General features: G+C 68.0%; 110 protein-coding genes and 25 pseudogenes (1 of these 135 running past the window's edge). 75 read left to right on the forward strand and 60 right to left on the reverse strand.

The genetic code is table 11. The features are described from left to right. Positions 1-91: 91 nt before the first annotated feature. Complete coding sequence (locus ACIGXP_RS34710; RefSeq protein WP_399775279.1) at positions 92-697, reverse strand: dihydrofolate reductase family protein; 606 nt, start codon at positions 695-697, stop codon at positions 92-94. A gap of 589 nt (positions 698-1,286) precedes the next feature. Next, positions 1,287-1,739 (reverse strand): annotated as a pseudogene (locus ACIGXP_RS34715) (SAM-dependent methyltransferase); the annotation flags it as partial. A gap of 43 nt (positions 1,740-1,782) precedes the next feature. On the opposite strand from ACIGXP_RS34715, the gene ACIGXP_RS34720 reads away from it, so the two are divergent. After that, a complete protein-coding gene (locus ACIGXP_RS34720; protein WP_399775547.1) occupies positions 1,783-2,094 on the forward strand; it encodes a Tn3 family transposase in 312 nt (103 codons plus the stop codon). A 210-nt stretch (positions 2,095-2,304) separates the two neighbouring features. On the opposite strand, the pseudogene ACIGXP_RS34725 reads toward ACIGXP_RS34720, so the two are convergent. Then, positions 2,305-2,868, reverse strand: a pseudogene (locus tag ACIGXP_RS34725) (TetR/AcrR family transcriptional regulator); the annotation flags it as partial. 167 nt (positions 2,869-3,035) lie between these two features. Between ACIGXP_RS34725 and ACIGXP_RS34730 the strand changes: the two are divergent. The 9 genes and pseudogenes from ACIGXP_RS34730 to ACIGXP_RS34770 all read left to right on the forward strand — a co-directional run. Then, a complete protein-coding gene (locus ACIGXP_RS34730) occupies positions 3,036-4,505 on the forward strand; it encodes an MFS transporter (RefSeq protein ID WP_399775281.1) in 1,470 nt (489 codons plus the stop codon). Between the two features lie 262 nt (positions 4,506-4,767). Continuing rightward, a complete protein-coding gene (locus tag ACIGXP_RS34735; protein WP_399775284.1) occupies positions 4,768-5,424 on the forward strand; it encodes a CatB-related O-acetyltransferase in 657 nt (218 codons plus the stop codon). Positions 5,425-5,429: 5 nt separating this feature from the next. Then, a complete protein-coding gene (locus ACIGXP_RS34740) occupies positions 5,430-6,329 on the forward strand; it encodes a virginiamycin B lyase (RefSeq protein ID WP_399775286.1) in 900 nt (299 codons plus the stop codon). Positions 6,330-6,395: 66 nt separating this feature from the next. Then, positions 6,396-6,794 (forward strand): YciI family protein, encoded by a 399-nt coding sequence (locus ACIGXP_RS34745; protein WP_363220653.1) that lies wholly within the window; start codon positions 6,396-6,398, stop codon positions 6,792-6,794. A gap of 80 nt (positions 6,795-6,874) precedes the next feature. Beyond that, positions 6,875-7,057, forward strand: a pseudogene (locus tag ACIGXP_RS34750) (hypothetical protein); the annotation flags it as partial. A gap of 55 nt (positions 7,058-7,112) precedes the next feature. Continuing rightward, complete coding sequence (locus ACIGXP_RS34755) at positions 7,113-7,553, forward strand: transposase (RefSeq protein WP_399775289.1); 441 nt, start codon at positions 7,113-7,115, stop codon at positions 7,551-7,553. Between the two features lie 36 nt (positions 7,554-7,589). Beyond that, entirely contained in the window at positions 7,590-7,970 is a 381-nt protein-coding gene (locus ACIGXP_RS34760) for a hypothetical protein (RefSeq protein ID WP_399775292.1), read from the forward strand. After that, entirely contained in the window at positions 7,967-10,549 is a 2,583-nt protein-coding gene (locus tag ACIGXP_RS34765; RefSeq protein ID WP_399775294.1) for a DUF6185 family protein, read from the forward strand. The genes ACIGXP_RS34760 and ACIGXP_RS34765 overlap by 4 nt, the downstream gene beginning before the upstream one ends. Before the next feature lie 153 nt (positions 10,550-10,702). Next, positions 10,703-11,097: pseudogene (locus tag ACIGXP_RS34770) on the forward strand (transcriptional regulator); the annotation flags it as partial. Positions 11,098-11,278: 181 nt separating this feature from the next. Here the strand turns inward: ACIGXP_RS34770 and ACIGXP_RS34775 are convergent. Both ACIGXP_RS34775 and ACIGXP_RS34780 read right to left on the reverse strand, forming a co-directional pair. Continuing rightward, complete coding sequence (locus ACIGXP_RS34775) at positions 11,279-11,443, reverse strand: hypothetical protein (RefSeq protein WP_399775296.1); 165 nt, start codon at positions 11,441-11,443, stop codon at positions 11,279-11,281. A 187-nt stretch (positions 11,444-11,630) separates the two neighbouring features. After that, complete coding sequence (locus ACIGXP_RS34780; RefSeq protein ID WP_399775298.1) at positions 11,631-12,851, reverse strand: MFS transporter; 1,221 nt, start codon at positions 12,849-12,851, stop codon at positions 11,631-11,633. Positions 12,852-12,929: 78 nt separating this feature from the next. On the opposite strand from ACIGXP_RS34780, the gene ACIGXP_RS34785 reads away from it, so the two are divergent. Continuing rightward, positions 12,930-13,535, forward strand: a complete 606-nt coding sequence (locus ACIGXP_RS34785; protein ID WP_399775300.1) for a TetR/AcrR family transcriptional regulator — start codon at positions 12,930-12,932, stop codon at positions 13,533-13,535. Positions 13,536-14,339: 804 nt separating this feature from the next. Here ACIGXP_RS34785 and ACIGXP_RS34790 read toward each other — a convergent pair. Then, positions 14,340-15,437 carry a PP2C family protein-serine/threonine phosphatase gene (locus ACIGXP_RS34790; protein WP_399775302.1) on the reverse strand — a complete coding sequence of 366 codons (1,098 nt, stop codon included), beginning with the start codon at positions 15,435-15,437 and terminating at the stop codon, positions 14,340-14,342. A gap of 279 nt (positions 15,438-15,716) precedes the next feature. Between ACIGXP_RS34790 and ACIGXP_RS34795 the strand changes: the two genes are divergently transcribed. Beyond that, positions 15,717-16,007 carry a hypothetical protein gene (locus tag ACIGXP_RS34795; protein ID WP_399775304.1) on the forward strand — a complete coding sequence of 97 codons (291 nt, stop codon included), beginning with the start codon at positions 15,717-15,719 and terminating at the stop codon, positions 16,005-16,007. Beyond that, a complete protein-coding gene (locus ACIGXP_RS34800) occupies positions 15,997-16,278 on the forward strand; it encodes a hypothetical protein (RefSeq protein WP_399775305.1) in 282 nt (93 codons plus the stop codon). Before ACIGXP_RS34795 ends, ACIGXP_RS34800 begins: the two co-directional genes overlap by 11 nt. 291 nt (positions 16,279-16,569) lie before the next feature. On the opposite strand, the gene ACIGXP_RS34805 is transcribed toward ACIGXP_RS34800, so the two are convergent. Then, positions 16,570-17,247, reverse strand: coding sequence for a macro domain-containing protein (locus ACIGXP_RS34805; protein WP_399775308.1), 678 nt, complete (start codon positions 17,245-17,247; stop codon positions 16,570-16,572). Between the two features lie 114 nt (positions 17,248-17,361). On the opposite strand from ACIGXP_RS34805, the gene ACIGXP_RS34810 reads away from it, so the two are divergent. From ACIGXP_RS34810 to ACIGXP_RS34820, 3 genes and pseudogenes are all read left to right on the forward strand, one after another. Then, positions 17,362-18,978: an ADP-ribosyltransferase domain-containing protein gene (locus tag ACIGXP_RS34810; protein WP_399775310.1), complete on the forward strand. Its 1,617-nt coding sequence runs from the start codon at positions 17,362-17,364 to the stop codon at positions 18,976-18,978. A gap of 1,269 nt (positions 18,979-20,247) precedes the next feature. After that, the gene (locus tag ACIGXP_RS34815; RefSeq protein ID WP_399775312.1) at positions 20,248-20,982 is read left to right on the forward strand and encodes a dienelactone hydrolase family protein; all 735 of its coding nucleotides are present in this window, start codon (positions 20,248-20,250) and stop codon (positions 20,980-20,982) included. A 201-nt stretch (positions 20,983-21,183) separates the two neighbouring features. After that, positions 21,184-21,699 (forward strand): annotated as a pseudogene (locus ACIGXP_RS34820) (nucleotidyltransferase family protein); the annotation flags it as partial. Between the two features lie 355 nt (positions 21,700-22,054). Here ACIGXP_RS34820 and ACIGXP_RS34825 read toward each other — a convergent pair. Next, the gene (locus ACIGXP_RS34825; protein WP_399775314.1) at positions 22,055-22,528 is read right to left on the reverse strand and encodes a hypothetical protein; all 474 of its coding nucleotides are present in this window, start codon (positions 22,526-22,528) and stop codon (positions 22,055-22,057) included. A 224-nt stretch (positions 22,529-22,752) separates the two neighbouring features. On the opposite strand from ACIGXP_RS34825, the pseudogene ACIGXP_RS34830 reads away from it, so the two are divergent. After that, positions 22,753-23,112: pseudogene (locus ACIGXP_RS34830) on the forward strand (transposase); the annotation flags it as partial. 44 nt (positions 23,113-23,156) lie between these two features. On the opposite strand, the gene ACIGXP_RS34835 reads toward ACIGXP_RS34830, so the two are convergent. Further along, positions 23,157-23,429 (reverse strand): hypothetical protein, encoded by a 273-nt coding sequence (locus ACIGXP_RS34835; RefSeq protein WP_399775549.1) that lies wholly within the window; start codon positions 23,427-23,429, stop codon positions 23,157-23,159. Positions 23,430-23,573: 144 nt separating this feature from the next. Next, positions 23,574-24,371, reverse strand: a complete 798-nt coding sequence (locus tag ACIGXP_RS34840; protein ID WP_399775316.1) for a helix-turn-helix transcriptional regulator — start codon at positions 24,369-24,371, stop codon at positions 23,574-23,576. A gap of 149 nt (positions 24,372-24,520) precedes the next feature. Between ACIGXP_RS34840 and ACIGXP_RS34845 the strand changes: the two genes are divergently transcribed. The 5 genes from ACIGXP_RS34845 (at position 24,521) to ACIGXP_RS34865 (ending at position 28,725) form a co-directional block, all read left to right on the forward strand. Then, entirely contained in the window at positions 24,521-25,258 is a 738-nt protein-coding gene (locus ACIGXP_RS34845; protein ID WP_399775550.1) for an SDR family oxidoreductase, read from the forward strand. A gap of 466 nt (positions 25,259-25,724) precedes the next feature. After that, a complete protein-coding gene (locus ACIGXP_RS34850; RefSeq protein WP_399775318.1) occupies positions 25,725-26,078 on the forward strand; it encodes a hypothetical protein in 354 nt (117 codons plus the stop codon). Next, entirely contained in the window at positions 25,963-26,307 is a 345-nt protein-coding gene (locus ACIGXP_RS34855) for a hypothetical protein (protein ID WP_399775570.1), read from the forward strand. The genes ACIGXP_RS34850 and ACIGXP_RS34855 overlap by 116 nt, the downstream gene beginning before the upstream one ends. 196 nt (positions 26,308-26,503) lie before the next feature. Further along, positions 26,504-26,851 carry a hypothetical protein gene (locus ACIGXP_RS34860; RefSeq protein ID WP_399775552.1) on the forward strand — a complete coding sequence of 116 codons (348 nt, stop codon included), beginning with the start codon at positions 26,504-26,506 and terminating at the stop codon, positions 26,849-26,851. Beyond that, complete coding sequence (locus tag ACIGXP_RS34865; RefSeq protein ID WP_399775320.1) at positions 26,848-28,725, forward strand: caspase family protein; 1,878 nt, start codon at positions 26,848-26,850, stop codon at positions 28,723-28,725. The genes ACIGXP_RS34860 and ACIGXP_RS34865 overlap by 4 nt, the downstream gene beginning before the upstream one ends. Before the next feature lie 355 nt (positions 28,726-29,080). Here ACIGXP_RS34865 and ACIGXP_RS34870 read toward each other — a convergent pair whose 3' ends face one another. The 6 genes from ACIGXP_RS34870 to ACIGXP_RS34895 all read right to left on the reverse strand — a co-directional run bounded on the left by ACIGXP_RS34870 (position 29,081) and on the right by ACIGXP_RS34895 (position 31,881). Next, positions 29,081-29,464 (reverse strand): hypothetical protein, encoded by a 384-nt coding sequence (locus ACIGXP_RS34870; protein WP_399775322.1) that lies wholly within the window; start codon positions 29,462-29,464, stop codon positions 29,081-29,083. After that, entirely contained in the window at positions 29,461-29,619 is a 159-nt protein-coding gene (locus ACIGXP_RS34875) for a hypothetical protein (RefSeq protein WP_399775324.1), read from the reverse strand. Before ACIGXP_RS34875 ends, ACIGXP_RS34870 begins: the two co-directional genes overlap by 4 nt. Positions 29,620-29,650: 31 nt before the next feature. Further along, positions 29,651-29,920, reverse strand: coding sequence for a hypothetical protein (locus ACIGXP_RS34880; RefSeq protein ID WP_399775326.1), 270 nt, complete (start codon positions 29,918-29,920; stop codon positions 29,651-29,653). Positions 29,921-29,999: 79 nt separating this feature from the next. Continuing rightward, the gene (locus ACIGXP_RS34885) at positions 30,000-30,419 is read right to left on the reverse strand and encodes a hypothetical protein (RefSeq protein WP_399775328.1); all 420 of its coding nucleotides are present in this window, start codon (positions 30,417-30,419) and stop codon (positions 30,000-30,002) included. A 167-nt stretch (positions 30,420-30,586) separates the two neighbouring features. Further along, a complete protein-coding gene (locus ACIGXP_RS34890; RefSeq protein ID WP_363220948.1) occupies positions 30,587-31,096 on the reverse strand; it encodes a hypothetical protein in 510 nt (169 codons plus the stop codon). Between the two features lie 467 nt (positions 31,097-31,563). Beyond that, positions 31,564-31,881 carry a hypothetical protein gene (locus tag ACIGXP_RS34895; RefSeq protein WP_399775572.1) on the reverse strand — a complete coding sequence of 106 codons (318 nt, stop codon included), beginning with the start codon at positions 31,879-31,881 and terminating at the stop codon, positions 31,564-31,566. Between ACIGXP_RS34895 and ACIGXP_RS34900 the strand changes: the two are divergent. Both ACIGXP_RS34900 and ACIGXP_RS34905 read left to right on the forward strand, forming a co-directional pair. After that, a pseudogene (locus ACIGXP_RS34900) lies at positions 31,783-32,199 on the forward strand (BTAD domain-containing putative transcriptional regulator); the annotation flags it as partial. The gene ACIGXP_RS34895 and the pseudogene ACIGXP_RS34900 sit on opposite strands and share 99 nt — an antisense overlap. Before the next feature lie 153 nt (positions 32,200-32,352). Then, positions 32,353-34,476 carry a tetratricopeptide repeat protein gene (locus ACIGXP_RS34905; protein ID WP_399775554.1) on the forward strand — a complete coding sequence of 708 codons (2,124 nt, stop codon included), beginning with the start codon at positions 32,353-32,355 and terminating at the stop codon, positions 34,474-34,476. Positions 34,477-35,981: 1,505 nt separating this feature from the next. Here ACIGXP_RS34905 and ACIGXP_RS34910 read toward each other — a convergent pair. After that, positions 35,982-36,269: pseudogene (locus ACIGXP_RS34910) on the reverse strand (IS5/IS1182 family transposase); the annotation flags it as partial. A 60-nt stretch (positions 36,270-36,329) separates the two neighbouring features. Between ACIGXP_RS34910 and ACIGXP_RS34915 the strand changes: the two are divergent. Beyond that, the gene (locus tag ACIGXP_RS34915) at positions 36,330-36,650 is read left to right on the forward strand and encodes a PadR family transcriptional regulator (RefSeq protein WP_399775330.1); all 321 of its coding nucleotides are present in this window, start codon (positions 36,330-36,332) and stop codon (positions 36,648-36,650) included. Then, a complete protein-coding gene (locus tag ACIGXP_RS34920) occupies positions 36,647-37,483 on the forward strand; it encodes a hypothetical protein (RefSeq protein ID WP_399775332.1) in 837 nt (278 codons plus the stop codon). The genes ACIGXP_RS34915 and ACIGXP_RS34920 overlap by 4 nt, the downstream gene beginning before the upstream one ends. Positions 37,484-37,972: 489 nt before the next feature. Here the strand turns inward: ACIGXP_RS34920 and ACIGXP_RS34925 are convergent, their stop codons facing one another. The 5 genes and pseudogenes from ACIGXP_RS34925 to ACIGXP_RS34945 all read right to left on the reverse strand — a co-directional run bounded on the left by ACIGXP_RS34925 (position 37,973) and on the right by ACIGXP_RS34945 (position 41,754). Further along, on the reverse strand, positions 37,973-38,344 hold the full coding sequence (locus tag ACIGXP_RS34925) for a hypothetical protein (RefSeq protein ID WP_399775334.1): 372 nt from the start codon (positions 38,342-38,344) through the stop codon (positions 37,973-37,975). 422 nt (positions 38,345-38,766) lie between these two features. Beyond that, a pseudogene (gene snpA, locus ACIGXP_RS34930) lies at positions 38,767-39,423 on the reverse strand (snapalysin); the annotation flags it as partial. Between the two features lie 894 nt (positions 39,424-40,317). Next, positions 40,318-40,500 (reverse strand): hypothetical protein, encoded by a 183-nt coding sequence (locus tag ACIGXP_RS34935; protein WP_399775336.1) that lies wholly within the window; start codon positions 40,498-40,500, stop codon positions 40,318-40,320. After that, entirely contained in the window at positions 40,475-41,227 is a 753-nt protein-coding gene (locus ACIGXP_RS34940; protein WP_399775338.1) for a helix-turn-helix domain-containing protein, read from the reverse strand. The genes ACIGXP_RS34935 and ACIGXP_RS34940 overlap by 26 nt, the downstream gene beginning before the upstream one ends. Positions 41,228-41,355: 128 nt before the next feature. Beyond that, positions 41,356-41,754, reverse strand: a complete 399-nt coding sequence (locus tag ACIGXP_RS34945; RefSeq protein WP_399775340.1) for a VOC family protein — start codon at positions 41,752-41,754, stop codon at positions 41,356-41,358. A 92-nt stretch (positions 41,755-41,846) separates the two neighbouring features. On the opposite strand from ACIGXP_RS34945, the gene ACIGXP_RS34950 reads away from it, so the two are divergent. From ACIGXP_RS34950 to ACIGXP_RS34960, 3 genes and pseudogenes are all read left to right on the forward strand, one after another. After that, positions 41,847-42,836, forward strand: a complete 990-nt coding sequence (locus tag ACIGXP_RS34950; protein ID WP_399775342.1) for a helix-turn-helix transcriptional regulator — start codon at positions 41,847-41,849, stop codon at positions 42,834-42,836. 129 nt (positions 42,837-42,965) lie between these two features. Continuing rightward, positions 42,966-43,259 (forward strand): annotated as a pseudogene (locus ACIGXP_RS34955) (hypothetical protein); the annotation flags it as partial. Positions 43,260-43,640: 381 nt separating this feature from the next. Further along, the gene (locus ACIGXP_RS34960; RefSeq protein WP_399775344.1) at positions 43,641-44,666 is read left to right on the forward strand and encodes a hypothetical protein; all 1,026 of its coding nucleotides are present in this window, start codon (positions 43,641-43,643) and stop codon (positions 44,664-44,666) included. Between the two features lie 996 nt (positions 44,667-45,662). Here the strand turns inward: ACIGXP_RS34960 and ACIGXP_RS34965 are convergent. Then, positions 45,663-45,986, reverse strand: a complete 324-nt coding sequence (locus ACIGXP_RS34965) for a hypothetical protein (protein WP_363220577.1) — start codon at positions 45,984-45,986, stop codon at positions 45,663-45,665. 679 nt (positions 45,987-46,665) lie between these two features. Between ACIGXP_RS34965 and ACIGXP_RS34970 the strand changes: the two are divergent. After that, a pseudogene (locus ACIGXP_RS34970) lies at positions 46,666-47,205 on the forward strand (IS5 family transposase); the annotation flags it as partial. On the opposite strand, the gene ACIGXP_RS34975 reads toward ACIGXP_RS34970, so the two are convergent. Continuing rightward, positions 47,205-48,371 (reverse strand): FAD-dependent oxidoreductase, encoded by a 1,167-nt coding sequence (locus ACIGXP_RS34975; protein ID WP_399775346.1) that lies wholly within the window; start codon positions 48,369-48,371, stop codon positions 47,205-47,207. The pseudogene ACIGXP_RS34970 and the gene ACIGXP_RS34975 sit on opposite strands and share 1 nt — an antisense overlap. Positions 48,372-48,629: 258 nt before the next feature. Between ACIGXP_RS34975 and ACIGXP_RS34980 the strand changes: the two genes are divergently transcribed. After that, positions 48,630-49,223 (forward strand): TetR/AcrR family transcriptional regulator, encoded by a 594-nt coding sequence (locus ACIGXP_RS34980; RefSeq protein WP_399775348.1) that lies wholly within the window; start codon positions 48,630-48,632, stop codon positions 49,221-49,223. Positions 49,224-49,515: 292 nt separating this feature from the next. Here the strand turns inward: ACIGXP_RS34980 and ACIGXP_RS34985 are convergent, their stop codons facing one another. Then, positions 49,516-49,659 carry a hypothetical protein gene (locus tag ACIGXP_RS34985; protein ID WP_399775350.1) on the reverse strand — a complete coding sequence of 48 codons (144 nt, stop codon included), beginning with the start codon at positions 49,657-49,659 and terminating at the stop codon, positions 49,516-49,518. Between the two features lie 644 nt (positions 49,660-50,303). Here ACIGXP_RS34985 and ACIGXP_RS34990 point away from each other — a divergent pair. From ACIGXP_RS34990 to ACIGXP_RS35010, 5 genes and pseudogenes are all read left to right on the forward strand, one after another. Beyond that, on the forward strand, positions 50,304-50,600 hold the full coding sequence (locus ACIGXP_RS34990) for a hypothetical protein (protein ID WP_399775352.1): 297 nt from the start codon (positions 50,304-50,306) through the stop codon (positions 50,598-50,600). Between the two features lie 927 nt (positions 50,601-51,527). Further along, positions 51,528-52,190 (forward strand): hypothetical protein, encoded by a 663-nt coding sequence (locus tag ACIGXP_RS34995; protein WP_399775354.1) that lies wholly within the window; start codon positions 51,528-51,530, stop codon positions 52,188-52,190. Between the two features lie 332 nt (positions 52,191-52,522). Then, positions 52,523-52,947 (forward strand): annotated as a pseudogene (locus tag ACIGXP_RS35000) (transposase); the annotation flags it as partial. Next, positions 52,944-53,270, forward strand: a complete 327-nt coding sequence (locus ACIGXP_RS35005; protein WP_399775355.1) for a hypothetical protein — start codon at positions 52,944-52,946, stop codon at positions 53,268-53,270. The pseudogene ACIGXP_RS35000 and the gene ACIGXP_RS35005, both read left to right, overlap by 4 nt. Before the next feature lie 9 nt (positions 53,271-53,279). Next, positions 53,280-53,438, forward strand: a pseudogene (locus ACIGXP_RS35010) (LexA family protein); the annotation flags it as partial. A gap of 590 nt (positions 53,439-54,028) precedes the next feature. On the opposite strand, the gene ACIGXP_RS35015 reads toward ACIGXP_RS35010, so the two are convergent. Both ACIGXP_RS35015 and ACIGXP_RS35020 read right to left on the reverse strand, forming a co-directional pair. Continuing rightward, positions 54,029-54,724: a non-ribosomal peptide synthetase gene (locus ACIGXP_RS35015; protein ID WP_399775357.1), complete on the reverse strand. Its 696-nt coding sequence runs from the start codon at positions 54,722-54,724 to the stop codon at positions 54,029-54,031. A gap of 506 nt (positions 54,725-55,230) precedes the next feature. Continuing rightward, on the reverse strand, positions 55,231-55,371 hold the full coding sequence (locus ACIGXP_RS35020) for a hypothetical protein (protein ID WP_399775359.1): 141 nt from the start codon (positions 55,369-55,371) through the stop codon (positions 55,231-55,233). Between the two features lie 282 nt (positions 55,372-55,653). Between ACIGXP_RS35020 and ACIGXP_RS35025 the strand changes: the two genes are divergently transcribed. Continuing rightward, the gene (locus ACIGXP_RS35025) at positions 55,654-56,355 is read left to right on the forward strand and encodes a hypothetical protein (protein ID WP_399775361.1); all 702 of its coding nucleotides are present in this window, start codon (positions 55,654-55,656) and stop codon (positions 56,353-56,355) included. Between the two features lie 153 nt (positions 56,356-56,508). Here ACIGXP_RS35025 and ACIGXP_RS35030 read toward each other — a convergent pair whose 3' ends face one another. From ACIGXP_RS35030 to ACIGXP_RS35045, 4 genes are all read right to left on the reverse strand, one after another. After that, complete coding sequence (locus ACIGXP_RS35030; protein ID WP_399775363.1) at positions 56,509-57,612, reverse strand: hypothetical protein; 1,104 nt, start codon at positions 57,610-57,612, stop codon at positions 56,509-56,511. Between the two features lie 259 nt (positions 57,613-57,871). Then, positions 57,872-58,108, reverse strand: a complete 237-nt coding sequence (locus ACIGXP_RS35035; protein ID WP_363220657.1) for a hypothetical protein — start codon at positions 58,106-58,108, stop codon at positions 57,872-57,874. Positions 58,109-58,216: 108 nt separating this feature from the next. Continuing rightward, on the reverse strand, positions 58,217-59,563 hold the full coding sequence (locus ACIGXP_RS35040; protein WP_399775556.1) for a S8 family peptidase: 1,347 nt from the start codon (positions 59,561-59,563) through the stop codon (positions 58,217-58,219). 621 nt (positions 59,564-60,184) lie between these two features. Next, the gene (locus ACIGXP_RS35045) at positions 60,185-60,493 is read right to left on the reverse strand and encodes a galactose oxidase-like domain-containing protein (protein ID WP_399775558.1); all 309 of its coding nucleotides are present in this window, start codon (positions 60,491-60,493) and stop codon (positions 60,185-60,187) included. Between ACIGXP_RS35045 and ACIGXP_RS35050 the strand changes: the two genes are divergently transcribed. Together ACIGXP_RS35050 and ACIGXP_RS35055 are read left to right on the forward strand one after the other, a co-directional pair. Next, positions 60,451-60,714, forward strand: coding sequence for a hypothetical protein (locus ACIGXP_RS35050; protein WP_399775365.1), 264 nt, complete (start codon positions 60,451-60,453; stop codon positions 60,712-60,714). The genes ACIGXP_RS35045 and ACIGXP_RS35050 overlap by 43 nt on opposite strands. A 232-nt stretch (positions 60,715-60,946) precedes the next feature. Further along, positions 60,947-61,174: a hypothetical protein gene (locus tag ACIGXP_RS35055; protein ID WP_399775367.1), complete on the forward strand. Its 228-nt coding sequence runs from the start codon at positions 60,947-60,949 to the stop codon at positions 61,172-61,174. Between the two features lie 12 nt (positions 61,175-61,186). On the opposite strand, the gene ACIGXP_RS35060 is transcribed toward ACIGXP_RS35055, so the two are convergent. Beyond that, complete coding sequence (locus ACIGXP_RS35060; RefSeq protein WP_399775368.1) at positions 61,187-61,726, reverse strand: hypothetical protein; 540 nt, start codon at positions 61,724-61,726, stop codon at positions 61,187-61,189. Between the two features lie 58 nt (positions 61,727-61,784). Here ACIGXP_RS35060 and ACIGXP_RS35065 point away from each other — a divergent pair, with 58 nt between their 5' ends. Then, positions 61,785-62,519, forward strand: coding sequence for a hypothetical protein (locus ACIGXP_RS35065; protein ID WP_399775370.1), 735 nt, complete (start codon positions 61,785-61,787; stop codon positions 62,517-62,519). Between the two features lie 64 nt (positions 62,520-62,583). Here the strand turns inward: ACIGXP_RS35065 and ACIGXP_RS35070 are convergent, their stop codons facing one another. From ACIGXP_RS35070 to ACIGXP_RS35085, 4 genes are all read right to left on the reverse strand, one after another. Beyond that, the gene (locus ACIGXP_RS35070; RefSeq protein ID WP_399775372.1) at positions 62,584-62,973 is read right to left on the reverse strand and encodes a transposase; all 390 of its coding nucleotides are present in this window, start codon (positions 62,971-62,973) and stop codon (positions 62,584-62,586) included. 60 nt (positions 62,974-63,033) lie between these two features. Continuing rightward, positions 63,034-63,444, reverse strand: coding sequence for a hypothetical protein (locus ACIGXP_RS35075; protein ID WP_399775373.1), 411 nt, complete (start codon positions 63,442-63,444; stop codon positions 63,034-63,036). A gap of 165 nt (positions 63,445-63,609) precedes the next feature. Then, on the reverse strand, positions 63,610-65,181 hold the full coding sequence (locus ACIGXP_RS35080; RefSeq protein WP_399775375.1) for a bifunctional phosphatase PAP2/diacylglycerol kinase family protein: 1,572 nt from the start codon (positions 65,179-65,181) through the stop codon (positions 63,610-63,612). Positions 65,182-65,566: 385 nt separating this feature from the next. After that, entirely contained in the window at positions 65,567-65,740 is a 174-nt protein-coding gene (locus ACIGXP_RS35085) for a hypothetical protein (protein WP_399775377.1), read from the reverse strand. 317 nt (positions 65,741-66,057) lie between these two features. Here ACIGXP_RS35085 and ACIGXP_RS35090 point away from each other — a divergent pair, with 317 nt between their 5' ends. After that, positions 66,058-66,471 (forward strand): ATP-binding protein, encoded by a 414-nt coding sequence (locus ACIGXP_RS35090; RefSeq protein WP_399775379.1) that lies wholly within the window; start codon positions 66,058-66,060, stop codon positions 66,469-66,471. Positions 66,472-66,514: 43 nt separating this feature from the next. Here ACIGXP_RS35090 and ACIGXP_RS35095 read toward each other — a convergent pair whose 3' ends face one another. Together ACIGXP_RS35095 and ACIGXP_RS35100 are read right to left on the reverse strand one after the other, a co-directional pair. Beyond that, complete coding sequence (locus ACIGXP_RS35095; RefSeq protein WP_399775381.1) at positions 66,515-66,868, reverse strand: hypothetical protein; 354 nt, start codon at positions 66,866-66,868, stop codon at positions 66,515-66,517. 125 nt (positions 66,869-66,993) lie between these two features. Then, a pseudogene (locus ACIGXP_RS35100) lies at positions 66,994-67,334 on the reverse strand (PRC-barrel domain-containing protein); the annotation flags it as partial. A gap of 150 nt (positions 67,335-67,484) precedes the next feature. Between ACIGXP_RS35100 and ACIGXP_RS35105 the strand changes: the two are divergent. Continuing rightward, positions 67,485-67,931, forward strand: a complete 447-nt coding sequence (locus ACIGXP_RS35105; RefSeq protein WP_399775383.1) for an STAS domain-containing protein — start codon at positions 67,485-67,487, stop codon at positions 67,929-67,931. 209 nt (positions 67,932-68,140) lie between these two features. On the opposite strand, the pseudogene ACIGXP_RS35110 reads toward ACIGXP_RS35105, so the two are convergent. Next, a pseudogene (locus ACIGXP_RS35110) lies at positions 68,141-68,757 on the reverse strand (SigB/SigF/SigG family RNA polymerase sigma factor); the annotation flags it as partial. A gap of 689 nt (positions 68,758-69,446) precedes the next feature. Further along, positions 69,447-69,932: a MarR family transcriptional regulator gene (locus ACIGXP_RS35115; RefSeq protein ID WP_363220748.1), complete on the reverse strand. Its 486-nt coding sequence runs from the start codon at positions 69,930-69,932 to the stop codon at positions 69,447-69,449. Between the two features lie 161 nt (positions 69,933-70,093). Here ACIGXP_RS35115 and ACIGXP_RS35120 point away from each other — a divergent pair, with 161 nt between their 5' ends. The 7 genes from ACIGXP_RS35120 (at position 70,094) to ACIGXP_RS35150 (ending at position 77,227) form a co-directional block, all read left to right on the forward strand. Further along, on the forward strand, positions 70,094-71,254 hold the full coding sequence (locus ACIGXP_RS35120) for a PP2C family protein-serine/threonine phosphatase (protein ID WP_399775385.1): 1,161 nt from the start codon (positions 70,094-70,096) through the stop codon (positions 71,252-71,254). 144 nt (positions 71,255-71,398) lie between these two features. Further along, entirely contained in the window at positions 71,399-72,283 is an 885-nt protein-coding gene (locus ACIGXP_RS35125) for an STAS domain-containing protein (RefSeq protein ID WP_399775388.1), read from the forward strand. After that, positions 72,280-72,693 (forward strand): STAS domain-containing protein, encoded by a 414-nt coding sequence (locus ACIGXP_RS35130; protein ID WP_363220745.1) that lies wholly within the window; start codon positions 72,280-72,282, stop codon positions 72,691-72,693. The genes ACIGXP_RS35125 and ACIGXP_RS35130 overlap by 4 nt, the downstream gene beginning before the upstream one ends. Next, on the forward strand, positions 72,693-73,139 hold the full coding sequence (locus tag ACIGXP_RS35135; protein ID WP_399775390.1) for an ATP-binding protein: 447 nt from the start codon (positions 72,693-72,695) through the stop codon (positions 73,137-73,139). The genes ACIGXP_RS35130 and ACIGXP_RS35135 overlap by 1 nt, the downstream gene beginning before the upstream one ends. Next, entirely contained in the window at positions 73,136-74,191 is a 1,056-nt protein-coding gene (locus ACIGXP_RS35140) for a SpoIIE family protein phosphatase (protein WP_399775392.1), read from the forward strand. Before ACIGXP_RS35135 ends, ACIGXP_RS35140 begins: the two co-directional genes overlap by 4 nt. Beyond that, positions 74,188-76,032, forward strand: a complete 1,845-nt coding sequence (locus tag ACIGXP_RS35145; protein ID WP_399775394.1) for a PP2C family protein-serine/threonine phosphatase — start codon at positions 74,188-74,190, stop codon at positions 76,030-76,032. Before ACIGXP_RS35140 ends, ACIGXP_RS35145 begins: the two co-directional genes overlap by 4 nt. After that, positions 76,010-77,227, forward strand: a complete 1,218-nt coding sequence (locus tag ACIGXP_RS35150; protein ID WP_399775396.1) for a PP2C family protein-serine/threonine phosphatase — start codon at positions 76,010-76,012, stop codon at positions 77,225-77,227. Before ACIGXP_RS35145 ends, ACIGXP_RS35150 begins: the two co-directional genes overlap by 23 nt. 31 nt (positions 77,228-77,258) lie before the next feature. Here the strand turns inward: ACIGXP_RS35150 and ACIGXP_RS35155 are convergent, their stop codons facing one another. The 4 genes and pseudogenes from ACIGXP_RS35155 to ACIGXP_RS35170 all read right to left on the reverse strand — a co-directional run bounded on the left by ACIGXP_RS35155 (position 77,259) and on the right by ACIGXP_RS35170 (position 79,423). Further along, positions 77,259-77,747 (reverse strand): MarR family winged helix-turn-helix transcriptional regulator, encoded by a 489-nt coding sequence (locus ACIGXP_RS35155; protein WP_399775398.1) that lies wholly within the window; start codon positions 77,745-77,747, stop codon positions 77,259-77,261. Between the two features lie 477 nt (positions 77,748-78,224). After that, on the reverse strand, positions 78,225-78,467 hold the full coding sequence (locus tag ACIGXP_RS35160; RefSeq protein WP_399775400.1) for a DUF5133 domain-containing protein: 243 nt from the start codon (positions 78,465-78,467) through the stop codon (positions 78,225-78,227). A 406-nt stretch (positions 78,468-78,873) separates the two neighbouring features. Then, positions 78,874-79,026: pseudogene (locus tag ACIGXP_RS35165) on the reverse strand (IS5/IS1182 family transposase); the annotation flags it as partial. A 31-nt stretch (positions 79,027-79,057) separates the two neighbouring features. Further along, positions 79,058-79,423: a hypothetical protein gene (locus tag ACIGXP_RS35170; RefSeq protein WP_363220226.1), complete on the reverse strand. Its 366-nt coding sequence runs from the start codon at positions 79,421-79,423 to the stop codon at positions 79,058-79,060. Positions 79,424-79,566: 143 nt separating this feature from the next. On the opposite strand from ACIGXP_RS35170, the pseudogene ACIGXP_RS35175 reads away from it, so the two are divergent. Beyond that, positions 79,567-80,078 (forward strand): annotated as a pseudogene (locus tag ACIGXP_RS35175) (LLM class flavin-dependent oxidoreductase); the annotation flags it as partial. A gap of 273 nt (positions 80,079-80,351) precedes the next feature. On the opposite strand, the gene ACIGXP_RS35180 reads toward ACIGXP_RS35175, so the two are convergent. Continuing rightward, the gene (locus ACIGXP_RS35180; protein WP_399775560.1) at positions 80,352-80,912 is read right to left on the reverse strand and encodes an AAA family ATPase; all 561 of its coding nucleotides are present in this window, start codon (positions 80,910-80,912) and stop codon (positions 80,352-80,354) included. Further along, positions 80,889-81,785 (reverse strand): annotated as a pseudogene (locus ACIGXP_RS35185) (LysR family transcriptional regulator); the annotation flags it as partial. The gene ACIGXP_RS35180 and the pseudogene ACIGXP_RS35185, both read right to left, overlap by 24 nt. Before the next feature lie 137 nt (positions 81,786-81,922). On the opposite strand from ACIGXP_RS35185, the gene ACIGXP_RS35190 reads away from it, so the two are divergent. The 6 genes from ACIGXP_RS35190 (at position 81,923) to ACIGXP_RS35215 (ending at position 86,564) form a co-directional block, all read left to right on the forward strand. Next, positions 81,923-82,003 carry a putative leader peptide gene (locus ACIGXP_RS35190; RefSeq protein ID WP_351611030.1) on the forward strand — a complete coding sequence of 27 codons (81 nt, stop codon included), beginning with the start codon at positions 81,923-81,925 and terminating at the stop codon, positions 82,001-82,003. Positions 82,004-82,178: 175 nt separating this feature from the next. Beyond that, a complete protein-coding gene (gene sfnG, locus ACIGXP_RS35195) occupies positions 82,179-83,315 on the forward strand; it encodes a dimethylsulfone monooxygenase SfnG (protein WP_399775402.1) in 1,137 nt (378 codons plus the stop codon). A gap of 41 nt (positions 83,316-83,356) precedes the next feature. Beyond that, complete coding sequence (ssuE, locus tag ACIGXP_RS35200) at positions 83,357-83,914, forward strand: NADPH-dependent FMN reductase (RefSeq protein WP_399775404.1); 558 nt, start codon at positions 83,357-83,359, stop codon at positions 83,912-83,914. Next, positions 83,911-85,107 (forward strand): SfnB family sulfur acquisition oxidoreductase, encoded by a 1,197-nt coding sequence (locus ACIGXP_RS35205; protein WP_399775406.1) that lies wholly within the window; start codon positions 83,911-83,913, stop codon positions 85,105-85,107. Before ssuE ends, ACIGXP_RS35205 begins: the two co-directional genes overlap by 4 nt. Before the next feature lie 33 nt (positions 85,108-85,140). Then, a complete protein-coding gene (locus ACIGXP_RS35210) occupies positions 85,141-86,301 on the forward strand; it encodes an LLM class flavin-dependent oxidoreductase (protein WP_399775409.1) in 1,161 nt (386 codons plus the stop codon). Then, on the forward strand, positions 86,298-86,564 hold the full coding sequence (locus ACIGXP_RS35215; protein WP_399775411.1) for a hypothetical protein: 267 nt from the start codon (positions 86,298-86,300) through the stop codon (positions 86,562-86,564). Before ACIGXP_RS35210 ends, ACIGXP_RS35215 begins: the two co-directional genes overlap by 4 nt. Positions 86,565-86,999: 435 nt before the next feature. On the opposite strand, the gene ACIGXP_RS35220 is transcribed toward ACIGXP_RS35215, so the two are convergent. Next, on the reverse strand, positions 87,000-87,200 hold the full coding sequence (locus ACIGXP_RS35220; RefSeq protein WP_363215602.1) for a hypothetical protein: 201 nt from the start codon (positions 87,198-87,200) through the stop codon (positions 87,000-87,002). A 388-nt stretch (positions 87,201-87,588) separates the two neighbouring features. Between ACIGXP_RS35220 and ACIGXP_RS35225 the strand changes: the two genes are divergently transcribed. Further along, entirely contained in the window at positions 87,589-87,813 is a 225-nt protein-coding gene (locus ACIGXP_RS35225; protein ID WP_363215603.1) for a hypothetical protein, read from the forward strand. Positions 87,814-87,888: 75 nt separating this feature from the next. Here ACIGXP_RS35225 and ACIGXP_RS35230 read toward each other — a convergent pair. Then, positions 87,889-87,999: pseudogene (locus ACIGXP_RS35230) on the reverse strand (IS5/IS1182 family transposase); the annotation flags it as partial. Positions 88,000-88,056: 57 nt separating this feature from the next. Between ACIGXP_RS35230 and ACIGXP_RS35235 the strand changes: the two are divergent. Together ACIGXP_RS35235 and ACIGXP_RS35240 are read left to right on the forward strand one after the other, a co-directional pair. After that, positions 88,057-88,745 (forward strand): annotated as a pseudogene (locus tag ACIGXP_RS35235) (transposase); the annotation flags it as partial. A 118-nt stretch (positions 88,746-88,863) separates the two neighbouring features. After that, positions 88,864-89,172 carry a hypothetical protein gene (locus tag ACIGXP_RS35240; protein WP_399775414.1) on the forward strand — a complete coding sequence of 103 codons (309 nt, stop codon included), beginning with the start codon at positions 88,864-88,866 and terminating at the stop codon, positions 89,170-89,172. Between the two features lie 207 nt (positions 89,173-89,379). Here the strand turns inward: ACIGXP_RS35240 and ACIGXP_RS35245 are convergent, their stop codons facing one another. Beyond that, positions 89,380-89,916 (reverse strand): hypothetical protein, encoded by a 537-nt coding sequence (locus ACIGXP_RS35245; RefSeq protein ID WP_399775416.1) that lies wholly within the window; start codon positions 89,914-89,916, stop codon positions 89,380-89,382. Positions 89,917-90,014: 98 nt separating this feature from the next. Between ACIGXP_RS35245 and ACIGXP_RS35250 the strand changes: the two genes are divergently transcribed. The 3 genes from ACIGXP_RS35250 (at position 90,015) to ACIGXP_RS35260 (ending at position 92,828) form a co-directional block, all read left to right on the forward strand. Continuing rightward, a complete protein-coding gene (locus ACIGXP_RS35250) occupies positions 90,015-90,299 on the forward strand; it encodes a hypothetical protein (protein WP_399775418.1) in 285 nt (94 codons plus the stop codon). A 901-nt stretch (positions 90,300-91,200) separates the two neighbouring features. Then, complete coding sequence (locus ACIGXP_RS35255; RefSeq protein ID WP_399775420.1) at positions 91,201-91,455, forward strand: hypothetical protein; 255 nt, start codon at positions 91,201-91,203, stop codon at positions 91,453-91,455. Positions 91,456-92,132: 677 nt separating this feature from the next. Then, on the forward strand, positions 92,133-92,828 hold the full coding sequence (locus tag ACIGXP_RS35260; protein ID WP_399775422.1) for a DUF4190 domain-containing protein: 696 nt from the start codon (positions 92,133-92,135) through the stop codon (positions 92,826-92,828). A gap of 955 nt (positions 92,829-93,783) precedes the next feature. On the opposite strand, the gene ACIGXP_RS35265 is transcribed toward ACIGXP_RS35260, so the two are convergent. The 3 genes from ACIGXP_RS35265 to ACIGXP_RS35275 are packed head-to-tail and all read right to left on the reverse strand — an operon-like array spanning position 93,784 to position 97,228. Beyond that, positions 93,784-93,984, reverse strand: a complete 201-nt coding sequence (locus tag ACIGXP_RS35265; RefSeq protein WP_399775424.1) for a hypothetical protein — start codon at positions 93,982-93,984, stop codon at positions 93,784-93,786. Beyond that, positions 93,981-96,719 carry a tetratricopeptide repeat protein gene (locus ACIGXP_RS35270; protein WP_399775426.1) on the reverse strand — a complete coding sequence of 913 codons (2,739 nt, stop codon included), beginning with the start codon at positions 96,717-96,719 and terminating at the stop codon, positions 93,981-93,983. The genes ACIGXP_RS35265 and ACIGXP_RS35270 overlap by 4 nt, the downstream gene beginning before the upstream one ends. Positions 96,720-96,757: 38 nt before the next feature. After that, positions 96,758-97,228, reverse strand: a complete 471-nt coding sequence (locus ACIGXP_RS35275) for a hypothetical protein (RefSeq protein WP_399775427.1) — start codon at positions 97,226-97,228, stop codon at positions 96,758-96,760. Between the two features lie 701 nt (positions 97,229-97,929). On the opposite strand from ACIGXP_RS35275, the gene ACIGXP_RS35280 reads away from it, so the two are divergent. From ACIGXP_RS35280 to ACIGXP_RS35295, 4 genes and pseudogenes are all read left to right on the forward strand, one after another. Further along, the gene (locus ACIGXP_RS35280; protein WP_399775429.1) at positions 97,930-99,570 is read left to right on the forward strand and encodes a restriction endonuclease fold toxin-2 domain-containing protein; all 1,641 of its coding nucleotides are present in this window, start codon (positions 97,930-97,932) and stop codon (positions 99,568-99,570) included. A 14-nt stretch (positions 99,571-99,584) separates the two neighbouring features. Beyond that, positions 99,585-100,040 carry a hypothetical protein gene (locus tag ACIGXP_RS35285; RefSeq protein ID WP_399775431.1) on the forward strand — a complete coding sequence of 152 codons (456 nt, stop codon included), beginning with the start codon at positions 99,585-99,587 and terminating at the stop codon, positions 100,038-100,040. 442 nt (positions 100,041-100,482) lie between these two features. Next, positions 100,483-100,692, forward strand: a complete 210-nt coding sequence (locus tag ACIGXP_RS35290) for a chaplin (RefSeq protein WP_399775562.1) — start codon at positions 100,483-100,485, stop codon at positions 100,690-100,692. Between the two features lie 144 nt (positions 100,693-100,836). Beyond that, positions 100,837-101,045, forward strand: a pseudogene (locus tag ACIGXP_RS35295) (transposase); the annotation flags it as partial. Positions 101,046-101,120: 75 nt separating this feature from the next. Here ACIGXP_RS35295 and ACIGXP_RS35300 read toward each other — a convergent pair. Further along, complete coding sequence (locus ACIGXP_RS35300; RefSeq protein WP_399775432.1) at positions 101,121-101,555, reverse strand: DUF6003 family protein; 435 nt, start codon at positions 101,553-101,555, stop codon at positions 101,121-101,123. Positions 101,556-101,918: 363 nt separating this feature from the next. Between ACIGXP_RS35300 and ACIGXP_RS35305 the strand changes: the two genes are divergently transcribed. Beyond that, a complete protein-coding gene (locus ACIGXP_RS35305; protein ID WP_399775434.1) occupies positions 101,919-102,383 on the forward strand; it encodes a DUF721 domain-containing protein in 465 nt (154 codons plus the stop codon). Between the two features lie 75 nt (positions 102,384-102,458). Here ACIGXP_RS35305 and ACIGXP_RS35310 read toward each other — a convergent pair whose 3' ends face one another. Continuing rightward, positions 102,459-102,590 (reverse strand): hypothetical protein, encoded by a 132-nt coding sequence (locus ACIGXP_RS35310; protein ID WP_399775436.1) that lies wholly within the window; start codon positions 102,588-102,590, stop codon positions 102,459-102,461. Positions 102,591-102,882: 292 nt separating this feature from the next. Here ACIGXP_RS35310 and ACIGXP_RS35315 point away from each other — a divergent pair, with 292 nt between their 5' ends. Together ACIGXP_RS35315 and ACIGXP_RS35320 are read left to right on the forward strand one after the other, a co-directional pair. After that, on the forward strand, positions 102,883-103,443 hold the full coding sequence (locus ACIGXP_RS35315) for a hypothetical protein (protein ID WP_399775438.1): 561 nt from the start codon (positions 102,883-102,885) through the stop codon (positions 103,441-103,443). A 54-nt stretch (positions 103,444-103,497) separates the two neighbouring features. After that, positions 103,498-103,923: pseudogene (locus ACIGXP_RS35320) on the forward strand (hypothetical protein); the annotation flags it as partial. Between the two features lie 237 nt (positions 103,924-104,160). Here ACIGXP_RS35320 and ACIGXP_RS35325 read toward each other — a convergent pair. After that, positions 104,161-104,349 (reverse strand): hypothetical protein, encoded by a 189-nt coding sequence (locus ACIGXP_RS35325; RefSeq protein WP_399775440.1) that lies wholly within the window; start codon positions 104,347-104,349, stop codon positions 104,161-104,163. 24 nt (positions 104,350-104,373) lie between these two features. Between ACIGXP_RS35325 and ACIGXP_RS35330 the strand changes: the two are divergent. The 3 genes and pseudogenes from ACIGXP_RS35330 to ACIGXP_RS35340 all read left to right on the forward strand — a co-directional run. Further along, positions 104,374-104,934 (forward strand): annotated as a pseudogene (locus tag ACIGXP_RS35330) (pyridoxal-phosphate dependent enzyme); the annotation flags it as partial. Between the two features lie 10 nt (positions 104,935-104,944). Then, a pseudogene (locus tag ACIGXP_RS35335) lies at positions 104,945-105,457 on the forward strand (adenosine deaminase); the annotation flags it as partial. Between the two features lie 218 nt (positions 105,458-105,675). Next, complete coding sequence (locus tag ACIGXP_RS35340; RefSeq protein WP_399775442.1) at positions 105,676-106,368, forward strand: carbon-nitrogen hydrolase family protein; 693 nt, start codon at positions 105,676-105,678, stop codon at positions 106,366-106,368. A 116-nt stretch (positions 106,369-106,484) separates the two neighbouring features. Here ACIGXP_RS35340 and ACIGXP_RS35345 read toward each other — a convergent pair whose 3' ends face one another. Further along, complete coding sequence (locus ACIGXP_RS35345; protein WP_399775444.1) at positions 106,485-106,835, reverse strand: hypothetical protein; 351 nt, start codon at positions 106,833-106,835, stop codon at positions 106,485-106,487. Positions 106,836-107,051: 216 nt separating this feature from the next. On the opposite strand from ACIGXP_RS35345, the gene ACIGXP_RS35350 reads away from it, so the two are divergent. Further along, positions 107,052-107,438: a hypothetical protein gene (locus ACIGXP_RS35350; RefSeq protein ID WP_399775446.1), complete on the forward strand. Its 387-nt coding sequence runs from the start codon at positions 107,052-107,054 to the stop codon at positions 107,436-107,438. Here the strand turns inward: ACIGXP_RS35350 and ACIGXP_RS35355 are convergent. From ACIGXP_RS35355 to ACIGXP_RS35365, 3 genes and pseudogenes are all read right to left on the reverse strand, one after another. Next, positions 107,414-107,494 (reverse strand): annotated as a pseudogene (locus ACIGXP_RS35355) (GNAT family N-acetyltransferase); the annotation flags it as partial. The gene ACIGXP_RS35350 and the pseudogene ACIGXP_RS35355 overlap by 25 nt on opposite strands. Before the next feature lie 193 nt (positions 107,495-107,687). Next, on the reverse strand, positions 107,688-108,089 hold the full coding sequence (locus ACIGXP_RS35360; protein WP_399775448.1) for a hypothetical protein: 402 nt from the start codon (positions 108,087-108,089) through the stop codon (positions 107,688-107,690). A 54-nt stretch (positions 108,090-108,143) separates the two neighbouring features. Next, the gene (locus ACIGXP_RS35365) at positions 108,144-108,374 is read right to left on the reverse strand and encodes a hypothetical protein (RefSeq protein WP_399775450.1); all 231 of its coding nucleotides are present in this window, start codon (positions 108,372-108,374) and stop codon (positions 108,144-108,146) included. Positions 108,375-108,396: 22 nt separating this feature from the next. On the opposite strand from ACIGXP_RS35365, the gene ACIGXP_RS35370 reads away from it, so the two are divergent. Then, positions 108,397-108,831 carry a NucA/NucB deoxyribonuclease domain-containing protein gene (locus ACIGXP_RS35370; protein ID WP_399775452.1) on the forward strand — a complete coding sequence of 145 codons (435 nt, stop codon included), beginning with the start codon at positions 108,397-108,399 and terminating at the stop codon, positions 108,829-108,831. 243 nt (positions 108,832-109,074) lie between these two features. Beyond that, complete coding sequence (locus ACIGXP_RS35375; protein ID WP_399775454.1) at positions 109,075-109,443, forward strand: hypothetical protein; 369 nt, start codon at positions 109,075-109,077, stop codon at positions 109,441-109,443. Positions 109,444-109,722: 279 nt separating this feature from the next. Here ACIGXP_RS35375 and ACIGXP_RS35380 read toward each other — a convergent pair whose 3' ends face one another. Continuing rightward, positions 109,723-109,862 carry the end of a tetratricopeptide repeat protein gene (locus ACIGXP_RS35380; protein WP_399775456.1) on the reverse strand. It continues 1,675 nt past the right edge of the window, so the window shows 140 of its 1,815 coding nt (coding positions 1,676-1,815); the start codon falls outside the window, past its right edge — the gene reads right to left on this strand; its stop codon occupies positions 109,723-109,725.

Genomic DNA, 109,862 nt, shown 5'->3' on the forward strand with positions numbered 1-109,862 from the left:
GTGCGGTGAAGATTCGACACCTCCACCACACACGGGGGCCTTCGCCACGATCAAGACCGGCCAGCGTTAACAACGCTCGTGATCAATACACCTAGTAGCTGTCGTAGCTCGGCTTACCGTTCGGCCGGTAGATGCCGACGACGGTGCCGCTCTTCGTCGTCGAGACGCTGACCGGCTCCAGCGCAGTGGGGATCGCTCCGTCGGCGAACAGCCGCTTGCCGGTGCCGATGATCACGGGATGGATGGTCAGCCGGTACTCGTCGACGAGGCCGTGCTGCATGAGGGTCTGGGCGAGGTCGCCACTGCCCACGACGTTGATGTTGCCGCCGTCGGACGCTTTCAGCTTGCGTACGGCATCGACGATCTCGCCTTCCAGCAGCGTGGAATTCTGCCAGTCGACGGATGCCAGGGTCCGAGACGCCACGTACTTGCGCATGCTGTTCATCTGATTGGTGAACGGATTGTCGGGATCGGCGGTCGGCCAGTACGACGCGAAGATCTCGTACGTCTTGCGACCGAGCAGCATCGCGTCGGAGAACTCGTACCAACCGGCGATGGCCGTGCCGACCTCGTCGTCGGACACCGGCTTCTGCCAGCCGCCGTGCTCGAAGCCGCTCTGAGCGTCCTCGTCCGGACCGCCCGGCGCCTGCATGACGCCGTCCAGCGTCAGGAACGTGCAAACGATGATCTTGCGCATGGTGCGCTCCCTTCCTCGACGGGTAGACCGCGCAACCGCCGGAAACTCATCGGCGGAGCTTCCGCAGAGCAGCCGCAGGCGTCGCCTGAATCAGCCCAGCTGTGAAGTGCGGTGCCTCTTGGCCGACCCGAGGGGGTCTGGTCCGCAGATGTGCGCACCAAACCCCGCGCCGCCGGGATGATCCACACGACAGGCCCTGGCCTCGATTTAGCCCCGCACGCGACGAACGCGCCCGTATCCGCGCGGCGATGGACCGTATCCTCCACAGAACCACGCAGCACTCCAACGGCGCGCTGCCGATCGTTGCCCTGGCCCAGCGAGCACCTCGTACGCGCCGTGAACCAACTGACCGCGCACAACCGGCAGCTGCTCCACACCCTGTCGCAGCCCGACTCCCCGGTCCGGGCGTTGCCGACGCAGCCACATCCAGGCCGAAGCCACTGAGTCGCTGTCTACGCCCGGTGCAGGTGGTGGCTTCGCCGCAAAGCGCAGCTGACCAGCGGGACGAAAGGCGTACCCGGTCATTCACCGCGCGGACTCGGAGGCGGGCCTGCCCTGCGGGAGAACCATCCGTGGTCAGATACGGCGGGCGGGCGGCCCCGACGGTGCGCTCGGTGCGTACCGTCAGGTCGTCGCGGCGCAGGATGCTGTGCGGGCTGCTGGTGTCGAGGAGCTGGTCGAGCGCGGTGAGGTCCTCGGGGGAGAGTCTGCCTGCGATGACGCTGCGGATGCGCTGCAAGACTCCGGCGGCGTAGCGGCCGATCGCTTCGCTGCGCGAGCCTTCGAGGTTCACGGCGATGGCGCGTTCGCCCTCGACGGTGAATCCGGCGGCGGTCAGCATCGGGCCCCAGTCGGCGCCGCGGTGGGGCATGTGTTCTGCTGGGCGGCGATCGGCGGCGGCGTGGACGCGCTCTGCCAGGCCGGGCCTGTCCTCGGGGGCGTTTTCGGGCAGGAAGCGGGGATGGCCAGCCAGTTCTACGACGGCGAACAGGCCGCCGGGCGCGAGCACGTCGTGGACGTTGCGCAGTGCGCGGTCGGGGTGAGTCCGCTGGGGCGCCATCTCCTCCACGCTGCTGCTGCGCCGGCTGGGCTCCGGGTCGAACAAGAATGCCACCTACACCGCCTTCCGCGAGGTCGGACGGGCCATCCGCACCATCCAGCTGCTGCACTGCCTCTCCGATGCCCCGCTGCGCCGCAGAGTGACGGCGGCGACGAACAAGGTGGAGGCGTTCAACAAATTCTCGAAGTGGTTCGGCTTCGGCAACGGCGGCATGCTCGCCGACTACGCCCCCCCGAGCAGGAGAAGGCCGCGAAGTTCAACGCCCTGCTGGCCAACGCGATCATCTTCCACAACGCGCTGGACATCGCCGAGACCGTCCGCCAGCGCTGAAGGATGAAGGAGAGAAGGTCGGCCCGGAGGACCGGGCGCAGGTCTCGCCGTGCCTAACCAAGCACATCCGTCGCTGCGGCGATTACTCCACCCACGAGCTCGCCGACGAACCCGACAAGGGCCGGATGCGTGAGCTGGCCGGGCGCGTGTCGGCGAGCACCTCGGGGAGCCCTGGCACCGCGTCCGAGGGCTGAGCGCGGGAACCGGGCTGAGGGCACAGCAGTCGGTCGACCAGCCCGTCGATGTAGTCCGGGGTGAGCGGGACCATACCGAACAGGACGCGGATGTACATCGGGGCCAGGATGTGATCCAGCACGTCGAACGCGTCGAGTGCGTGCTCGCCACGGTCGCGGGCGCGATCGAGCATGGCCTGCAGTTGCCGGGTGCGTTCGGCGCGGAGGGCGGCACCAGCCTGCAGGCCCTGCTGACCGCTGCTCGACAGGGCGAAGGCCAGGTGCAGCACCGCCGGACCGTCGGGTCCGGTGATCTCGCGGGCCACTTGGGCCGCGTAAGTGCGCAGGTCGCCGGCGAGGCTCCCGGTGTCGGGCATCGGCGACTGCGCATTGAGGCGGGTGAGCGCCACGTCGGTGAGCAGGGTTTCCAGGTTGCCCCACCGCCGGTAGATGCTGCTGTCGGCTACGCCTGCGCGGGCTGCGACGTCGCCGACGCTGAAGTTGCCGTAGCCGCGCTCACTGATCAGGTCGGTGACGGCCTGGTGCACCTGCGCGCCGACGCGGGCGCTGCGCCCGCCGGGCCGCCGGGCTCGCTGTCGCTCGTTCATGCCTACACCTTAACGCAGTCACGACTTGCGTTTGCGGGATCATCCTCTCTATAGTCACCCTAACGCAGTCGCTGACTGCTTTAGGGTGCTCAGGTGTATCGCCACCCGCGTGTATCACCACCCGCGTCGACCGCGACCGGGCGCAACCAACGATTGAGGGGGATCCCATGGCTGCATCGCCTGCGACCTTAGGCAGTCGATCAAACCGGGCCGTGCTGCTCACGGTGACCTGCCTGGGCCAATTCATGGTCCTGCTCGACAACACGATCGTTGGAGCGGCACTGCCCGATATGCAGCACCGGCTGCACACTCAGCTGACCGGTCTGCAATGGATCGTCGACGCGTACGTACTACTGGTCGCCATGCTGCTGCTGTCCGGCGGTGTCTTCGCCGACCGTTTCGGCCGCAAGCGGGTGTACCTGACCGGTGTGGCGGTGTTCACCGCCGCGTCGCTGCTGTGCAGCCTCGCACCCTCGCTCGGCTGGCTGGTCGCCGGTCGGGTGCTGCAGGGCATCGGGGCCGCGGCGCTGAGCCCTGCCTCGCTCGCCCTGCTCGCCGCCGCCTATCCCGTGCCGCAAGAACGAATCAAGGCGATCGGGCTGTGGGCCGGACTCAGCGGAATCGGTCTGGCCGCAGGCCCCGTGGCCGGCGGCGTGCTGACAGAAGCCTTCGGCTGGCCCGCCATCTTCCTGGTCAATCTGCCCATCGGCGTGGTCCTGCTGCTGGTCGGCCTGCGCCACCTCGGCGAGTCGCACAATCCGAGCGCCCCCGCGATCGACATCCCGGGCACGGTGCTGTCCGTTCTGGCGGTGGGGGTACTAACCTACGGGCTGATCGAGGGGGGTGCCCGCGGCTGGACCTCACCGGTCATCCTGGGCAGCTTCGCCGCCGCGGTGATCCTCCTCGCCGCCTTCGTCGCCGTCGAAGCGCGCCGTTCCGCTCCGATGCTGCCGCTGCGGCTGTTTGGGCAGCGCCTGTTCACCGTGTCCAACACCGCCATGGTCGTGGTGGGGTTCGCGCTCATGGGCTCGTCGTTCTTCTTCTCCCAGTTCTTCGTGTACGTCCAGGGCAGCTCGATCCTGCGCGCCGGCCTGCAGACCCTGCCGGTATCCCTCGCCATGGTGATCGTCAGCCCGTACGCGGGCCGGCTCGCCGCCCAGTACGGCTTCCGAATCGTGGTCACCATCGGCCTGGCCCTGGCCGGCCTGGGGCTGCTGGCGCTCGGCATGGTGCACGCCGACACCGGCTACGGGAACGTGTGGTGGCGGCTGGGACTCGCCGGCATCGGCTTCGCACTGGCCATGTCCCCGCTGACAGGCGCCGCCATCCAAGCAGTCAGCCCGCAGGAAGGTGGCCTCGCCTCAGGCATCAGCAGCACCACCCGGCAGATCGGTGCGGTGCTCGGCGTGGCGGTGCTCGGAGCCATCGTCCGCACCCGGCAATCCGGCGGCGCCTCCTTCGAGACGGGCCTCAACAGCGCCTTCCTCGCTGCCGGCACCGTCACTTTGGCCACCGCCGTGTTCACCGGCCTGTGGCTGGCGAGGTCCAAGCCCGCGGAAGGCACTGTGGTGACGCATTGTTCCACCGGCCCAGACGCGGTCACCACCTCGAACGAGGCATCCGTGAACAGCCGTTGACAGTGACAACCGCCTTGGCCGGGAGGAGCGGCTGCGCGCCGAGGGCGTCGACATCACCATGCCGCTACCGAGGCCCCTGGGCGAACTGCTATTTCCAGGCCGCCGACCCCAGCGGCGTCATCGTCCAGTTCATCGAGTGGGTCACCCCGCCCGGCCCCGAGAACACCTGAAGCCCCACCGGGCCAGGGTGATCCGACCCTGGCCCGGCGCCCCCCGCCAGGCCCGTGTGCAACATCCCGCAACCACGCAAAGGACCCCGACCTTGTCCCCTGACCCGACCACCGTGCACCCGCTGCCCGCTCACGACCGCGTGGTGTTCCTCAACCCGCTGGTCACCTCACCGAACATCACCGTGGGCGAGTACACCTACTACGACGATCCGGGCGGCGCCACGGACTTCGAGCACCGCAACGTCCTTTACGCCTACGGGCCGGAGCGCCTCACCATCGGCAAGTACTGCGCGATCGCCACCGGAACCACCTTCCTGATGGCCGGCGCCGAGCACCCGACCATGGGCGTCTCGACGTACCCGTTCACCATGTTCGGCGGCCGGTGGGCCGAGCAGACGCTGGACATCGTCACCGCCATGCCCAGCCGCGGCGACACAGTCGTCGGCAACGACGTCTGGTTCGGGTACCGGGCGACTGTCATGCCCGGCGTACGGATTGGCGACGGCGCCATCATCGCGGCCGGCGCCGTAGTCACCGCCGACGTTCCGCCCTACACGATCGTCGGCGGCAACCCGGCCAGACCGATCCGGCAGCGCTTCGACGACGCCGATATCGAGCGGCTGCGGCGCGCCGCGTGGTGGGACTGGCCCGCCGACCTGGTCACCGAACACGCTCGCACCATCATGGCCGGAACCCCGGCCGACATCGAACGCATCGCCACCGAGCACGGACAGGGGAAGTCCCTTTGACCCACGTGACCCAGGTATCCATCGAAGAGCACACGGTGGCCGACCACGCGGCCGGACCCTACGCCCTCACCACGGGACCGGACGGCGCCCTGTGGTTCACCCTCGTCCACAGCGGTCGGATCGGCCGCCTCGCCCCCGGCGAGGAGTCGACGAGCCACCGGCTCGACCCCGACAGCGGGCCGACCGTCATCACACCCGGCCCGGACGGCGCGCTGTGGTTCACCGAGTACCGGGCGGACCGGATCGGGCGGATCACCACCGACGGCGTGATCGACGAGTTCGGCGTGCCCGGCTCCGGCTGCGGGCCGTTCGGTATCGCGGCGGGCCCCGACGGCGCGCTGTGGTTCACCGAGACCGCCGCCGACCGCATCGGCCGCATCACCGTCGAAGGTCACCTCACCGAGTTTCCACTGCCCGTCACCGGCGCGTTTCCCTCGGCAATCACCGCTGGTCGCGACGGCGGCATGTGGTTCACACTCAACCAGGCCAACGCCATCGGGCGGATCGGCATGGACGGTGGGGTCACTCTCCATCCCCTGCCGACCGAGGCGGCGGCGCCGGTCGGAATCGCCGCAGGCCACGACGGAGCGCTCTGGTTCGTCGAGATCGCCGCCGGTCAGATCGGCCGGATCACTCCCGACGCGCGGATCACCGAGTTCCCGTTGCCCGACCGCGCCGCCCGACCGCACGCCGTCACCGTCGACGGACAGGGCACCGCCTGGTTCACCGAATGGGGAGGCAACCGCGTCGGCACGATCACCCCCGACGGCTCCGTCACCGTCCACGACCTGCCCACCCCCCGCTCCGAACCGCACGGCATCACCGTCGGCCCCGACGGCGCCCTGTGGACCGCGCTGGAGATCGGCGCACTCGCCCGCATCGCCCCGCTGGACAGCACCGCCTGAACAAACCACCCCTCTCCCGCACCGTCAGCAGCAGTCGGCCGTACGGCGGCCGGGGGAGGAGGTCCCATGAAATACGCACTCGTGATCTTCGAGACGGACGAATCGCGCTGCCGGATCCAGGCCGACCGGGCCGCGTACCGCAAGGAGTACGAGGGCTGGATCGGTAGCCTCGCCGCGGCCGGGAAACTGGTCGGCGGCGAAGCCCTGGAGACCGAGCGCACCGCGCCCGCGACGGTGCGCACTGCGGCCGACGGGACGCCGACGGTGACCGACGGGCCCGCGCACGCCGGCGAGGAGACCCTCGGCGGCTGGTTCATCGTCGAGGTGGCCGACCGTGCGGAAGCCCTCGAACTGGCCAGAGCCTCCCTACCCCGGAGACCGTCGAGGTCCGCCCGATCCTCGAATCCGCCCGACCGACGCCGGGAACCGGCTCGACGGCCCAGAGCCCGGCCGCAGGGTCGCTGAAAATGGCTCTGTCCGCAGTTCCGTGAATCCCCAGGTCAGCGAGCTGAGCGAGGGATCGTTTCGGAAGAGTATGTCCCAGCATGGCGAGCAAGACGGTCGAGGCTGTGCTGTTTCCCGGGATCGATGTGCGAGTGGAGCGCGTCACCGACTCCTCCGACGTCCTTGTGGTGGAGGCGGTGTCCACCGCTCGCCCCGGCCGGTGCCCCGACTGCCGGAAACAGGCGATACGCATACACAGCACGTACGAACGCGTCCTGGATGACAAGTCGTTGGGATCTCGCCGGGTCATCGTCCGGCTGCGGGTCCGCCGGTGCTTCTGTGACCCCGGGCCTGTCCGAGTGGCACCGCCGCTCCAGCACAGGACTTACAGGCTGGCTGCGGTCCATCGCGATCGAGCTCGACGGACATCCGGCCGCGCGGCTGTGCCGCCGCCTGCGGCTGGTCGCAGGCCGTACCCGGCTGCTCAGGCTGCTGGCGGCGCCGACGGTGCCGCACCGTGCGCCGCGGGTGGACGAGTTCGCCTTCCGCAAGGGTTGCACCTACGGCACCGTGCTGGTCGACGTCGAGGCCGGCCGGGTCGTGGACGTACTGCCTGGCCGCACCTCCGAAACGTTCGCGGCCTGGCTCACCGAGCACCCCGGAGCCGAGATCATCTGCCGGGACCGAGCCAGTGCGACGCGTCAGACCCTGTGGACAACTGCCCCGTCCTTGCGCCGGAGACCCATCCGTTGCGGGCAGACATATGCACACGTAAAGTGACAAAGAGGGTACTTTTCGTAGTCGACGGAGGTGGCGGTGAGCGCACAGAAGCCGAATTCTGAGTCAGGCCTCCCACGGTTCGAGGAAGCCGAGCCTCTGAGCTCGCAGGACGCGGACTTCGTCCGGGATCTGATCGCCGTACTTGAGAAACACGGCAACCTGGACCGCTTCGGCCTGTGCCTGCTGCACGAGCACTTCCCCTTGGCTGACGACGAGACCCTGGTCGAGACGACCGACACGAGCACACGCACCCTCCACACCCACGTGGAGAAAACGGACCGGACCAGCCATAAGAAGCCCTCCCAATGGCGCTTCCTCCCCAGCGTCGGCCACTCACGCCGCAGCGAGTTCGCCGGCGACCCCTATGAGGTCATCCTGCAATGCGACCCCTACAGCGGATGCCCATCCCGGACATGAATTCCTTGGTGTGGCGATTGATTGCGCTCACCTTCGTGGTGCTGGGGTGGGGGGCGGCACAACCAGCACAGGCGCACGCCGCCGACATGGCCAACTGCTCGGAAATCCGAAAGGCCGGGAAGGCGAATTTCACTTCCCGACTGATCTTCAGACGGAAAAATCTCGAGTTCGTTGAAGTTCGGCAGATAACAAGCATCGAGCTACCAGAGCAGAAGGGGCAACTTGCGGACAGCCTGACACTCAGCTCGAATGCACTCAAGTACAAACAAGCCCTACACTGCCTGCTACCAAGGAGTAACCAAGCGCCGAAAAGTATCGACGAGTGGCATCCGGAGTGGCGATCCATCAATCACCAGATCACGCAAAAACACCCTGCCACCCTGCAATACGAGTCGTGGAATCTGATTCACCCAGGCGGCGAATACGAGGTGGGTCCTTGGACGGTCACGGCTCCGTCAGCCAACGACTGGAGCATCACCCTCAACCCATCGAGTGGTTCGACCAACGCCTCATGGCAGACGATCTCGATCGATCCAGGCGGACTGGAGATAAGCGATTCCCCCGGAATATCGAGCATCGACAAAGACACCAGAGTATGGCGCGGACACAAGCCGCCCATCTTCGCCAAAATAGCGCCACCACGGGATCTTACTCAAAGCAAACGCGCTACTTTCATCTCCTCTCTGGGAATTGCCTCGTGGTGGGTCAGTGCCTCGATTGTCCTCGCCGCGTCAGCGTTGCCTTTGGCACGACGGGACAGCGGGAAGTCCGACGACAACACCGAGAGGACCGCTTCCAGCGCGGTGGCCTGCGCGGCGTTGGAATGGGCCGTGCTGAGTGCAGCCCTTGGCTTGGCATTGCTGCTGGTGATCCAGCCTTCTTCTCCCAGCAAGAACGTCGGGCGCGCCCTGCTGGGGATCTGCGCGGGTCTCACCATGGTCCTTCTCGCGCGGCCATGGCTGCCACTGACGCAGGGCCCCGATGATCCCAGAGGGTTGGTGAACCGCAAGAGAGTCGTCTACGGCACCTCCGGGGCGGCGGCAGCGGTAGGACTGCTGGTAATCCTGTCTCCGCACCTCGTCGGGCTTCCGCCGAATCTCGTGCCCAGCACTCGCCCCCCTACTCTAGGAATAGCCGGACTGGTTTTGCTGGACCTGTCCGTGCTTTGGCTGTGGCTGACTGCGATCGCTGCCTGGGCCTGGCGTTTTGCACGGGAAGGAAGGCTGGGAGAATCCCCGAGCGAAACCAAGCCCGAAAATCCTTCACCCTCGAACGATGGCCGACCCGACTATCACCTCCGGCACATGGTTGCAGTGGGCGCAGCGCTTGCTGTGGTCGCAGCCATGGTGGTGCTCTGCCGTGCACTGATCTTCGAAGATAGGTGGAAACGTGCCAACTGGATGGGGGAAGCAGCCGCGCTTTTCGGGACCGACCATGGAAGCGCCCTGAGCCAGCAGCTCGCAGACTTCGCATCCCGCGGCCCGCAATGGGCGTACGCCTACACGTGGGCACTGCCAGGCCTCGCACTCGTAGCACTTCTCCACAGCAACTGCCGAACCAAACCAGAAACCCTGGGCCCGGAGGGTGTGGATCTAGTTGCGGTGATCTCCATCTTTGCCATCGTCGTTGCGTTGAGGGGAGTCAAGTTTCCAGGAAATGTCGCGGCGGTGTACGGCCTCTGGCTACCTCTCAACATGGTCGCATTGTACGGCGTGGTGAAGTTGATGGGCCGTTGGTCGGTACTGAGCCGAGTGGACCGAAAAGCAGGGACGCATTGCGTCGTGGCGGAACTGAGTGACCGGGAAAGGCACAAGCAGCTACTGGTCGAGGCCCGGCGCTGCCGGGAGCTGCTCCACCGGCTGCACCTCATCGATCACGGGCACGCGGAGGAAACCACGAGACCGAGCCTGGAGAAGCAGCTCCGCTTCCTGCATCGCTGGCGACCCACCCAATGTGGCCACGACTGTCTACCGGACCCTGTGTCCGTGGTCGACGTCGCGCTCAGCTGGGGACCAAGCCCCCGTTGGTGGGGAAATGCTCTCAATGCGGCACGCTGGGCATCTATCTTCGGAATTCTGCCCAGTATGGTCCTCGCCTGGTATCAGAACGCATACGGCGTCAAACACTGGACATATACCCTCACGTTACCCACGGGCATTCCCGATACGATCGGGACGTTCATCGCAGTGGAGATCTCCTTCGCCGGGGCGGGACTCGTTCTGGGCGCGTTGTGGCGAGTATTGCCCGGAGAACGCGGTCCGACGCGAGCTCTGAGTCTCTTCGTTGCCTGGTTCGTTCCCATCGTGGTCGCTGCCGTCTTTGCCGCATTCACCCAAAACCTCGGAACCAAGGAATTGGGCGAGGCAGTCCTGCGCGTCATTCTCATGCTCATGGTGCTGACCCTGACGAGCATGTGGATGGACACCGACACGTTCAGTCGCGAACGGGCCTACATGACGAAACGCCTCCGCCTACTGGCATCGATCTACGAGCTGCACGGCCTCTCGGGACAGATCGCCTTCCTGCTGATCCAGGCGGGGGCCGTGGTGACAATCTGGCGTGCCGTCGTCAATGCCTGATCACCCGCGACCACCCCAGCATCGCAGGGGCACCGGGCTCGGTGCGACCCAAGGACCAACGAGCAGCCGCGAGTGATCGCTACCTTCCCTCCGGCGCACGAAGTCACTCGGTCGTGCGCGACCCAAAGTGGCCGGTGGCCGGATCACCGCAGGTGGGTGCGGTATGACAACGGTCGCTACCTGGACGGCTGGTACAAGCGGTTGTGCGACGCCTACCTCGCGCCACGATGGCCGACCTCGGCGTGCGCGCGGACCTGCCGCCGGCGGACTTCTTGGCGGCGATGGAAGGCTATAAGGAGGGCGACCCTGAGCTGGCGATCGTCGCCTCGGCGATCAAGGCCACCGTCAAGGGCGGCCTGGGCAAGCTGCGCGAGCGCCCGCGCGGTGAGGGCTGGCGACCTGGTGAGCCCTGGCGGGCGCTGTCCCGGCCGACGTGGCGGCCAGACATCCGTACGGCGGTCATCTCCCGCACCCGAACCAACCTGCACCGCAAGATCGTCAAGCGCGCGGCGTTCACCGGGCAGTACACCACAGCGGTCCTGTCCGACCGGGGAGCATCCGTGGTCGTTTTCAAGGCTCTGTCCGCAGTTCCGTGAATCCCCAGGTCAGCAGCTGGAACGGGGGATCGTTTCAGCAGGGTGTTTCCTGCCGTGGCGAGCAAGACGGTCGAGGATGTGCTGTTTCCCGGGATCGATGTGCGGGTGGAGCGGGTCAACGACTTCTCCAGCGTCACCAGAGATTGTCGCCGGTTGCGAGGCTCTTCTGGATGCGCTGCGCCGCTACCGTGAAACTGTTGCCGCAGGCGAACGGACGGGCAGCACGCAGTACCGAGAAGCCAGAGGCGGGTACTTTGCAGCAGTCGCCGATGCGATCAACGTCCTTCGCGGTAGTCAAGGGCCACTGCTCTTCTCGATTCGCCAGTCGGTACGTCGCGCTGGCTCCAGTGCTTCCGACCCTGCCTGACGCTAGGCCATCACGGAACTGCGAACAGAGCCCTGAAAATCTCCAACTCTGCTTCTTCGTCGCCACTTGTTTGCGAGCTCAATCACGAGCGTCGGGTGCGCGGCTCAGGGTCCGGTGGTCAGCGCAGGCCCTGATTGGTGCGGGCGCTCCAGACCGCCAGTGCGGCTGCCAGGGCGCAGGCTCCGCCGAGCCAGAGAACGCCCTGGAGGCTGAGCGTGTCGATGATGACGCCGCCGGCCAGCGCGCCGAGACCGATCGACAGGTTGAACACGGCCACCCAGAGGGCGGAGGCCGCTTCCACCGCCTCCGGAGCAGCCTTGATCATCCATGTCTGCAGGCCTACGGACACGCCGCCGTAGGCCAGACCCCACAGGATCAGCAGCATGGCGCCGCCGGCCGTCGTCCGGCCCAGTAGCAGGAAGAGAGGCATCGCCATCGCAAGGGATACGGCGATGGTCAGCACGCTGCGGTGCAGCCTGCGCGAGAGGGCCGAGCCGGCGGCGAAGTTGCCGATCATGCCCGCCACGCCGAAAGCGAAGAGCAGCGGGCCGACATAGCGCTCGTCGATGCCTGACAGCTTCTGCAGCGCCGGGCTCACGAACGTGTAGGCCGAGAAGTGCCCGAACACGATGAGGACCGTTGCGATGATGCCGATGCGCACCCCCGGGTTGCGGAACTGCTCGGCCAGGAGACGCGGCCGGATGGCCTGCGAGGCGGCCAGCGAGGGCAGCACGGCCAACAAGGCGATCAGCGCGACGAGTGCCAGGGCGCTCATCGATGTGAAGGCGATGCGCCAGCCGGTCAATTCGCCGACCAGAGTGCCGAGCGGGACGCCGAACACGTTCGCGGCCCCGACGCCACCGAAGATGACCGCGGTGGCGCGTGGCACGTGCTCGGTGGTCACGAGCCGGACGGCCAGGCCGCTGGCTATCGCCCAGAAGCCGCCGATCGCGATACCGACCAGCACTCGGGAGCCCACCAGGACGGCGAAGTCTGGTGCCAGGGCGGAGGCCACGTTGGCGAGGGTCATCAGCCCCATCAGACCAAGCAGCAGGAGCCGACGGTCCATGGCGCCGACGAGCACCGGAACCAGTGGTGCCGAGACCGCAGCGACCAGGCTGGGAACCGTCACCATCAGCGCTGCCGTTCCTTCGGAGACCGACAGTGCCGATCCCACGGCGGTCAGCAGGCCGATCGGCAGCTGCTCGGCGGTCACCAGCAGGAAGGTGCCCAAGGCCACGGCGGTGACCGCCGGCCAGTGGCTCTTGTGCGGGGCTTGCTGACCAGCCACCTGGGCGGTGGTCCGTTCTGTGGTTGTCACCGACGCCTCCTTCAGCATTTTGGGAGCGATCGCTCCCATATCCGGTGGACCCTAGTATGGGAGCGATCGCTCCACAAGTTCGGTAGAGTGAAGGGCATGGCACGCCCCCGACAGTTCGACGAGCAGGACGCGGTCACCAGAGCGACCGAGCTGTTCTGGCGACGTGGCTACAACGCCACCTCCGTGCGTGATCTGGGTGACGAGCTGAAACTCACGCCCAGCAGCCTGTACCGGACGTTCCAGGACAAGCACACGCTGTTCCTTCGCGCCCTCGACCACTACCGGGCCACCGAGTCCACCCAGGCCGAGCAACGGCTGGGCGCCGATGGCCGTCCGCTGCGCCAGGCACTACGGGACTGGATGCTGTGGCTGGTCACCTGCCCGACCGGCGGCGAGCCCGGCCGGGGCTGCTTCGTGGTCAACACAGCCACCGAACTCGGCATCACCGACGACGAGGTCCGTCAGCGGACCGAGGCCGCCTTCGAAGTGACCAGGCAGGCACTGCGATCCTTGCTGCTCGAGGGCCGCGACAACGGCGAACTACCCCCCGCCCTCGACATCGAGGGCGCCGCGGAACTCCTGTTCACCACGGTGCTCGGACTGCGGGTACGGGAACGCGCCGGCCACGATCCCGCACGGCTGGCCACCGCAATCGACACCGCGATCCAGGCACTGGGGCCCATGTCCACGGAAGCGCCCTGACGGCAACACCCGGAAGTGGCATTGCCCCCGCTGGAACACAGGCGACCGGTCAGAACCCAATGACGGGCGCATTACCGTCGTTGGAGCGGCTTTCAAGCCGGACTTGCTCGCGCCGAGCCCGCTCGTCGGCCGTCAGCCCAACGTCATCGGATACCTCATTCCTCTGGCATGGCGCCGTAGAAGGGTGATGCCGACGAGGCCGGAACCGTCTTCCAGCGGGGCGTGCAGAAGCTGATGCACTTCCCGGACGGGATCGGCGGTGTCTGGGTGGAGGCCCGCACACCCCGGCGACGAGTGCCGTCGATGCGGACACCGCACTGGAACCGCTGCAACCCCGTGTGCGTGAACATCTCCCGCATCGACACCCACATCGACCGGGCCCGAGAGCAACTCGACCAGATCGACGCCGACTGCGCCGGACCCGCAGTTGCCCTTCCCGCTGCGCCGTCGGCTCGATCTGTGTCGCGCCAGCGCAGAGAAGGTCATTCAGGAGCACGAAGCCTCACCAGACCGGTCGCCGACAAGGACAGGACATGACGACAGCCCAGGACGACGCGCCAGCCCCAGGGGGTCGATATCGGGGACCCCGTTCCTGCGGCACCGCCCGGCCCGGTAAGGCAGCACAGTGCGGGGCCGGTGCGCGCTGGACGGCACCGCGCCCCGCGCTGCCTCCACAGGACGTCCGTCGTACGTTGCCCGGCCCGAGGCGACCACTACGACGGTTTTCATCACCGGCAGGTTTAACAGACCGTGCGGAAGATGACCGGCAAGCTGTGGTTTCGCAGCCGACCGTGTGACAGTCACCTACCCCGCCTCTGACTCACCGGGAGGCGACTGCGGTAGGCAGTCGAACCGGTCGACCAAGATCATCGCCACATCGTCGGCCAAGTCGTCGCCGGTGTGGCGGTTCAACGCTTGGTGCAGTTGCTCCAGGAATTCTGGCGGGGCGGGGCCGACGCCCATCTCCTCGACGGCCTCCCGCAGAGCGAAGAATTCGCCGTCGCGGTTGCGGGCTTCGATCACACCGTCGGTGTACAGCAACAGACGGTCACCGGGAGTGAACGGATAGGTCTCAGGCTTCTCGGGGAGGTCGGTGACGAGGTCTTCGAGACCGAGAGGTGGCGACGGCAAGCCCGGCATCAACGGTGCGGCCCTGCCCCGGTGCAGCAGCAGCGGTGGCGGATGTCCACGGTTGACCAACTGCACCACGGGTTCGTCCGGCACCTGCGCGATGAGCGCCGTGGTGAACCCTTCCAGCAGAACCTCCTGCCCGAACGCGCCCGGCACCGCGACTTCCCGTCGCAGCGCAGCCGCGCAGCGGTTCATGACCTCCACGAGATCGTCCTCATAGTGCACGGCCTCCCGGAACGCCCCCAGCGCCACCGCGACGGCCCGTACCGCGGACAGTCCCTTGCCCCGCACGTCCCCGACGATCATCCGGACGCCGTACCGCGTCTGCACGGCCTCGTACAGATCACCGCCCACCCGTGCCCCCGTCCCAGCCGCAAGGCACAGGCTGCCGGCTCGCAGCGGGCCCAGGCGCGCGGGGACGGGCCGCAGCACGACCTCCTGGGCCGCCACTGCGATGCGGCGGACCTGGTCGAGCTCTTTCTGCCTGCGCTCCTGCATGGCGCGGCTGGTGATGAACCCAGCCACGGAGACCAGGGCCAGCGCCAGAAAGTTGCTGTAGACCTGCAGGGTGCCCCACGCCCCGTTATGAGTCGCGGTGACCACACTGATCGCCAGCGCCAGGACCGCCGCCGCAGTGGTGCCCCTGGGCCCCAACGTCACCGCCGCCAGCGCCGGGACCGCAGTGAGAAAGGGACCTGTATAGATGAAGTGCGCAGGCGTGAGCTCGATGACCAGCACAGCCAGCGCGATCAGATAGGGCACACACGGCATCAACGCGAAGAGGACCCGGTTATGACCGCCTGCTCCTGGTATGGGGGGTGAGCGCAAGAGCGACCTCATGCACCAAGCCTGCCTCGCTGAAACCCATGACTCCACCCCAGCTCGCCACCCTGGGCAGCACGGAGACCAGCCCGGCCCCTTCACAGTCCTTGTGATCGCCCAGCCGCATCCCGTCTGACCTGCTGCTTTCCTCGAAGAACACTCCCAAGGGGCCACAACGTCCCGGCCACGGGGACGAGGACTCAGCAGAGCTCAGAAGGAACTCGCGGGATGTCGCGCAGTCGAGAATTCGGCTGCCGGCTCCGAATGTCTGGCTTCGTTCACTTCAATCAGCAGCGTATGTCCATCGGTTTGGTCGCGATGGCGGCCGGCGGGGGTTTCGGCCTCAACTTCTCTGTAGCGCATCAACAGCTGATCGGGCGGCGCACCGAGGACCGGCTGCGCAAGAAGTACGACCTTCTCTCCGTCGACAGTGCCCTGCCCACCCGCCGCCGTCCCAAGCGGGTCACCTCACACCCACAACGCGGCCACTCCCGGATCCATGTACTTGGTGACCACTGACACCCAGCTCGGTGCCGTCGCCGCCCCGGAGTGCCCCGACGATCTCAACGACGCCACCCACGCCGACATCGAGGACGCGGCCTTCACCTGGAGCCCCGACATCGAAGACCGCACCCAGTCCGGTCAGGGCCGACAGGCGGCTGCCTGCATCGTCCTGCGGCTCGTCCAGCTCGGGCACGACGTCCGGCCTACTGGCCCAGCCCGGCACCTCCCGGCCGCGGGGGAGTGGCACCCCCGCCGCCAAGCAGACGGCGCTCGCGGATGTCCTTAGCAGCTGTCCCGATGTTCCCGTCACCGTCACCCTGGCCCGCTGATGTCCCGCCTGGCCGTGCCGGTCCCAGTACCCGACACGGCCGGAGGTGCGCCCGCTCCTGTGTGGCACACGCTGGTGATGTTTCCAGCGTTCGGCCACGGGCCCTGGTGGTGGCTCCTAGTGCGATCTGCGGCGTTCAGCGGCACGAGGGCGGACAGAGAGTGGATGCGCGGCAGGAAGGGATTGCTCGTCGAGGCGCTGCGCATCCTGCGCGATCAAGCACCACACCGGCGGCGGTTCGTACGGTGGTCACCGATGGGATGACGCCCGATGGGGCGGCGCTATGCGTACCCGGGTTTCGGTGGGGGCGTTTTCGATGTCGTCGAGTTGGGCGGTGATCGTGTTGCGCAGGTTGTCGTAGTCGTCGAAGCAGTAGTCGTTGAACAGCGTGTAGCCCGTCCACATCAGGTTGGCGCACACGCGTGCCGGTACCCGGCCGGTCTGGGCGCCCATGCCGACCAGTGCCACCGACGTGATGCTGCCGGGTGCTCCGTTGTTCTGGCGGTGGATCGCCTGGAACGCGGCGGCGCACGCCAGAGCCACGTTGAGGGTCTCGCTCACGTTCTGCGACGACTGTTCCATCGTCGGTGTGGAGATCAGGAACTTCGGGTTGGTCGCCCCGGAGGGAACGCACACCGCGCTTCCCACCGGGAGCCTTCCCTCGAACTGGTCGCGGATCGCCCGCTGTACGCGCAGTTGGATCCCCGCGCCGAGGTGCCGCTTGATGACGGCGTCGACCCCGCCGTTCATCAGGCCCCGCGAGTTGGTCGGGCTGACCCAGGCGTCGACGGTCTCATCGAGGATCGACCCCTTGCGGATCTCGATCCCGGGAGTATCGGCGAATGCCGCCCGCCACGCCTGCACCACCGTGGCATTGATGTCGGTCAAGACCACCTTGAGCGGCGGCTGCACGCGGTTCACGGTCATCTTCCACACTCCCGTCGGGAAAGGGGCTTTCCAGTGATCACGACGCTACAGGGGCCCACTGACAACGCAGTTGGGAGATCACGTTGTCGTACCCCGCTGCTAGCCTCCCGGGCCATGATCAATGACAACGCCTCGGCCCAGCCCGACCCGAACGACCCGCTCGCCCTCGCCGAACTGTTCAAGGACGGTGGTGAACCCTGGCTCCCGCTGCTGAGGCCGGTCATCGAGGCGCAGCCGAACGCCGCCTCCTTCATCGGCCCGGACCGGGGCCCGGATGTGGTTCCCGTCCGCGAACTGACTTTCCAGGCGCTCAAGCCCAACCCGCCCCACAAGTGGAAGGTCGTCATCTTCGGGCAGAACCCGTACCCACGGCCGGAGAGCGCCACCGGCATCGCCATGTTCGACAACACCTTCCACGACTGGAAGGACAGCCAGTTCGGCAGGGTCGTCAGTATCCGCTGCATCATCAAGGCAGCGGCGATGTGGAAGTACGGCATCCCCAAGAAGACGCCGATCGCCGACATCCGCGCGCTGCTGAAGAAGCAGGACACCGTCCAGCCGCCGGAATGGTTCCAGGCAATGCTCACGCAGGGCGTACTGCTGCTGAACGCGGCGCTCACCGCCAGCAGCGACGGGCCGAGGGGGGCCGACCCGCACACCGGGTTCTGGCGTCCGGTCGCCGAGCGGATCGTCGAGGAGATACTCAAGGCCAAGCAGAACGCCGACGAGGAGGACCGCGGTGTCGTCTTCGCGTGGTGGGGGGCCCACGCCCGCAGTCTGAAGCAGGTCGTCCTCCGGCTCCAGAAGAAGTATCCCGAGGTCGAGGTCCGGCACATCGACCACTGCAACCCCGCCGCGCAGGGCGATATCTTCTGCGACGGCGACCACTTCGAAATGGTGAATGACGCCCTCGCGTCGGTGGGTACCGAGGCGGTCGACTGGCTGCCGAGCCGAGGGTGGGACAGGCTCGCGGCGGGGGCCGGCGGGACGGACAGCGACGTCGCCGAGCGCATGGGCGCGTTCATCACGTCCACCATGGAGCTGCACCAGCTGTACCTGGAGCGGCTTTCCAGCGTCAAGGACGAAGGCCTCGTCCTTGAGGCGATCACCGGCGTGTTCGACACCCCGCTCATGGACTTCCGAGACGCCGTCAGCCCCGTCGCCAAGCTGCTGCGCGGTCTCGACCGGCACGTCCAGCGGTCGCACGAGTTCGGCAAGCTGCGAGCGGACGAAGGCACCGGGAACCTGTCCGCCGACGCCGTCGCCGCGCTCTACCTCTACACCTGCGAGTCCGCGTTCTACCGGGAGATCAACGCCATCCTGCGCAATCCGGACCGGTCGAAGGTCGTCCCCTATCTCCCCTATCTGCGGCTGCTGTTCTCAGCGGTGTCGGGGCTTCCCGTGCGCAAGGAGCCGTTGTGGCGCGGGGTGCCGCTGGACCTGCGGGCGCAGTACCCGGTGGGGCGGACCGTGACCTGGTGGGGTGTGTCCTCGTGCACATCCGAGCTCGGCGTGGCACGGGCGTTCCTCGGCAGTCGCGGCAAGCGGACGCTCTTCGAGGTACAGCCCGCACGGGCCGTCGGCATTCGCAACTTCTCCGCGTTCACGGGCGAGGAGGAGTTCATCCTCCTGCCGGGCACGCAGCTCGAGGTGGTGGATGTGAAGACCGAGCGTGGCGGTCTGTGCACCGTGAAGCTGACCGAGTCGGAAGAACAGCCCCTCGTGTCCTGAGCAGGTGTGAACGAGCCGGGGCACATGGTTGGAGTTCAGCCAGGACGCGTCCAAGGTAGCTCCGGTGACCGTCAGTTGGAGGCAGCAGCCGAGGCCGTCAACGACAGCATGCGAGGTTGAGTCCCGGGGCGCCGGATCGAGACGGATGCGGCTTCCTGGCCGTCGTCGGACTGCAGATGCTGGCATGATGATGCTCATGCTCACGTACCGAAAGGCCGATGCCGCGTAAGCGGCCCGGCGCGCTGCGCGCTGAACAGTCTCTCCCTGTCGCGTGGGGCTTGCCCCAAGACCGGATCCACGGCCTCTCTGCTCGAACAAGTGCCGCAATAGGTCGAGTTGAGAGGCTCTCGGGTGACTACTACGTCTACCCCGGCGTCACCGACCGTGCGCTGCGGCGGTATCGAGCGTTTCTGCAACCACCAGGACGACGCCCCCTGTATCCGCAGGAGGCGGAGTGTTCGTGCCGCGACTGTTCCTTCGACGACGTGCGGCATGCCCGCGACGTGCTTGAGGAGGTCTTGCGGCAGTTGCCTCCCTGGGCCCGCACCGAGCTTGGACGCCGAGTGCGCGCCCTGGATGCCAGGTATGTCGAGCGCACGCTGCCAGATCCGTTCGCCGATCATCGGCAGTGGCGTGCTGACCTCTGGTGGCGGCGCCGTCTGGCCGGCAGACGAGAAGCTGTATGAGGGGCCTGACCCAAGCCCAAGCCGCAGTGAAGTGATCAATGTGTGTTTGGTGTGATCACGGTGTCGAAGGCGTCCCGGACAGGCCCGTACACCGGGCTGGGTCCGCGCTGCTTCGGCAATCTGGTGACCGCCTCGCGCCGTGGCGCACTGCCTTCCCTGTGGAAGCCTACGAACATGGTCAAATCGGACCGGAAGAGCGGCTTCTGTTCGGTCACATCCGGAGGGTTCGGCAAAGGGGGTGTTTCGAAGTGCGGTGACGACCGCGAACCGGCAGGATGGGATATCCCGGTCACTGGCAGCGGGTCAACCGGCTTCTGGATCCGCAGTGTTGACCGAGATCGTTCTCATGAACAGCACGTGGCCTGGGAGGCTGGCATCCGCTTCATTCCGTGGGCTACGTTGTGCAGTCATGACTACCGGGATGGCATTGCGCCACACACGGATTGGTGACCCGGTGCTCTTCTGAGCGCCGTACGGGCCGGTGCTGGCCCGCTGTTGGATCGAGGATTTTGCGCTGCTGCGCGGGCTCCGCCTCCGTCGTGTTGATCACAGGCTCGACACATCAACCACGACAGGAGAATTCATGCCCACCAAGACGCTGCAGATTCCCACCCCGGACGGCCAGGCCGACGCGTTCGCCGCCTTCCCCGAAGGCGGCGGGCGGCGCCCAGGGGTGCTGATGTACGCGGACGGCTTCGGGATCCGGCCCGTGCTGCGGCAGATGGCCCGCGAACTGGCAGGGCACGGGTATTACGTGCTGGTCCCCAACCTCTTCTACCGGCACGGCCCGGCACCGCTGATCGAGCTTCCCGAACACATTGGAGATGACGTCCGGCCCGCGGTCTTCGCCCAGCTGATGCCCATGATCGAGGCGCACACCACAGACCGTGTCCTGAGCGACGCCGACGCCTATCTCAGGTTCCTCACCGCTCAGCCCCAGGTCAGCGGCGGGCCGGTCGCGGTGACCGGCTACTGCATCGGCGGCCTCCTGGCGACGCGCACCGCCGCGGCCCACCCTGGCCAGGTAGCCGCCCTCGCCGCATTCCACGGTCCGGTGGGAGTCGACGGACCCGACAGCCTCTCGAAGCTCACCGCCGAGGTCCACTTCGGCCACGCGGAGAGCGACTTGACGCCCGAGGCCCTCGGCGAGCTCAACCAGGCCCTGGACGCGGCGGATGTCGGCTACACCTCCGAGATCTACCCCGGCACCGTCCACGGCTTCACCATGTCCGACACCGATGCCTTCAACCCCGCCGCACTGCAACTTCACTGGGACCGCCTTCTGCCCCTTCTCCGCCGCACACTGACCAAGGGCTGAGGATCCGGCCCGAAGGTCAAGCCTGAAGTACACGTCGCCGGGGTCCTGGCGATGTTTCGGAGTCGGTGGAGGGCGGACGTCACCCGCCCTCCACCGAGGGGTCCTTGCGGCAAGCCGGCCCGTCCGGCGGGCGACCTGTGGTAGGCAGGGCTGATGATCAGTTGACTCCCTCTCGACCAGCAACTTGACTCCCTTCGCGCGGTGCTGTCCCGTAACGACGTGTTGACGGAGGTCCTGTCGCGGGCGGCGACGCTGGAGCTGCCCGGGTGGTATGTGACGGCCGGCTGCCCGTTCCAGATCGTGTGGAACGTCGTCACGGGCAGGCCGCCGACGAACGGCATCAAGGACTACGACTTCTTCTGCTTCGACGGCGGCGACCTGTACTGGGAGGCCGAAGACACGGTGCTCAAGGCCGGTCGGAAAGTCTTCGTCGGCCTGCCCGCGGAGGTGGGGATCCGCAACGAAGCGCGGGTCCACCTCTCGTACCAGGACAAGTTCGGTCTCCCGTGTCCGCCGTATGACTCGACTGAGGCGGCGATCGACAGTTTCGCCGCGACGACCTGCTGCCTCGGAATACGTGTGGAGGTGGACGGCCGGTGGCGCGTGCATGCGCCGCACGGCCTGTCGGACGTGTTCAACCTCGTTGTCCGTCCGAACCCGATGCTCGCTCCACGGGCGCTTTATGAGATCAGCGTAGGCGGCCCAGCCCCCTGGCGGATGCCTGCTGCCACTGGACGCGAGAAGGAGGGAGGTCTTCGGAGGCGCGCCGGCAGTGAGTACGAGCCCTACGGCACAGAGGTCCCGCAGGACGGGCTCGACCACGAGCTCCAGGTGCTCGTCGAGGAGCGCGGTCACCCGGGCTGAGTCGGGTCGAGCAGTCGAGCAGTGGGCCGCAAAATGGCCGAGGCCGTCCGCAGGACCTCGTTCACCCGCTTGAGCTGGGCTTTCGCCTTGCGCAGCGTGGCGAGCCCGGTACGGTCGTCGGGGTGAGCCGGTCGTCGCCGCACTCGTCGGCGTCGGTGTCGACCGGCCAGACCCCCTGTCACGTCATGCCCAGCCCAGAAGCAGGCGTTCAGGCTCGACGGTAGCTGTCGACCGGGCCGCCCCAGCCGCCGGGAGGCCCGTCAAAGTCGATCACGAGCGAGGAGCCGTCCGGGTCCACCTTCAGGTGACCGAGACCGCGCCCGCCGTCCTTGCCGCCCTGGCACGTGTAGGCGATGGTCGCGGATTCCTGGCCGTCCTTCTTCGTCGGCACGAAGGTGCCCATGCACGAGAGCTTCGCGCCCTTGGCTGTGGCCTTGCCGTCCTTGATGACGAGCGTGTCCAGCGTTGAGTCGTCGTGGGTGGCGATGTATTTCCAGGTGCCGGCCGCCCGCTCAAGGAGCGTGCCATGAGACGGAGCCGTGCCGACAGGCTTCTTCGCCACGCCGGCGGTGGCACTTGCCGTGCCGTCTGCCGTCTTCCCACCCGCGCTCTTGCCGCCGCACCCGGCGGCCGTTACGGCCACGGCGAGCGTCGCGGCCGCTATCCATCGCGCCTTGCGCACAACAACGTCCGTTCTCTCTTTGCGTCTTTACAACGCCCGTAAACGTAACAGGTGCCTGCGGGCGAGCCGATCATGCTCCTTGGCGTCGTCTCTTTTGGCCTCCGGGCTGGTTGGTCGTTTCGTGGCGGATCTGGTTGAGCGGCTGGTGCCGGATGATTTTCGTGGCCACGTCGGGGTGCACTTGGCGGCAGGGGTTCCACCGATCTTCGGTCCCGCATGCCCCACGAAGCACGCCTGGATCGAAGATTCACCTGATCACTGATCGGAACGGATTGCCCCTGTCGCTCGGGATCTCCGCTGCCAACCTGGACGACAGTCAGGGCCTGGTGCCGCTCGTACGAGGTATCCCGCCTGTTCGCTCCCGCCAGGGTCCGCGGCGCAGGCGACCCGGGAAACTGCATGGCGACAAGGGCTATGACTACGAACACTCGCGTCGATGGCTCCGCGGCCGCGGCATAAGCCATCGCGTCGCCCGGGAAGGTGTCGAGTCCTCACGGCGGCTCGGCCGCCACCGCTGGGTAGTCGAAAGGACGGTGTCCTGGCTGGGTAGCTGCTGCCGTCTCCACCGCCGCTACGAGCGCAAGGCCGGAGCGTGAAGAACCGCCGCATGTGCTCCTGAGCTCGACGTTCACCTGAGGGTTCGGTAGTCAGGTGATGGGTGGACCAGTTCCGGGTGTTCCACGACGTACCGATCGCCGTGGATCGCCAGCATCGCCCAGTGCCACGCCTCATCATGAAAGATGAGCCCGCGGTACGGGGCATCCTCCGGCTCGTACGGGTATCGCTGCAGAGCGGCTTCCTCGGCTTCCACCAGCGTCAGCCCACCATAATGCTGCATCGCCCATGCGTAGCCGCGCCGTTCGGACTGCAGACACTCGAGGTACTCCGCCTCACTCAACATCACGGCTCAACGCTAGACGACTCACCACCCAGCCGTGCGCGGCCGGGCGCCTCCTCCCGATAGGCGGCCAGCTTATCCAGGCAGCGCGGGGGCAGACCCGCAATGGAGTTGGTCAGGCGGGGGGAGTGCTGGGGTACATGACGCTCAGTCAACTGGTGCCTCGCAGGAGTAGATCACCAGTGTTTGTTCGGGCTGTTCGGCCAGATGAAAGGCGGTGTAGGCGTAGTTGATCACCCCGCGTCCCGGGCGTCGTAGCCGCTTTCGTCCGCTGTGCCGGGCCTGCACGTCGTATTGCGGCCACCAGGCGCGCACTTCGGGACTGCCCGTCTTCAGCTCGTCGATCAGCCGGCTGTATCGGGGGTCGCCCGGGTGGCGTCCGGCCAGTGTCCTCAGCCGGGCGAGCAGGCCGCGTGCCTCGCGCTCCCAGTCGACCAGAACAGTACGGGCGGTGGGTTCGAGGAAGACCCAGCGGGCGAAGTTCGCCGGCCGGTCCGCGGCCGCGGTGAGGTGCGGGAACAGCTCGTCGGCCGCCTGGTTGTAGCTGAGCACGTCGTAGGTGCCGCCGATGATGTATGCGGGGTGCGGCTGGAGCAGGAGCGGGACGGCTGCCGCCTCGGCGGCGAGCGGCTCGGGTTCTTCGGGTTCGGCCGCAACCGCGTGCCCGGCGAGCTGAAGGAGATGACCGCGCTCGTACCGGTCGAGTTGCAGTGCTGAGGCGAGGGCGTTGAGTACGTGGTCCGAGGCGCGGATGTCCCGGCCCTGCTCGAGGTACGTGTACCAGGTCGCGCTGATCCCGGCGAGCAGCGCGAGTTCCTCCCGGCGCAGGCCCGGGGTCCGGCGTCGGCCGGTGCGTGGCAGTCCGACCTGGTCGGGGGTGATCCGCTCTCTGCGGCTGCGGAGGAAGGCGCCCAGCTCACGGCGCTGATTCGGCTGTGTATGCATGGTGGATGGCATCTCTGGTTCCAGAATAAATGCATTCTGGATACCAGGCTAAAGCCCACGCAGACTGATCCCGAGCGGGAGGTGCAGCTCACACCGGTGATCTGTAGGTCACCGGCCAGCGAGTAGTGCGGAAGGAAGAGGCGGACATGGTGTCGGGAATCGACGGCAAGGTCGTGGCGATAACGGGAGCCAGCAGCGGCATCGGCGAGGCGGCCGCGCTCCTGCTGGCCGAGCGAGGCGCGCGGCTCGTGTTGGGTGCGCGCCGGTCCGAGCGCCTCGCGGAGCTGGTGGCGCGGATCGAGAAGTCGGGTGGTACGGCCGTGCAGACCCGCACGGACGTGACGCGACGGGACGACCTGCACGCCCTCGTCGCACTGGCCGGCGAGCGCTTCGGCCGGCTCGACGTGCTGGTCAGCAACGCGGGGGCCGGCACCATTTCGCCTCTGGACGATCTGAGGGTCGACGAGTGGGACGAGATGGTCGACGTCAACGTGAAGGGTGTGCTGCACGGAATCGGCGCCGCGTTGCCGGTCTTCCGAGCCCAGGGCGCAGGCCACTTCGTCACCATCGCCTCTACGGCCGCATTTCGCATAGTGCCGACCATGGCGGTCTACGCCGGGACGAAGTTCGCGGCCCGCGCCATCTGCGAAGGCTTGCGCCAGGAGGCAGGTGATTCTCTGCGGGTGACCTGCGTCTCGCCCGGCGCGGTAGGGACCGACTTCGCCGGGGCATCAACGAATCCGCAGGTGCGAGCACAGATCACGGAGATGCGCGACCGGATCGCGATCCCGCCTGAGGCGATCGCCCAAGCCATCGCGTTCGCCATCGAGCAGCCTGCAACCGTCGACGTGAACGAGATCGTCGTCCGGCCCACCGCCCAGAGCTGACCCGCTCGAGTTCGAGGCGGTCACGCGAGCGGTCACAAGTCGGTTGCGTCGGGACGCTGGACCGGTGTTGGGGCGGTTCGTGGTCGTCGTAGACCAGGGCCCAGGGTGGATGGCGGAGGACAGGCCGAGGCAGCAGGGTCCGTGCGCCGCTCTCGTCCGGCAGGGCGAAGCTCTGGAGGCCGAAATTGAGGGCCCCCGCCTGCATCGGCGGGAGAACGAGCTGATCGAGACAAGCGAAAACCTGGCCCCGGTGGTGTGCCCCCTCGCGCTGCCGTACGCAGACCGGCCGGGCTGCCGAGAGGAGTGGCGTCCGGATCCGATCTGACAGGCTTTGCGGGACGAAGCGTGGGCCAGCAGCTGCACGGCGTGTACATGATCACGGCCGTGCCTGCGAGGCAGACCGGGGCGCCGATGACGTTCCCCGGGTCGGGGCGGCGAAGGGCCTCGGCTGGGGCTCTCCTGAGCAGTGCTCACCGCTTGGCCGCCCCTGCGGACATGGATCAGCGACGACCGCGCCGCGCTGTGCGCCCACCAGCAGCTCACCGCCGCTGCCCGCGCCTGGGCGGCGGAGGGCAAGGACCGGCACCTCCTGTATCGAGGGGCGCGTCTTGCCGCCGCGCTGGACCTCATGCCGCAGCGCCGCGTGGGTCCCCAGGAGCAGGAGTTCATCCGTGCCTCGGTCGGGTTCCAGGACGCTGACCGTCGTGCCGAACGAGCCAGGGCCCGGCGCCTGCGCACTCAGCGCGGCTCTGACTGCACTGAGCCTGCTGGCCGTCGTTCTGGCCTCGATCGCGGTGGACAAGGGAGCCACCGCACGTGACCAGACCGCACACGCCCAGGCTCTGGCCCTGACCGCCGCGGCCGCCGATGCCCGCAACCAGGGCCTGCCCGAGACGGAACAGCTGCTGGCCATGGGCGCGGCGCGGTTGGACGGTATTGCCGCACCAGCCCGCGGCGCCCTGCTGAGCACGCCGGGGGACCTGCTGAAGGCCCGGCTGAGACCGCTGCCCGGTGAGTACCGGTGGCTCACGCACGTGATCTCCGCTTGAGTCAGCCGTAACCCGAGATCTTGTTTGTTCCGCGCGGACCATGGTTCTGATGTGCAGGTGCAGAAGGCGAAGTGCTGAGATTCGGCCCAATTCCGGTTCTCCCCCGGGATGATGAGCGGGTGACATCGGCGACATCTCAAGAGCTGCGCATCCGTACCGAGTCCGCGTCCGGCGAGAGCGACAATGGCCCGACGAGCTGAGATCCCTCTTCGACTGGTTGCGGCACGAGGACGCGCTGCGCGGACGCGTACGCGTCGAACACGCTCCGATCACGCCCGGCGAGATGGGCGGAGGCCTGGACGCCCTGGTGGTGGCCATCGGTCCCGGCGGCGTGGGCGCGGCCGCGGTCGGCGCGCTGATCGGCGCTCTGGCCACATGGTTCCAGCATCGCCGTGCGGACCTGCGGATCACCGTCACCAACGAGAACGGACGCACCGTCGAGGTGGACGGCAAGCGCGTCGATGTCCCCGCACTGGCCGAGGTCGTCGAACGGTTGCTGGCGGACGGGCAGGCAGGCGGGGACGGGGAGGGGACGCCGGAGTGACCCGGTTCCCGGATCCGGCTGGTTCGCGGGCCGTCCTGGTCGGCGTGAGCCGGTACCAGCACCCCAAACTGCCCGGGCTCCCGGCGGTGCGGGCGAACCTCGCCGATCTCAGGGCGGTCCTCACGGATCCGGTCAACGGGACTCTGCGGGAGGAGCACTGCGTCGTGGTCGACGAGCCCCGGGTCCCGACCGACTTCGGCATCCCCGTCACCGAGGCCGCCGGCGAGGCCACGGACGTACTGCTCGTCTACTACGCGGGTCACGGAGTCGTCGACGGGCAGGGCAGGCTCCATCTGGCCGTGTTCCACACCGACCCGGCTCGGACGAGCGTGACCGCGCTCCCTTACGACGTCCTGCGGGAGGCGATGGTCGACAGTCCCGCGGCGGTCAGGGTGCTGGTGCTGGACTGCTGCTTCTCCGGTCGGGCGACCGGACCGATGGGGGACGGGCAAGGGCTGATCAGCGGGCAGATCGACATCGCCGGCACGTACGTCCTCGCCTCGTCATCGGCGACCAAGCCCTCGCGGGCTGTGCCGGGCGCGACCCACACCGCCTTCACCGAGGCACTGCTCACGGCGCTGCGCCGCCCGGATCCGCTCACCCTCGACGCGTTGTTCGACAAGGTGCACCACCACCTCCTCGCCCGGTCATTACCACTGCCCCAGCGGCGGGTGATGAACACGGCGGGAGGCCTGACCCTGGTGAAGGGTCCGCCTACCGCGGCGCACCCTGGCGACACGCCCCACACCGAGGAGGCGCCGCCGATCCGGCGGAACCGGCGCGGGCTCCTGGTCGCGGGCTCCGCCGCCGGTCTGGCCCTCGGTGCCGCGGCCCTGGAATGGCTGGTCAAAGGCGGGCCGGGCCATGACACATCGAGCTCCAGCGGGCCGTCGTCGAGTGGCTCCCCGGCGATGAAGGTGACCGGTGCACCCTCTCCCGGGCAGACCCTCGCCGCTCACAAGGGCCCCGTCCTGTCGGTGGCGTTCCGCCCCGGCGGAGAGATCCTGGCCAGCGCCGGCGCCGATCGGACGATCCGGCTGTGGAAGGTGACCGACCCGGCGAAAACGGCACCGCTCGTCTCTCTCACCGCCCCCACGGACAACGTCGACGCGGTGGCGTTCAGCTCCGACGGTGGCTTCCTGGCCGGCGGCGGCAACGACAACGCGGTCCGGCTGTGGAAGACGACCGATCCCGCGAAACCGAGACTGCTCAGCCGGCTGACCGGCCACACGGGCGCGGTCTTCTCGGTCGCCTTCAATCCCGACAGCACCATCCTCGCCAGCGGCAGCGCGGATCTGACGCTCCGTCTCTGGAATGTGTCGGACCCCGTGAAGCCGACACCGATGGGCCGCCCCGGCCCCGGCCACACCGACGCCGTCCTCTCCGTGGCGTTCAGTCCCGACCAGAGCCTCATGGCCACCGGCAGCGCCGACAATTCGATCCGGCTGTGGAACGTGGCCACCCCGCCGGCCACCGTGGGCCTACCCATCCCGGGTCACAAGAACCGCGTCCACAGTGTGGCGTTCAGCCCCGACGGCAAGATCCTGGCCAGCGCAGGCGGGGACCGGACGGTCCGCCTGTGGAATGTGACCGACGTCGCGAACCCGACGCAGATCGGTGCCCCGCTATCCGGTCACACGGACGCGGTCTACTGCCTCGCCTTCACCACCGACGGCAAAGTCCTGGCCAGCGCCGGCGCCGACAAAAAGGTCCGCCTCTGGAACCTGACCGACCCGGCCGAACCGAAACCACTCGGCCACCCTCTCGTCGGCCACACCGGCGCCGTTCACTCGGTCGCCTTCACCACCGACGGCAAGCTCCTCGCCAGCGCCGGTGCCGACAACAAGATCCGCCTCTGGTCGGTCGCCCGCTGACAACGGCTGACACAAAGAGGTGGATCGGCGCTGATGGCCGTGTCCGGGTGGCAGTTGAGCGTGCGGTGCGATGTGGGGATGTCGCCGTGGATTCTCACGCTGCGGCAGTAGCGGCTCCCAGCGGCGAACGACAGGCCGACATCCACGAAGCATTCCCAAGACGCGCCTGCTGACTGATCACCCACCGGCACTGCAGAGGGCTCCCGGTTCGAAGCCGGTGGACGACCGGGTGTGCCTGACTTCTCCGGTTGCGATCCTGCTTGCAGTGCGACCGCGACGACGATGTGCAACTGCTGTCGCCGGCTGCCGCGGCGCTGCTCCTCGGCGGCAACAGCGTCGTGGGTCGGGACTCGGGTCAGGGGGTGTAGACCTCAGGGCCGTCGTTCGCGGTGGTGGCCTCGGTCGGGGTGATGTAGCCGTAGGTGATGTTGCAGGCGGCTGTCCAGTACGACTGGTTGAGCTGCGTCTGGCCACGGTCGTTCCAGTTGAGGTAGTACGAGTGCCCGCAGTCGTCGTGGCCGCCGATGTAGAACCGCTCATCGGTGCTCGCGCCCACGGTGATGACCTGCCAGGAGAAGACGCTGCTCCCCTTGCAGACGCGGTAGCTCGCGCCGTGCGCGGTCTTGGCCCAGTCCGAGCAGCCCGGGTCCGCAGCGTGGGCCGAGGCGGCCCCCGTGCCGAGAAGGCCGACGGCCGCGAGGCCGAGAGCTGCCAGGCTGGTGGAGATGTGTCGACTCATCCGTTGACCTGCACCGTCGGCCCGTCGTCAGACTGGCTGGCCTCGGTCGGGAACATCGCCGCGTAGCTGACGTTCCTGCCGGTGGCGCCGGCGGTGCCTGCGCCGAGTCCCATGAGGCCGGCGGCTGCGATGCTGAGCGCGGCGGCGGTGGCCATGCGCCTGATCATGTTTCTCCTGGAGGTTGGATCAGCCGGCGTCGGTTTCGGGACCGGACCAGTGGCCGGTTTCCTGCGGCCGCAGGATCGCCTCGAAGGTCAGGTCGCCTGCGGTGCAGGTGAACGTCGGGGAGTGATTGAAGTCCCAGACCTGGTCGTTCTTGTCGTTCCAGTTGATGCCGTAGACATCGCCGCAGCCGCTCGCGAGGCGGAGGTAGAAGCGCTCGTCGGTGCTCGCGAACGTCGGGTCGACGGCCCAGGTGGCGTAGGCGCGGTCCCAGGCGAGGTAGCGCAGACACACCGTGTAACGGGCCGGGCGCTGGTGGCCAGGCCGAGGGCCGCGAGGCCGCGGGTGAGGATGCGTCCGTTCATGGTACGGCTCACGCCTCTGCGACGGGGCCGCTGTAGTGGTAGGACTCGGTGGGCCACAGCTGGGCGTCGATCCCCCCGTTGGCCTCGCCGGCGGGGCAGCTGATCGCCAGCTGGCCGACGTTCTGCCCCGACTGGTAGATGTCGTTCCAGTCGGCGTTGTAGCCGTTCTGGCAGCCGCCGCTGATCTGGAGATGGAAGCGCTCGTCAGTGGTGTGGTAGGTGGTGTTGACCGCCCACTTCACGACGGCGTGGGCGTAGTCGATGTAGTCGATGCAGATGCGGTACTCGGTCTTGTAGTTGCTCCACATCTGGTCGGAGCAGCTCAGGGTGTCGGCGTGCGCGGCACCGGCTCCCAGGCCCACGGTGCCAGCGGTCGCGAGCCCCAGAGCGGCGGCGGCGTGGATGAGTGTGGCGAGTTTGCTTTTCATGTGTCCCCCATGCGAGTTGGTCTTTGCGCTTGTTCGCCACGAACTGACAGGAGAGAGACCCCCCGTTGGGAGGCAGGTTGCACCACTCCCATGTCAGATCGCAGCTGGAGTGAGTGCAGGCCGTGGTGCGCAGGTGCCTGCTCAGCCTGGCTGGTGGGCCGATGGAGTCAGGCGCCGGGAAGGTAGTACCAATCCTGGTAGTAATTCTCTCCGTTGGCGTTGCACCCGTTCTCCGGGAATCCATAGGTATCCCCGTAGCCACCGTCAAGGCATACCCGGTATTGGAAGTTGAAGTAGTTGAGGTAGCCGTCTGCGCTGCGGGTGCTGGCCCATTCTTGGGACGGTGAGTTGTCGCAGGTGCGCGGAGACACCTCCTTGCTGGCTCCGCCGGGCGGCCCGGCCTGGTTCAGGACAGTGAGGCACTTGTCCAGGCGCGTGCTGCGGATCCGGACGTTGGCGTAGGCGTGGTTGGGTGCGTCGGGATAAACGGACTCGAGATTCCAGTCATCCTCGTTGCCCCACATGCCGCACTCACTGATGAAGCTGCCTTGGTAGGGGTTGGCCCTGATGCACTGGCCGCCATCTGCGCTGAGGGCCCGGAGGCCCAGCTGCTGATTCTCGATCCAGATCGAGGCGGACGCCGTTCCTGTCACGGCTGTGAAGACGGTGGCGGTCATGACGGCGAGAGTGAGTGCAGATCTCAGTATTGCCTTCATGGTGCAGCTCCTTTTGGCATCTCATGAAAGTGACGGCTTTGTGTCGCAAGGCTGGCCGCTCTGAGCCCTGGTGCAATCCTTGACGCGCAATCCAGAGCAACACCGGTTGTCAAGCCGAAGTTCGGTTGGCCTTCGCGCTCCCTGGTGCAATGCCGTGTGCTTCATGTCGACCGATCGGGGTCGGGATCCTGCTCCAGACATGCTCACCAGTTGGATCCAGCCACCCCCCTCGGTCGCATCAAGTCCGGAATGCGAAGGCACTCTCCACACGTATTGCCGGCCCACTCGTCTTCGGTCAGCCCTGCTACGGGAACGCTATGGACACGCATCCGTCGGCCGTCCTAGATTCGTCCTAGTGCGAGGTCAGCGGGGGTTGGCGCTAATCGTCACGTGCCGGGGGAAACATGAGATTCGGCTTACTGGGGCCGTTACACGCCCAGATCACCGGACGCGAGGTCCGGTTCAACGGGCCGCGGCAGGCCAAGATGCTGGCCGCACTTCTGATCGACGCCAACGACATCGTTGCCATGGAACGGCTCGTCGCCGTGATGTGGGACGGGAAGGCGCCTGCCACTGCCGTCCGCCAGGTCCAGGACGCCGTCTCCGGACTGCGTCGCAACCTCGTAGCCTGCGGAGCACCAGCTTCCTTGATCAGTACGCGGCGCGGCGGCTACGAGATCCACCTGGCCCCGGATCAGCTCGACCTGCTGGAGTTCGACCACGAGCGGCGCCTCGCCGAACGGCACACGGCCCCGTTCGAGACAGCTGTCGCGCTACGGCGGGCGCTGGCCTGCTGGCGTGGAAACGCCCTGGTCGACATCCCCAGCCGGGCCCTGGAGCTCGATGCGGCACGGCTGAACGAAAGACGCGCGGCCACGCACAAACAGTGCCTGGCCATCGAACTCGACCTGGGGCGTCATCGGGAGGTCATCGACGAACTGACCGCCCTGCTCCGCGAGAACCCCTACGACGAGGACGTCGCCGAACACTTGATAGTCGCCCTCTACCGGTGTCGGCGACAAGGCGAGGCGCTGCAGGTGTACGAGCGGCTGCGCCGGACACTGGCCGACGAACTCGGCGTCGATCCCACCCCGCCGCTCCAGGCGCTGCATCAGCGCATCCTGACCGCAGATCCCGCCCTGGCGGCTCCGGTCCCACCAAGCGGTTTCTCAGACACACCACCGGAGAGTCCTGACGCGGCGGCAGCCGGGCTGGCAATGGGGATGCCCGTGCGTCAACTACCGTTCGACGTCTCCGACTTCGTGGGCCGGGCCGAGGCACTGGCCGAGATCGCTGGACTGCTCGACGGGTCGGCGCCGAACCGGGCCCCGGTCGCCGTCATCACGGGCGGTCCCGGTGTCGGCAAGTCCTGCCTGGTGACGCATGCCGCGCGGCTGGCGAGCGGCGCCTTCCCCGACGGCCAGCTCTACCTCAACCTCGCCGCGACATCGGACGAGCCGCGGGATCCGGGGCTGATGCTGGCCGAGGCGCTGCGCGCGCTCTCGATCGCCGGCAGCGCGATCCCGAACGGCCTGTTCGAGCGGGCCGCGCTCTACCGGTCGTTGCTGGTGGACCGCCGCATGCTGGTGGTGCTGGACGATGCCGGTCACGCCGATCAGGTGCTGCCGTTGCTACCCGGGGCCGACGGCTGTGCCGTGTTGATCACCAGCCGCACTCTGCTGACGCAACTTCCCGGCGCTCGGCACATCGACCTTGACGTGCTGAGCCCCGCAGAGGCGCGGGAGTTGTTCACCGGAATTGTCGGGCGGCGGCGGGTCGAGCGGGAACCGGCGGAGGCCGACGCGATCCTCGACTGCTGCGGCAACCTGCCGCTGGCGATCCGGATCGCCAGCGGCAAGCTCACGGGCCGCCCGGCTTGGTCGCTGCGGGTGTTGCGGGAACGGATCGAGGATGAGTCCCGGAGGCTGGCCGAGCTGAGTATCGGGGATCTCAGCGTGCGAGCCAGCGTCGAACTGAGCTTGCGGCTGCTGCCGGTTGACGCGGTGCGCGCGCTGAGCCTGCTTGGACTGCTCGGTGCCTACACCCTGCCCGGCTGGGTGGTCGGCCCGTTGCTGGACCGCTCGGACGCAGAGGAGGTGCTGGACACTCTCGTCGATGCCAGCCTGGTTCGGCTGACCGCCACCGACGCCATCGGCCAGCCGCGCTACCGGCTGCACGACCTGATCAGGACCTGTGCCGTGGAGATCGCTGCCCCGCTGCCGGTGACGGAGAAGCGGGACGCGATCATCCGAGTGCTGTCCGCCTGGCTCGAACTGGTCGGGCGCGGCACCGATCGACTGCCGGCGGCCGGGTTGTTGGCCGCCGCCCCCGGTTCGGCACCGCGCCGGCCGCTGCCCGATGCGGTCGTGGACCGGCTGATGGCCGATCCGTTCGGCTGGTTCGACGCGGAAAGCGACAACCTGCTCGGCGCGGTGAAACTGGCCGTGGATTGGGGCCTGGACGAGTTGGCCTGGGAGCTGGCGGCCGGCACGGCGACCTACTACGACCACCGGTGTCTGTATCAGGACTGGCAGCACGGGCACCAGCTCGCGTTGGAGGCGGCCGAGGCCGCCGGCAACGTGCACGGCACATCGGTGCTGCTGCGCGGTCTTGGCCAGCTGCACATCTACCGAGACGAGTACGACCAGGCCACCCGTGCCCTGGAGTCGTCCGTCGGGCTGTGCCGGGACGGTGGGGACAAGCGCGGCGAGGCGTTGTCAATGGCGATGCTGAGCACGGTCAGCCGCGTACAGGGCCGTGACGACGAAGCCCTCGAACGTGTCGAGCAGGCGCTGGCCATCGCGGTCGGTGTGGGTGACCGGCACATCGAAGCGCAGCTGTCCTGCTCAATGGCCGTGATGACGCTCATGCAGGGCAAACTCGACGAAGCGGAGCTGTGGTTCAACGGAGCCTTGCGTCAGGCCAGGGCACTCGACGACGGGCACCGGGTGGCGGTCGTGCTGCGGCGGTTCAGCCGGCTGCACGATCGGCGCGGTGATCCGGACGAGGCGCTGCGCTGCCTGTGGCAGGCGTTGGCCACCTTCGAGGAACTGGCCGACGAACGGTGCGCCGCGTACACGCTGCTGGAAGTCGGCCGCGTGTACGCCGGTCAACACGACCGGGACCGGGCGAACCCGGCGTTGGAGCGCGCGGCGGGGCTGTTCCAGCGGCATGGTGACCGCCAGGACGAGGCCACGTGCTGGCAACTGATCGGCGACCTGGACGCCGCCGCCGGCGTCCACCACATGGCGCACCGGCACCGAGGGCGGGCGCTGCGGCTGTGGGAGATGATCGGAGACATGAACCAGACGAAAGCTCCGGCTCGACCATCGTCGCCGTGATGCGGGCCACGCTGGCTCTCGGCCGGCGTGAGCGCCAAGGACCCCCCATCGCGCTGGTGTCGCCTGCGGCTCCGAGCGTTGCCCTGCGCGTTGTCAGTCTGATGCCCTACGCTGCATCACAGCGGCAGGACGCGCACGCCGCTCACTCTTGCGCACGGCTCCCACGCAGCCAGCGCGAACAGGGTCAAGGTCCTCCGGGCCCGCGCCACCACGGTACGGCTATGCCGATGTCACGGTGGGGCGTTCCGACCGAGGTGGCTGCACCCACTGCGCCCGGAAGGTGGCAGCCGCACGGCGTCGTCTGTCTGCTGCAGAGGCGGTGGACATGATGCGGGCCGCCGGGGTCGAACCGCTGGAGGACTACCCCGGCGTCGACGCGCCGTGGAAGTCCCGTTGTCTGAACCCCCAATGCCCGGGCGTGTGGAACGGCGCGCCTGCTGACATCCGCCCCCGCTTGTCGGACGTGCGAGTGAGCAAACGGTCGGCCTGCATGTACTGCGTCCGACGCGCGGTGCGTCCTGAGCGCGCCACCCAGCAAATGACCGAGCGAGGAGCGCTGCCGGTTGAGGAGTACCCAGGGGCGTTGAAGCCATGGAAGTGCCGGTCGCCATCGAAGAGATGTGTGCGGCGGGGGCGGAGCCCCTGGATCCTTACCCTGGCGTCAACGCGTAAGTCCGCCGCTCGGATGAGGTAGACGCGACCGCAGGCCGACGCATGGCTGCACCCTCTAGCGCCAGAGTGGACCGCATGCTGAGAGTGAATACGCTGCCGAACGTACCGCGTTGGGCGCAACGTGCCGCTGTGGGCGCCGCGTTGAGTTATGTGCCCTCGGGGTTGTGGCGCTTGGCGATCGCAGTGGGCCTTCCTGTCGGACTGGCCCAGTCCGAGTACGAGCAGGTGCACGCCCCTGGCTGGGGTTCGTTCTACCTCATCGGCCTCAGCCTGGTCTCCGAGCTCTTGGCGTTCCTCACCGCTGCTCCTGTGGGGTCCGCTACTGGGCGCTGTCACGGTGCACTACTACCGCCGCCGGACCACCTTCTCGCCCGTACCGGTGGAGCGGCCGGTGGACAAGCAACCAAGAGCGAGGGGTTACGAGTGGATCTGGTACTCGACCGCCGCGCGGAGTCCCGCCGATCCTGCTGACATGAGGCTCGACGAGGCGCTTGCCGTGACGCCCGACTGGGGCGAGCCCCGTGTGCTGCGGCGCCCGGGCCAGTACTCGGCGAAGGCAGGTGCTCTGGGAGTGCTGCGAGTTCGAGAGGGAAGTGTTCTGGCACTTCGCGGTGTCGTACTTGTCCTTGGGCTTTTAGCGGTGCGTCCAGCCGCACAGTCCGGTGGTGTGGTGGATGCAGTGGTGGGCGGTGTTGGTGGATGACAGAGTCGCCGCTGATGCGGCCGGTGCGCTGAAGCAGACACCGCCGAGGGCCACGGCTGAGGCGGCGAGACGTGCGCGCAAAGGAACCCCCCTTTCGGCGCGGCCTCCGCCCTGGCCGTCGACGGATGCGGAACCGTCGGCGCGGCCGCAGCGCGAACAGCGGTGTGAGGCGATTGACGATCCGGGCGTCCGCGGACTTCGAGATTCCGAGCAGGGGTGCGATCCGGCGCCGCGTCAAGTACGTGCGACGTTACGCCGCAAACGGCAGAACGCGGTCCTCCAGGGGAAGGCTGCACGGCCGGCCTCGAAGGACCGCATCCGCTCCCTCGCGGCGCAGGGCGGTCAACAGTTCGCCGAAGCGGCGCGGGCCCAGCCCGGTGGACGGGCCTGTCCAGGCTCCTCCGCTGCGGCGGGCCACTGCAACGTACTACGTAGTATCGTATTACGTAGTAGTCGCCAGGAACGAAGGAGGTGCCTGATGCCGCGTCAACGGGACCGCGTCGGATGGGCCGAACCCGCGCTGCTGATCCTGGCCAGCCTGGCCGACGGACCGAAGCACGGCTACGCGATCATCAAGGACGTCGAGGAACAGACTTCCATCAGGCTGGGACCGGGCACGCTGTATGCCGCCATCGCGCGGCTGGAGGAACGGGGCCTGGTCGCGCCGGTGGACGAGGACGAGCGTCGGCGGCCCTACCGGCTCACGGCGGAAGGCCAGACCGTGCTCGACGACAAACTCCGGGCGATGGCCCGCTTCGCACGCACCGGGTTGACCCGGTTGGGGGTGGCAAACGCGTGATCGGCATGGCGGCCCGGTTGGCCTTGCGGGCATATCCTCCCTCGTTCCGGGAGCGCTACGGTTGCGAGCTTGAAGCACTGGTCGAGGACACCGGCGCAGGCCCAAGCGTCGTCGCAGACCTCCTTATTGGCGCGCTGCGGGCATGGCTTCGCCCAGTGATGCCCGATGGGTCCGCCGAACGGCGCCGCCGCCGCATGCAGGCAAGCGTCGCCACCACCTGGGTCACCTGGTGCGCGGCACTGTATGCCCTGCCGATGCTGCGCTTCATCCTGTCCGAGGAGCCCTGGCCGACTCCGGATTTGGTAGGTCGACTACTCGACGTCGCCCAGTACGCCATGTACGGCGCCGGCCTGATCCTGCTGGTCGGCGCCCTCGCACTCCTTGCGGAATCCTCCAGAACCGGCAGCTGGGCCGCGTGGCGCCCGCTGGTGGCTCTTGTCCCGACGCTGCCCACGTGGCTGATCGCGCCGTTCCTCCTGGCATTTGCCTCCATCGACCCGGTCTCCTATTGGGTCGGGGCCTTGGGGATGCTCGGGCCGGCAGCGTTCCTCATTACCGCGGCGGTGACACCGGCTGTCGTCGTCACCCGGTGCCGACCATCTGCGAAGGTGTTGCGGCTGCTTGCCCTGTCCGGTGTTGCGGTGGCGTTCGCCGTGACGACGACAGGCATCGCCTGCGTCGCGACGTTCACCATGAATACCGCTGACGCGGCCCAGTTGGTCATGATGCTCATCACCGTGGCCGCTTCTACGGTAGCCCTGATCAGCTCCGGTCGCGGAGCCAAGGCCGCGCTCCACAGGGAGCAGCCGGTGGATGTCGATGGTGACGTGTGAGTGACGCGGTGGTGCTCCCACTCCAGCCGGGGGCCCGCCAGCTGCAGCTGCTCGTCGTGCTCACCCGGCGGAAGCTAGGAACGCCTTCGGGTTGGCCTCGCGTGGTCGCCGACCAGGGGCTGCGTGTGCGGCGGGAGATGTCGGCGACGTACGCCTTGTGGTCGTAGCGGCTGTAGGAGCCGCCCCTGACGAGCTTCCTGTTCGGGGGCGGCGTCGGGGCCGGATTGCGCTTCGCGCGGACGGCCTGGTCTCTGCCGCGACGCGAGTAACCGCTTCGTCAACGCATATCTCGGCAGCGACGACCCACTTGTGCGGGTGCTTGTTGACGGTGGCGGAATGGAACGAGGACTCGTCGGTCATGTGCAGGTCTGTCCCATGAAGGTTCGGCCCCGCTCCAAGGCCGTGGTCATTCCGGGAGACGTGACAGCGTTCAGTCCGTTACGTCAACTCCCGGGTGCGGCCACGAGCGGCGGCCGCACCCGGGAAGCATCAGTCCGTGAGATCCGCCGGGCAGTTCGGCCTCCATGACGCCCGCTTCGATGCAGGCGGTCCACCTATGGCGAGGGCCTGACGGCCGACCAGGACGCGTGTCCGGGCGGTCGGCCGTACCTGGTCGAGGAGCTGGAGCGCCGGCCGTACGCGCACCGTGGCACGCGCGTCGCGGCCCACCAGTTCCTCCACCGCGTCGGCCGTGGTGGGTGCGGCCGCCAGGACGTGGGAGATGACCTTGCGGCGACGCGTCTGCACCCGGTCGACGGTGACGCAGCGGAGAAGGTGTATGCCGTCGGCCGGGCCGGACAGGACCCGGTGGGGGGCTTCTTCCAGGCTCTGCGCGTCGTACACGCCACCGATGGGCAACATCAAAGTCCCCTGCAGGTCGGCGACGACGAGCCAGTCCGGTTGGACCGGGACCAGGAGCGCGAGGCCAACCACCGGCGGTCGCCGCGTTCTACGACCCACCGATGCCGGCAGAGGCCATGGGAGTTGCGTAACCATCGCCGCAGTGGATGTCCAGTTCAGCACGGGTGGGCGTCAGGTGACTTGGACGTCACGGTGGTGGTTGGTCGTGGCAGGGTCCTTGGCAGTGTTCGGGGTGTGCGGACTTCTGGGTGATCTGCTGTTGCCGTGAATCAGCCAACATGGATCACGACGGGCGCGGGTGCCGGCGCGGTGATCGCAGGCGTGCTGGGGGCCTGGGCATCGCCGCTGATCGGTTCCTCGCCTTCACTGGTGACACCGCCTGCGAGCGGGCCGGTGGTTTTGGGTGGGCGTGCCGTGTCCGGGGCCTGTGCGAGTCCGGTGGCCCACAACTGGTCGACACGCGAGCGCTCGGTGGCGTTCGGGTAGCGGTCGGTGCAGGACGGGCCGGCGCTGCCGCCCGACATCAGCTCACTGCAGGGCCCGCCGTAGTCGTCCGGCAGGCCGAGCACGTGCCCGGTCTCGTGGGTGACGACGCGGACCGAGTCGTACTGCTGGTTCTGGGTGTAGTCGAGGAAGACGTAGCCGCTTCCGTGGCCGTTGGTGGAGGTGTAAGAACCTCGCGGGTCGTTGCCCTCGCGGTAGGAGAAGTCGGCACCACCGGTTGACGCCTCCTGGAGCTTGACGTTGGACTCGGAGCTGTTCCAGATCGAGGCCGCGCTCGCTATCTGCGAACGGAAGCTCGGTGCCTGGGAGGCGTTGTAGTAGACAGTCACCGACTGCGCGTTCGGCTGGGCGGCACGCTTCTCGGCGACGGACTTGAGCACGGCCTCGAAGAACGCCTTGTTGTCCGCGGCCTCCTCAAGCGACCCGGTGTACTGCGCCACGGAGGTACCCGTGGCGGGGGACGGGGTGTCGGCCGTCTGGGCGCTGGCCGGCACCGCCGCGCCCAGCGCGTTGGATGCCAGACCCAGGCCGAGAGCGAGGGCGAGGAGTCTCGCGGACGTTCGGGACGACTTCATGTGGGGGGCTCCTACTCACTCGCTGACGCCGAGCGCCCGGTGTGGGTCGACTCTGTGTGAACACCGGTTCCGAACTGCGGCGACGTCCTGTGGGTCGTCATTCTTAGAACGGCTCGACAGGGAGCGCAAAGGGTCCCCGCCACTACGTCGCCTCGTAGGTACCGGGGCCTTTCCAGGGCAGCGCACGGGCCTCCGGTCCGCACATGGCGGGCAGGACGGAAAGCTGTCGCAGCGTCAGAAGCCTTACATCACACGGCAACGGGCGTGCGGCAGACCGGGGGAATCCCAAGACGCACGGCGGGATTCACATCCGACCCAAGACGGACAAATACTCGAATATCTGCCATGTCGCCTCTACTAAGCGAGCCGGTTTGTGGGCGGGGCACTGTGACCGACGCCATAGAACATGAGCTTCCGCTTCTTTCGCGCCCCACCGACCCCGGGGCGCCCCAGGAGAGTCATCCTCGGCGCCGGGTGGCATCCCTCGCCGCTGAGCGCCGCCGCTCCGTCCTGATCAGGGCGGAGCGGCGGGCCCGGCGAGCGGCGCGGGGGGGGCGATGAGTTCCGCGCCCGTCTTCAGCGACGTGCGCGCCGCACCCGGCTGCTTGCTCGTGCCTCTGCGTGGAGGTGCAGGGGGATGGACTGCCGTGGTGGGGTCGCGGTGCCGTGGACCGTGCAGCCGTCGTCTGTGGAGGTGATGGAGCGGTAGGCCGTCGTGAGCGTGGGGTTGCGTGTGGGCACGGGCTGCCGGTGCGTTTCCTGCCCGGGTGCATCGAATTGGGAGGCGGGGCCGGTTGGGGCGTTCACGGCGGTGCGGAAGGGGTCGCCTGGGGATCGTAGTGTCAGGCCGCCATTGTCGGTTGATTTATGGCTAATGTCCGATTCGGCATCGGTTCAGGGTCCGGCGGCGGTGATCCACCGGAATACGTCGACGTGGATCGCGATATGGGTGACGATGGCTCTCGGCCGGCGAATGGTGATCTGATCGAGTGTGTTCAGCGGCCTGGCACGGAGGACTGCAAAGAGCAGCAGGCGGCTCATCAGCGCGGACTCAGGTGTGGTCACCGTGACCGACACGGCCGGCAACACCTACCGGCCGGCCGGGCAGATCAACGACCACGGCGACAGGCCATAGCTTCCTGTACACGGCGCACAGGCGCCCAGGCCTGCTACTAGCCCGGCCGCCGGGAGAGCCAACGGAGTGTGAGCGTGTGGTGGCGATGGCGGGGATCGCCACCACACGTACGTGGCGACTCATGGTCCCCGGAGCAGACGCCAGCGTCTGCCGCATCCTCCCATTGATCAACTTCCCGCCGTCGAAACCGCGGGTGCTCTGACCCGCCGTCTCGTATCCCTTGACGGACTGGGAGTCCAGGATCACCGCCACGGTGCGGGGATTGAGACCGCCGTGAACACGGATCAGCTGGTGCAGCTCGGCATGGATGCGCGCCAGGTCGCCACTCGCCTCGGTGGCTGCGCGTCGCTCGGTGGATCGAGGTCCCCGGAGCTGGTTGATTCCTCGCCTCACCAGGATGCGGTGGAGGGTCGTCGGCGCGAGTGTGACGCCGTGCAGCCGTTGTAGGTCGTCGGCGAGCCGGGCCGGTCCGTGCTTGGTCTGCTGTCGCAGCGCCTCCACCAGGTCGGTGCCCTCATGGGTGCGGGCGGGGCGGGAGGAGTGGTCGAGCAGTCCCTTCTCGCCGAGCGCGCGCCAGCGGGCGTACCACTTGGCCAGGCGGCGGCGGGAGATTACGGCTTTCGCAGCGACGGGTGCGATCTCACGTCCGGCGTCGATCCGCCGGCACAAGCGCAGACGTCCTTCGGGGTCAGCGGCGCGTCCGATGTCCCCTGCTGGTGGCGTTCTTGGATTCGGCGGCCGCGTTCATCGGGAGCCCTGGGGTCTCCGGGCTCCCGCGTGAGCGGCTGTGCGTGGCGTCAGCGTGCGAACTTTTCGATGGCCGCCGGGGTGACGGGGGTGAAGAAGTTCACGAGGTTGCCGTCGGGGTCGCGGAACAGCAGCGACCGGTTGCCCCAGGGCATCGTGGTGGGCTCGTTGACGAAGTCGGTGACGAAGCCGGACAGGTTCTGGTGAACGTGGTCCACGTCGTCGACGAGGAACTCGGTGATCACGCTGTGGTTGTCCGCCGGGCGGGCAGAGCCCGGGGCGAACAGCGGGACCGTGCGAGTGCCGGCGATCGCGAGGGTGGCGCCCGGGGTCTTGAGTTCGGCGAAGTCTTCGGTGGCCCACGTCGCCCGCGCCCCGGTGGCTCGCTCGTAGAACTCGACGAGGCGCGCTACGTCGCTGGTGATGATGCGGATCGAGACGAAGTCCATGGGGATCTCCTTGGCTGTGTGGAGGCGTGCACGTCGCAGGCTAGGAGAAATAGTGGACAGAATCGGTCCTGTATTCGCGCTATGTTGTGCACATGCCTCGACCCACTGGCCGCGTGCTGACACTCCTGGAGCTGCTGCAGTCGGGCGGCACCCGGACGGTGGCGGATCTCGCAGACCGGCTCGGCGTCGAAGGGCGCACCGTGCGGCGGTATGTGCACCAGCTGATCGACCTGGACGTGCCCGTGGAATCGGTGCGCGGCCGCTACGGCGGGTACCGGCTCGCCCCCGGGTACCGCTTGCCTCCGCTCATGCTCAGCGACGACGAGGCGCTGGCCGTACTGCTCGGCCTGGTCGCCGGCCGCCGGGCAGGGCTGACGACGACGCAGCACACGGCAAACGAGACTGCATCGGCCAAGATCCGGCGGGTGCTGCCCAAGCACATCGCCCGCCGACTCGACACACTCCTGGAATCCCTCGCCTTCACGGAGCAGCCCGGAGAGTTCGACACCCCGGACGCCGGGGTCCTGCTCACCATCGCCGATGCGGTGCGCCACCGCCGACCGGTCTCGATCCGTTACACCGACCGCGACGGACGGCGCAGCGAACGCACACTGCACGCGTACGGAATCGTCACCCATGCGGGCCGGTGGTACGTCACGGGCACGGACGTCCGGATCGGCGAGGACCGAACCCTCCGGTTCGATCGCATTGCCGACGCGAGGACCCTGCCCGGCTCATTCGAAGCGCCGGCGGGGCCCGGTCCGGCGCAGCGCGTGTTGTCAGGGTTCGCCACGGCTGAGTACCAGCATGAGGTGACCTTGCGGATCCACGCGACTGCTGAGCAGATCCGCGCTCATCTTCCCGCCAGCGTCGCGAGACTGGAAGAGCACGGCCCCGCGGCAGGCGAGGACCGGGCAACCGAGCGCTGGCTGCGCGTCGAGCTGCGAGCGGAGCGGCTCGACTGGTTGCCTCCGGTACTCGCCTCACTCGACCGGCCGTTCGTCATCGAGCGCCCCGATGAACTACGCGCCCTCGTCACCGAGTTCGCCGATCGCCTCGCGTCCTACGCCCGCCAAGCCTGACAGCGAGGAACCAATGTCATGAGATGGCACAACCAGCCTCGTCCGCCGCGAGGCTGTCAGGCTTCTTGCGCGGCCTGCCCCGTCCGATCCGCGGGACGCGAACCTTCTCCAACACGAGCTTGATCACCCCCCTCCCGCGACTACCGCCGCACCGTGGCCGGCCCACGCCACGCGCCCCTCGTCGACCACCTCGTCGAAGCCGCCGACGATGCCGTGGTCATGTCGCACGAGACGGCGGACCGTGCTGCCTACGATGCCGCCAACGCCGCCCTCCTGGAACACGCCGATCGACTCGTGGCCGTCTGGAACGGGGAGCCGCCCAGCGGAAAGGGCGGGGGCACGGCGGACGTGGTCCTCCGGGCACGGGCGCAGGGACCGCCCGTGGACGTGGTGTGGCCGGACGAGGCCCGTCGGACCGGCTGACCCCGTCACGGATCCACCGCATGACCTCGGGGTCGGCATTGATGGCGGCCATGGGCGCAACGTTTTCCTCGCGCCAGCGACGCAGGATCAGACGGGGAGTCTCAAGCATGAGACGTCGTATCCCGGCGACGCTGAGGGGGATGACGCTCCAGACGCGCGGTGTCGACTCTTGGGCGCCCGGCTGCTGGGGTGTCGTCGGGATGCACCGAGACCGGCAGCCCGCCCCCTGAGCAGGCTTCGCGTCCGTTTCCTCATGCCGCATCCCGTTCATAATCGGCGTTCCGCGGCGCGGGTGACAACGTGGTGGGTAGTCTCGTACAGGATTTCGCCGGGCAGAAACCGGTGCAGTCGTTACGTCCCGTCGGGGGAGGGGATGGCCCCATGTCCGGAACGAAGCCAGGCAGCTTCCACGGGGAAACCGGAGCGCGGGCCGTCGTCCTGCGGCTGTGGTGCAACATCGGCTGCTTCGGGCTCTTCAACGTCGCGCTGCTGCTGTTCATCGCTGGGCTGGTCGCCGACGGCGGCCCCATCCTCCTCCCGTTACTGTTATTGACGCTCTTTACGGTCGGCGTGCTCAGGATGGTGTGGCTGCTGCGCTTCACACTGCGCATCCGCATCAAGGAGATCGGCGAAGTCGTACCGGACCTGGTCGCCTCCGGCGCGCGGTACTGCCTGATCCTGCGCCCGTTCGGGTCCGCCGGGCACATCATCGTGCGCAGCGGCAGGGGACGGCGGTCCCTGGCCCTGGGCGGGATGAAGGTCACCTCCACCATGGAGCAGGTGATCTCGAAAGCCTGGTCCGACGCGTTCGGCTCCCAGGCGTACGCGGTGGTCGACCCCGGCCTCGCCCTGGCCCCCGGCGGCCTCGTCTACATGCGGGCCGCGCACACGGCTTGGAAGGAACCGATCGGCCGGCTCATCGAGGCCGCACACTCCATCGTCCTGATCCTGCCGCCGCACCAGGAGATCCGCAGGTCCACGTGGTGGGAGGTGCGCAAGATCATGGAACTCCAGCGCCTGGAGCGCCTCACGGTGGTCCTGCCCCCGTATGACGTGAAGGGAAGCGGGCACGCGCAGGCGAAAAGAGAGCTGTGCAAGCTCCTTGCGGTGGTGGAGGACCCGCTGTGCCTAGTCCACCTCGCCGAGGGCACCGATCCCGTCATCAACAGCGAACGTGTCAACTACTACGAGAGGAAACTGCTGCCGGCCAAGACGCTGGGCGTGCATTTCTTCAGGAACCAGGGCGGCGTCTTCCAGCACCGCGACGACGGGCCCGTCCTGTTCAGCTTCAGCACGGGGGTCGACCGCAGGTCCCTGATCCTGCGCAGGAAGAGCAAGGTCAGCGAATCCACCTATCGGCCGCTGTTGCTCGCGGCCTACCGGTCGGATGCGGAAGAACTGCCCTGAAAGGGCATCGGACCGCGAAATGTCGTACGACCGCGTACTCGACGTACAGCGATGTGGCCACGACAACACCCGGCAGGGTTGGCTGAAGCCACGGGAGCGAGCGACGGCGCAAGGGAGCGCAGCCAGGTGGGCATTGATGACCTTGACCGCCACGACTCCAAAGGTAGCGCTTTCTGCGGCACGGACGGTTCCGAGGAGCCGGTGAAAATTGTCTGGCGTTTGACATGGGGAATTGGCTGACCGTCGACAGCCGGCCGAGGTCGAGGCAGTGGTCGCGGGCAGGTGCACGCCCTGGCGCAGGCTGGAGCACGCGGGGCGGCGCATCGGTGTGCCACTGCTCGCCCAGGGTGGTTAAGGGCCCGCCTGGTGGAATGTTGCCAGGCGCGCGGTGTCCAGCGGTGGCCTTGTGCGTCCTGCTTGTTCCGGGGCTGCGACAATCTCCCGCTCCTCGAAAGGGTCCAGTGACTCAAGGAGTTCGAGGGCAAGGCTGTCGCGGCCGGTGTCGGCACCGCGCTGTTCCTCTACGGAACGCAGTCAGACCGCCAAGCCGCACCTCCGGGGAGGATGCCGGCCTCCAGGCGTGTGAGGCGGCGCAGGAACTGCTCCATGGCGACGCGGGGCGTCGGGCCGCCGGATCTGCTGGCAGACGAAGGCGTACTTCGACGCCCAGTCCTCCAGGTCATTCCATCCAGTTGCGTCACCTGCCCTGCTGGTGGCGACTCGCCCGCGTAGTCGTTGCCGTGCAGGCTCCCAGGGGCGCAGGCGGTGATGCCGGGCGTGGGAGGGGCTTCGGTGGGCCCAGAGGAAGGATGTGTCCGCTGTCCCGTGGTTGCCGGGGTCCACGACGACGGATCCGGGTGTCAGATCGTAGGCGTGGGCGAGTCATCTGCGCCCTTTTCCACCTCGCCGGAGTGGTTGGCCCCGGCCACGAGCAGCACCTGCCCGCACGGCCGACGCCCGCTCCTCGGAACGGCGGCCGCGAACGGGATCAGAGGCTCAGAGCTTGGTGAAGCACATCGTGTGGCCCAGGCCCCGGCGGGTGACCTTGATGCCGTAGTCGTACTGGGACCCGCATTGCTGGCCCGCGACCACCAGGTCGCCCATCTTGTACTCAGCCTCGGGAGAGTCACAGTCGACGACCGTCGGTACCGGACTGCCCTGAGGGTCCTCGACCTTGACGCAGTCGCCGATGGCGGGATTGTGCGATGCCGCCTCGGCCTCCTTCTTCGCCTTGCCGCCGTGGGGGTCGGTGTTGTAGTCCCAGACCCAGTAGCCGAGGGCACCGAACACGGCTATGACGATGACGGCGGACTTCAGCATCCGCCCCAGACCGCCCGGCTGCGGTCGCTGCCCTCCACGGAGAGGCTGCGGTTGCTGCGGGTGCCCATGGGGGGCCTGTGGCTGCTGCGGGTACCCGTAGGGCTGCTGCGGCTGCCCGTACGGCGGCTGATTCTGATACTGCGGTGGAGGTGTCGACATGCCTGCGGTTCCCCGTTGCTGAGTGTCGGATCTGATCAATGCGAGCGTGAGACTACCCTTCGGGATCGCACGGTCGCCAACCACGGTCACGCAGGCCGAACTTCCCCTCGACTGCGCCTCGTACGAAGCGCTCGTCACCGCCGTCCTCGCCTGGCCGTCCCGAGGCCTCGACCCCAGCGATGCCGCGGGTGGAGTTCTGCTTCACCTGCTGGCCGTGCGGTCCCGTCACCCCTCCGCCGTGTCTGCGCTGCGGTTCATGCCGCCTGTACCACGCCACAGGATTGTGAGAGCACTGTCATCCGTCCGCGATCCCACCGCCGAACTCGTGCACCGACTGCCTGGCCTGGGGTGCCACCCGGAACCTGGGCCGGCTCTGTACGGGCTGCGCGTACTGGTGCCGCAAGGACTGGGATCAGCATGAGGTGCTCGCCGCTCGCGAATGACGGGATGTCAGTTGGCCTTGTAACTCCCGAAACAGAGGGTGGGTACGGCCAAGGCGCATGGCGGGAGCAAGCCGTGGCTGGTCGAGGACGGTCTGTGGGAGCGGATCGGACCGCTGCTTCCAGTGGTCGGGCGGAGCTTTCGGTATCCGGGACGCCGGGGGATCGATGATCGCCGGGTGCTGTGCGGGATCTTGTTCGTGCTGTACACCGGCATCCCGTGGCGGCATCTACCCCAAGAGCTATTGGCGGCGGCTGCGGGACTGGAACGAAGCCGGGGTCCGGCAGCGTCTGCACGAGTTGCTGCTCGTCGAACTGCGGCCGGCCGGGATGCTGGACTTCTCCCGGGCCGCCGTCGACTCTTCGCACGTGCGCGCGATGAAGTGCGGGTCGGCCTCCGGACGTTCCCCGCTGGACGGCGGCAAGATCGGCAGCAAGCACCATGTGATTGTCGAAGCACACGGCATTCCTCTGGCGGTGACTCTGACCGGGGGAACCGCAACTACGTCACAGAGATGACCCCACCGATTCAGGCCGTTCCGCCGATCCGTGGCAGGAGCGGCCAACCGCTACGCCGCCCGACGCGCGTCCATGCCGACCGTGGCTACGACCACGACGTCTAGCGTGACCGGGTCCGCTTCCAAGGCTGGGCGTCGTTGTCGCCGCCGACGTCGGGTACGTTGGCGGACAGCAGGTGTTCGGTGCCATGTTCGAGGGCTTTGGCCGTCTCGGCGGAGCGGGGGAGCATGGTCTTCTCGTAGGCGCGGATGGCGTCGTCGACAGTGGCTGCGTTCGCGAGGGCGAGGGCGAGTTCGCTGGCGTCAAGCATGGCAAGGTTGACGCCGACGCCGAGCGGGGGCATGAGGTGGGCGGCGTCGCCGAGCAGGGTCACCGTCGGGTTGTGGTCCCAGGTGTGCGGGACGGGGAGGGCGAGGATCGGGCGGTGGACGTAGGGGCCGTCGTTTTCGGTGATCATCTGGCGCATGCGGGGCGACCAGTGGGCGTACTCGTCGCGTAGCACGGCGCGGATGCCATCGGTGTCCTCGGCGGTCAGCCCCTTGGAGCTGATCCAGTCGACCGGAACGCGCTGGATGATGTAGACGCGGATGTGGTTTCCGCTGTTGCGCTGGGCGAACAGGCTGCGTTCGCCATCAGCTGCGTGGGCGCTGCCCGGGCCGACCAGCTTGACAATCTCGGGGTGTCGGTTGTCGACGTCGAAGAACCGTGCTTCCAGGAAGCTGATCCCGGTGTACTCGGGGACGGCGGGGGATACGGCCGGGCGTACCCGGGAGAAGGCGCCGTCGGCGCCGATGACCAGGTCGGTCTCGATGCTCGTGCCGTCGGCGAAGTGCAATTGCCGCGGCCCATCGGCGGGCCCGCTGATCGTCTCGAGGGAGCGGCCCCAGCGCACAGTTCCCGGCTGTAGGGAGTCGAGCAGCAGGTCGCGCAGCTGGCCGCGGTCGATTTCCGGCTTGAAGAGCTCGTCGGCCGCCGGGACTTGGTGGGACGTGATCGCGCCGGATGGGTCCATCTGGCGCATTTCCTGCCCTTCGGGACGGGCGAGGGCGAAGAACTCGTCGAGCAGGCCGGCTTCGCGCAGGGCGACCTGGCCGTCGCCGGCGTGCAGGTCGAGGGTGCCGCCCTGGTTGCGAGAGTCGCGGCCCGGGTCGCGGTCGTAGACGGTGACCGCGATGCCGCGCCGCTGGAGGATGCGTGCGCAGGTCAGTCCGGCGGGTCCGGCGCCGATGATGCTGATGCTGGCGTTGGCGGGTTCTGGGGACTTCATGGTTGTTCCTTTCGGTCGGCGAAGAGGAGTCATCGGGCGAGTAGGAGGGGCGGCGGCACTCAGAGGTCGCCTCGGTCATGGAGGTGCCTCGCGCGTCCCCTTGATGGACGGGACGGCAACGGGTGGTGCGGTGCGGACGATGACCGTTCCGGCACGGACGTGCCGCTCAGGTGCTCACAACCTCATAAAATCAGAACAAGCAAAAAAGTGCAACGACTCTACTTTGAGAGGGGATCGACTATCGGATAGGCTCCAGTCATGACCGTCCCCCCCGTCAGTCGCCGAGACCGCAAGAAGGCAGCCACCCGGCAGGCAATCGCCGACGCCGCACTGCAGCTCTTTCTGGAGCATGGCTACGATCAAGTTGGCATCCGTGACATCGCCGACGCCGCCGACGTGTCGACCGCTACGGTGTTCAAGCACTTCAGCGGTAAGGAAGCGCTGGTATTCGACCAGGACCAGGACCGTGAGTCGGAACTGATCGCCGCGGTGCGGGAGCGACCCTGCGGTCAGAGCATCCTCGACGCCCTCCGACAGCACGTCCTCGACACATGGCCCTCGATCGAGGCACATCCTCAGGCGGCCGAGTTCACCAACCTGGTGGAGTCCACGCCGGTGTTGCGCGCGTACGCCGAACGCATGTGGACCCGGTACACCGACAGCCTCAGCGCAGCCATCGCCGACGAGGTCGGCGTGGACCACGACGACCTCGCCTGTATGACTCTTGCTCGATTCGTACTCGACATCCCGGCCCTCACTCGCGGTCGGCAAGACCGCCGAGCCGCCGTCGAGGCAATCTTCGACATCCTCACACGCGGCTGGGAACCGCCCAGTAAGCCGCCTGCCCCGTAGCCCCCACCATGCGTTTCGGCCGCAGCCACCCCTCAGCCCGGCAATGAGAACTGACATCCCCTCATTGCCGAGCAGGAAACAACTCATTCTGATCCCAGTCCTAAGTACACCGCCACTGCCGCCTGCACCGTGTTCCGGCATGACGCAGTCCTTGACGCAGACGGGATCTGCAGGCTGTGCCGCAAACAGGCCGCCCTCATCCGCTGCGCCCACACCCTGATCTCGTGGCAGGAGGTCAGCCGGCAGGGGCAGCAACTGTTCTTCGCCGATCTGTTGTCCAACCGCTGCCGCACTAATCGCCTTCCACGGGCTGACCGCCCGCCAGATCCAGGGCCGGCAGCTCACCGATGTCCGTGACGGCCACCTCGATGTCGACGGCCGAATGCTCCCGCTCGCGGCCCCGGTCCGCCGGGACCTCACCGCCTACCTTGACCACCGCCGCCGACACTGGCCCACCACTGCCAGCCCCCACCTGTTCATCCACTTCCGCAGCGCCGCCACTGCTTGCTGACGCCGAACAGCGGACGGCGGGAGGCGCCGCAGGCGATGGACCGGTCACGCCGTAGTCGCTCTCCCAGCGAGGCTTCCCCGGGGCTCCCACCAGGGGCGGGGCCGTTCACGCACCAGCACCGGCTGCGGCCGCGTCGGTGGCCCGCGAGCGGCTGATGCTGCTAGGCCTGCCTGCCGTCGCCTGGTTCCGCCTGGCGTGAGCTGGGCGCCGCGCGTCTGGCTGCGCCTGATGACGAACTGTCGGTACTGGCCCGGGACTTCCTCACCCGTTGCCGTTTCCGTTGCCGGCGTCGTGGGCGCCGGAAGGCGTTGACGGTCCGAGCACAGGGCCGCGCGGGTACGGGTACGAATGCCCGTGCGTGCTCGCGGCAGGCCGTCCATACTGGGTCGATGACCTCGTCACCACGGCGTTTTCGCGATCCGGGCAGGAAGCCCTACGACTTTCTTGTGGACGCCGTCCTGGTCCACTGCCCCGGCTGCGGAGGTCAGGCCCGGATCGCTCGGCTCTCGTCCGAGACGTATTGGTGGTCACCGCGTCGGCTGACCTGCGCTGGGTGCGGTCTGTCGCGCATGAACCATGGCAAGGTCCTGTCCTTCGCCGGGCGCGTGGCTGAGCCGACGGATCCGTGGTTTGGTCTCCCACTGTTGTTGAAGGCTCGCACCCGGCACGGGTACGTGTGGGCGTACAACCGTGAACACCTGACGCTGATACAGCAGTTCGTGGAAGCCACCCTGCGCGAACGTACGCCCTGGTACGACATGAACGCGAAAATGACGGCGGTTGCCCGGCTTCCGCGATGGATGGTCAAGGCCGGTAACCGAGACGAGATCCTGTGCGCCCTCAGCCGCGCGGCCACAGCACGCTGACGTTCACGTTCGTCGCCAGTGAACTGCCCACCCGCCAACGCGAACCCAGCGACATCCCGCGGCGCCCTGTGGGCGGCCCGGCAGGGGGCCTGAATGCCCTGCGGCCTCGGGTGCAGCGGCCAGCTGCGCGTGTGGTGACCAGACAGTGCGGCTCGAGGCCCAGGAGCGTTCCATTGCGCCCGCGGCGAGATGGGGCCGGTGCGGGCCCCACCAGGGATGGGACGCCTGTCCCCCCCCCCCGGGGGGCGCCGACCGTTCCGGGGGCACGGCGGGGTGCTGCGCCTGGGATTAACTCGGTGCCGCTCGGTATGCCCGCTTGAGAATGGCGACCAAGGAGCGAGCTGCCGGGATGCTTGCTCCCGTCGAACAACGGACGGCAGGAGACGCCGCAGGTCGATGACCAGTCACGCCCGTACTCGCTCTCCAAGCGGGGCTTCAGCGAGGCTCCCACTACGCGCGGTGGCGCCTTCGGCTCGGCCACGACAGGCCCCAGGACCGCGCATGGCCCCGCTCCGTGCCCGCCCGCACCTACCGCACCGGGCCGGCACTCCAGGGCGGCACTCGAGCACCCGGGTCCCGTCAGGGGCCCGGTCCCGGTGCCCGTGTGAAGCCCCCGACAGGGGGCTTTCCCATGTCGGCCAACGGCCGGACCCGCCGGAGTCGGTGTTGCATGGCGTCTGTGGACGTGGCGGCCGCCGCGCCGAGCACGACGACCCACTGAGGGAAGCCGGCAGCAGACCGGAACGCCCTGAGCTGCTGCGCTGATGATGCATCATTGAAAATCCCCAACCCCTTTTGGGGATGGGACAGACCTGCTCGCTGAGATCCCCACCCACCCGTCGCCGTGACGCACACCCCCCTTCATGCGGTCCTGGCCGGTGCGGCACAATCGCGGTCAACTGGGCGGGCAACGGTGAGGGTGGGAACGTGGGGCTTTTTGGCTCGCGAAGCCGACGCAAGGGCATACCGAACGAGCTGGCGCTACTGGCTGCGGCTGCTGAGAACCCCGGTGGCAGCGTCGCCGAGATCGACCCGACGTATATCGACGACCCGAACGGCTACGTACCTCCCGAGGCGATCCGCGGCGCGTGGTTGGTGGACAGCAGCGGGAACCTGACAGGTGAGTACCAGGAGAATCCCTGTCACGGGGTGCCACAGGACGACTTCAGCAAGCTCACTGATCCTGATCACTGGCTTGGCTGGCTCGGCGATGATCCCGCGACCGCCGTCCGCAAGGGCATCGAGGAGTCCTTGCGCGCCCAGGTGGCAGACGCAGTGGTCGAGTGGGTCAAGATCCTTGAAACGCCCCGATTTCTCACCGGGGGGCGTCGGCATACTGAGGACGAACAGGTCATGTTGGTCACCCGCGCGGCACTCGCCGCGCCGTTTGCGTTGTCCGTGCGCACCGCGCAGCACGGGCGTTCCATCCTCCTGGGGGTGTTCTCCTGGGCGGCGGTGAACCTCTCACCGCCCGGAGTCCGCAAGGATAGGCACTGGTTCGACCTGGGCGTCGGGCTGGACTGGGCCGGTGAACGCCTTCAAGGGCGGATCTACGAGATGGACGGCGAGGACGGCACCACCGAGCGTTAGAGCGGCAATGCCACGCCGTACCGACGCCTCGGACCGGATACATGACGCCGTAGGCGCCCTTGACGGGGAGGGGCCGTCCGAACCCTCAACTGGCGGGCGAATCCGCCCCCTCCGTTCACAGTGCACCAAGTGGGGAACGTGAGCAGCCCTGGGGAATTTCAGGGCTCCGTCCGCATTCCGTGAATCCCCAGGTCGGTGAGGTGAGCGAGGGACCGTTTCGACAGAGTATGTCTCGGCATGGTGAGCACGACGGTCGAGGCTGTGCTGCTTCCCGGGATCGATGTGCGTGTGGAGCGCGTCAGCGACTCCTCCGACCTCCTTGTGGTGGAGGCGGTGTCTCCGCTCGCCCCGGCCGGTGCCCAGCCAATCTGCATGACTGCCAAGCCTTGATACCGCTGATGCGTGGCATTCCGCCGATCCGTTCCCGCCGTGGCCCCCGGCGACGGCGTCCAGCCAGGTTGCACGCCGACAAGGGCTACGATTCGAGCACCTGCGCGCCTGGCTGCGGCGGCGGCAGGTTGTGCCGGGCATCGCTCGCCGCAGCATCGATGCCTCCGACCGGCTGGATCGGCACCGCTGGATGGTTGAACGCACCCTGTCGTGGCCCACTGGCTGCCGCCGGCTCCATCGCCGCTACGAGCGCAAGGCCGAGCACTCCCTCGCCTTCGTCGAGATCGCCGGCGCGCTGATCTGCTGTCGACGGTGCCCCAAACCGCGTGACACCACCGAGACGGCTGCACGAGGATCAGTGCCGTGAACGCAGTTGATGAGTCCGAAGTCGTGGTGGCCCGCTTGTGGCAGGAATTCATGAGTGAGCTGTGGCCCGCCCGGCTGAACGGTGCCGAGTTGGCCGGCATCGACCTCGTGACGCTCGATGCCGACCTCGCCGGGTGCGTGGACACGTGGTTGAACAATGGCGGTCTCCTCGACGCGCGGCGCATCAGGACCCTGAACCGGCGCATCCGCGAGCTGGAGCAGGTCCTGAAACACCTAACCGAGGAAGACGCACCTCGAAGGTGGCAGCGCCTGCACCAACTGGCTCAACGCGTCTCAGACGACACGCCGTGCCCCACCAACTGAGGCTTCCTCATAGTCGCCGCGCTCCTGGATGAGGAGGCCACCGTCAAGGTACTGCGCCGGCAGTACGGGCGAGTGTGGCTCATGCCCCTCAACCCGGCCTACGAGCCGATCCCCGGCGACCAGGCGCAGATCCTCGGCAAGGTCGTCAGCGTCCTCCGCGTCCCCTGAACAGCCCGGCCTGCAGCGCCGCTACGTGCCCCAGTGGTGGATGAACAGCATCAACGCCACGGATGCCGACACCTGGCGAGCGATCCCGCCGACCGGACCGGAGCTCCGACTCGGCGCCCCCGACGACCCACTGGTGCAAGAAGTCGCCAAAAGCAGGCACGTCTGCTGCAGGCCAGCCGCGTCGGCTACCGTAAGCGCGACACCCTGTACGAGGCATACGTCCCCGACGGCACACTTTTCGGAGGGCAATCGCTTCCACCGATCCGCGGTCCGAGCCCGGAGGCGAGCAGCCGCGCCAACCTTCTCCTTGGCCGCGGCAGCGGCAGCGGCAGCGGCATGCGCGCCCGCCCAGGCCGGGACGAAGAATTCGACCAGCTGCACACCGACTACTTCGGCCGTCTGGGACCGACACCGCGTGTATGCTGCCGCCGTCCTCGCTCTGCAGCGGGCCCGAACCTGACACCGCCTCGCGAGATCGAAGTTGCCATGCTTCTGCGGCGACTTCATCCGCCCACCGAGCCCTCTAAGGACGGGTGCGGCACCTTGGCCAACAACAAGCCGGGCCTCTCAACCCATAAGAGGGCGACGGGCTACGTCATCAATTCGATGTGGGGATGCTCGGGTGCCGCCGGGCAGACGTAGAGCTGCTGCCTGTAGCCGCTGCCGATCTGGACCGCGGTGGGCTGGTTGGGGTCGAAGTGCTCCGATCCGGAGGGCGGTTCAGCATCTGGGTCCTCGGACGGGGACCAACTGCGCCCCTCGTCGTCCCCTTCTTCGAACGTGGCGATGGTCAGCAGGACTTCCATCTCAGTGCCGCATTCGGGGCAGGGCCGCGGAATGGGGTCAGTGGAGTCCCAGGCGGGCCAGCCGCCGACCTTCCAGCCAGGCGCACTGGACAGCACGCAGTCGTAGTACGTCCACGGGTCCATGTCCTCCTCGGCTGCCTCCGGCACACTCCACTGCCTGAGCTGCTCCTGCAGTTCCGCACTCAGCTCCAGATGGTCGGGGTATTCAGTGACCTGCTCCGGGTGGAGCAGGCACGGCTCGGGCAGGTAGGAGTCGAACTGCATCGCGGGCGGTTCGGGGGGCGTTGTGAGGATGTCGGTGATGGTGACTGCCGACCGCCAGACCAGCACGGTCCTCGGCATGATCGGATGATCGAAGGGACACCACAGAATCTGCAGCAGGTCCGCCCCTTCAGGCGTGTGCAGATCGGGCACATCCCGTGCGTACAGTTGCGCGACGGGCAGCATCGCTATGGAACCGTCGTACGGCTGGACCGCCACCCTCACCGGATATGTCCGAGGGGGCCGGATTCGCTCAAGGGTCTCTCGTTCCTGCGGGGTCAGGCTCCTGCCGCGCGAGGCGGCACGGATTTGTCGTTCCAGCCGTACATCAGCTGGGGACAGGGCCGGGTTCATCCCGTCCACCACATGGGGGCCCTCGCAGTGGGGCCACGGCTCGTCGGCGGGCTACAGCAGAGGCCCGCCGATCGAGCTGTCCCACCACGTCGGTGCCCCGGGGCGGGGATGCAGACGGGTCGCCGTGCGTGCCAGCGGAGCCAGTTGAGGAAAAATCGCGGCAACATCGAGTGGCCGTGGTGGAGTGACAGGAGTGCCATTCATAGCCACGATCTTGCCAACTGCCTCTGACAACGGCTCTCGCAGCCTCCCCAGGCAGTACTCTCCAACCGCTCCATAGCTGTCTTGGCCTGCACTTCTCAGGTTCTCGAAACTCACCTACAAAGCCAGCCAGGGGTGTGCCGGCAGCCGCTGACGTTGCCGCCGGTACTTCAGAGAAGGTCGACGTACAGCTTGTGCGCAAGCTGGGCGCCGCAGCCGCCCAGCGGAATCCCGCACCAGAACGTGTCGTGGGCATGCACGCGGCGGAGCCCACCCAGTTCCATGGCCTCGGTCGGCAGTATGACAGGCACGTCCGAGTGTCCGGATGCTGACCCGAGTGAACCCTCCAAGGCGGCTTGTGGCTCGCCGGACCGTCATGGCCTACCGAAGGAGGGGCGGTCGTCACAACGAGCGCGCCTGGGGCTGTACGATCTGCGGCGGGCAAGTCGCGCACACCTCTCCCCGTTCACTGGCGGCCACACCGCAGGTGATCTATCGGCCAAGACACCTCACGTTGCTGTGCCGTCAAGTTGGTCGACCGTGAGGGCCGGGGTCTTCGAACAGCCCCGACCGCGCTTGGAGAGAATCCCGGCATGGTGATGGCACGGCACTGGTACTCCTCGTCGCCCGTCGTGGACGGGCACCCACTCCTGGACGAGCCGGGCTTCTGGCCTGCGTACTTGGCGGATCTGGCCGAGGGTTTCGCGCCGGAGGCCTTCGGATCGGACGCCGGCGACGCGGACGCCATGCTGGACACGCTCCACGACCCGTCGGCGTGGCCCATGTTCACGGTGCCACTGGCCGGCGGCTTCGCGATCGTCGTGCACTTCAACAGCGGCGAGGAGTTCACGACCACGGACTACTTCCTCACGCATCCCGACTGGAGCCAGGATCTCGTCCTGTCCAGCGACGATCAGGATCGCATCGGCCCTGGCCTGTGCTGGCTCGAGCTCGCCGCCCTGGTGGAGGCACCACCGGGTGCGGCGGGCGTCACCGACCCTCATGCCCGTCTTCTCCTTCTTCTGCCTGTTCTCGGCGACGCGGCGGTTCCGGAGGAGGCCGTGACGTCGGTGGTCGAGGCTCTGGTCGCTCAGGGTGCGCCCGAGGCGAGCGATGCATTGGCCAGACACCTGCTTCAGGGGCACCCCATGTGGGGCGTGGAGGACTGGTGGTTCGACGATGACGAGCAGAGCTGGATCTGCGAGGGCGAGCACAGCCCCCGCAAAGTCCCCCTCGGCGACCAACTGCCGCCGCAACAGCGAGCCGCTCTCGAAGCCTGCCTCACTCCCCGCTGACTGTCTCAAGCCGCGGCGACAACGGCCTCGGCGGGAGGAGCCCCGAAGGCGAGCGATTCGTCGTAGGCCGTGCCTTGCCTCAGGCAGTAGTAGAGCTGTCCGATCATGCGGTGGAAAAGGTTCCGTTGGGCGGCCGCGTGCCAGTCGCCTTGTTCACGGCGGAGCCAGTAGTGGGCGTTCGCCCCGGTGGACGCCCCGAGTGAGGCTAGGGCCCAGAGATAGCAGCCGGTCGTTCTTCACCCACCGTCTGGTGATGGCGGACTTCAGGCCAGAGGCACGGGTGATGGGTGAGGAGCCGGCGTAGACCTTTAGCCCGCGGGCGTCGGCGAAGTGCAGGACCCGAATACCGGAGACGACCGGAGTGATCGCCACCCAAGGGATGTCGCGCTGCCGGCCGCCGGACTGATGGTTGCCGGACTGATGGTTGCCGCGGTCGTCGGTGGCGTTCTTGTATTCGTGGCCGTAGATCAGGTGCCGGCCGGTGCGGCTGGAGTCGTCGGGTTCCGGGTCGGGACAGCAGCCGCGGCGAAGCCCGAGCACTTCTCCCAGACGCACCCTGGTGAGGTAGGCGATGACGATGAAGTACGCGGTGACCAGCAGCCGGATCGGTCCGGGCGTCTCGGCGAAGTCAAGGGCCTCGCGCCATGGGCGCCCCGCGATGCGGCCGGTGACCGGCGTGGGCAGGGGACAGGGCCCGGGGTGCTGCACGGCCGTGGCCACCAGACCGCGGCGCGCAACGTACAGGGCGACCTGGTGGCGGGAGGCGCCAGTGATGCCGCCGATGTAGTACCGGGCGAGCCCGTACTCCTCCTGTTGGCCCTTGAGCCGTACGGCGGGCAGCGTGCCCGGGCGGCGACCAAAGGATCCAGACGGGCCTCCAGCGCCGTCTGGCCGGCCGGGGTGCTGGGGTTCGTCCTGTCCGGCCTCCGCCAAGCGCTGGGTGTCGGCGAAGCCGACGAGGATGTCCTGGGCGAAGTCGTCGACCATGCGCAGGGCCCAGACGAGCAGCGGTCCCATGGTCTCCTCGGCCGGCACCTCGCTGGTGTTCTCCCCGCTGCCACTGGAGGAGGCGGCTGGCACGAAGTCGTCGGCGCCCAGTTCGTGCCAGGGCGGCAGGGCGATGCCCGTGGGGCGGGCGGAGAGCCGGTCGAACGCCCAGAGCCGGTGAGAGTACCGAGGATCTCCAGCACGCGGTCCCTGCTGGCCCCGGCTGCGAGAAAGTGTTGGTCGTAGGCGTCCCAGACGGCGGTCGTGCACTCGGCGAGCGAGGTCAGGCCGCGCTCATCCAGCCAGGCTGCCAGACACATCCACTGCCGTACGGCTTCGGTGAGGTCGTTCACGCTGATACGGCCCCGCAGTCGGCGGGCCCGTTCGGACGGGAACGTGGGCCGCAGGCCGGTACGGTCCCAGGCCGACAGCCTGGTTGATCAAGGGAGGGCGGCGGGCAGGTCAAAATGCCTCTTCAGGGATATCCAACCAAAACTTCCCCAGGACTACTGAAGCCCCATAACCCTCTCTATTGAATTTCAGCGTCCGGGGGTGGTAGTTGGATTGCCTCTTGTTCCTCTACATGGGCAACGCCCCCCACGTTGCCGATTGCGTCCCGTTGGCTTTCTGACACCGTCCCGGTGATGATGCCAATCGTCGGGAGAACCTGCTGGACCTGCATTCCGGCTGCCCGAAGCTGGTCTGCAACCGCCTTGATACGTTCCTGATGAGCGTCATCGACGGTGACCGTGATGTTCTGATCCATGCTGACACCTCCAGGTTCTGTCTTTTGACGCCAGTGGCCGGATACTCAAGGGGCCGCGGGGCCTGTGCCGGTTGGCCGACGGGGCGGCCGGCCAACCGAGGGGCGTGACTACTGCGGGGCCTGCACCAGGCCCGCGCCCACGTCCACGGAGGAGATGGGAAGCCGCCGCGCCGACCGGATGAGCAGTGCATACAGGGCGGCGCCGCCCATGCCGGTGGCCTGCGCCCACAATGCGGCGCAGCCCGCCACGTGCGGGGTGGCCATGCTGGTGCCGGAGATCGTCTTGTACCGGTCGGGCATCTTCCACGAGGAATACACATTCACGCCGGGTCCGACGATGTCGACCTGGCCGCCGGCGACCGGGTTGCTACGCGCCGAGAAGTTCGCGATGTCCAGTTGGGAGTCTACCGCGCCGACAGCCATGATGGACGGGCTGTTCGCCGGCCTGCCGACGAACCCAAATCTGCCGCGGGCTCGGTCGGCGTTGTTGCCGGCAGCGGCAATGATCAAGCAGTTGTTCGCCAGCGCCCGCCGACCGGCCGCCTCATAGGCCGCCGACACGGTGGGCACGTCGGCTCCGAGGGACATGGAAATGACCCGGCAGTGGTTATTCACGGCCCATTCCATGCCGGCCAGGATCTGCGCGTCGGTTCCGGTGCCCTGGTTGTTCAAAACCTTGCCGATGAAGATGTTGTCGTTGTGGGCGATGCCGTAGCGGCGGGTGCCCCCCGGCGGGCGCTGCGGCCCGGACGTGGTGCCGGTGCAGTGTGTGCCGTGACCGTGACCGTCCTCTGGTGTCTGGTTGGGGATGAACGATTTGCTCGTGATGCGGCGGCCGGCAAAGTCGGGGTGGCTCATCGTGAACCCGGTGTCCAGAATCGCGACCGGCACCCCCTGCCCGCTGAACCGGGACGTGTTGGCTCGTACGGCCTGCAGGCCCCAGGTAAACGCCGCCGTGTCGGCAAACAACGGCGCGGCCTCCACCGCGACACCGGCAGCGCCGCCGTTGGCGTGCTCATACAGCTCGTTCGCAGCGTCCCGATACCCCCGCAGGTACTCCGCAGCGATCACCCCCGGCTGCTGCAGCGCATGGACCATCAGCTCCGGCTCCACCGCCTCGATCCGCTCGTCCTCGGCCGCCGCCGTGCTCAACGTCTCCAACCGGTCCTCCGCACCGGCGACCACCGCGATCCCCAGCGTGGGATACAGCACGGCCTCCGACTCGGTCAGCTCGTGTAGCTCAGCGGCGCCCTCGGACAGCTCACGACTTTCCACGACGTTCGACACCCCGGCCAACGACTGGCACGTCGCCCTCATCGCGTTCGCATCGCCCACCACATCATCGGCCAAGGTCAGCACATAACGCCCCGTCGGCTCGCCCGCCTCACCCCTCAGGTACTCCGACAGAGCGCCGTCGACCTCGCCGTCACCAAATTCACCCGGCACGCTCATCATCACTCAACACACCCTCTCTTCGCTCGTTTGGTGAAAGGCCGCGCTTTCCGAGTCGGCACTGCCTGGCGGCACTCATTTGCCGACCCAACGACACACTCACTGCCGTGCTCGATGGGTCCCGGGATCGTCCCAGGTCGGGCTGCGGCAAGCCGCCGATAAAGCGGGGCGGTGCTGCGTTGCTGCCGCGGGCATATGCCACAGCAACGTGCGGAAAATCTGTACCCGGCGCTCAACGAGACGAACTTGGCTCTGCCTGCGTTCACCTTTTTGGCCGTGGGGATGTTCCATCCTGACTTTCCGCAGATCGCGGGTTCGGCCCTCGGGGAAGGGCGTGCGTCACCCGCAGCGGCGGCTCCATCCACGACCTGCGCGGCTACAACCTCAACGACGCCGCCCTGAGGCAGCACCTTCGACGGCGGGATCAGCGGCCTCGCGATTTCCCGCAGGCCGTCCGGAACTGTCCAACTCCCCGTACCCGCCTCATGAACGGACCAACGTCCGCCTCACCACGTAGGACACGATCCTAGTCGACCAAAGCATCCCATTCACCCTGTACATCTGTAGTCGTGTCTGTGCTGCGGTAGATCATGATGCCTTCCAGCGGCAACCCTTAATGTCGGTCTATAAAAGGCGTACATGCCAGCAGGGGCCGATGTTCCTGCCGGGAGGCGCGGTGACTGTCAAAAAGGCGCTGCCTTCAAGGGTGAACTTAAGCGATACGTAACGCTGATCCGGGTTGAAGGCATGGGTGCATGAGCCCGTGCGCCATGGCGATACGCCGAATATCGCCCGTTCGAGTCGTGCTGACGGCGAACTGCTCGCTGACGCGGGGGCGTTCTGAGAAGGAAGGTCGGATTCCAGGACGGAGAGATGTCCTCCCCGCCGGTGTGGGGGAGGAGCTGCGGGTCCGCGCGGACAGTGGTGACCGATACGCCGCGCACACGCTGGCCAATCTGCTCGAACATCAGGGAGACATCGGCGGACTGCGCGCCCTCGCCGACAGCGGCTACCCCGGCGTCGACATCCGTCTGACCAGCCTGCCTACCGCTCTGATCGCCTCGCTTCCCACTCTCATCCAAGAAGGGGAGCGCCATCAGCCGGCCCCGGACGATCCCCACTGCGGTCTCCTCGTGGACCTGACCGACTGGTAGGACTGCGTCGCGCGGATCCCCTCCGTCGTTGACGGCATCACTGGGCATGTAGGGGCTGGTCGGTCGAGTTACTGGACACGTAGACCGGTCGCCAGCGCCAGACGTCGGGCGCTCCGCTGCGGGGGTGCTGTGCTGTGCCGGTGCTCTCCGCAAGCGACTGCATCCTTTGGCCTACTGTGTTTTCAGCCCTGTGGAGGACGATCTCACGGCACCACCGCGAGAGGGTTGATCCGTGCGAACAACCATCGGATACACCGTCGAAAGCATTGGCTACGTCGTAGGAGCACAGGGGCTCGTCAGCTTCGCTTCGCGGACCTTCTTCGGCACGGAGTGGGGCTGGATGCACAAGGTCGTCGACCTTCCGTCCACCGCTTACCTCGGCGTCGTCGTCGTGGGGCTGGCGCTCATCGTCGGCGGGGTGAAGACGCGGAAGGCGCCCGAGCGCCAAAAGACCGCCTGACCGGCGGGCCTTTCAGCCCGCGACTCCCATTTCCGTGTCGTCGTCGAAGCCCGCAAGCCGCCCGCCGCGTGACCAGCGCTTACAGCGGGCGGCCTTGTGCCCGCCCGCCGCGGCTTGCGCCTGGCCTTCACTGTCCGCCTGGCAAAAACTGGTTACCTGCACCCCTCCGGCAGCCGCACCGACTCTCCCGGCATCCGCCGCGACGTCATCCAACGCGCCGACCACAGCGAAGAACGCTCCTGCGGCTCCGCCCAGACCGGGGGCTTCGACGCCACTGAATTCGCCCGCCGGGTCGACGCCGCCAGCGGAGACGTCACGGCAGCCGTCCACCAATGGCTCGTGGAAACCGGACGCATCCACGCCGACGCCCAGGTCCTCCACCTCGAGATCCGCACCTGGCGTCCTCGGTAACCGACTGCATCTCGATGACCTGAGCAGTGCCGTCCCCAGCCAATGCTCATCAAGCGGCCACTGCTGCTTCCTGCCCTGCACTGAGAATTTCGAGTTGTAGTTGGGTAGTGACGGTTCAGTCCGCAGCATCAGCTCCGGCACAGCCTGATAGCCTGCGATCTTCGCCGGTCACCCGGACGGAGTCCCCCGGCGGGTCGCCATGTCACACCATCAGCAACTCATGACAGCCCTCGATGCACTGGACCGCGCCTTCGCCTCTGAAGAGCCGTTCCCCATCGGAGGTTGCACGTACTGCTACGGCGAGGAGGGACTCGCTGAACTCTCCAGGCCGCTGCACCTCATACCCGACGACATGGTGTCCGCGGCCGCTGGAGAGGTACCCAGCCACTGGGACGACTTCCCGCGTCTCTACCGCCGTCTTGTCCCGCGCATCATCCGACCCCTTGTCGCCGGTCAGTTCCACGTCTCCGAGGAGCTGATCGCCTCCCGCCTGGTCGAGGCGGGCTGGAGCACCTGGGACGCGCCCCTGGCCGACGCTCTGCGCAACGTCTGGACCGCATGGTGGCAGGCCACATTGCACACCCACCCCAGCCCGGTGTCCATCAGGGACATCCTCGGCCTCATCACTGTCGCCACCGACAGCCTGCGCCCCTGGCTGGACATATGGACCGCCACCCGGACCCCGGCCGCCGACGCGCACTTGGCGGACCTGATGGTCGACGTGCTGTTCGAGTACGAGATCACCGACCTGAGCCTGGGGTTCTACAGCGAGTACCACGCCACCGCGGAGCTGGTGGAATGGCTCCTCACCGATGTGCGCGACCGTGTCACCGACTCCCGTCTCGACGACCCGGACTTCATTCACCACCTCCAGCAGCTGATCAGCGCTCCAGCTGACGTCTCAACCGACGCGGTTCACAAGGACGACTTCTGAGCTCTTGGGGTTGGTGTCGGCTGGTTGGTGAGTGTGAGTCCGGTGCCGGTGAGGCAGCCGTCGATCAGGTCGGGGCGGAGTTGGATGTGGCGCAGGCCCCGGCGGAGAGTGCGTTCGAGGTGTTCATCGTCGGTGAAGGCGGTAATGGCCAGCGGCCCACGCCGTAGCAGCGACCAGACGCCCTCGACCGGGTCAGGTCTGGCGCGTACGAGGGCAGTTGGATGATGGTGAGCCACTCGTGTACAGCCGCGTACTCGCGCATTCCCGCGGCTCGGTGGGTGTTGAGATTGTCCCAGATCAGCACGATGGGAGCCTGGAGCTGGATGTGGGCGCGGACGACCAGGTCGCGGTAGTCGCTCGAGGTGAAGGTGTCGCGTCCCCTGCCCTTGTGCTCGCGGTGGCGGCGCGGCCGGTAGATCAGCCGGGACGTCTCGCCCGGTTTGTAGCAGCACATGGTGCCGCGATCGACCAGCGGCGCCAGGAGCGGCCCTGCACCCGCACCACCGGCGTGCGTTCACGCCGTCACCGACCGTGGGCCGCGAGAGCGTACCGCGCCGGGAGATGACGCTGGGCTGATGTTCTGCCGTGGGATCGCCGGCAGTGGGTGGTGGACGAAGTCGGTTGCCGCGGTGAGGGCCTGTCGGGCCTCGTCCGTCGCCGTTGCGGGCTGATTGCGTTCCCGGGCCAACTTGTGGATCTCTCGTACGAAGCTCTCCAGCAGATCGGTCAGGTTGGCCTTCTCCAGGTCGGTCGTGCGGTTGTCGACGACTGCGGCGATGTCATCGAGCCACCACTCCGCCATGTCGTCGACCACGAGACCGTCTCTGTGCTCCAGGAGCTGGTGGCACAGCCGACGGGCGATCGGGAAGCGTGGCAGGTTCCTGGCGATCCGGCCCAGCCGCTCTACCTCGTCGGCCGTGTCCATCAGCTCGTACTCGCGGCACCGTCTTTCCTCCTACAACTCACGGCCGGCGAGGTCCTGCTGCGCGTCTTGCCCCGCACTTCGTCAGGGTGCGGTCCGCCGGCCGGACAGGGGCTCTCGCCGTTTCCGAGGCCTTGGCCGCCAGAGTTGCCTGGGCGGTGGCGGCGGTCAGCTTGTCTCGCGTAGCCGGCCGGTGTCCATGGGCGCAGTGAGCGAGCTGCCGGGGATGTCGTCTGATGTCGGGCGGTACACGGTCAGGGCCTCGGCGAGCTTGTCGAGGAGGAGGGCAGAAGGAGCGTCGGTCACCTCGCCGTCGTAGGCCATGCAGGCCTCCTCGGGGAGGCCGGAGATCAGCAGGCGCTTCGGCGTTGCGGCTGCGTAGAACGGTGTCCTCGCCAGTCGGCCGACGCACGCTGCCGCCAGCAGGCGAGTGCGGGCGAAGCGGCCGGCGTGGGCGACCCGCACGTCGAGCATGCCGTCGGCCAGGTCGTGGCGCCGGACCGGTGCGATGCCGACACTGCGGTACAGGCCGTTTCCCGCGAAGAGCAGCCACAGCGACCGGCGGTGTCCGTTCACCTCGACCTGCATGGGAGCGGACTGGCGGAGGATCCGGGCGACCCCGAGGAGGGTGGCGGGTGGTCCGCCGATCCTTGGAGCCCATCGTTCGCGCAGCCGTACCAGCTCCGGGTAGACGCCAATGCTGAAGGTGTTGAGGAAGTAGGCCGGCTCGGTGCCGCCATCCGTTGTGCGCAGGGGTCGGATCCGGCCGACGTCGGTACGGACGGCACTGCCTTGCATCACCGCGGTGCAGGCGTCGGCTACTGTGTCGACTCCCAGATCGGCGGCGAAGTGGTTGAACGTGCCGCCGGGGAGCACCATGAGGGGCACGTCGGCCGTGAGTGCGGCGGTCGCGGCTGCGTTGACGGTGCCGTCGCCGCCGCACACTCCCAGTGCGCCGCCCCGGTTTGCAGCTTCCCGGGCCGCCTTCGCCAGTACCTTGGGCAGTGGGCCGGCCTCCTCGTCGTAGAGCACGACTTGGGCCTGCGGCAGCATTGTTCTCAACTGCTTGATGGGGTCGGCAAGTTGAGGTTGGCTCCCGGAAGACGGGTTGACGACGACGACCAGTCCCTCTCCTTCGGGGAGTGCGGGCACGTCCGCTCGCGGCCGGGCCGGCGGCGGCATCTGCGAGCGGGATGGCACCATGCCGCGCACCGCATAGGCGGCACCCACTCCGAGGGCCGCACCAGCCAGGACATCACCTGGATAGTGGACTCCGGTGTAGACGCGGGAGAAGGCTACCGATGCGGCCAGCGGAGCCAAGGCTGCGCCCCAGCGCGGTGACTCCTGGGCAACCCCCGACACGAACGCGGCGGCCGAGGCGGCATGCCCGGAAGGGAAGGAACTGGTGAAGGGCCGGCGGGGCAGGGGCCGGACGACCGGCACGGCGTCCAGTGCCGGCCTGGCCCGGCCGACGGAGCGTTTGCCGATGGTGTTCACCGTGACCGAGGCCAGCGCCAGTGATGTCACCCCGCGGACAGCGGCCCGACGGCCGCGCGCCCCTGCGAGGGCCCACATACCGAGGGCGACGCCGCCCCACAGCAGACCGTGGTTGGCGCTCCGGCTCAGGCTCGGCAGCACCGTTTCGGCTGCGGGCCCCTCGCGCGCCGCCACGCTCTGGAACAGCGATTGGTCGGCGGCGCGTAGCAGGTTCCGGATGGGGTGCCGGGCTCGATCACTCATGGACCCCCTTTACCCCACCGAACGTCTCGCACCCGTTCCGGCTGCTGTTGGGGTTACTCGGCCTCTGCCGACTACGCCTTCCGGCCTCTGGTTTGGTCGCCGCGCCCGGGGCGGGCCACGCCCGCCCCCGGCGGCGCGCAGCCGGATCGTCCCACGGACCCGGCGCACTGGCCCCCTGGCTGCTTTTCCGAACCAGCACGGCCTATTGGCCACGTACCCCTGGTGCAGAAGACCAGACCTCGGATCACTCTTCCGGAGCCCGCTGTGTTCGGTCGGCCCCCAAGGGCGGGGAGCCCAATGCCCGTACGAGATGGGCTGGATACGTTCGTCTCCGACATGGGGCCGTGGCGTTGCATGGCCTGGGATATTGGTATCCGTGATTGGTTCAGGCCTGCTGAACCTTGCAGTCCACTGGTTCGACCGCCGTCCGGTGTACTTGGCGGACACCAGTGACCGGCCGCGGGCTGGTGCCGAGTGCCTTGGCCATGCCGGTCACGTTGTGGTCGGAGCGCTGTTCAGCCGCCTCGACGGCGTCTGCGGGCGCGGTTTCGGGGGACATTGCGCCCTCCCTCCTCGCTGCAGGAAGTGAGGGTGTTCCTACCCGAAGGAGTACACGGGAACCGGGTCCCGGACATGGTGTCCAGCACGCGAACGTATGGTCCCGTAAGGCGTGTGCGTTCGTTCGACGGCGTGTCGCCACGGCGGCGTGGAAGGACCGGGCGGGCCACCTGGAGTTACCCGTGTACATCTCAACACCGCAGAATGCGCTGGGCGGTGGCGTTTGAATCGCTTTCCACTCATCGGACGAACATCTATCACCCTGCCGCGGGAAGCCGGAGAACGACGAGCAATCCGATGCTGCTGCAGGGAGGAACAGTGATCGTCCCCGGTAGGAGACAAGCCACCAGCGCACCCCGGCGCCTGGTACTCCGCAACCGCCCGGACGCTGCCGCGAAGGCACGCCAGGTCTCCCGGCGGTTCGTGCACCAACTCGCTCCACCGGTCGACGACCGATCCGCCCAGGACGTGGACCTCGTCGTCACGGAACTCGTGACGAACGCGGTGCGGCACGCCCGCGGTACGACCTGCGTGCTGAGTCTCGACGCACGGCCGGACGCCGTCGAGGTGACCGTCCTCGACTCGGATCCCGAACCGCCTCGCCCTCGGAAACCGGACTTCAGCGGACGCCTGGGAGGATTCGGCTGGCCCATGATCCGTCGTCTGGCCAGAAAGGTCACCGTGGTGCTGGTTCCCAACGGCAAGGCCATCTGCGCCCTGGTTCCCAGATGACTCGCACCGCGTCCCCGTATGGGAACACGCGGCTTTTTCCCGGTCAGCGCGGTTCGGTCCCGTATCCACACACCCAGGTCAGCCCGGCGTGCAGCCCGCGCAGATAGTCGGTGTTTCCGGGCAGGTTCCCGGTGTCCTCCAACTGGACCGTGACCGCGTCCAACTCGGCGGTCAGCAGCGCGAGATCAGGTGGACCTGGTACACCCCGACCGGTGACCGGGGAACTGTCGGCCCTCCCCAGTGCCCACTCGTAGGCCACCGCTTCCCCGGCACGGAACTGGGGCGATTGTGCTCCCTGGCCATCCGTCAGGGCGGCGAGGGCGGACGAGACCTCTGAGCGCTGCCGCACGCCCACCGACTCGGCCTCGCCGCCGTCCCTGTCTTCCCTGGTGTTCATTTTCCATCCGTTTCACTTCGTGAACGTATCAACTGGGTGAGCAAGGGTTCAGCGGACCCGCGGGGACCGTGGGCCTCGGCGGCGGAGCCGCGTCGCCCCATAGACGAGGTCGGCGACGGACGAGGACGCCGATGACCAGAAGGTAGAACAGGCCATGCGCGGCGACTCCGAGCGAAGAGTGCGGGCTCGTCGCCAGCGGGCAGTAAACCGTCGGTTCGATCGAAGGTGCCTTCTTGACCGGACTCTTAGGGCTGGTGACTCTCAGATGGCCCGGGCCCACGGTGGCGCCGCCGAGCGGGACGAATACGAGACGGCGCCGGGTAGACAGTCCCACGGTGACCGTGGCGAACACGGCGTTGTCGTTCGCCGTGTCCACGTACACCGACTCCAGCGTGCCGATCTTGTGACCGCCGGGATCCACCACATCGTGCCCGCGCCATTCCCGAATGTCATCCGCCTCGAACATCACCGGCCTCCTGCGGCTGAGCTCCCCTCCATCGTGCGCTCGAACCACGGAGAGGGCATTCACATGCACCGGAAGAGTCGGGGCATCAGGAGCTTGGAGACCCGGGCACCCCTGGTCCACAGCCTGCCGACCCGCACATCAGGAGCGCGTGTGAACAACGATCCGCTTCTCGCCACTCCCTGCGCCTGCGGGTCTCTCGCACTCGTCCGTGTCACGGGAGACCTGGACTGCTTCAGCTCAGCCGGGCTGGACGCGTACACGGCCACCCTCATGCGGGACGGGCGATGTCACCTGGTCCTGGAGCTGTCGGGGGTCGGCTTCTGCGACTCCGCCGGGTTGAACGCCCTGGTACGGCTGTGGCACAGAACCCGGGAAGCAAACGGGAGTCTCACGCTGGCCGCCGTCACCGCGCCCGTGCTCCACGTCATCGAGATCACCAGCCTGCACGAGCTGCTCACCGTGGTGCCCACCACGAGCCACGCCCTCGCCGAGCATGCCTTCACCCAAGAGCAGTGTCAGGTCGAACTCCCAGGCCTCCATACCGAACACGACGCGCCTCCTGGCGAGAACCATGGAGAGGCGCCTGCCCTGTCCTGAAGGCCGAGGCGCGGAGCTGAGTTAAGTCCTGGCAGGGGCTGTCCTGGGCACGGCGGCTCGTCGGAGCCGCGGGACGTGTTCCGCCATGCCGGTGGCGCCCGCGGAGGCAGCCACCACAGACGGGCGCCACCGGCTGCTCATCGGGAGTGGAACCGGTGTCGGGAGCTACATCGCCGGCCACCTGTTATCGGCTCAGGACAGGCGCATCGTCAGGTGATGGAGAGCATGCCGCTGCGCAGGCGGGTCAGAAGCCGGGAGAGCAGGCGGGAGACGTGCATCTGGGAGATATCGAGTTGCTTACCGATCTCGGCCCCCGTCCGCTCTCGACGAACCGCAGATGCATGATCAAGCGCTCCCGCTCGCTGAGATCAGCGAGAAGGGGAGCGAGAGCGCGGAAGTCTTCCACGAGTTCCAGGGCCGGATCCTCGATGCCGATGACTTCGGACAGCGCCGCCTCTTTGTCCTCGTCCGAGGAGCTGAGTGGAGCGTCGAGGGATGCCGACGTGTAGCCGTTCGCGGCGATCTGGGCCTCGACGACCTCTTCCTCGGAGAGGTTCATCAAGGCCGCGAGTTCGGAGACCTTGGGGGAGCGGCCCAGTCGGCTGGCGAGTTCCTCGGTGGCCTTGGAGAGCTCGGCGCGGGCTTCCTGAAGGCGGCGCGGCACATGTACCGCCCAGGTGGTGTCACGGAAGAACCGCTTGATCTCTCCGACGATGTACGGCACCGCGAAGCTGGTGAACTGGATCTCGCGCGAGATCTCGAAGCGGTCGATGGCCTTGATCAGGCCGATGGTGCCGACCTGGACGATGTCCTCCATCGACTGGCCGTTGGCGCCTGTGGTTCGCTGATCCGGGGCAGCTCCATGTCGGTTTCCGTGGTCGCACTGACGCCTGCCGCCGTCACAAGCCCTCCCCGATCGTCCCCGGCCCGGCACGCTCTCCTGCCGGCCGGCCGCCTTGCTCGGCGCTTGCCCCCGATAGCGGAGGGCACACCCGCAGTAACCCGGAACGGAGCAACGATCACTGACTGTGGGACGTCCGGCCGACCAGCACCTGGCGCCTGCGTCGATGCGCCTCCACTCTGCTGAATCCTTGGGTTCCACCACGGACAGGAAGGTCCACGTGATCTCGCGTGCGTGTTCAGCGGTGGGCGGGACTGTCCGCGGACACGATCGCTTCATCCCTGGGGCTCGAACAGTGCCTTTGTCCGCATACCCACGGCCTGTGTCTTCAGGCCGGCCGCTATGCCCGGAACTGGCGGCAGGGAAGCTCCGGCACCTGCCGACCAGGGCCTACGAACTTTCGAGGCCAAACGGAGGCGGTCCCGGGGTATCCGAAGCAAGGAAGCGCCCAAGAGTGTCTGTTGTCATTTGACAATAATGACCCTAGGGCAAGAAAGTAGCCGTGTCGTGCTGCACGGGGAAGGGTGTGGAATGTTCCGGTGGGCGGAGGCTGCTCCGTGCGCTGGCCACCGACGCCCCGCAGTGTCGGGGAGCCCGGTGGAGTGGCCGCGTCGTCAGGCGGTCTGGTCGTCCTGCTGCTGGACGTTGTCGTGTATCTGCAGTGCCGCCGCGCGGCAGAACGCCTCGAGTCCTTCCAGCAGCGCCGTTCGCTTGCCGACGGGCATGAGGGCCAGCACCGTCTGCAGTTCCTGCTCCCTGCGTGCGCGCAGGTCGTCCAGGAAGGCGCGGCCCCGATTGCTGAGGTGCAACCGCACTTCGCGCCGGTTGGCGGCGCTGACCAGGCGCTCGACGAGCCCGGCTGCGACCAGGCGGTCGCACAGCCGGCTGGTGGACGGGGGCGTTGAGGCGAGTGCGTCACTGAGCGTGCGCAGGTTGATACCGTCCTGGTGCTCCAGCGTGAGCAGTACCCGCATCTGGGACGCGGACGCCGGAGCGGTGGACGCCCGCCCCCACAGGACTTCCAGCAACTCTCCTGCCGTCGCGGTCACACGGGCGACCTCGACGGGTTCCGGGCGGGGGCGGAAAGCAGCCACTGTCACACTCTCGCAGGCACTGGGACGGCCGCCAGCCTACTAGGTGCCTACAGCGGCCAGAGATGGTTTGGACGGCCCGGACAGCTTGGCGCGGCTGAATCGTACGACCTCGTCACGTAGGCGAGGTCGGTTTAAGTGTCCGCTGAAAGATTGGTGTATTTACCATCGTGAACAGATTTGTGACCGCCGAGCGCGCCCTGCGTACGGCGGCACCCCACGAGTTGCTCGACGCCGTCCGTCGTGCGCTGATTGAGCAGTACGCCGCGGAGTCCGTGGAGCTGTTCATGGCCGATTACGGCCTGACTGTGCTTCAGCCGGTGTCGGTGCTGCCGCACACCATGGAGCCGGTGTCCGTGCACAGCAGCGTTGTGGGCCGGGCTTTCGGTGCTCAGGAGCCGGTCGTTGAGGCCGACGCAGGCCGTTACGCGCGTGTGTATCTGCCGGTCAGTGTGCGTGGGGACCGGCTGGGCGTCCTGTCCGTGACTCTGCCGGACGACGGCCGGGTGCACGACCTGCTGGGCGAGCTCATGGACATCGCCGAGGTGCTCGGCCACGAGGTGGTCGTGGCCGAGAGGGACACCGACATCTATCTGCAGGCGCGGCGCAAGGACCGGCTCACGCTGGCCGCTGAGATGCAGTGGCAGCTCCTGCCCGGACGTTCGTGTTCCCGACCCGAGTACGAGTTGGGCGCGCAGCTGGAGCCGGCGTACGCGATCTTCGGTGACAACTTCGACTGGTCCGCCACGGCCGACCACCTGATGCTGTACGTCACCAACGGCATGGGGGAGGGCATAGAGGCCTCCCTGCTGACGAACCTGGCGATCAACGCCCTGCGCAACGCCCGGCGTGCTGGGATCGCCCTCGACGATCAAGCGGCATTGGCCGACCAGGCGGTCTACGCCCACTACAGCGGCCGCTGCTATCTGTCGGTGTTGATGTTCGACTTCGACCTCGCAACAGGTCATGCCAAGGTCGTGGACGCAGGCTCCCCGCAGATGCTGCGGCTACGGGGTGGCGCGGTCGAACCGGTCACCTTCGAGGCACAACTCCCGTTGGGCATGTTCGAAGAGACCGACTACGTGGCTCAGGAGTTCCGGGTGGAGCCCGGCGACCGGCTCGTCTTCGTGAGCGATGGTGTGTACGCGGTCGCCGGCCCCAAGGGCGAGGCGTACGGCGACGTCGCGTTGGCCCGGGCGATCCAGGCCACCCGGCTGCTCCCCGCCGCCGAGGTCCCGCGCGCCATCCTTCGCGAGCTGACCGGACATCGCGGCCGGCCCGTTCCCGATGACGACGCCCTCGTGGTCTGCCTCGACTGGCACGGCCGCTGATCAGGTCGCGAACGTCCCTCCTCGGTATGTGTCGATCCCGTGTTGTTTGCATCACGCGCCCAGCGCTACGTTTGCCATGAGGCAATAATCGCCTCTTGGTAAGTGTGGCCGACCTACGGCCGCTGAGCCTGTACAGAGGGGACGATGCAGGTGTCGGAGCAAGAGGCGGTCGAGTCGACAGCGCGCCAGTTGGGGGCCTTCCTGGAGCGCCGCCGGGAGCAGATCGCTCAGCGCTGGGCCGATGTCCCGCTCTTCGGCACGGTCTTCACCGTCTCGCGCGACGAAGCCGTGGAGGCGTGCAAGGCCGTCGTGGACGCGCTGTCCCACGTGGCGGCGGCCGGGCGGCTCGAGGACATCGAGGCACCCGGCTTCGACAACGTGCGTGAGCAGCTCGGGCGTATGTCCGGCTCCCGGACCCGCACCGGATCGAGCCCTGCCCAGATCGCGGACGAAGTCGCCGCCCTGCGCGCCCCGGTCGCCGAGCTGCTGCGGGCCGAATTCACGGACTCCTCCGCCTCCGAGGCAGCGGAGAGCCTCCTGGCGTTGACCGCTCTGATGGGCACCCTGCGCCTGGTGGTGATGCGGACGGCGCTCAGTGCGGGCGAGGAGCTGATCGCGCGGCAGCGGCAGCAACTGCTCGAAGTCGCCACCCCGGTGATCAACCTGTGGGAGGGCATCGTCGCCGTACCGCTGATCGGCACCCTGGACAGCGCCCGCAGCCAGGTGGTGATGGAGTCCCTGCTGGAAGGCATCGTCAACCAGCGCGCCCGCTACGCCATCCTGGACATCACCGGTGTCCCCACGGTCGACTCGCTCGTCGCCCAACACCTGATGAAGACGGTCGCCGCCGCCCGCCTGATGGGCGCCGAGTGCATCGTCTCCGGCATCCGTCCGGCCATCGCGCAGACCATCGTTCAGCTCGGCATCGATCTGGGCTCCGTCCTCACCCGCGCCTCGCTCGCCGACGCGCTTGCCTACGCCCTTGGTCAGCAGGGCATCGAAGTGTCCCCGAGGGCGAGCCTGACGTGACCGGTCGCTTCCCGGACCGCGCCACCGCGGTACCGGTCCTGGCACTGGGGCAGACCCTGCTGGTCAGCCTCCAGGGGGAGCTGCACGACAGCCTGGCCGAGCAGCTTCAGCACGACATCGCCCGCCGTATCGCCGACAGCAAGGCAAACGGTGTGGTCATCGACATCTCCGGAGTGGAGATCGTCGACTCTTTCCTGGGACGCGTACTTGCCGAGATCGCCGCAAGCGCCAGTCTGCTGGCGGCCCGCACCGTCCTGGCAGGCATGCGACCGGCTGTGGCGATCACGCTGGTCGAGCTGGGCCTCACCCTGCCCGGTCTTGCCACCGCCCTCGATGTCGAACGTGCACTGGAACTGCTCGCGCAGCCGTCTGCGTCGAGCGCTTCGGACGAACGCGAGAGGGGCACGTGATGCCGGCATCCGACCCCGCCACGGGTACAGTCCTGCCGATCGGCTCGGACGCGGATCTCGCATGGGTCCGGCAGCAGGTGCGCCAGTCCGCCGCGGAACTCGGCTTCGGCCTGGTGCAGCAGACGAAACTGGTCACCGCGGCCAGCGAACTGGCCCGCAACACGCTGGTCCACGGCGGTGGCGGGCATGTGGAGATCAGTCCGCTGTCCCAGGGCGTGACCCGTGGACTGCGCCTGTCCTTCGTCGACACCGGACCAGGCATCCGCGATGTCGAACTCGCCATGACCGACGGATACACCACGGGCGGCGGTTTGGGCCTCGGGTTGAGCGGCGCCAAACGCCTCGTGAACGAGTTCGAGATCGACACCGAACCCGGCCGGGGCACCACCGTCACCGTCATCGCCTGGGCGACCGGCGTGCCCACAGCTCGCGTGGGGTTGTCATGAGCCGCGTCTGGGACATCCCGGTTCACGACTCCACCCGCGTACGGGATGTCCGGGTAGCGGCCGAGGCGGCCAGCCTCCTCGCCGGCCTCGACCCACATCGCACCGCGGTCGCCGCTCTGGTCGCCACCGAGCTGGCGACCAACCTGCTCAAACACGCAGGCGGCGGTCGCATGGTGATCGGCGTCGTCGATCGTCTGCGGGAGGAGACCCGCACTGCGGCCGTGCAGCTCACCGCCCTCGACCACGGCCCCGGCATCCACGATGTCAACGCGGCCATTCGTGACGGCTACACCACCAGCGATGCGTCGCTTGGTGCCGGTCTGGGCACCTGCCTGCGTATATCCAGCGCGTTCGACCTGCACAGCACCCACCGGGGCACCGTCGCGGTGGCGCATATCGACCAGGAGCCCGGCACCACCCGGTCTGCAAAGGGGAGACAAGGTCCGACCGCAGGTGGGATCAACGTACCGCTCGGCCAGGCCGAGGACTCCGGAGACGCCTGGAGCTGCATCCGCTCACAGGCTCGCCTGACCCTGATGCTCGCCGACGGCCTCGGTCACGGAGCCAAGGCCGCGCACGCGTCCAGCGCGGCCGTCGACGGACTGCGCCGCGCCGCGCACCTGCAGCCTGCCGAGATCCTGCGCCAGATGCACTCTGCCCTCCGCCCCACCCGCGGGGCGGCCGTAGCCGTGGCCCAGCTGGACACGGACAGTTCGGAGCTGACCTTCGCCGGGGTCGGGAACATCGGCGCCCGGCTGTACACCTCAGGTTCATGGGAGCACCTTGTGTCCCACCCCGGCATCGTCGGCGCCCAGTTCCCGGCGACGGTACCCGTACAGCGCCGGTCCTGGCAGCGGGGCAGCCTGCTCGTCCTTCACAGCGACGGACTGCCCAGCAGGTGGGCGCCGCCCGACGATCCCGATCTCCTCACCCATGACCCGGCGGTGGTGGCTGCCACCATCCTGCGGGACGCCAACAGCCCTGCCAGCCCCGTACGCGACGACACCAGTGTGGCCGTTTTGACCTCCGAACTCGCTGACCGGCGCCCATGATCCCGGTGGATGCTCGGAAGATCACCACCGCGACGGAAGCCGCCCGCGCCCGGACCTTCGCGGCGCGCCTCACGGCCGTTCTGGGCGCGCCCGAGGTCGAGCGGGCCCGTTTCCTCACCGAACTCACGGCGCGGCTTCGCCAGTGCCTTGGCCACGGTGGTGCAGAAGTCACCCTCAGTGTTCGGCGGGTCGGCCCGGATGGCGGCGGGCAGGTCCAGGCCGTCGTACGGCCCAGGCCGCCGACGCGAGACCCGATGCCGCCATGGCGGCTCGCTCTCACCTGCCCCGGCCCTGTGACAGGCAACCTGTCTCCCTTCGCGGACGTGGATGACGACCCGGTCGAGGCCGTCCTCGCGGCGGATGAGGAGACCGCAGCGGTCCTGAGCCGGCTGGATGAGACGGAGAGGCTGCTCCGTGTCCACCGTGAGGAGCTGCATCAGACCAACCAGGGCGTGCTGGCCCTGCACGCCGAACTGGACGCCGCCGCGCTCACCCAGCAGAAACTCCTCGACGCCGAACGAGCCGCGCGCGGCGAGGCGGAGAAGGCACGGCGCCTGCTGACCTTCCTCGCCGACGCCAGCGCGACCGTGACCGCGTCCCTCGACCACGAGGACATCCTGCGCCGCCTACCCGAACTGCTCGTCCCCGAGTACGCGAGCCGGGTCGATGTCTGGCTCTTCGACGACGAACCGGCAGACAGGAACGGCGCCCACCCAGGTGCCGCGGTCGCCGCCGCCCGCGCCGACCGTCCCCAACACGCCGGAGCGGACCGATGCGGACTCGCCTGGATCAACGATCTCCCGCTCTCCAGGACGGAGCCCACAGGGCCAGTACTGAGCATCCCGCTCACCGTGCGACGGACCCTGGGCGTGCTGACCCTCACCGCCGCCGGTGACCGCTTCGACGCGGACACCCGCGTCATGCTGCTCGAACTCGCCCGCCGCACCGCCATCGCCCTCGACCACGCCCTGCGCTACGAACAGCACCGGGACACCGCCGAGGCATTGCAACGCGCCCAGCTCACAGACCTGCCCGCCATCGACGGCCTGCACCTGGCCGCCCGGTACCTGCCCGCCACCCGTGGCCTCAACATCGGCGGCGACTGGTACGACGCCTTCTTCCAGCCCGACGGCAGCCTGCTGACGGTCATAGGAGACGTCACCGGGCACGGTCTGCGCGCCGCCGTCATCATGGGCCAGCTCCGCACCGCTCTGCGCGCCCATGCCATCGACAACGACGGCCCCGCCCAGATCCTCACCCGCCTGCACCGCATGCTCCGCCACCAGCAGCCGAACCTGTACGCGACCGCCATGATCGCCCGCTTCCAGCCAGGCGATCCCCAGGTCGTGTGGGCCGCGGCCGGGCATCCGCCGGCCGTGGTCCGCGCGCCCGACGGCAGCGTGCGCGTCCTGGACACCAAACCCGGCGTGATGCTGGGAGTGCCCCTGCCCTTCGAGTACGAGGACCACACGGCCGAACTGCTGGCCGGCTCGACGCTCGTGCTGTACACCGACGGCCTGGTGGAGCGACGCGCCCACGGAATCGACCCGGGAATCGAGCTGCTCAGCCGGACACTGGCCGCCCTGGACGAGCCCGAGCTGGAAGAAGACCTGGACGCGTGCGCCGAGTCGCTGCTCAAACCGCTGGTGCACGACTCCGAACGCGACGACGACGTCTGCCTCCTGCTGTGCCGCACGACCCAGCCGGTGACGCCGGAGGCGGCCGGAGCCGAATCCCCGGAGCGGCTGACCGTGATCCCAAGCGATCGCGCCCTAACGGGCCTTCACCGCGATAGCGTGGAGGTCACAAGGGGAGAGGGTGGACGCCGTGAATGCCTCTGAACCGTTCTCGTCCGCGGAGAGCCGGCTGCGGGCGGTTCCGCCCCACGCGCTGGTCGCCACCGCCGGGTCTCTTCTGGCCGCGGGTTTCGGCGCTCAGGACGTCACCCTGCTGTTGGCCGACTACGGCCTGACAGTTCTGCAGCCCGTCACGCACCTGCCGCACACCGGCGACCCGGTCTCCGCGCACGACGGTCCGGCCGGCACTGCGTTCACCACTCAGACGCCGGTGGTCGAGGTCATCGCTGACACGACCATGGAACGGGTTTACCTGCCCATCACCGTCCGCGGTGACCGGCTCGGCATCCTGTCCCTCCGCGTACCCGCTGCCTCCGCGGATCCTGCCACCGTGCTCAGGCTCGGCGAGTTCGCCACAGCCCTGGGCCATGAGGTTGCCACAGCAGGCCGGGACACCGACCTGTACCTGCAGGCCCGCCGAACCCGCCGTCTCACCCTCGCCGCCGAGATGCAGTGGCAGCTCCTGCCGGGGCGCGGCTGCGCCCGCCGGGAGTACACCATCGGCGCTCACCTGGAGCCGGCCTATGCCGTCGGTGGCGACAACTTCGACTGGTCCACCAGCGCCGACCACCTCACCCTCACTGTCACCGACGGCATGGGCCAGGGCATCGACGCCTCCCTGCTCACCAACCTCGCTGTCAGCGCCATGCGTAACGCCCGCCGTGCCGGTATTGGGCTCGCCGACCAGGCCGCCCTGGCGGACCAGGCCGTCTACGCCCAATACGGAGGCAAGGTGTATGCCTCGACGCTGCTGCTCCGCTTCGACCTGGACACCGGCACCGTGCGCGCGGTGGACGCCGGCTCTCCCCAGCTCTACCGCCTGCGCGCCACCGGTATCGATCTGATCGAACTGGAAGCGCAGCTCCCGCTGGGCATGTTCGAGGAGACCCCGTACGAGGAGCAGACCTTCCAGGTGGAGCCCGGGGACCGCCTGGTCGCCATCAGCACCGGTGTGCACGGCACCCGCTCGGCGACCGGAGACCTCTTCGGGGAACGAGCCCTGCGCCAGATCCTGAGCGCGACCCGCCAGACCCCGCCGCACGAGACGGCGCGCGCGGTCGTCGCCGGCCTGATCGAGCACTTCGGCAGCAAGGACCTCACCTCCGACGCAGTGGTCGTCTGCCTCGACTGGGCGGGCAGGCCCATCGACACTGCGCGGCTCACCCCCGAAGGCACCTGACGGACTCCTCTCACCGTGGGTCCGGCGGCTCTCACGAAGGAGGCAGCGGTCCTTTCTGAGCGGCGAGAAAGGCCTTCATCCCGCGACTCAGCGCCGACCGCTCCGCCGGATCCATGACCGCCAACGCAACTGTCAGAGCCTGGGCCCGTCGCGCCGCCACATCGTCCAGCACACGGCGTCCCTGCGCGGTGAGACTCAGCCGGACCTCACGGCGCTTCTCCGGATGCAGCGCGCGCTCCAGCATCCCCGCCGCCTCCAGCCGGTCACAGAGACGGCTGGCCGTGGGAAGCCCTATGTCCAACCGCTCGGCCAACCCGGTGAGATTCAGCCCCGGCGCCGCCTGAAGAGTCAGAAGCGCCCGAAGCTGGTGCGGGGACAGGCGCAGGGCCGCCTCCTGCGCGGCAAGCGACCACAGGTTCGTGAGACTCTCCACGGCATCGGCGATCTCCGACGCGACGGCGTCCGGGCCATCGTCCGGTCCCTCCACACGGTCGCCGCCGGAGTCGTCGAGACGGGTCACGAACACATCGCTTTCAGTGAGTTCTGCATGCTGCCGAGACAATCCTCATTCAATCGCTGTACCCGAAGACAAGGGGTGCAAGCAGCTCCTGGGGCGACTGAACATCGCCTGGACGCTACCGGTCGCGGGGGGGTGAGATCGGGCGCAATGCCCGTACCAGTCTCAACGAGGCCGGCGAGGTGCTCAACGGCAGGTCCATGCCAGGATGACCTGGGTCCCCGTACTGTCATGTGCGTCGGATGGACGGCCTCTGATCTGCGGGCTCACACCGCTGCACATGGCCTCGCGTGCTCTGAGAGAAGTGGGCAAACCGACTTCAGACGGAGACTTCGGTTCGGGACGGTGGCGTGCGAGGACGTAAGGATCACATGGCGCGGCCTCGGGCTGCGACCGGCTTGGAGCGGTGCGGCACCGACCCGGGCGAGTCCGGTCCCCGGTCTCACGAGCCGCTCCTGTCGGACGGACCCAGCGTGCCGGTCAGTGCCGCGGCTGCTGTCGTGCCAGGGCGTCGGCCAGGTGCTGACGCGCCACGTACAAGGCGGTGTCCAGTTGGCGTGTCCCTGTGAGCACGCACAGTGTGTACTCTGCGTCCTCAAGTTCGCGCGCGGCCTGCGGGTCACCATCGAGGGACACGCGTCGCTTGAGCCTCTCGCACCGCTCGAGCAGTTCCCGCAGAAGCGAAGGATGCGCCATCACCATGGTGAACGCCTCCGTCGTCACCTGTTCGGACCATCCCCTCCACCCCTACGCTCCCAGCTGTCGGCGGCCCCTGCACCCGGGAGACCAGCGCGGCGCGGGAAGTGGGCGGGCCGGCCGCCGCGACCCCGCTCTTATGCCAAGGCATGGTGCCCACCGCCGAGAAGGAACCTCAGGCCACTCCCGTCAGCATCATCTGATCCCGTCCTGGTTCACGCCGCGCACCAAAGCGCGGCGCGCCTCCTCCTCGTAGGCACGGTCTGCCCGGGGGCAAGCGGCCGCCTGGGGTCCGGTCAGCTGTGCCCGGTCAACGAAGGGCCATGCACATCCGGAGTGGACGGGCAGGGGTGCCGGATACTGTCGAGCGGGTTCCTTGCGGGTGGAGCCGGTCCGGCGACCTCCACAGTGGCTGGCCCCCGCAAATGGTCGCCTAAGAGCTGTCCCGTAAATGATCTACGGCATGCCGGTTGGCCGGCGGCGCTGCGCCTCGTCCGGCAAGGGTGAGGTTGTGCAGGAGGGCGATGCCGAGCACGTTGCGGTGAACGGCTTCGTCTTCGAGGCGGCAGTCGCGGAGGATCTTCCAGAGAACGGAGGGGTGCCGTTGAGACTGCGTGTCAGCGGGGGATCCTCTGTCCCGCTTCGGTGAGGGTCAGTGTGAGGCACCCCAGCCATGTGCCGGATCGCGGGTACTCCCAGTTCTCGGTGTCCGCCAGGACAGCGGGAAGGTCCTGCTTCGGGATGGGGGGACCGGGCTGCTGTCCGGGAGTGCCATCCGGCGCTGTCCAGGGCACGAGCCGGCACACTTCGATCCATCCTCTGTCGACGAGGGGAAGGAGGATCGGGACGAGAGCCGAGGCGGGCCCTGAGACCAGCGGCTCGTCGAGGTCACCCCAGACACCGGGGAGGATGTCGATCTCGGTGGCGTTGATCATGAAGGCGCGTTCGGCGGAGGACAGCTGGTCTGTCGCGGGATAAATCACGTGCAGAGTGTCGCAGCCGCCGTCTGTTCACCAGAACGGGCTCTGGCTCAACTTCTGTGATGGGTGGCTGCGAGGTGCGCGGTGGCTCGGAGGGGAGGGCACCGGGGGAGTGCCGTCACGTCTGTGACAAGCTCGCGCCACGTGGCGGTGGTCAGAGCGCCGCTGTCGCGGGCCACAACGGTCTGCGGTTCGCGGCGAACTACCACGTCAGCCCGGTCACGGTCCTGGAGGCGGTGGAAGGTTACCGGTCCTTCTTCCAGCCTTCCGAGTTCCTCGACAAGCCCTACATCAGGGTCTCGGCGGACGCCGTCGTCGCCGAGGACGACGCCACCGCCCGCGCACTCGCCACCGGCTACGGACCGTGGGTCCGCAGCATCCGCACCGCCGAGGGCGCCATCGAGACCCGACGCCGGAGGAGGCGCGCGCCCATCCATGGACCGACGAGGACCGGGCCCTCGTCCAGGACCGCCTCGACACCCAGTTCGTCGGATCACCGGGCCGGGTGGCCGACCAGTTGGAACAACTCCAGGAGTCCACGGGCGCGGACGAGTTGCTCATAACGACGATCACCCACGACCACACGGACTGGGTCCGTTCGTACGAACTGCTCGCGGAGGAATGGCGCCGACGGGGTCACTCCTTCCAGTCGAGCTGACGTTCGGGAGTACCCCACCGACCGGCTGCACGCGAACGCTTCGGCGCGGCCCGCCTCGTCACCGCGCCGACAGCGGAAGATCTTTTTGCGTGAAGACGACCACGTGAATGCAACCATGCTGAGACGACCTCGTGTTCGTCCTTCGCCGCAGCTCTCCGCCCGTGGCCCGACGCCGCCTCTTGGACCTCGGGTCCCGGCATCAAGGTGCTTGAACCGCTGGACGTACGCGACGACTTGGCCGAGTCGGGCGCTTGCACAGCCGCACGGTACCGGTCAGCCCGATGCCAGGCCCCGGAAGAGCAGAGCCAGTGACTGTTGCGGGCTCTGTCCCGCGGTGTCGACGATGACGCGCTCGCGGTCCCACGGCTCGTACTCCCGGTCGACGACCTGCTGCCAGTCCGGCAGCGGCAGATCTGAAACGTCGGCCGAGCGCGAGGTCACGCGGCGCCGGTGCTCCGCCGGATCCGAGCACACCACTTCCACCTCGACGACACGCACGCCCGCCCTGACGGCCGTGTCCCGCCAGGCGTCACGCGTCACAATCAGCGGATTGACCGATTCCGTGATCACGGTCAGCCCCTGCCGCAGATGTTCCTCGGCCAGGGCATATCCGACGGTGTAGCCCACGGGACCAACCGGGCGTCCGGCCACCCCGGAACGGACGATCGCCTGCTCGATGGTGTCGACCCGCAGATGGACCGCACCGATCCGGGCCGCCAGGAGACGGGCGAGCGTGGTCTTGCCGGTGCCGGGCAGTCCGCCCATGACGATGAGCACAGGGTCACCCCCCGTCAACCGTCGCGAAGAAGTGCCGTACGCCTGGGCGTTGCGCACGAAGAGCTCGTGCAGGTCGCGGACCGCCCGCGGAAGGGAGCCGGAATGGCGGCGCTGCAGTACCAGCAGTACGTCGGTCGCATCCCCCGCGAGCGGCCGCACAGTGATCGCGCCGCGTCGCTCCAGCGGGTCGCCGACGACGCTGAAGTCCGGCAGCACCGTGGCCCCCAGCCCCTCGGCCACCATCAGTTTGCCCATCTCCGCGCCGTCGGTGGAGTACGAGAAGGACGGAGTCCGGCCGCGGAGCAGCCGGTGCACGAAACGGTGCATCACATAGCCGGACCGCATCACGACCAGCGGCTCGGCCAGGAGACTGTCCGCGTCCACCGCCTCCAGGGCCGCCAGCGGACTGTCCGGACGCACGCACACCACCGGCCGGCCGCGGAGCAACTCCGTCGTCTCGAAGCCGGGCGGAATGTCGTCGCCCCGGAGGTAGTTCACCAGTCCCAGGTCGAAGGCGCCCTCCAACAGGCCGCGGTGGATGTCGGCCTGCTGCGCGCCGACCAACTCCACCTGGGTGACCGGGTGTGAGGCCCGGAACTCGCGCACGGTCGGGATGACCAGCGGCACGGTAGCCGTGTTCACCGTGCCGAGCCGGACCATGCGGCTGATGCGGTGCTGGTCGCCGGCCGCGCCGCGCAGCCGGTCGACCGCGTCGAGCACGCTCATGATGTGCGGCAGCAGCTCGCGTCCCTCGTCGCTGATCTTCGCCCCGGACCGTTTGCGCTCCAGCAGGTCCACGCCGAGCTCGCGCTCCAGATTGCGTACGGTCTCGCTGAGCGCCGGCTGGGACAGGTGCAGTTCCTCGGCGGCGCGCCGCAGCGAACCGAGCCGTGTGACGGCAGCGATGTATTCGAGCTGTTCGATACGCACGAACAGGAGACTGCGCCCTCCCGGGGCCGGGTTCAAGGGAATCCCTGTCACAACCTCGTGAATACCGACTCTCACCATGTGGAATCACTTCCGGGAATTCTTGACCGGCCGGACTCCCTCCTGGTTCGATCGATGGCATGAAGCGACAGGACCTCACGCGGCGACTCCATGTCGACCTTGCGCGTGTTTCCAGCGCCTTCTGTCGCTGTCGGGTCTGAGCGCGCCCGAGGGAAACCCTCCCACCCGCTCCCTCTGTGACTTCCTTCCGTGAATTCCGGTCCCGGCTCGTTTACGTCGTGACGACGGCTTTCCCGGAAACGCCGCTCCAGCGTGCCTGAATTCCGCGGAGCTCATTCGTCCTGCCCGCGCAGCATTCCCCTGCCAGGAGTTCCCATGCCCGCATCCTCCGCGTTCCCCGGATCCGATCCCGTCCGCTTCGCCTACTGGGTGCCGAACGTCAGTGGCGGTCTGGTCACCAGCACCGTCGAGCAGCGCACCGACTGGGGGTACGAGTACAACCGCGAACTCGCCGTCCTCGCCGAGAACAACGGCTTCGACTACGCGCTCAGCCAGGTCCGCTACATGGCCAGCTACGGCGCCGAGTACCAGCACGAGTCCACCAGCTTCAGCCTCGCCCTGCTGCTCGCCACCCAGCGACTGAAGGTCATCGCCGCCGTCCACCCCGGCCTGTGGCACCCGGGCGTCCTCGCCAAACTCGGCGCCACCGCCGACCACCTGTCGAACGGCCGCTTCGCCGTCAATGTCGTCAGCGGCTGGTTCAAGGGCGAGTTCACCGCGCTGGGCGAGCCCTGGCTGGAGCACGACGAGCGCTACCGGCGCTCCGAGGAGTTCATTCGCGCCCTGCGGAAGATCTGGACCGAGGACCACGCCGAGCTCGCCGGTGACTTCTACCGGTTGCGTGACTTCTCCCTCAAGCCCAAGCCGCTGAACACCCCCGAGCGTCCACACCCGGAGATCTTCCAGGGCGGCAACTCCACCGCCGCGCGCGCCATGGCCGGCCGCGTCTCCGACTGGTACTTCTCCAACGGCAAGGACTTCGACGGCGTCACCGAGCAGATCCAGGACGTCCGCTCCTCCGCCGTCCAAGCGGGCCGCACGGCACCGAAGTTCGGCCTCAACGGCTTCCTCATCGCCCGCGACACCGAAGCCGAAGCCCGCGAGACGCTCCGCGAGATCGTCGCCAAGGCCGACACGCAGGCCGTGCACGGCTTCCGCGACGCCGTCCAGCAGGCCGGTCCGTCCACCGGCGACGGCAAGGGCATGTGGCAGGACTCCACGTTCGAGGACCTCGTCCAGTACAACGACGGCTTCCGCACCGGCCTGATCGGCACCCCCGAGCAGATCGCCGAACGGATCGTCGCCTACAAGCGTCTCGGCGTCGACCTCTTCCTCCTCGGCTTCCTGCACTACCTGGAGGAGGTGGAGTACTTCGGCAAGCGGGTGCTGCCCCTGGTGCGCGAACTGGAGGCACAGGAAGCCGCGTCCGAGCCCGCCGCCGCCCACGCCTGACCGCGGCCCGCACACGAAACGACGAACCGAAAGGTCCTCCCATGGCCACTGTCCTGTCCGTCTCCGGAAGCCCCTCCGCCACCTCCCGCACCGCTCGGCTGCTGCGCCACCTGGACGAGCGGCTCATCGCGCAGGGGCACGAGGTGATTGCGCTGGACGTTCGTACCCTGCCCGCCGAGGCGCTGCTCGGGGCCGACTTCGCTCACCCGGCGATCGTCCGGGCCACCACCCTGTTCGAGCAGGCGGACGGGGTGGTGATCGGTACCCCTGTCTACAAGGCCGCCTACTCCGGACTGCTGAAGTCCCTGCTCGACCTGCTCCCGCAGTACGCCCTGGTGGGCAAGACGGTCCTCCCGCTGGCCACCGGCGGCACCACCGCCCACGTCCTGGCCATCGACTACGCCCTGCGCCCGGTGCTGGCCTCCATGGGCCCCGCGCACATTACGCCGGGCTGGTTCACGCTCGACAAGGACATCACGGTGGGCGAGGACGGCACGCTGACCGTCGCGCCGGGATCGGCCGAGGCTCTGGCGCAGGTCACGGACCAGTTCTCGGCCGCGCTGGGCGGGCGGACGACACTGCTGGCGGCCGCCGGATGAGCGCCGCGCACGTCATCGCGGACGACGCCGAGGCCCTTGCCGTGGCCGCGGAGCTGGCCGCGGACTTCCGCAAGGGCGCCGCCGAGCGGGACGCCCGGCGCAGGCTCCCGCACACGGAGCTGGAGCGGCTGTCCGCCTCCGGGCTGCTCGCCGTGACCGTGCCCGCCCGGTTCGGTGGCGCGGACGTCCGTGCGGACACGCTCGCCGAGACCTTCCGACTGCTGGCCGCCGCCGATGCCAGCCTGGCCCAGATCCCGCAGAGCCACTTCGTGTACGTCAACGTGCTGCGCCGGCACGGGACGGACGAGCAGCAGGAGTTCTTCTTCGGCGAGGTACTGGCCGGCAAGCGGTTCGGCAACGCCCAGTCCGAGGCGGGCACCCAGCACGTCCAGGACATCCGCACCCGCCTCGCCCGGCTCCCGGGCGGGTCGTACGTCCTCGACGGCGTCAAGCACTACTCCACCGGCGCGCTGTTCGCCCACTGGATCCCCGTCCTCGCCCGTACCGAGGACGACACCCTGCACGTGGCGTACGTCCCGCGCGACGCGCCCGGCGTCACGGTCGTGGACGACTGGGACGGCATGGGACAGCGCACCACCGCCAGCGGAACCGTCCGCCTGGAATCGGTGCCCGTGCCCGCCGACCGGGTCGTGCCGCACCACCTCACCTTCCAAGGCCCCCAACTACACGGTGCGGTGGCTCAGTTGCTGCACGCGGCCATCGACGCCGGCATCGCCTCTGGGGCGCTGGGCGAGGCGGTGGAGTTCGTCCGTACGAAGAGCCGCCCCTGGTTCGAGAGCGCCGCCGAGGGGCACGCGACCGCCGCGGAGGACCCGCTGCTGATCCAGCGGTTCGGTGAACTGGCGATCAGAGAAAGGGCTGCCGAAGCGTTGCTTCGCGAGGCCGCCCGCGCGGTTGACGACGCCCGCGCCGACCTGACCGACGACTCGGCCGCCGAGGCCTCGATCGCGGTGGCCACCGCAAAAGTGACGGCGGCCGAGGCCGCCGTGGAGGTCGCAAGCGCCCTCTTCGAGGTCTCCGGCACCCGCTCGGCCCTCGACTCCCTGGGCCTGCACCGCCATTGGCGCGACGCGCGTACCCACACCCTGCACGACCCGGCCCGCTGGAAGGTCCAGCACATCGGCCGTTACGTGCTCAACGGCACCAAGCCGCCCCGGCACGGCCTCCTCTGACGAACGCTGACGAACACCGATCGGAGCCCCCACGTGTCCCTCACCTTCCACTGGTTCCTGCCCACCAACGGCGACAGCCGCCACGTCGTCGGCGGCGGCCACGGCACTCCCGCCACGGAGTCCGGGCGCGACCGGCCGCCGACGGTCGCCTACCTGAGCCAGGTCGCCCGAGCCGCCGAGGACCTCGGCTTCACCGGGGCGCTCACCCCGACCGGCGCGTGGTGCGAGGACGCGTGGCTGACTACCGCCATGGTCAGCCAGAACACCGAGCGCCTGAAGTTCCTCGTCGCCTTCCGCCCCGGCTTCGTCTCGCCCACGCTCGCCGCGCAGATGGCCTCCACCTTCCAGCGGCAGACCGGCGGACGGCTCCTGCTCAACGTCGTCACCGGCGGCGAAAGCCACGAGCAGCGGGCCTACGGGGACTTCCTCGACAAGGACGCGCGGTACCGCCGCACCGGCGAATTCCTGCAAATCGTCCGGGGGTTGTGGGAGGGGAAGACCGTCGACTTCGCCGGCGAGCACCTCCAGGTCGAGGACGCCAGGCTCGCCCGGGTGCCCGACCCGGTGCCCGAGGTGTACTTCGGGGGCTCCTCGCCGATCGCCGGAGAAGTTGCCGCCAGGCATGTCGACGTCTACCTCACCTGGGGTGAGCCGCCCGCCGCCGTTGCGCAGAAGATCGCCTGGATCAGGGCGCTGGCCGCGAAGGAGGGTCGCAGCGTCCGCTTCGGAATCCGGTTGCACGTCATCACCCGCGACACCTCCGAGCAGGCCTGGGCCGAGGCGGAGCGGCTGCTGGCGGGCTTCGATGCGGAGACCGTGCGGCAGGTGCAGGCCGGGCTTGCCCGCAGCGAGTCGGAGGGACAGCAGCGGATGCTGGCCCTGCACGGGGGTGGGAGCCGGGACGGGCTGGAGATCCATCCCAACCTGTGGGCGGGCATCGGTCTGGTGCGGGGTGGGGCGGGGACCGCCCTGGTCGGCAGCCACACCGAGGTTGCCGAGCGGATCAAGGAGTACGCCGCATTGGGGATCGAGGAGTTCATCTTCTCCGGGTATCCGCATCTGGAGGAGGCGTACTGGTTGGGCGAGGGCGTGCTGCCGAAGCTTCAGGCGCAGGGTCTGTGGCGGCACCCGTACGGGCAGCAGGTGGCCCCCACCGCCCAGGTCCCCTTCGCCGGTGCCGGGAGCGCGCGATGACCCATGTGTTCGCCGACGACACCGGCCCCGCTCCCACGGAGGCGCCGAGGTTCGACGGCTTCGACCTCGCCTACGTCACCACCCCTGGCTCCTTCGCCGACTTCGTCGACCTCGTCGTCCCGGAACTGGGCAGCCGCGGCAGGATCGCGGCCCCGTCCGGCGGCACCACGCTTCGCGAACGCCTCCACGGCGCGGCCGGCAGCTCCCGGATCAGGGACGACCACCAGGCCGCCCGCCATCGTGAACTCGCCATCCGGGACTGAAACAGCCGGAACACACCAGCTTTCCTAGTTTTCCTATCGAAATTACTAGGAAAGCGCGACGGCGGTCGAAGAGGCGAGTGAGAATGATGAAGCCGACGCGTCACGGCGCACCGCCGCACTCCCACGCCGCCTCGCCGGGGCTGGCCTGTCGGGCTGAGGCGCTCTTGCGTCTCTGTACAGGCACCTTGCGTGGTGGAGGCGGCAGTGGATGCAGTTCGGTCACCGACTCACCCAAGGGCTGTCCCGAAAGTGATCTCAGACGTGCTCCTCATCGGCCATCGGCATCGGCCGATGCCGAGTACGGCGTGGTGGACGCCGTCGCCCTTCACACGGCAGTCACGCAGGATCTGACTCGAAGACGCCGGCGGCCCCCGCGTCAGCCACCGTTGCGCGGGGACGCCCCGCGGCGCGTGGCTGCGGGGCGCCTTGTGGGGTTCAGTCGATCCGCTCCCCGTCGTGCGTACCGCCCTTACAGGTGTTGTCCGACAGATCGGCCATTCCGCCGCCCGCCTTGCACTCACCAGGGGTGACGTAGGAGTGGGCACCCTGTGCGGTGGCGGTGGCGGCGCCTGCGAGGCCGAGTCCGGCGAGGGCTGCCGTGGCGAAGACGGCGGCGAGGATTCGACGAATACGCATTTGGTTCCCCTTTCATACAGCACTGTCACCCAAATGGCGCAACGTGAAGAGCCACCCACATGGGTGAAGATCAAGCTGACTAGAGCCCTAACCGAGACAATCCGTCCAGGCACTAGTCCTACTTCAACCGTCGCACCACTTGGCGACTCACGCACGCTGACAGCGATACCGCAAACGCGCTACCAGCGGCCGCCCTGCGCCAAGGGGTGTCCCGTAACCATCGGCACCACCCTCTGAGGGTTCGCCGCCTCCTGCGACGGGAGGTCGACGATCAGCCTCGGAAGGCTGGGGCTAGATTCTTCGCATGCCTTCGCATCTCAGTCATGGTGCGTCCGGAGCCCTCCGACGCTTCGCTGGATGGCTCGCCCGGGGGTCGGTAGGCCACCCGATGCTGGAAGGGATCGACTACTGGCAGGAGTTGCGTGAGTCGCCCTCCCAAATGGAGATCTGTGTCGCGATCTTCGCCAACGTCCTCGAACTGGATGAGCAGGGAGAACCGGTCAACGAGAAGCACGCGGAGCGCCGGGCTGCAGCCTGGCTCTACAGATACTGCACCGGGGAACTGCCCCCGGGGGAGCCGGACATCGAGCCGTGGGAATGCCAGCTTCATTGACCGTTGATGTGCGATGTCATTCGAGTAAGGCAGGACCTGCCCACCACCCTGCCCTCGATGCACTGCGCGGTGGGGTTATCCGGCAGGCGTGAGGTTGTGCATGCGGGCGATGCCGAGCATGGTGTGGTGGACTCTGTCGCCTTTGAGTCGGCAGTCGCGGAGGGTCTTCCAGGTCTTCGCCTTTGCGGCGTTGGTGGGGCATGACGACTTGCAGTCGTTGCGGTTCCCGGGCAGGGGTCGGCTGCCAAGTGCCGCATCGACGACGACCTGGACGGCTACCAGCTCCTACTCGACCTCCTGGCCGAGCACGGTGACACCGCCGAGACGCCGACCCCGATCGCGATCGAGACCAGCCGAGGCCTGCTGGTCGCCACCCTGCGGACGGGCACCCGGCAGGTGTTCGCGGTGAACCCGATGGCACCCTCCCGTTACCGCGACCGCCACGGCGTGAGCCGCAAGAAGTCCGACCACGGTGACGCGCTCGTACTGGCGAACATCATTCGCACCGACATGCACATGCACCGGCCCCTACCCGCGGACAGCGACCTGGCCCAAGCCATCGCCGTCCTCGCCCGCGCCCACCAGGACGCCGTCTGGAACCGGCAGCAGATCGCCAACCAGCTCCGCTCGCTACTGCGCGAGTACTACCCCGCAGCACTGGAAGCCTGGCGGGACAAGGCCGGCGGACTGATCCGATCCGATGCCAGGAAGGTTCTCGGAGCGGCTCCCACCCCGACTCTGGCCGCCCAGCTGCCGACATGGAAGCTCCGGCTGATGCGGACCAATGCGGGCCGCAAGCGCGGTATCACCGAGGACGCCGAACGGCTTTACACGCTGTTCCGGCAGCCGCCCGCCAGCCGGCCGCGGCCGAGGAAGCCATGGGCATCCAGGCCAAGGCCCTGCTGACCCTGCTCAATGCCGCCTGCAAGGCCGTGGGCAGAACCGTGTGCTCTTCGACGCATCCATCGCATTTCCGCCTCCTGCCGCAGCTGGCTGATCACTCAGGACTCGGCTCTGACAGGCTGTCCTCCTGAGCGCGGAAGGGGAGTCATGGCAGAAGTCGGTGGATGGATCTGGGAGCGCAACCTACGGTCCTTCCTGGAGTTGCTGTCGCGCTACGTGGGTTACGGCTTCGATGCCACCGACTGGGAGACGGTGGCCCTGGCGGTTGAGGCGACCGACGACGATCAGGCCGACGGCTGGTACTCATACATTTTGGTCGGCAAGAAGCAAGAGGTCGAGGTTCGGCTTGCCCGCTCGGTCGGTGGCGATGAGGTCTCTGTGATCGTTAACGGACCTCTGACGCCCGAACTGGAGGTCCGGGCAGACACGCTGCTGTCCGCATTCGCGACTGGCTGACCCCACGCAGGACAAGGTCAACTTGACCCGGTAGCCGCATGAGGTGTCTTTCTCCGCGTAAGTCGGAGGAAGAGGATTCAGTTCAGCACAGGCCAGCACCGCCAGCACCGCCCAGAGTTCGCTGGACGGTGATCGGCATCATGGTCCGTCGACTCACCCGCCGTGGGCCAGCAAAGCGACCTGGACCTCGGTTCCTCGGCCAGACCTCTACTGGACCGGACCAGCCAGCGTTTCGATCGGCAAAGGCGGCCATTTCGGTTCCTTCCAGGTAAGGCTTGCCAGCTCTTCCGGTGGTTCGGCGCCGTCCTGCACGGTCGTGACGTAGGCCTTTGCTTCCTGCAGGTTCACTCGCGGGGCCTGCTTGCGCAGGTGGCTCATCGCCGCCACGACGCCTGCGGAGTGGACGAGCGCGCGAACAGTGGAGGCCAGTGGATCAGGCGGTCTGATGCCCTTGGTCTGCAGGAGGTACTGCTCCTCCCAGCCCTCGTCCTCCCACCAGACGGCGGGCACGTAGTGGATGCTCCCATCGTGCCGGTCCACCAGGTAGTGGCCGCCGACGAAGCTGCCGCGCATGTTACGGGCCCGGGCCTGCTCCGCCGAGCGCCAGAAGACGAGCCAGCCAACCGCGCGTTCCTCCACGTGGTAGATGTCCGGCGTGGGGGCAGCCCCCCTCCACCGCTGCGTCGGCAGCTCTCTGGCCAGGAAGGACTTGATGAGCTCAACGGCGCGTTCCTTGGAGATCACGATCTCATCATGCGCCACAGGTCAACCGGTTTTCGGCATGCCCGCGCCGTCCCCACCGAGATCTCAAACGCGGTCTCAGTGATTCGAAGGGCACAGAAATGACACAGCCCACCACCACCGAGACAATCACGGACCAGGTCTCTGCCGATACCGTCAAGGCTCTGCGAGCCGCGATGGAACGACTCTTCGCAGGGCGCCCCACCTGCACCGATGGGCGGCTGGTCAAGGAGAACCTCTACCGCGATGCCGGCGTCAGCCGGGCCACGATGAACCGGGTCCACCGCATCTCGCCGAATGGGACCGGCGCACGGCTGCCACCGACGCCCGCACCCCAGGCGAAGCCAGACGTGATGATGAACTCGAGGAACTGCGTGTCGAGGTGAGAGCCCTCAAACGAGAGCGGACCCGGCTCCAAGGCCGACTCGATGCCTCCGCCACGGTCATCGCCGCCCTCCATCACGACAACGCAGCCCTCCGCCAGCAGCTGGACACGCAGACCGGGGCCGTCGTCACCATCGGCCCGCCACGCTCCGAATGATCCCGAGGGGGCTGTCCTTCCGGCCATTGTCAGTACCCCACGGCAAGATGGCGAGACCAGCACCATTGAGTGGTCAAGTCCACCATCAGTAGAGGGAGTTGCATTGCCTGCGAGGAAGCGGCAGGGCCTGCCGGTCGGCACCAGGATCGGTGTCCACGAGGTGACCGGCCCGTCATTCGCGAAAATCGCGACGGGTCGCAGTGGGAAATCGACAAAACGCAATCGGTACTTCGTTCCAATGCGTTGCACAGCCTACAAGAGGAACATGGACATCCGGGAGGACAGGCTAAAGGAGTTGGAGGCATCGGCTTGCGGCTACTGCTACGCGAGCGTCGACGGCGACCCGGAAGCCCGAATCCATGTCGAGAGAGTATGGAACGGCCAGGTCCAGGTCTATGACAGATACCGCTTTCACGGGAAATCGCGCAGTCGCCTTCACGGCGTCTGGACCAACATGCGGGAGCGATGCAACAACCCGAAGTTAAAAAGTACCCCGGATATGGCGTCCGCGACATACCAGTCACAGCCGATCCAGCCTGGGACAAGTCGGGGGTCATTATCTGCGCAACCTCTGCGAGGACAACGGCGGCTACCAACGATGTCGGCGTCAACTGCCTGCGCTCCTACTCGGGCCGCGGCAGTCTCGTGTGGGGCGCCCGCACGCTCTCCAGCAGCCGTGAGTGGAGGTACCTCCACTCACGGCGCCTGACCAGCTTCCTGATGGAATCGATCCAGACCAGTACCACATGGACCGCATCCGAGCCGAACGACGAGCGGCTCCGGGCCGAGCTCCGATCGGCTGTCGCCTCTTTCCTCAAAACCAGTGGCGCGCGGGCGCTCTTCAGGGGCGCACACCGGATGAGGCGTTCTTCGTAGTCTGCGATGAGACGAACAACACCGACGGAGCGGACAAGGTGGTCATCGACATCGGTATCGCCCCGGTCCGACCCGCGGAGTTCCTTACCTTCGCCATCACGCAGACCACGAGCACCAAGGCGTAGAACCCGTCGGCCGGCCCCTGGCGCCGGGGCGTCAGTGGGTGCCGAACACCGGCCCGCGGGTGCGGCTCTTGCTCAGCCGGGCGGGTGCCAGCGTCCCCATACACCGTCTCCAGCCCCAAGTCCTCACGCGCTTCTCCCGGTGCCATGTCCTGGGCCGGGCGCCATTGTCTTCACCGGGCATCGGCGGCCCGGCCAGGTCCAGATCCTCGATGCTGACGTCCCGGAGCTGGGCGGCGCGCGCACGAACGTCTGTGGCCTGTTCGGCCGCCTCGGGGCGGCCGTCCTCGACGGCGAAACATATGCCAATCCGTGAGGTCCCTGCCAGTCAAGGTCCCAAGGACCTCTGGAGGTTTCAACCTGCCTACGTCGTTGGACGCAGACGCATCCGGCCGCGGCCGGGGTCTCGTCGGCGGCCTGGCCGGTGTAGCCGGCCTGTAGCGCTGCGGTACCTCGGCTTCATGCGCCATCGGCGTGCTGCGACCATGGGGGGCTGCCCGATCCCGCCGTCACCGCCGATGACCTCCCAGAACACCACAGCCGCGTGCTGCACACCAAATTTTTCGCCTATGAGGAAAGTTCAATAACGAACTAATCACTTTAGGTGTCTGCGAGGCAACCACACAGGTCCTTCACCGGTCACCCACGCGCAAACACAGCAGAAACCCGTGGGGAGCACCATGAGCCAGCAGTACCCGCCCCAGCCCCAGCAGCCCGGCTACGGCGAGCCCCGGCAGCCCGGCAGCAACGGCCTGGCCACCACCGCACTCGTCCTCGGCATCATCGCCGTCGTAGTCAGCTTCATCCCCGTCCTCAACGTTGTCGTCTGGCCGCTCGCGATCCTTGGCATCATCTTCGGCGCCATCGGCCTCTCCAAGGCGGGCAAGGTCCGCAAGGGGAAGGGCGCCGGCATCACCGGCCTCGTCACGTCGGCCGTAGCGATCATCATGTTCTTCGCCATGAACGCCCTGTTCTTCTCCGCCGTCGACAAGGCCAGTAAGGAACTGGACAAGTCGTACGACTCCACCACCGTGGGCGACGGCAAGTCCAAGACCGGCGGCGCCAAGAAGTCCGAGGTCATGAAGGACTTCAAGGTCACTAAGTGCGACGTGGTCACCGGCGACTTCGGCATCAAGGAGATGGCCATCCACGTCGACTACGCCAACAACGGCGACCGCCGATACTCGTACTTCGTTGAGGGCGAGGTCCTGGCCGACGGCAAGAAGATCGACGACTTCATGTCCACCGCCGAGAACCTCGCCCCGGGCCAGAAGTTCACCGACAAGAACGCTGGTGCGCTGGTGACCGCGGACGAGATCAAGGACGCCAAGAAGCTCGAGTGCAAGACCATCAAAGCGTCCCGAACTGACTTCTGACCGCTGACGTCGCGCGACGCCGACCACCATCTGCAGGCCTCGCCGCGCACCCCGCAGCGGCGGGGCTCGCTGCATCACGGAGACCATGGAGTCGCAGCGCGGCACGGGCGCCGGCCGGGCTGGAGCGGGGCGGAGCCATGAGCGCAGGCCGGCTGGGGGCCGGGCCTGCGGTCACGCAATTGATCAACGCTGCGACCTGTGACTTAGCCGGCGGCGGTTGTCAGCGTTGGTCGTCGTTGACCCCGCGACTACCCAGAGACGGTCCCGGATGGTTCTGGACCACGACCCTCGCCCTGGCGCTTCGGCTCGCATCCTTTGCCCCCAGGGAAAACTCACGCCGGATTTTCGGGGTCAGCAAGGAGGTAGGAGTCCCAGCCGGTGGCACGGTGCCCGCCTCCTGGCTGTGGAGCGCCCCGTGCGGTCAAAGGTTCAGTTGCGCAGGCATCTGTAGCGCCGCATGGCGGAAACCGTCCCATCGGAGGTGGTGTGTCGAGTGGTTGCACGAACGCTCGGACGGATGTTGTCGCCGGTGCAGTCGATCGGAGGACTTCGCGGACCTGGGTAGCCGTTCGGCGGCGTGGTGGCTGGCATCTTCGCGCGCATGCACCCCTCACCTGAGTCTCGATCCTGGGACGGGAGCCCCGCTTCTGTTCCGCGGCGACGCTCGTTGTCTGCCCATCCGGAGAGCCCTGCCTGCTTGCCTGGGCGGAGTGTGAGGCCGCCGGTCCATGGCCGAGTCGTGCCACCACTGCCTCGAGCGTCCGGCCGGCGGCTCATCGCAGTGTCTCGTGTCCGTCGCCTGCCGGCGGTGCCCTGCCCGGTGCGAGGTGAGGCGTTCGCCTCCTGGGTGGCCCGCGTCGCTGCCGGGTGCCGCCGGGTGTGCCAGCTCGTGCGCTGGGGCTGGAGTGCCGGCAGTGGGCTTCGTCCACGCGCCCGCTGTTCTTCGGCGTCACGCTCACCCGCCCAGTCTCGACGGGTCGTGGGACGCGACGGGGTTGCGGGCCGCGGAGCTCCGGCAGATGCAGTTGGACCGCTGCGCGGGGACCGTGCTGGACCTGTCCGGTGTGGAGTTGGGCCGGGAGGCGTCGATGACGGCGGTGGCGGCGCGGGAGTGGATGATGCCGACCTCGAGCAGGGCCTGTTCGCCCTGTCTCAAGCGGGACGGGGTGTGGCCGCTTCCCGCCAGAAGGCTAGGTTGTCGAGGGCGGTGAGGGTGCCAAGGTGGTCCGGTCCCAGCACCCTCACGTAGTCCTCCACTAATTCGGCAAAGGCGGTGGCCGCACCCTCAGCATCTCCCGCCTCCCCCAGCCAGTAGGCAAGGTTGTTCCGGGTGGCGAGGGTGTGTGGGTGGTCCGGGCCCAGCACCCTCAGGTAGTCGTCCAGCAGTTCGGCGGTGGCAGTGGCCGCACCTTCAGCATCACCCGCCTCGCCCCGCTGCCGGGCGAGGTTGTGCCGGGTGGCGAGGGTGCCAGGGTGGTCCGGCCCCAGCACCCGCAGCCGGTGGTCCAACAATTCGGCGAAGGCGGTGGCCGCGCCTTCAGCATCTCCCGCCTCCCTCAGCCAGTAGGCAAGGTTGTGCCGGGTGGTGAGGGTGTGTGGGTGGTCCGGGCCCAGCACCCTCAGGTAGTCGTCCAGCAGTTCGGCGGTGGCGGTAGCCGCACCTTCAGCATCACCTGCTTTCCCTCGGCACGCGGCGAGGTTGTTCCGGGTGGTGAGGGTGTCGGGGTGGTCCGGGCCGAGCACCCGCAGGTTGTCCTCCAACAGTTCAGCGAAGGCGGTGGCCGCGCCCGCAGCATCTCCCGCCTCCCTACGCAAGGAGGCAAGGTTGTTCCGGGTGGCGAGGGTGTGGGGGTGGTCCGGTCCCAGCACGCGCAGTCGGCTGTCCAGCAATTCGGCGAGGGCAGTGGCCGCGCCCGCGACATGCCCTGCTTCCCCGCGCCAGGAGGCGAGGTTGTGCAGGGTTTTGAGGGTTTCGGGGTGGTCCGGGCCGAGCACCCGCAGGTGGTCCTCCAGCAATTCAGCAAAGGCGGTGACCGCGCCTTCAGCATCACCCGCCCACCCCCACCAGAAGGCGAGGTTGTGCCGGGTTTTGAGGGTCTCGGGGTGGTCCGGGCCGAGCACCCGCAGGTGGTCCTCCAGCAATTCAGCAAAGGCGGTGGCCGCGCCTTCAGCATCACCCGCCTCCCCTCGCCACCGGGCGAGGTTGTGCCGGGTGGCGAGCGTGCCGGGGTGGTCCGGGCCCAGCACCCTCAGGTAGTCCTCCAACAACTCGGCGGTGGCGGTGGCTGCGCCCGCGACATCTCCCGCCCATCCCCGCCAGGAGGCAAGGTTGCACCGGGTGGCGAGGGTGTTGGGGTGGTCTGGGCCGAGGTGCCGGGTTGTGGTGGTGGTGAGGTGGTGGAAGTGGTCGCGGGCGGCTGTGACCTGGCCGGTCTCGCCGAGGCTGTGCCCGGCCCGGTGCAGCACGCCGTGCGCGTCGGATCGGTACAGTGCGTCGCCAGCGGTGTCGGCCAGGGCGGTGGTGTTGGCGCGCAGGGCGGCGGCGAGGGCGAGGTCGCTTTCGATGTCGGGCCAGGCGGCGAGGAGGGCATTGGCGGCGGTGCTGCTCAGTTGCTGCTGCTGGTCGGGGTCGAGGGTGTCGCGCACGGCTCGTTGGACGAGTTGGTGGATGCGGACGGCGGTCGCTGGGGCGTTCGGTGTGTGCTCGATGAGGCTGAGACGGCGGAGGGCGCTCAGGGCTGCTCGGGCTTCTTGATCGGTCACTGAAGGAGAAGCCGGGTTTGTGACAGCGCCCAGTCGGGATGGGGACCGGTGCTGGGCGAGGTAGACGAGGACGGGGCCGCTGGTGAGGGCGGTGTCGGGGATGCCGTTGGGATCGAGGAAGGCGGCGAGGTGGAGCATGGGACGGGCCAGGCCGGCGGGGCGGAGGGTGTCGGCGTGTTCGATGGACAGCGACCATGTTGCGGCGACGGTGAGGGATTGGCCGTCAGGCAGGACGTCGGGGGCGGCGTCGCGCAGGGCTGTGGTGCGGTCGGCGAGCAGGCTCCGGTATGCAGCGGGGGTCATGCCGGCGTCGGCGAGTTCGGCGATGTATGCGGCGGCCTGGGCCAGAGCGAGGGGCAGGTGCCCGAGATCAGCGGCAAGGGCGTCCTGCTCTTTGGCGGGCTGCGCCAGGCCGTAGGGCGCGAGTACGCCTGTGAGGTAGGCGCGGGACTCGCCGGGGGAGAAGACGCCGACGGTGATGTGATGGCGGCCGGCGAGTAGGGCGGGGTCCTGACGGCGGGTAGTGACAAGAGTCCGGCCGGTCCGCGAGGGCGGGGGCCACAACCCTTTCATGGTTGTCGGGTTGGTGAGGTCGTCGAGCACGATCAGCCACCTACAGCGCGGCTGGCCAGCCTTGGGTTCCAGCCAGGCCAGGAACGCCTCCGCTGCCTGTTCCCGATCCTCGGGTGCCACCGGGCCGATCAGTTGGGCAGCAGCGTCGGCGTAGGTGTCGACGACCGCAGCTCTCGTGGCGGCGGTGACCCACACCAGCACGTCCACCTCACCGTTTTCCATCGCGCTGCGGGCGTAGTGGGCGGCGAGCTGGCTCTTGCCGACCCCTCCGAGCCCCGCCACCACCCCCGCAGCGCCTCCCGTTGCCGGCGGCTCTGCAGGGGTGCTGGTGGCGGTCTGGCTTAGGACAGCCGCGCCGCCGCCAGCCAGCGCCGCCGCGAGCTCGATGATTTCGGCGCGGTGCTGGAAGAAGGCGGCGCGCTGGGGCGGGCTGCCGACCTGATGCGGCCACTCTGCTGGCGGCCGCGGCGCCGCGTACTGGTTGACCTGGCCGATCTCTTTGGCGGCGATGCTGCTGTAGGAGGCACTGATGACGGGCGTCGCCCCCGCAGGCACGGCAGCGCCAGCCGGGGCGGTCGTGGTGCCGGGTGCGGTTAGCCCTTGGCCGCGCCCGGCTGCTGAGGGTTGATCGTGACCGGCCCGTCGATCCGCACGCCCACAACGGATCCGCCCTCAGCGTGCATCTCCGCGTTGTCGCCGATGATGATGCCGTTGTCGGAGGCGGTCGTGATGCCTGCGACTCGTTCGACGGCCTGCACTTCCTCGATGGCGGCCTTCAATGCTGCCGCGAAGTCCTGGTCGCGTTCGGCGGCCTCGTCGATTGAGTCCGCCAGCCGCCGCCGGGTACGCTCCGACAGCTCCTCCCGGCCTTCCTCGGCCTCCTCCTGAGCTCGTCGCAGTGCCGGATCCTGCCCGAGTTTGCCGCTGACCACGTTGTGGAGGCGGTCCATCCCGGCCTCCAGGGCTCGGTCGACCTCGCTATCAGCACGTCCCCCGATCAGCCTCGCCTTGCGTACCGCCCACGCGAACACATAGCCCGCCGCGATCTCGACGCCAGGAAACATGACTACCCCCCCTCAAAGACGACCGGAAACTCCACCCCGACCGTATCTGCGTCGGGACGCCGCCCATCCGTGAATGCGGCAAGTAGCAGATCTGGTGCATAGCGGCGCGGCAACGAACCGCATCGTGGCGGCTGGCACCGCCCGGGGGGTGTCGGTCACGAACCTCCCAAGTAGCCGCACCGTCGGGTGTCTGCGCGCTGAACAGATCAGTGCGCAGATCCTGGATGCCAGCTGCGCAGACAAGAGTTCAGCGCCCAGGTCAGAGCGTTGGGCGCTGAACTGTTTCCTCTCGTCCGACAGCATGGACGTGCACTTGCGGGCCTATCCGTGGAGCTCCGAACAGGCGGGTCGAATCAGCGTGCGTCAGGGCACGGGCAGTGCTTCGCCGTGATGCGGTTACCGCCGGGCGTTGAGGTGGTCGATGAGGCAGTAAAAACCAGGTCACGCCACCGCTGGCGGATGGTTGGCCCGCCATCGACCCGTCGTGTTCCTGAAGGCTCCGAGAGGGGCAGGCCGGCCAGGCTAGTGATCATGCACCATCCTCGACTCCCGGCATCGCACCATCCGCGCCTGGCCGTCGCCCGCGGCTGGGCTGCGGCAGCAGGAGTGGCTGGGCTTTGGTGATCACGACGCGGTAGAACGGAAACCTCGAAGTGACTGTGGACGGTCATGCTTTTGCTGGGGGGGAGATGCGAGTGGGGATGCCGCCGGACCTGAAGGTCATCGTCGAGGGGATGATCAAGGCCTCGATGGGCATGGTGATGACGGTCATGCCCGGCACCCGGGACACCACGATCGCACTTTTTCACGAGTTGGACCGGCAGCACGGCATGGCCGGAGACGACGACGCGGGCCGTGCGTTCGCCAAGGTGTACAAGCCCGCGGCGGCCACGACGCTGGACAAGATGGGCTTCAGCGCCTACGTGATGGGCGAGACCGGCAAGGGCCTGATGCGTAATGCGCGTGAGTTCATGGCCCGGGAGAGCAGCGTCACCTCCGCGATCCTGGGCAAGCAGGTGGATCTGACCGCCGGTATGGGGAATCCGGGGGCGGACTGCCCTGAGAGCTTCATCGACCGGGGGCAGGAGCTGCCCGAGGTGGTGGGTGACACGGCCTGGTATGACCAGTACGCCCCGGCAGGAATGAGCGACCGGTTTCGTGGCTCACCGGAGAAGCTGCGCGATGTCGCCACCTCGTGGCGGGCCGGCGGGAAGATGATGCTGCGCTTCCTGGAGGACGCGCAGGTGTATGCCCACACTGCGGACAAGGCGCATTCGGGGCAGGCCGCGGACGCCTTCCAGTGGTACTTCAAGAACTTCGTCGGCTTTGCTGCTCCGCCGGAGCAGGCCAGTCCTGATGAGACGTTGGTCGCCAACCTCGTGGCCGCCCGCAACCAGCTCGCCAAGGCCTGTGACCAGTACGCCGATCACGTCGAGCGCGCTCAGAGGCAGATCCTCGACGACAAGGCCAATATCTTCCACGTCGACATGCCGTGGGACTCACCGATGTTCGGCGGCAACGGAGACGACGGCGGGCTGCTGAACCTGGTGCTGGACGACCCGTGGATCCACCGCCTCGGCGACGTCGCCCACGCACTCGACACATCGCAGAAGCGGGTCAAGCTGCCGCACGGCTCGGACCAACCGCCGGGCTGGCCCGGAGGGCCGCCGCTGCTCCCGGTACCGGTGACCAACCCTGTGCCGGTCACGATCGCCTCGTACCCCGGTCAATTCCCCGGCATCATGACCGTGGGCACCGGGATCAACCCGGTCGACCCGACCATCACTGCGCAGGACCCGATCCCGCCGGAGCCCGGCACCACTCGCCTGCTTACCCCGGCCGAGGCGAAGCAGTTCCGGACCTGGATGAACTCGCTGAACACCGGAGGCTTCGCCGGCGGCGGAGACGCCACCAATCCGAACAACGCCTACCAACTGCGCATCGCGGGTTATCCCGAGAGGGAAGTCCCCCTGCCCGGGCGCACGCGCGGGCTGATGGTGGATGGAATCCGCCCTGAGGACGGCTATCTGGTTGAGGCGAAACATGTACAGGACCCGAACTGCGCAAGGCGAAGTTACCGCAGCATCGAGAGGGTCAACGAGACGCTCGCCAAGCCGGTGAAGGTGGACGTAAAGGGCAATCCGAAGTGGGACCCGATGATCGACGCGATGTACGGAGACGACAGCCGCGAGCTCGAGCGGTACAGGGACGCCATGGCGAACCCGGCGAACAAGGAGATACGCGGGCTTGAGATCGTGACCAACGGAACGGACAACGCGGCGTACTGGGAGTCGATGATGGCCATGAACGGCGTCAGCGGATCCACCCGGTACGTCCCCTGATATCGAGGAAGCTTGTGTCAGCGCCACGCAACGTCAGAACCACGTTCGCGTTCTTCCCGCCCGAGAACAGCCCAGCCGCCTGGCAAGCCAGCCTAGACACCTTCACCACAGCGCTGGAGCGCGCATTCCCTGGTGCTGTCCTGACGCATCGAGTCGACCCGCTGCGCGGCCTGGACGTGATCGACTTCGACGTCGAGGTCGCACCCGACGTCTGGATCACGGGCAGGGCAGCAATGCCGGAACCCGACTACGCCTATGTCACCGCCGGCAACGCGACTGCCGACGAGGCCGCCCTGTTCGCGCAGTGGCTTCGCGACTCCTACCTTCCCTCACCAGCCGTCGTGTGGTTCAACACCAGCGCCGCCATGGAGAACGGTATGGAGACTCCCTCTCCGCTGCCAGCCACAGGCGACTCATCCGAGATCGAGGCCTTCTTCCGCAACCACCTCGTATCTGCCGGGGTCGAGTAACCAGGCCAGTTCATCGACGGCGGCGCAGGTCCGTGCTCGTGCAATACCACCGGTTCCAGATCAACGACGAGTACGGGCTGGTTGCCTACGGCCCAGCAGGTCCTCGTCACCGACTGGACCATCGGGCTCAGCCGCCGCGGCCTCACCTGATGCGGGCGCAGGGCGGGTGGGCCTTGGCTGCCTCCACGCGCCAAGCGTGACTCTCTGAGGCCGCAGAGCCGCTGCGGCTGCGCAAGTGGGCATGGGCTCGGTGTCGACCACCGACGAAACTCGATGGCCTGCGGTGACGGCATGGATCGGTGCGTCCAAATCCCGGGATTCTTGGTGGGTCTCACGAGCCTGTTGCGTGGCTGGAACCAGTGCAATGCTGCCACCAGCGGTGATCCCCGATCCTGGGGCCGCCGCCCTGGCTCACCCAGGTCATCCGTTCCACCGTCGTCGCCTGCACCTGGCTGCGGCAGCCATCCTCGGAAGCTCCGGGGCCGCCTTCGCCGACTCCGCCGCCAAGGGCGCAGCGGTGGGCTCACCCGGCGTTGTCTCCGGCAATGTGACCCAGGTGCCGACCCAGATTCCGATCGACTTGTGCGGCAACACCATCGACATCGTCGGCCTGCTGAACCCGGCGAGCGGCAACGTCTGCGTCATCGACTGACACGGACCGCCCGAGCCGGCTCACGGCGGGCGTTCCCGGCGCGGATGGAGGCACCGCCGGATGGGTCCTTGGATGGACCGGCCACCATCATTGACGAACCCTCAGCCACCTCCTGCCAGGGCAAGCTGTACGTGATGTCACAACGCCACCGTCACCGCCCACCAACTGCGCGACCTGATCCTCCGGCTGCTCAACGCCGGGCAGTGGCGGGAGGGCGACCCTGACGTCCTCGTCATCGCGGACCGGATACGACGCACCCCGTTTTGCGTTCCTGCTCAAAGACCTGCCGGTCCAGGTGGTCGGATGCGCTCAGACCGGGCCCTGCGCACCGGGCTGTTCCACCCCGCCAGCCACACTTGCGGAAGTGGAACGGCCCTGGGGGTGAGAGTGGAGTTCTGAATGGCGGCACCGCGCGGGAAGGCGTTGGTTCAGCGCCTTGCCGCCGCCCTGACCACGGCCATGTCCTCGCCGGTGAGTTCTGCGACGCGGTCAGGTTGGAGGCCCGCGGCCAGCGCCCGGGCGAGCAGTTCGTCGCGTCCGTGGGCGCAGTCGCGGTAGGCGAGGAGTTCGGCCTCAACCGCAGCCAGAGCTTTAGGAGCCGTTTCATGGCGCAGGCGGCTCAGTTCCTCATCGGCCAGGGGAACCGGAAGCCGCTCCGCCTCCGGCGGAATGGATCCAGTGTGCTCGGGCGGCACGAGCCGCAGCAGGGAGGAGGTCCCGGACACGTGGTGCGCGTCGAGCCAGGCGCGCACAGCGGGAGTCTCCATACAGGCAAGGGGTCCCGCTACCGAGGGCGGCACGCCGGGTGCGTCGGCCGGCTCGGTCGTTTCGTCTACGAGAATCAGGTACGCGTCATGGGTCATGGCACACTCCTCGTCCCGTTCATGGACCCGTGGGGTTCCCTTTACCCCCGTTCGCCTCCACCACAGCCAGGCACATCCGTGCCCTGACGGCCGATCAGACGTACTGACGGACACCGGAGAGGTGTGAGGTCGTCAGCGAAGTGGCTCGCACGGACGACCTGTCATTGCCCGCGAGCCGTGTCGCAAGCGCCCGCAACTTTCCGGGTCGCTGTCGTCTGAAGGACCCGCAGCTGGTGTTCGACCACATCGACCGGTACGGCGAGACGTCGGCCCGGCGCCGTTCACCGGGCGCCTGGTGGACCAGGCGCAGCACCTGCCCGGCCTCGGGCACCTGAGCCTCGGCTACATCCCGTGGGGGCAGGCATGAGCGGCGGCGAGTTGTCCGGCGTCGATCTGGCCCGCGTCGCGCTGCGGGCCGCGATGGAGCTCGCGCTGATCACCGAGCGGGCCTGGGAGCTCCCGGCCGCCGGCGCTTCGCTGCGGGAGCGGTGGGCGGCCATCGCCCCGCAGCTGGCCGGGCACGTCCCCGCGATCGGCTACGCCGCCGACACCGGACGGCTCACCGTGTGCCCGGAGCCGGCGGCCTGGGCGACGAAGCTGCCCCTGGAGCAGGCCCGCGTCATCGAAGCCGCCAACGAGTCGGCCGGCCGCACGGTAGTGCGCGCCCTGCGAATCCTCGCGCCGGGCTCGGTGCACGTGCCCGAGCTGGACGACGTCGCCCCTGACCTGCGACCGCGCCGTTGCGGCCGGTGCACATCCGTGAGTTGGCGTCCGAGGGCTACCGCCAAGCGCTCGCCGCGCACCAGGCCGTCGCGCCCGGGGGAGTAGACCCCTAGATCTGAAGAGGTCGGTCGAAGCCAGTTGCGTTGGCTTCGACCGACCTTGTTGTACCTGGCTGTCCCCCTAGAAGATCCTCTCGACCCACCAGCCGAGCCCGGCAACCGCTGCGGTTCCGCAGGCGTACGCCGCTCCGCGCACGACGTGGAAGAGGGCAGTCCTGGCCAGGTGCCGAAGGGTCTGAGGCGACTTCTTCATGGTGTGCTCCTCAACTGATTGATGGTGAGCGACCAGCATCAGCGGCGGAACACCCGGTAAGGACATGGGCGGTTGAGGCGAGCTGAGATCAGCAGGAAGTCACTAAGCCTCTGGCCGTGGTGAGCTCACGTGAGAACATCGTTGAACGCCGTTGAACGGGAGCGAACGGAGGCAGACAGTGGGGCGTGCCGGACGTCTGAGTAAGCCTGACATTCCGCACAGGATGCATAGGGCGCTGAACGACGCTCTGCACGAACTCCATCTGGTGGCCAAGGGCCCTTCGCTATCGCGGATGGCGGAGGACCTGCGGAAGAAGCGAGTACCTGGGGTCTCCCGGACTACGATCTACAACGCGTTCTCAAGCCAGCGACTACCGATGGCCGGTGTAGTGGACGCGGTTGTCGTCTACCTGGCCGATCAGGTCCGGCACGTGACACCGGAGCAAGTCGATGCGGTATCCATCCGCTTCGACAACCTTTGGTACTTAGCCGAAGCCGAGGCCCGCTCCCAAGCTGAGGCCCGCTCCCACGCCACCTCTACCTCCCCTCCTCCCCACTCTGAGGCCACTGGGACGGCAGGGGCGGCTACCCTGAGCGTGCCCGCGCTTGCTGCGTCCCGACAACATCTCGTTCTGGAGCCGGTTAGACTCCGCTCGCGTCTTGACGAGCTACGCGAAGCCTTCGGCGACTTGGAGGTAAGCGAGGCAGTGATCGCTGGTGTGGCCGAGGCGATCTCGGCGCTGCCAGGTCTGCACGGCGCCCGCACCGTGGCTGCCTCTAAACTGCCTTCACCCGATGCGGTCGGTCGTCAGCGTGCAGCCCAGGCCACCCTCCAGGACAAGACCGATGCCTGAATAGGGTCGAAGGCAGTTACTCACAGACCGGCCAACCCCCTACCGGTGGGAAAGGGCGAGCCTCTAGAGGACCCGGCGTGCACGCCGGGTGCAGTCTCGCAGGCGGTGACGCAGGCGAACCTGGCCACGACGATCTGCCAGAAGGGCGGATACACCAAGAACATCAGGCCGCCGGAGGCGATCATGCGGAAGGAGAAGCAGGCGAACGCCGCCTCGTACGGCTACACGGGCAGCCTCGGGGACGCTTAATACGATCACCTGATCTCTCTGCAGCTCGGGGGCGACCCGAACGACGCCCGCAACTTGTGGGTGGCCGCCGATCCGGGCCACAAGACGGGCGGCGGCATCAACAACAAGAAGGACCCGGTGGAGGCGAAGCTGCACACCGCGGTCTGCTCGGGGAAGGTGACCCTTCAGGCGGCGCAGCAAGCCATCGTCACCGACTGGACCACCGCGCTGTCCAGGCTGGGCGTGAACTGACCGTCCGCAAGCAGGAACGATGCCGGCCGGGGCTACTGGCTGAAGGGGCCACTGCGGTAGGTGCGGGCCCGTTGATCGGGCGGGCCCGTCACTTCTCTCGTGATGTCGGTCCCGGCTTGCGCCTGGCGTCCGCTTCGCCGGCGCGTGTTGGGTCGGCGGCGTGGATGAGTTGGCGCAGTGCGCCGTAGTACACCTCGTGGTCGACGGTGGCGGGCAAAACCGCCGCCAGGTGCCCGGTCAGGACCGGAACTCCTCCGGGTCGAGGGCGGCCAACGCTGTGCGTGTGGCGGCCTGGGCGGCTTTCGGGTTGCGGTGGTCGACGAAGCTGGCGCTGCCGAGGGTGAGCAGGTACATCCGCCGGTAGGTGATGACGGCCTCCTCGGGTGTCATGCCGGCCGCGATGGAGTCGGCGAGTTGCGGCTCCACCAGCCGCTTGAGGAGCTGGGGGACCCGCTCATCGCAGCCGGAGCCGGTACGCTGCTGGAGGAAATCCACCAGCAGATCCCCGGCCTGGACACCGTAGTCGTCGCGGTCGGCGGCGGCGGCCTGTTCACCGGAGTGGCCACCGCCGCCCAGCACCACGGCATCCGCGTCATCGCCGTGGAGCCCCAGAACTGCCGCGCACTGAACGCCGCCTTGCAAGCCGGCCGCCCCATCGACGTCACCGTTGACTCCATCGCGGCTGACTCCCTCGGGGCCCGCCGTACCTCCGCCATGGCCCTGCACGCCGTTCAGCAGGATCGCGTGCACTCCGTGTTGGTACGGGATGAGGAGATCGTCCGGGCCCGGCAGGCACTTTGGGATCACCGGAAGGTGGCCGTCGAACACGGCGCCGCGACCGCGCTGGCCGCGCTCACCGCGCCAGACGAACACGTCGACCGGGACCTGCCGGGCCGGTCGAAAGCTCCGAGCCGCAGTTACCGGCCGGGTAGCGGGGAGAAGGTCTGCGTCGTGCTGTGCGGCGCCAACACCGATCCCGCCGACCTGATCAACCGGCCCACCGAGCACTGAACACCGTCCACAGGTGATCGCCATCGGGCTCGCGGGGGATGAGTCCTACCCGGCGGCGCCGTTCGCCGAGGTGCTGCAGGCCGCCCGCGAGGCAGGGCTGCACCTGGTGCACCACGCCGGAGAGACGGCCGGCCCGGCCGGCATCTGGGAAGCCCTGACGGTGGGGCAGGCGGAGCGGGTAGGCCACGGCATCCGGGCGCTGGAGGACCCAGCCCTGATCGCCGAGCTGCGGACACGCCGTGTGCCGCTGGAGGTCTGCCCATCCTCCAATGTCCTGCTCGGACTGGTGCCGTCGCTCGCGGAGCACCCGCTGCCGCGCCTGGTCGAGGCCGGTGTGACGGTCACTGTGAACACTGACGGGGAGACGGCGTTGGCGGCGGAGTACCAGCGCGCCCGGGAGATCTTCGGGTACGGCGACGCCGAACTGGCGGACCTGGCCCGTGCCTCGGTCGAGGGCAGCTTCGCTCCATCAGAGCTGAAAGCGCAGCTCGGCGCCGAGATCGAGCAATGGCTGAGCAGCTGAGAACACTGGTTCACTGGTGGGCTCGTGTGATCAACTGTCGCGCATCGGTCTACCAGCGAGCTGAACAGTGACTTTCGGGTGACGAGGCCGGGGAGTGTTGAGTCCTGGCAGGCGGTGAAGTGCTGATGGGCGTCTGCAGCCCTCTGGTACAGGTACGCAACGGCTCGCTGTGTGGCGCTCGGTAGGCTGATCTTGCGATTCGACGAGGGGGGTTCGGGATGGGGCAGTCGTCGAGCATCGCGGTGGCACAGCCGAGGTGCACGGCTTTCGACGTGAAGACCAACGCAGTGGCACATCGGGAGGCCGTCCGGGCGGCGAACGCCCGGGTGGTGGCCTTCCCCGAGATGTCGCTGACGGGATACAAGTTGGAGGCGGCGCCGGTCCTTCCCGACGACGAACGGTTGGCTCCCATCGTTGCCGCGTGCGCCGAGAGCGGGACGCTTGCCCTGGTCGGCGCTCCTGTGCCGGGTCCGCGTATCGGCATCCTGGCCGTGGACGGCAAGGGCGCGCGGGTCGCTTACGGGAAGGTGTACCTGCACGGCAGTGAGGCCGACCACTTCGTGCCCGGGGAGCCCGCCATGATCGAAGTGGACGGGTGGCGGCTGGGGCTTGCCGTCTGCCGCGACACGGGCATCCCCGAGCACGCCGCGCAGACCGTGGCGCTGGGCATCGATGGGTATGTGGCCGGGGTTGTCCACGCCGACCACGAAGCTGAGGTCCACGGCGAGCGCGCCCGCCGGATCGCAGCCGACCACGGGGTGTGGGTCGCCACGGCCGCCTTCGCGGGCCCGACCGGCGGCGGCTTCGACCGCACGTCCGGTCGCTCGGGCATCTGGTCCGCCGACGGGGCACTGGTCGCGGAGGCGAGCGCCGCGCCCGATGAGATCGCGCGGGCAGTGTTCGTCAAGTGAGTCCGAGCCGGAGCACGGGAGCCGCGACGGGCAGATGACGGAGGGCACTCGAACCGGCGGATGCGTGCAGGGTGTGCTGTGACTCCACTCAGCGCGGGAATTCGCACGGTGGGGCCTCATGGGCGGACCGCAACCTTGATCGCCTGACGAGCGTCCATGGCTCGGTAGGCGGTGGCGACATGGTCCAGCGACATCCCGGCCGAGAGCACTGGCGACGGGTCGAGCTGCCCAGCGAGGGCTTCCGCGAGCAGCGGTTCCAGATAGCGGGCCGGGGCGACGCCGGCCCGTAGGGCGATGTTGTGGCGGAACAGCCGGTAGAGGTCGACGCGGTCCACGCCGTTGGGAACGCCGACGGAGCCGATGGTGCCGCCGGGCCGGACCAGCTCGATCGCGAGGTCGAGAGCGGACTGGGTCCCCGCACGCGACGCTGCGGACCCCGCCCTTGGACTCGTCCTGGATGAATCCAATGGTCGCGAGGTCGTCCGCAGCCAGGAAGTGGGGGGGCCCCCCCCCCCGGGGGGGGGGGGGGGGGGGGGGGGGGCCCCCCGACGAGGAAGATCCGTCCCGCTCCGGCGCGGCGAGCGGCGAGTGCGGCGCAGCGCCCGACGGCGCCGTCCCCGAGGACGACAACAGCCGATCCCGGCCGTACGTCGGCCAGGACAGCGGCATGGCTGCCGGTCGCCATGACGTCCGTCAGCGGCAAGCTGGTGGTATGGGCTGGCGGCCGACTGTCGTTCGAGGCCATGCAACGGCGAGCGGCATCCAGCAGCCGGACCGCTGCCCGGCTCGCGGAGGAGACGGCTCACTTCGTCGCGTTCGATGCTCTCCAGGTCGACGGGCAGGAGCTGTTGCGGACGCCCTACGGGGAGCGCCGCTCCCGCCTGGAGGCACTGTTTGCCGAGCACCACCTGACCGACCACCGCCTGATCGCCGCGCGCAGCTTTCACCTCGCGTCTCGTACTCGGCCGTCACGGGTGTCACCAGCGAAGGTAGCGAAGGCCCAGTCGGTGAGCGTCCGCAGCGTGCGGGAAGCGACTCCTCGGCCGCGTGCGTACGCCGCGGTGCAGTAGCCGACCTCGGCCGTCGGGGTGCCAGAGGCAACGCCCTTGAGGACGATGTGACCCACCAATCGCCCCTCGCCGCCAGCGGTTTCGGGCTCTACGGCGGCGAATGCGAAGCGGTCGCCGGTCTTTCACTCTCGATGCTGCTCGCGAACCCACCGTGCCGCGCCGGCCTCGTCGTCGCTGCCGGAACTCGTGTAGTAGCGCAGGGAGTTATTCCGGCCATACCGAAAAGAGCAGGCCAAAGGCAGTAAATCGCTAGCTTGTTCGATCTGTCGGCGCATAGCCTCGATCACTGATCATTCGCCTCGTTGCCGCCGGAGCAGCCATCGTCGCCGCTGCGGCCGGCTCTTTGACCGGATCGGCCAACGCCGTTTCACAGAGCAGCAGTCCCGTCACCACCACGGTGACGGCGTCGGTCACGCAGCCCGTGAGTGCCAAGGCCGACGCCGTACAGCAGGCCCTCGCGAAGGCCCGCGCCAACGGTGACCGTGTCGCCCTCGTGAACAGCTTCAGCGCCAGCCCACAGGCAGCCACTTCGTGTTCCCTCGTGCGGAACGCATGGCTGATCAGCCGCTTCCACGCGTGCGCGAACGCCACCGGCATCTTCCGGGTGCTCGACGCGCGTACCGGCCGGGAGCTGGGGAAGATGACGTACACCGTCCACGGTGACGTGTCCTCTCGCACCGGGTCGAAAGCGTTCCCGTACAGCCTTCATTTCACCCGGAACAGCGTGTCCGGCGCTGCCGCTGGTGCGGTGATCTCGGGCAGTGCTTCCGCGAGCAACGCGACGACGCGCGGGAACATCCCGCCACAGCCGCTCGGCGCGAGCGGGAGGGTATCGGCGAACTTCACCTTCACGAGCAAGGTCGGCAGGGGGAAGATCCTCGCGAGCGGAGCGACCCCGAAGTGGATCTTCACGGTGCCGGGTGCGACGCCGAGCAATCCAGTCTCGTTCCCAGCGCCGGTGGTGCGCTGCGACAACGCACTGAAGGGCTACCCGAGGTCATACGGGTGCGTCTTCCCGCAGTCGAAGAACGTGATCCAGTACTCGCTGTCCGGGTACGTGAAGGAGGTCGCGAAGCACATCAAGGACGCGCAGGCCTCCGGGCTTCCCGGCGCATACGGCGGCCGGACGGTGCTGCAGCGGCTGTATGACGACACGCAGATCCGGCGAAACCGGCGCACGTCGTGCCCGGACAGCCTTCCGCGTCCGGCCGGGAAGTCGTGTGACGAGTACGCGTTCGCGAGCACCTACCAGGGCGGTGCGCTACTGGGCAGGTTCAGCCGCCGCATGGTGAACGAGACGCAGAACACGGACGCCGGGCGGGACCTGAACAGGTTCTACACGGTCAACCGGATCTTGAACAAGGACCCGTTCCAGGTCGCGATCGTTCGCTGACCCGACCACGCTGAAACCGGCCCCCACGCATTCGCGTGGGGGCCGGTACGTTTGACGCACCTTAGGCCGACGATTCGGGGATGCCTGTGATGCAGCAAGAGATGACACTCCACGCCGCTTACGTGCACTACTGGATCACGGGGAGCGAGCCGGAGCCGGGCGAGATTCCGAGGGGGGGCGGGGCGGCAGCGGGAGAACGGGCGGGTAGCGGTGATGGAAGCCAGCGAGGAGCATCCCGGGCTTGTGATCAGGACGGGTGTGCAGCACGGTGATATACCGGCCGTGGTGCGGGTCCACGAGAGCGAACCGGAGCTGGACTCAGAGGGCTGGGACGAGATCGTGGAGGGCGATCTTCAGGCGGAGTCGTACGTTCAGCTGAGCAACCTGGACGGGCAGTTGCAGGAGTTCGATCTGCCATGGCCCGGTTACGGCGACAAGTGCAACTGGCGGGTGAGGCTGTCGGTGACGGGCGCTGACGACTCTCTGTCGGTGGCATACGGGGAGGACGGGCACGAGCTGACGGAACGGCACCGCATCGACATGTGGCCGGCACCGGAGGACGGGTTGCGCTGGCTGAAGGAGGATGCTCGGACCTTCCGTAAGCCGCAGTAGAGTGCCCGCACGGCCAGGATGCCGTGGTCATCCACTGTTTGGTACAGCATCTCGAAGGCCGCCGGAGACTGCCGGGAATCGGCAGCGTCAGTCGCCTTCGGTGAGCCGAAGTCAGAAGGCGAGGCCGTCGCGATTGGTCGAGGTAGACCCGTAGGCAGTCTTGAAGCAGCTGGCCGAAGGCTGCGACAGCGCTGGCCACATCCCCGGCCTCCGGAGCGCATGGCCGCGCTGCTACGGACGGCACCGGGACTGCCCCGGTAACGACAGCGAAAGGTGCGATTATAAGCCTGACCTGCCGTCACTGGTGCCGCCGCCCCTTTCTGCCTCTCCCTGCCAGCGTGCGAGTTCATGGCGGGTGTTCAGGGTGTCGGGGTGGTCGGGTCCCAGGATTCGGACACGGTCGGGTAGGAGCTGGGCGA

Source organism: Streptomyces sp. NPDC053069, assembly GCF_044546895.1.
In the GTDB taxonomy this organism is placed as follows: domain Bacteria; phylum Actinomycetota; class Actinomycetes; order Streptomycetales; family Streptomycetaceae; genus Streptomyces.

Bases quoted from the DNA above. Each gene is read 5' to 3' on its own strand.
- ACIGXP_RS34745 (WP_363220653.1), top strand. From the start codon at position 6,396: ATGAAATACGCACTCGTGATCTTCGAGACGGACGAATCGCGCTGCCGG.
- ACIGXP_RS34795 (WP_399775304.1), top strand. From the start codon at position 15,717: ATGTCGCGCAGTCGAGAATTCGGCTGCCGGCTCCGAATGTCTGGCTTC.
- ACIGXP_RS34710 (WP_399775279.1), bottom strand. From the start codon at position 697: ATGCGCAAGATCATCGTTTGCACGTTCCTGACGCTGGACGGCGTCATG.
- ACIGXP_RS35075 (WP_399775373.1), bottom strand. From the start codon at position 63,444: ATGGACACGGCCGACGAGGTAGAGCGGCTGGGCCGGATCGCCAGGAAC.
- ACIGXP_RS35340 (WP_399775442.1), top strand. From the start codon at position 105,676: ATGGGGCAGTCGTCGAGCATCGCGGTGGCACAGCCGAGGTGCACGGCT.
- ACIGXP_RS35080 (WP_399775375.1), bottom strand. From the start codon at position 65,181: ATGAGTGATCGAGCCCGGCACCCCATCCGGAACCTGCTACGCGCCGCC.
- ACIGXP_RS35065 (WP_399775370.1), top strand. From the start codon at position 61,785: ATGTCACACCATCAGCAACTCATGACAGCCCTCGATGCACTGGACCGC.
- ACIGXP_RS35070 (WP_399775372.1), bottom strand. From the start codon at position 62,973: ATGTGCTGCTACAAACCGGGCGAGACGTCCCGGCTGATCTACCGGCCG.
- ACIGXP_RS34905 (WP_399775554.1), top strand. From the start codon at position 32,353: ATGGGGATGCCCGTGCGTCAACTACCGTTCGACGTCTCCGACTTCGTG.
- ACIGXP_RS34870 (WP_399775322.1), bottom strand. From the start codon at position 29,464: ATGAGTCGACACATCTCCACCAGCCTGGCAGCTCTCGGCCTCGCGGCC.
- ACIGXP_RS35205 (WP_399775406.1), top strand. From the start codon at position 83,911: ATGAGCGCCGCGCACGTCATCGCGGACGACGCCGAGGCCCTTGCCGTG.
- ACIGXP_RS34965 (WP_363220577.1), bottom strand. From the start codon at position 45,986: ATGCTGAAGTCCGCCGTCATCGTCATAGCCGTGTTCGGTGCCCTCGGC.
- ACIGXP_RS35300 (WP_399775432.1), bottom strand. From the start codon at position 101,555: ATGACCCATGACGCGTACCTGATTCTCGTAGACGAAACGACCGAGCCG.
- ACIGXP_RS34780 (WP_399775298.1), bottom strand. From the start codon at position 12,851: ATGCTGAAGGAGGCGTCGGTGACAACCACAGAACGGACCACCGCCCAG.
- ACIGXP_RS35140 (WP_399775392.1), top strand. From the start codon at position 73,136: ATGAGCCGCGTCTGGGACATCCCGGTTCACGACTCCACCCGCGTACGG.
- ACIGXP_RS34840 (WP_399775316.1), bottom strand. From the start codon at position 24,371: ATGCATACACAGCCGAATCAGCGCCGTGAGCTGGGCGCCTTCCTCCGC.
- ACIGXP_RS34975 (WP_399775346.1), bottom strand. From the start codon at position 48,371: ATGAAGTCCCCAGAACCCGCCAACGCCAGCATCAGCATCATCGGCGCC.
- ACIGXP_RS35225 (WP_363215603.1), top strand. From the start codon at position 87,589: ATGCTGGAAGGGATCGACTACTGGCAGGAGTTGCGTGAGTCGCCCTCC.
- ACIGXP_RS35095 (WP_399775381.1), bottom strand. From the start codon at position 66,868: ATGAACACCAGGGAAGACAGGGACGGCGGCGAGGCCGAGTCGGTGGGC.
- ACIGXP_RS35280 (WP_399775429.1), top strand. From the start codon at position 97,930: ATGCCGCCGGACCTGAAGGTCATCGTCGAGGGGATGATCAAGGCCTCG.
- ACIGXP_RS34730 (WP_399775281.1), top strand. From the start codon at position 3,036: ATGGCTGCATCGCCTGCGACCTTAGGCAGTCGATCAAACCGGGCCGTG.
- ACIGXP_RS35040 (WP_399775556.1), bottom strand. From the start codon at position 59,563: ATGATGAGCGTGCCGGGTGAATTTGGTGACGGCGAGGTCGACGGCGCT.
- ACIGXP_RS35125 (WP_399775388.1), top strand. From the start codon at position 71,399: ATGCAGGTGTCGGAGCAAGAGGCGGTCGAGTCGACAGCGCGCCAGTTG.
- ACIGXP_RS34915 (WP_399775330.1), top strand. From the start codon at position 36,330: ATGCCGCGTCAACGGGACCGCGTCGGATGGGCCGAACCCGCGCTGCTG.
- ACIGXP_RS35145 (WP_399775394.1), top strand. From the start codon at position 74,188: ATGATCCCGGTGGATGCTCGGAAGATCACCACCGCGACGGAAGCCGCC.
- ACIGXP_RS35315 (WP_399775438.1), top strand. From the start codon at position 102,883: ATGGCGGAGGACCTGCGGAAGAAGCGAGTACCTGGGGTCTCCCGGACT.
- ACIGXP_RS34835 (WP_399775549.1), bottom strand. From the start codon at position 23,429: ATGTTGAGTGAGGCGGAGTACCTCGAGTGTCTGCAGTCCGAACGGCGC.
- ACIGXP_RS34990 (WP_399775352.1), top strand. From the start codon at position 50,304: ATGAACCATGGCAAGGTCCTGTCCTTCGCCGGGCGCGTGGCTGAGCCG.
- ACIGXP_RS35305 (WP_399775434.1), top strand. From the start codon at position 101,919: ATGAGCGGCGGCGAGTTGTCCGGCGTCGATCTGGCCCGCGTCGCGCTG.
- ACIGXP_RS35025 (WP_399775361.1), top strand. From the start codon at position 55,654: ATGGTGATGGCACGGCACTGGTACTCCTCGTCGCCCGTCGTGGACGGG.
- ACIGXP_RS34875 (WP_399775324.1), bottom strand. From the start codon at position 29,619: ATGGCCACCGCCGCCGCGCTCAGCATCGCAGCCGCCGGCCTCATGGGA.
- ACIGXP_RS35310 (WP_399775436.1), bottom strand. From the start codon at position 102,590: ATGAAGAAGTCGCCTCAGACCCTTCGGCACCTGGCCAGGACTGCCCTC.
- ACIGXP_RS35215 (WP_399775411.1), top strand. From the start codon at position 86,298: ATGACCCATGTGTTCGCCGACGACACCGGCCCCGCTCCCACGGAGGCG.
- ACIGXP_RS34885 (WP_399775328.1), bottom strand. From the start codon at position 30,419: ATGAAAAGCAAACTCGCCACACTCATCCACGCCGCCGCCGCTCTGGGG.
- ACIGXP_RS34945 (WP_399775340.1), bottom strand. From the start codon at position 41,754: ATGGACTTCGTCTCGATCCGCATCATCACCAGCGACGTAGCGCGCCTC.
- sfnG (WP_399775402.1), top strand. From the start codon at position 82,179: ATGCCCGCATCCTCCGCGTTCCCCGGATCCGATCCCGTCCGCTTCGCC.
- ACIGXP_RS35240 (WP_399775414.1), top strand. From the start codon at position 88,864: ATGGCAGAAGTCGGTGGATGGATCTGGGAGCGCAACCTACGGTCCTTC.
- ACIGXP_RS34815 (WP_399775312.1), top strand. From the start codon at position 20,248: ATGCCCACCAAGACGCTGCAGATTCCCACCCCGGACGGCCAGGCCGAC.
- ACIGXP_RS34765 (WP_399775294.1), top strand. From the start codon at position 7,967: ATGAATTCCTTGGTGTGGCGATTGATTGCGCTCACCTTCGTGGTGCTG.
- ACIGXP_RS34890 (WP_363220948.1), bottom strand. From the start codon at position 31,096: ATGACCGCCACCGTCTTCACAGCCGTGACAGGAACGGCGTCCGCCTCG.
- ACIGXP_RS35255 (WP_399775420.1), top strand. From the start codon at position 91,201: ATGGACCGCATCCGAGCCGAACGACGAGCGGCTCCGGGCCGAGCTCCG.
- ACIGXP_RS34925 (WP_399775334.1), bottom strand. From the start codon at position 38,344: ATGTTGCCCATCGGTGGCGTGTACGACGCGCAGAGCCTGGAAGAAGCC.
- ACIGXP_RS35260 (WP_399775422.1), top strand. From the start codon at position 92,133: ATGAGCCAGCAGTACCCGCCCCAGCCCCAGCAGCCCGGCTACGGCGAG.
- ACIGXP_RS34980 (WP_399775348.1), top strand. From the start codon at position 48,630: ATGACCGTCCCCCCCGTCAGTCGCCGAGACCGCAAGAAGGCAGCCACC.
- ACIGXP_RS35035 (WP_363220657.1), bottom strand. From the start codon at position 58,108: ATGGATCAGAACATCACGGTCACCGTCGATGACGCTCATCAGGAACGT.
- ACIGXP_RS35135 (WP_399775390.1), top strand. From the start codon at position 72,693: ATGCCGGCATCCGACCCCGCCACGGGTACAGTCCTGCCGATCGGCTCG.
- ACIGXP_RS34950 (WP_399775342.1), top strand. From the start codon at position 41,847: ATGCCTCGACCCACTGGCCGCGTGCTGACACTCCTGGAGCTGCTGCAG.
- ACIGXP_RS35350 (WP_399775446.1), top strand. From the start codon at position 107,052: ATGACGTCCGTCAGCGGCAAGCTGGTGGTATGGGCTGGCGGCCGACTG.
- ACIGXP_RS34805 (WP_399775308.1), bottom strand. From the start codon at position 17,247: ATGACCGTGAACCGCGTGCAGCCGCCGCTCAAGGTGGTCTTGACCGAC.
- ACIGXP_RS35220 (WP_363215602.1), bottom strand. From the start codon at position 87,200: ATGCGTATTCGTCGAATCCTCGCCGCCGTCTTCGCCACGGCAGCCCTC.
- ACIGXP_RS34790 (WP_399775302.1), bottom strand. From the start codon at position 15,437: ATGCCGTGTGTGCCCTATCTGATCGCGCTGGCTGTGCTGGTCATCGAG.
- ACIGXP_RS35190 (WP_351611030.1), top strand. From the start codon at position 81,923: ATGAAGCGACAGGACCTCACGCGGCGACTCCATGTCGACCTTGCGCGT.
- ACIGXP_RS35250 (WP_399775418.1), top strand. From the start codon at position 90,015: ATGACACAGCCCACCACCACCGAGACAATCACGGACCAGGTCTCTGCC.
- ACIGXP_RS35275 (WP_399775427.1), bottom strand. From the start codon at position 97,228: ATGTTTCCTGGCGTCGAGATCGCGGCGGGCTATGTGTTCGCGTGGGCG.
- ACIGXP_RS34785 (WP_399775300.1), top strand. From the start codon at position 12,930: ATGGCACGCCCCCGACAGTTCGACGAGCAGGACGCGGTCACCAGAGCG.
- ACIGXP_RS34810 (WP_399775310.1), top strand. From the start codon at position 17,362: ATGATCAATGACAACGCCTCGGCCCAGCCCGACCCGAACGACCCGCTC.
- ACIGXP_RS35085 (WP_399775377.1), bottom strand. From the start codon at position 65,740: ATGTCCCCCGAAACCGCGCCCGCAGACGCCGTCGAGGCGGCTGAACAG.
- ACIGXP_RS34960 (WP_399775344.1), top strand. From the start codon at position 43,641: ATGTCCGGAACGAAGCCAGGCAGCTTCCACGGGGAAACCGGAGCGCGG.
- ssuE (WP_399775404.1), top strand. From the start codon at position 83,357: ATGGCCACTGTCCTGTCCGTCTCCGGAAGCCCCTCCGCCACCTCCCGC.